Annotated in this window: 119 protein-coding genes and 1 pseudogene (1 of these 120 cut by a window edge); 63 read left to right on the plus strand and 57 right to left on the minus strand. The window is 71.4% G+C overall.

Annotated elements, in window-relative coordinates:
* The first annotated feature begins 44 nt into the window (after nucleotides 1-44).
* On the plus strand, nucleotides 45-929 hold the full coding sequence (locus QRX60_RS22750) for a LysR family transcriptional regulator (RefSeq protein WP_286002785.1): 885 nt from the start codon (nucleotides 45-47) through the stop codon (nucleotides 927-929).
* 75 nt (nucleotides 930-1,004) lie between these two features.
* On the plus strand, nucleotides 1,005-1,364 hold the full coding sequence (locus QRX60_RS22755; RefSeq protein WP_286002786.1) for a VOC family protein: 360 nt from the start codon (nucleotides 1,005-1,007) through the stop codon (nucleotides 1,362-1,364).
* Here QRX60_RS22755 and QRX60_RS22760 read toward each other — a convergent pair.
* From QRX60_RS22760 to QRX60_RS22775, 4 genes are all read right to left on the minus strand, one after another.
* Nucleotides 1,330-1,923, minus strand: coding sequence for a UbiX family flavin prenyltransferase (locus QRX60_RS22760; RefSeq protein WP_286002787.1), 594 nt, complete (start codon nucleotides 1,921-1,923; stop codon nucleotides 1,330-1,332). The genes QRX60_RS22755 and QRX60_RS22760 overlap by 35 nt on opposite strands.
* Nucleotides 1,920-3,230, minus strand: a complete 1,311-nt coding sequence (locus QRX60_RS22765) for an MFS transporter (RefSeq protein ID WP_286002788.1) — start codon at nucleotides 3,228-3,230, stop codon at nucleotides 1,920-1,922. The genes QRX60_RS22760 and QRX60_RS22765 overlap by 4 nt, the downstream gene beginning before the upstream one ends.
* Before the next feature lie 23 nt (nucleotides 3,231-3,253).
* Entirely contained in the window at nucleotides 3,254-4,579 is a 1,326-nt protein-coding gene (locus QRX60_RS22770) for an MFS transporter (RefSeq protein ID WP_286002789.1), read from the minus strand.
* 337 nt (nucleotides 4,580-4,916) lie between these two features.
* On the minus strand, nucleotides 4,917-5,681 hold the full coding sequence (locus QRX60_RS22775) for an IclR family transcriptional regulator (RefSeq protein ID WP_286002790.1): 765 nt from the start codon (nucleotides 5,679-5,681) through the stop codon (nucleotides 4,917-4,919).
* Between the two features lie 127 nt (nucleotides 5,682-5,808).
* On the opposite strand from QRX60_RS22775, the gene QRX60_RS22780 reads away from it, so the two are divergent.
* Genes QRX60_RS22780 through QRX60_RS22805 form a run of 6 tightly spaced genes read left to right on the plus strand, consistent with a single transcriptional unit; the run spans nucleotide 5,809 to nucleotide 12,231 of the window.
* Nucleotides 5,809-6,384 carry a CoxG family protein gene (locus QRX60_RS22780; RefSeq protein WP_286002791.1) on the plus strand — a complete coding sequence of 192 codons (576 nt, stop codon included), beginning with the start codon at nucleotides 5,809-5,811 and terminating at the stop codon, nucleotides 6,382-6,384.
* Complete coding sequence (locus QRX60_RS22785) at nucleotides 6,384-7,268, plus strand: FAD binding domain-containing protein (protein WP_286002792.1); 885 nt, start codon at nucleotides 6,384-6,386, stop codon at nucleotides 7,266-7,268. Before QRX60_RS22780 ends, QRX60_RS22785 begins: the two co-directional genes overlap by 1 nt.
* On the plus strand, nucleotides 7,225-9,549 hold the full coding sequence (locus QRX60_RS22790) for a xanthine dehydrogenase family protein molybdopterin-binding subunit (protein WP_286002793.1): 2,325 nt from the start codon (nucleotides 7,225-7,227) through the stop codon (nucleotides 9,547-9,549). Before QRX60_RS22785 ends, QRX60_RS22790 begins: the two co-directional genes overlap by 44 nt.
* Complete coding sequence (locus tag QRX60_RS22795) at nucleotides 9,546-10,025, plus strand: (2Fe-2S)-binding protein (RefSeq protein ID WP_286002794.1); 480 nt, start codon at nucleotides 9,546-9,548, stop codon at nucleotides 10,023-10,025. Before QRX60_RS22790 ends, QRX60_RS22795 begins: the two co-directional genes overlap by 4 nt.
* Entirely contained in the window at nucleotides 10,022-10,792 is a 771-nt protein-coding gene (locus QRX60_RS22800) for an alpha/beta fold hydrolase (protein WP_286002795.1), read from the plus strand. Before QRX60_RS22795 ends, QRX60_RS22800 begins: the two co-directional genes overlap by 4 nt.
* Complete coding sequence (locus tag QRX60_RS22805; protein WP_286002796.1) at nucleotides 10,789-12,231, plus strand: UbiD family decarboxylase; 1,443 nt, start codon at nucleotides 10,789-10,791, stop codon at nucleotides 12,229-12,231. The genes QRX60_RS22800 and QRX60_RS22805 overlap by 4 nt, the downstream gene beginning before the upstream one ends.
* 62 nt (nucleotides 12,232-12,293) lie before the next feature.
* Here QRX60_RS22805 and infA read toward each other — a convergent pair whose 3' ends face one another.
* The 3 genes from infA to QRX60_RS22820 form a co-directional block, all read right to left on the minus strand.
* Entirely contained in the window at nucleotides 12,294-12,515 is a 222-nt protein-coding gene (gene infA, locus QRX60_RS22810) for a translation initiation factor IF-1 (protein ID WP_286002797.1), read from the minus strand.
* Nucleotides 12,505-13,290, minus strand: coding sequence for a GNAT family N-acetyltransferase (locus QRX60_RS22815; RefSeq protein WP_286002798.1), 786 nt, complete (start codon nucleotides 13,288-13,290; stop codon nucleotides 12,505-12,507). Before QRX60_RS22815 ends, infA begins: the two co-directional genes overlap by 11 nt.
* A gap of 170 nt (nucleotides 13,291-13,460) precedes the next feature.
* Complete coding sequence (locus tag QRX60_RS22820; RefSeq protein ID WP_286002799.1) at nucleotides 13,461-14,069, minus strand: TMEM175 family protein; 609 nt, start codon at nucleotides 14,067-14,069, stop codon at nucleotides 13,461-13,463.
* A gap of 30 nt (nucleotides 14,070-14,099) precedes the next feature.
* Between QRX60_RS22820 and QRX60_RS22825 the strand changes: the two genes are divergently transcribed.
* Nucleotides 14,100-14,510, plus strand: coding sequence for a hypothetical protein (locus QRX60_RS22825; RefSeq protein WP_286002800.1), 411 nt, complete (start codon nucleotides 14,100-14,102; stop codon nucleotides 14,508-14,510).
* Between the two features lies 1 nt (nucleotide 14,511).
* Here QRX60_RS22825 and QRX60_RS22830 read toward each other — a convergent pair whose 3' ends face one another.
* From QRX60_RS22830 to QRX60_RS22880, 11 genes are all read right to left on the minus strand, one after another.
* Nucleotides 14,512-16,014, minus strand: coding sequence for a phosphodiester glycosidase family protein (locus QRX60_RS22830; RefSeq protein WP_286002801.1), 1,503 nt, complete (start codon nucleotides 16,012-16,014; stop codon nucleotides 14,512-14,514).
* A 95-nt stretch (nucleotides 16,015-16,109) separates the two neighbouring features.
* Complete coding sequence (locus QRX60_RS22835) at nucleotides 16,110-16,715, minus strand: DUF3618 domain-containing protein (protein ID WP_286002802.1); 606 nt, start codon at nucleotides 16,713-16,715, stop codon at nucleotides 16,110-16,112.
* Entirely contained in the window at nucleotides 16,712-17,143 is a 432-nt protein-coding gene (locus tag QRX60_RS22840) for a phage holin family protein (RefSeq protein WP_286002803.1), read from the minus strand. The genes QRX60_RS22835 and QRX60_RS22840 overlap by 4 nt, the downstream gene beginning before the upstream one ends.
* On the minus strand, nucleotides 17,140-17,925 hold the full coding sequence (locus tag QRX60_RS22845) for a hypothetical protein (protein WP_286002804.1): 786 nt from the start codon (nucleotides 17,923-17,925) through the stop codon (nucleotides 17,140-17,142). Before QRX60_RS22845 ends, QRX60_RS22840 begins: the two co-directional genes overlap by 4 nt.
* A 297-nt stretch (nucleotides 17,926-18,222) precedes the next feature.
* Nucleotides 18,223-20,205: an APC family permease gene (locus QRX60_RS22850; protein ID WP_286002805.1), complete on the minus strand. Its 1,983-nt coding sequence runs from the start codon at nucleotides 20,203-20,205 to the stop codon at nucleotides 18,223-18,225.
* A 72-nt stretch (nucleotides 20,206-20,277) separates the two neighbouring features.
* The gene (locus QRX60_RS22855; protein WP_286002806.1) at nucleotides 20,278-21,078 is read right to left on the minus strand and encodes a MerR family transcriptional regulator; all 801 of its coding nucleotides are present in this window, start codon (nucleotides 21,076-21,078) and stop codon (nucleotides 20,278-20,280) included.
* A gap of 33 nt (nucleotides 21,079-21,111) precedes the next feature.
* The gene (locus QRX60_RS22860) at nucleotides 21,112-21,576 is read right to left on the minus strand and encodes an SRPBCC family protein (RefSeq protein ID WP_286002807.1); all 465 of its coding nucleotides are present in this window, start codon (nucleotides 21,574-21,576) and stop codon (nucleotides 21,112-21,114) included.
* A gap of 365 nt (nucleotides 21,577-21,941) precedes the next feature.
* On the minus strand, nucleotides 21,942-22,232 hold the full coding sequence (locus tag QRX60_RS22865) for a hypothetical protein (RefSeq protein ID WP_286002808.1): 291 nt from the start codon (nucleotides 22,230-22,232) through the stop codon (nucleotides 21,942-21,944).
* Between the two features lie 67 nt (nucleotides 22,233-22,299).
* On the minus strand, nucleotides 22,300-22,737 hold the full coding sequence (locus QRX60_RS22870) for an Hsp20/alpha crystallin family protein (RefSeq protein WP_286002809.1): 438 nt from the start codon (nucleotides 22,735-22,737) through the stop codon (nucleotides 22,300-22,302).
* 98 nt (nucleotides 22,738-22,835) lie between these two features.
* Complete coding sequence (locus QRX60_RS22875; RefSeq protein ID WP_286002810.1) at nucleotides 22,836-23,621, minus strand: GAF and ANTAR domain-containing protein; 786 nt, start codon at nucleotides 23,619-23,621, stop codon at nucleotides 22,836-22,838.
* Nucleotides 23,611-24,024, minus strand: a complete 414-nt coding sequence (locus QRX60_RS22880) for an STAS domain-containing protein (RefSeq protein WP_286002811.1) — start codon at nucleotides 24,022-24,024, stop codon at nucleotides 23,611-23,613. Before QRX60_RS22880 ends, QRX60_RS22875 begins: the two co-directional genes overlap by 11 nt.
* Nucleotides 24,025-24,191: 167 nt before the next feature.
* Between QRX60_RS22880 and QRX60_RS22885 the strand changes: the two genes are divergently transcribed.
* Nucleotides 24,192-24,953 carry a methyltransferase gene (locus tag QRX60_RS22885; RefSeq protein ID WP_286002812.1) on the plus strand — a complete coding sequence of 254 codons (762 nt, stop codon included), beginning with the start codon at nucleotides 24,192-24,194 and terminating at the stop codon, nucleotides 24,951-24,953.
* Here the strand turns inward: QRX60_RS22885 and QRX60_RS22890 are convergent.
* A complete protein-coding gene (locus QRX60_RS22890) occupies nucleotides 24,929-25,516 on the minus strand; it encodes a TetR/AcrR family transcriptional regulator (protein WP_286002813.1) in 588 nt (195 codons plus the stop codon). The genes QRX60_RS22885 and QRX60_RS22890 overlap by 25 nt on opposite strands.
* A 119-nt stretch (nucleotides 25,517-25,635) precedes the next feature.
* Between QRX60_RS22890 and QRX60_RS22895 the strand changes: the two genes are divergently transcribed.
* The gene (locus QRX60_RS22895) at nucleotides 25,636-26,529 is read left to right on the plus strand and encodes an SDR family oxidoreductase (protein ID WP_286002814.1); all 894 of its coding nucleotides are present in this window, start codon (nucleotides 25,636-25,638) and stop codon (nucleotides 26,527-26,529) included.
* Between the two features lie 222 nt (nucleotides 26,530-26,751).
* Here the strand turns inward: QRX60_RS22895 and QRX60_RS22900 are convergent, their stop codons facing one another.
* The 3 genes from QRX60_RS22900 to QRX60_RS22910 form a co-directional block, all read right to left on the minus strand.
* A complete protein-coding gene (locus tag QRX60_RS22900) occupies nucleotides 26,752-28,416 on the minus strand; it encodes an alpha/beta hydrolase (protein ID WP_286002815.1) in 1,665 nt (554 codons plus the stop codon).
* A 111-nt stretch (nucleotides 28,417-28,527) separates the two neighbouring features.
* Nucleotides 28,528-28,686, minus strand: a complete 159-nt coding sequence (locus QRX60_RS22905) for a hypothetical protein (RefSeq protein ID WP_286002816.1) — start codon at nucleotides 28,684-28,686, stop codon at nucleotides 28,528-28,530.
* A gap of 39 nt (nucleotides 28,687-28,725) precedes the next feature.
* Nucleotides 28,726-29,847 carry a serine hydrolase domain-containing protein gene (locus tag QRX60_RS22910; protein ID WP_286002817.1) on the minus strand — a complete coding sequence of 374 codons (1,122 nt, stop codon included), beginning with the start codon at nucleotides 29,845-29,847 and terminating at the stop codon, nucleotides 28,726-28,728.
* 498 nt (nucleotides 29,848-30,345) lie between these two features.
* On the opposite strand from QRX60_RS22910, the gene QRX60_RS22915 reads away from it, so the two are divergent.
* Nucleotides 30,346-31,302 carry a zinc-binding dehydrogenase gene (locus QRX60_RS22915; protein WP_286002818.1) on the plus strand — a complete coding sequence of 319 codons (957 nt, stop codon included), beginning with the start codon at nucleotides 30,346-30,348 and terminating at the stop codon, nucleotides 31,300-31,302.
* 3 nt (nucleotides 31,303-31,305) lie between these two features.
* Here QRX60_RS22915 and QRX60_RS22920 read toward each other — a convergent pair whose 3' ends face one another.
* From QRX60_RS22920 to QRX60_RS22935, 4 genes are all read right to left on the minus strand, one after another.
* On the minus strand, nucleotides 31,306-32,238 hold the full coding sequence (locus tag QRX60_RS22920; RefSeq protein WP_286002819.1) for a PDR/VanB family oxidoreductase: 933 nt from the start codon (nucleotides 32,236-32,238) through the stop codon (nucleotides 31,306-31,308).
* Nucleotides 32,235-32,399: a hypothetical protein gene (locus QRX60_RS22925; protein WP_286002820.1), complete on the minus strand. Its 165-nt coding sequence runs from the start codon at nucleotides 32,397-32,399 to the stop codon at nucleotides 32,235-32,237. Before QRX60_RS22925 ends, QRX60_RS22920 begins: the two co-directional genes overlap by 4 nt.
* Nucleotides 32,396-33,427, minus strand: a complete 1,032-nt coding sequence (locus QRX60_RS22930) for an aromatic ring-hydroxylating dioxygenase subunit alpha (RefSeq protein WP_286002821.1) — start codon at nucleotides 33,425-33,427, stop codon at nucleotides 32,396-32,398. The genes QRX60_RS22925 and QRX60_RS22930 overlap by 4 nt, the downstream gene beginning before the upstream one ends.
* Nucleotides 33,428-33,510: 83 nt before the next feature.
* Nucleotides 33,511-34,269 (minus strand): IclR family transcriptional regulator, encoded by a 759-nt coding sequence (locus tag QRX60_RS22935; protein ID WP_286002822.1) that lies wholly within the window; start codon nucleotides 34,267-34,269, stop codon nucleotides 33,511-33,513.
* A gap of 14 nt (nucleotides 34,270-34,283) precedes the next feature.
* Between QRX60_RS22935 and QRX60_RS22940 the strand changes: the two genes are divergently transcribed.
* Nucleotides 34,284-34,445, plus strand: coding sequence for a hypothetical protein (locus QRX60_RS22940; RefSeq protein WP_286002823.1), 162 nt, complete (start codon nucleotides 34,284-34,286; stop codon nucleotides 34,443-34,445).
* A 12-nt stretch (nucleotides 34,446-34,457) separates the two neighbouring features.
* On the opposite strand, the gene QRX60_RS22945 is transcribed toward QRX60_RS22940, so the two are convergent.
* Nucleotides 34,458-35,123, minus strand: coding sequence for a DUF4097 family beta strand repeat-containing protein (locus QRX60_RS22945; RefSeq protein ID WP_286002824.1), 666 nt, complete (start codon nucleotides 35,121-35,123; stop codon nucleotides 34,458-34,460).
* Between the two features lie 459 nt (nucleotides 35,124-35,582).
* On the opposite strand from QRX60_RS22945, the gene QRX60_RS22950 reads away from it, so the two are divergent.
* Nucleotides 35,583-36,149: a hypothetical protein gene (locus tag QRX60_RS22950; protein ID WP_286002825.1), complete on the plus strand. Its 567-nt coding sequence runs from the start codon at nucleotides 35,583-35,585 to the stop codon at nucleotides 36,147-36,149.
* Nucleotides 36,150-36,407: 258 nt separating this feature from the next.
* Nucleotides 36,408-37,454 carry a DUF2235 domain-containing protein gene (locus tag QRX60_RS22955; protein WP_286002826.1) on the plus strand — a complete coding sequence of 349 codons (1,047 nt, stop codon included), beginning with the start codon at nucleotides 36,408-36,410 and terminating at the stop codon, nucleotides 37,452-37,454.
* Nucleotides 37,455-37,464: 10 nt separating this feature from the next.
* Here the strand turns inward: QRX60_RS22955 and QRX60_RS22960 are convergent, their stop codons facing one another.
* From QRX60_RS22960 to QRX60_RS22970, 3 genes and pseudogenes are all read right to left on the minus strand, one after another.
* A complete protein-coding gene (locus QRX60_RS22960; RefSeq protein ID WP_286003673.1) occupies nucleotides 37,465-37,749 on the minus strand; it encodes a LysR substrate-binding domain-containing protein in 285 nt (94 codons plus the stop codon).
* Nucleotides 37,647-38,132, minus strand: coding sequence for a LysR substrate-binding domain-containing protein (locus tag QRX60_RS22965; protein WP_286002827.1), 486 nt, complete (start codon nucleotides 38,130-38,132; stop codon nucleotides 37,647-37,649). The genes QRX60_RS22960 and QRX60_RS22965 overlap by 103 nt, the downstream gene beginning before the upstream one ends.
* Nucleotides 38,133-38,192: 60 nt before the next feature.
* Nucleotides 38,193-38,318: pseudogene (locus tag QRX60_RS22970) on the minus strand (LysR family transcriptional regulator); the annotation flags it as partial.
* Nucleotides 38,319-38,485: 167 nt separating this feature from the next.
* Here QRX60_RS22970 and QRX60_RS22975 point away from each other — a divergent pair.
* Complete coding sequence (locus QRX60_RS22975; RefSeq protein WP_332845838.1) at nucleotides 38,486-39,064, plus strand: dihydrofolate reductase family protein; 579 nt, start codon at nucleotides 38,486-38,488, stop codon at nucleotides 39,062-39,064.
* On the opposite strand, the gene QRX60_RS22980 is transcribed toward QRX60_RS22975, so the two are convergent.
* On the minus strand, nucleotides 39,014-39,886 hold the full coding sequence (locus tag QRX60_RS22980; protein WP_286002828.1) for an alpha/beta fold hydrolase: 873 nt from the start codon (nucleotides 39,884-39,886) through the stop codon (nucleotides 39,014-39,016). The two genes, QRX60_RS22975 and QRX60_RS22980, sit on opposite strands and share 51 nt — an antisense overlap.
* A gap of 98 nt (nucleotides 39,887-39,984) precedes the next feature.
* On the opposite strand from QRX60_RS22980, the gene QRX60_RS22985 reads away from it, so the two are divergent.
* Both QRX60_RS22985 and QRX60_RS22990 read left to right on the plus strand, forming a co-directional pair.
* Nucleotides 39,985-40,365, plus strand: a complete 381-nt coding sequence (locus tag QRX60_RS22985; RefSeq protein WP_286002829.1) for a winged helix-turn-helix transcriptional regulator — start codon at nucleotides 39,985-39,987, stop codon at nucleotides 40,363-40,365.
* Between the two features lie 70 nt (nucleotides 40,366-40,435).
* Complete coding sequence (locus tag QRX60_RS22990) at nucleotides 40,436-40,735, plus strand: EthD family reductase (protein ID WP_286002830.1); 300 nt, start codon at nucleotides 40,436-40,438, stop codon at nucleotides 40,733-40,735.
* A 12-nt stretch (nucleotides 40,736-40,747) separates the two neighbouring features.
* Here QRX60_RS22990 and QRX60_RS22995 read toward each other — a convergent pair whose 3' ends face one another.
* Nucleotides 40,748-41,428, minus strand: coding sequence for a TetR/AcrR family transcriptional regulator (locus QRX60_RS22995; protein WP_286002831.1), 681 nt, complete (start codon nucleotides 41,426-41,428; stop codon nucleotides 40,748-40,750).
* Nucleotides 41,429-41,495: 67 nt separating this feature from the next.
* Here QRX60_RS22995 and QRX60_RS23000 point away from each other — a divergent pair, with 67 nt between their 5' ends.
* On the plus strand, nucleotides 41,496-42,605 hold the full coding sequence (locus QRX60_RS23000; RefSeq protein ID WP_286002832.1) for an FAD-dependent oxidoreductase: 1,110 nt from the start codon (nucleotides 41,496-41,498) through the stop codon (nucleotides 42,603-42,605).
* 140 nt (nucleotides 42,606-42,745) lie between these two features.
* Nucleotides 42,746-43,993, plus strand: coding sequence for a cytochrome P450 family protein (locus tag QRX60_RS23005; protein WP_286002833.1), 1,248 nt, complete (start codon nucleotides 42,746-42,748; stop codon nucleotides 43,991-43,993).
* Between the two features lie 19 nt (nucleotides 43,994-44,012).
* On the opposite strand, the gene QRX60_RS23010 is transcribed toward QRX60_RS23005, so the two are convergent.
* From QRX60_RS23010 to QRX60_RS23035, 6 genes are read right to left on the minus strand one after another with little or no spacing between them, the layout of a single operon-like run.
* Nucleotides 44,013-45,563: a fused response regulator/phosphatase gene (locus QRX60_RS23010; protein WP_286002834.1), complete on the minus strand. Its 1,551-nt coding sequence runs from the start codon at nucleotides 45,561-45,563 to the stop codon at nucleotides 44,013-44,015.
* A 1-nt stretch (nucleotide 45,564) separates the two neighbouring features.
* Nucleotides 45,565-47,313, minus strand: coding sequence for an ATP-binding response regulator (locus QRX60_RS23015; protein ID WP_286002835.1), 1,749 nt, complete (start codon nucleotides 47,311-47,313; stop codon nucleotides 45,565-45,567).
* Nucleotides 47,310-48,332, minus strand: a complete 1,023-nt coding sequence (locus QRX60_RS23020) for an ATP-binding SpoIIE family protein phosphatase (RefSeq protein ID WP_286002836.1) — start codon at nucleotides 48,330-48,332, stop codon at nucleotides 47,310-47,312. The genes QRX60_RS23015 and QRX60_RS23020 overlap by 4 nt, the downstream gene beginning before the upstream one ends.
* Nucleotides 48,329-48,739 carry an ATP-binding protein gene (locus QRX60_RS23025; protein ID WP_286002837.1) on the minus strand — a complete coding sequence of 137 codons (411 nt, stop codon included), beginning with the start codon at nucleotides 48,737-48,739 and terminating at the stop codon, nucleotides 48,329-48,331. Before QRX60_RS23025 ends, QRX60_RS23020 begins: the two co-directional genes overlap by 4 nt.
* A complete protein-coding gene (locus QRX60_RS23030; protein WP_286002838.1) occupies nucleotides 48,736-49,101 on the minus strand; it encodes an STAS domain-containing protein in 366 nt (121 codons plus the stop codon). The genes QRX60_RS23025 and QRX60_RS23030 overlap by 4 nt, the downstream gene beginning before the upstream one ends.
* The gene (locus QRX60_RS23035) at nucleotides 49,101-49,949 is read right to left on the minus strand and encodes an STAS domain-containing protein (RefSeq protein ID WP_286002839.1); all 849 of its coding nucleotides are present in this window, start codon (nucleotides 49,947-49,949) and stop codon (nucleotides 49,101-49,103) included. Before QRX60_RS23035 ends, QRX60_RS23030 begins: the two co-directional genes overlap by 1 nt.
* A 165-nt stretch (nucleotides 49,950-50,114) precedes the next feature.
* Here QRX60_RS23035 and QRX60_RS23040 point away from each other — a divergent pair, with 165 nt between their 5' ends.
* The 3 genes from QRX60_RS23040 to QRX60_RS23050 all read left to right on the plus strand — a co-directional run bounded on the left by QRX60_RS23040 (nucleotide 50,115) and on the right by QRX60_RS23050 (nucleotide 52,369).
* Nucleotides 50,115-50,471, plus strand: a complete 357-nt coding sequence (locus QRX60_RS23040) for an STAS domain-containing protein (protein ID WP_286002840.1) — start codon at nucleotides 50,115-50,117, stop codon at nucleotides 50,469-50,471.
* Nucleotides 50,468-50,896 (plus strand): ATP-binding protein, encoded by a 429-nt coding sequence (locus QRX60_RS23045; RefSeq protein ID WP_286002841.1) that lies wholly within the window; start codon nucleotides 50,468-50,470, stop codon nucleotides 50,894-50,896. Before QRX60_RS23040 ends, QRX60_RS23045 begins: the two co-directional genes overlap by 4 nt.
* A gap of 144 nt (nucleotides 50,897-51,040) precedes the next feature.
* A complete protein-coding gene (locus QRX60_RS23050) occupies nucleotides 51,041-52,369 on the plus strand; it encodes a jacalin-like lectin (protein WP_286002842.1) in 1,329 nt (442 codons plus the stop codon).
* Nucleotides 52,370-52,382: 13 nt separating this feature from the next.
* Here the strand turns inward: QRX60_RS23050 and QRX60_RS23055 are convergent, their stop codons facing one another.
* The 3 genes from QRX60_RS23055 to QRX60_RS23065 form a co-directional block, all read right to left on the minus strand.
* Nucleotides 52,383-53,147 carry a DUF1206 domain-containing protein gene (locus QRX60_RS23055; RefSeq protein WP_286002843.1) on the minus strand — a complete coding sequence of 255 codons (765 nt, stop codon included), beginning with the start codon at nucleotides 53,145-53,147 and terminating at the stop codon, nucleotides 52,383-52,385.
* 75 nt (nucleotides 53,148-53,222) lie between these two features.
* Nucleotides 53,223-54,599, minus strand: coding sequence for a phenylacetate--CoA ligase family protein (locus QRX60_RS23060; RefSeq protein WP_286002844.1), 1,377 nt, complete (start codon nucleotides 54,597-54,599; stop codon nucleotides 53,223-53,225).
* Nucleotides 54,568-55,242 carry a TetR/AcrR family transcriptional regulator gene (locus QRX60_RS23065; RefSeq protein ID WP_286002845.1) on the minus strand — a complete coding sequence of 225 codons (675 nt, stop codon included), beginning with the start codon at nucleotides 55,240-55,242 and terminating at the stop codon, nucleotides 54,568-54,570. The genes QRX60_RS23060 and QRX60_RS23065 overlap by 32 nt, the downstream gene beginning before the upstream one ends.
* Nucleotides 55,243-55,437: 195 nt before the next feature.
* On the opposite strand from QRX60_RS23065, the gene QRX60_RS23070 reads away from it, so the two are divergent.
* On the plus strand, nucleotides 55,438-56,757 hold the full coding sequence (locus QRX60_RS23070) for a GH25 family lysozyme (protein ID WP_286002846.1): 1,320 nt from the start codon (nucleotides 55,438-55,440) through the stop codon (nucleotides 56,755-56,757).
* 23 nt (nucleotides 56,758-56,780) lie between these two features.
* Nucleotides 56,781-57,521, plus strand: a complete 741-nt coding sequence (locus QRX60_RS23075; RefSeq protein ID WP_286002847.1) for a D-Ala-D-Ala carboxypeptidase family metallohydrolase — start codon at nucleotides 56,781-56,783, stop codon at nucleotides 57,519-57,521.
* An 80-nt stretch (nucleotides 57,522-57,601) separates the two neighbouring features.
* Here the strand turns inward: QRX60_RS23075 and QRX60_RS23080 are convergent, their stop codons facing one another.
* Together QRX60_RS23080 and QRX60_RS23085 are read right to left on the minus strand one after the other, a co-directional pair.
* On the minus strand, nucleotides 57,602-58,582 hold the full coding sequence (locus tag QRX60_RS23080; RefSeq protein ID WP_286002848.1) for a helix-turn-helix domain-containing protein: 981 nt from the start codon (nucleotides 58,580-58,582) through the stop codon (nucleotides 57,602-57,604).
* A 152-nt stretch (nucleotides 58,583-58,734) separates the two neighbouring features.
* A complete protein-coding gene (locus tag QRX60_RS23085; RefSeq protein WP_286002849.1) occupies nucleotides 58,735-59,088 on the minus strand; it encodes a hypothetical protein in 354 nt (117 codons plus the stop codon).
* Between the two features lie 72 nt (nucleotides 59,089-59,160).
* Here QRX60_RS23085 and QRX60_RS23090 point away from each other — a divergent pair, with 72 nt between their 5' ends.
* From QRX60_RS23090 to QRX60_RS23130, 9 genes are all read left to right on the plus strand, one after another.
* On the plus strand, nucleotides 59,161-59,727 hold the full coding sequence (locus QRX60_RS23090; RefSeq protein WP_286002850.1) for a DinB family protein: 567 nt from the start codon (nucleotides 59,161-59,163) through the stop codon (nucleotides 59,725-59,727).
* A gap of 334 nt (nucleotides 59,728-60,061) precedes the next feature.
* Nucleotides 60,062-61,549: a PKD domain-containing protein gene (locus QRX60_RS23095; protein ID WP_286002851.1), complete on the plus strand. Its 1,488-nt coding sequence runs from the start codon at nucleotides 60,062-60,064 to the stop codon at nucleotides 61,547-61,549.
* Nucleotides 61,550-61,564: 15 nt separating this feature from the next.
* The gene (locus QRX60_RS23100; RefSeq protein WP_286002852.1) at nucleotides 61,565-63,046 is read left to right on the plus strand and encodes a PKD domain-containing protein; all 1,482 of its coding nucleotides are present in this window, start codon (nucleotides 61,565-61,567) and stop codon (nucleotides 63,044-63,046) included.
* Between the two features lie 221 nt (nucleotides 63,047-63,267).
* A complete protein-coding gene (locus QRX60_RS23105; RefSeq protein WP_286002853.1) occupies nucleotides 63,268-64,278 on the plus strand; it encodes a zinc-dependent alcohol dehydrogenase in 1,011 nt (336 codons plus the stop codon).
* 87 nt (nucleotides 64,279-64,365) lie between these two features.
* Nucleotides 64,366-64,695, plus strand: a complete 330-nt coding sequence (locus QRX60_RS23110) for a PadR family transcriptional regulator (protein WP_286002854.1) — start codon at nucleotides 64,366-64,368, stop codon at nucleotides 64,693-64,695.
* Between the two features lie 2 nt (nucleotides 64,696-64,697).
* Nucleotides 64,698-65,066 carry a DUF1048 domain-containing protein gene (locus QRX60_RS23115; protein ID WP_286003674.1) on the plus strand — a complete coding sequence of 123 codons (369 nt, stop codon included), beginning with the start codon at nucleotides 64,698-64,700 and terminating at the stop codon, nucleotides 65,064-65,066.
* Nucleotides 65,066-65,845: an ABC transporter ATP-binding protein gene (locus QRX60_RS23120; RefSeq protein WP_286002855.1), complete on the plus strand. Its 780-nt coding sequence runs from the start codon at nucleotides 65,066-65,068 to the stop codon at nucleotides 65,843-65,845. The genes QRX60_RS23115 and QRX60_RS23120 overlap by 1 nt, the downstream gene beginning before the upstream one ends.
* Complete coding sequence (locus QRX60_RS23125) at nucleotides 65,842-66,603, plus strand: ABC transporter permease (RefSeq protein ID WP_286002856.1); 762 nt, start codon at nucleotides 65,842-65,844, stop codon at nucleotides 66,601-66,603. Before QRX60_RS23120 ends, QRX60_RS23125 begins: the two co-directional genes overlap by 4 nt.
* Nucleotides 66,604-66,668: 65 nt before the next feature.
* Nucleotides 66,669-67,475, plus strand: coding sequence for an alpha/beta fold hydrolase (locus QRX60_RS23130; RefSeq protein WP_286002857.1), 807 nt, complete (start codon nucleotides 66,669-66,671; stop codon nucleotides 67,473-67,475).
* On the opposite strand, the gene QRX60_RS23135 is transcribed toward QRX60_RS23130, so the two are convergent.
* The gene (locus tag QRX60_RS23135) at nucleotides 67,469-68,866 is read right to left on the minus strand and encodes a sensor histidine kinase (RefSeq protein WP_286002858.1); all 1,398 of its coding nucleotides are present in this window, start codon (nucleotides 68,864-68,866) and stop codon (nucleotides 67,469-67,471) included. The genes QRX60_RS23130 and QRX60_RS23135 overlap by 7 nt on opposite strands.
* Nucleotides 68,856-69,545: a response regulator transcription factor gene (locus QRX60_RS23140; protein WP_286002859.1), complete on the minus strand. Its 690-nt coding sequence runs from the start codon at nucleotides 69,543-69,545 to the stop codon at nucleotides 68,856-68,858. Before QRX60_RS23140 ends, QRX60_RS23135 begins: the two co-directional genes overlap by 11 nt.
* A 151-nt stretch (nucleotides 69,546-69,696) precedes the next feature.
* Between QRX60_RS23140 and QRX60_RS23145 the strand changes: the two genes are divergently transcribed.
* On the plus strand, nucleotides 69,697-70,332 hold the full coding sequence (locus QRX60_RS23145) for a DUF2202 domain-containing protein (protein ID WP_286002860.1): 636 nt from the start codon (nucleotides 69,697-69,699) through the stop codon (nucleotides 70,330-70,332).
* A 7-nt stretch (nucleotides 70,333-70,339) separates the two neighbouring features.
* On the opposite strand, the gene QRX60_RS23150 is transcribed toward QRX60_RS23145, so the two are convergent.
* The 3 genes from QRX60_RS23150 to QRX60_RS23160 all read right to left on the minus strand — a co-directional run bounded on the left by QRX60_RS23150 (nucleotide 70,340) and on the right by QRX60_RS23160 (nucleotide 73,420).
* A complete protein-coding gene (locus QRX60_RS23150) occupies nucleotides 70,340-70,699 on the minus strand; it encodes a carboxymuconolactone decarboxylase family protein (RefSeq protein ID WP_286002861.1) in 360 nt (119 codons plus the stop codon).
* A 108-nt stretch (nucleotides 70,700-70,807) separates the two neighbouring features.
* Complete coding sequence (locus QRX60_RS23155; protein WP_286002862.1) at nucleotides 70,808-72,208, minus strand: MBL fold metallo-hydrolase; 1,401 nt, start codon at nucleotides 72,206-72,208, stop codon at nucleotides 70,808-70,810.
* Nucleotides 72,209-72,214: 6 nt separating this feature from the next.
* Nucleotides 72,215-73,420 carry an NAD(P)/FAD-dependent oxidoreductase gene (locus tag QRX60_RS23160; RefSeq protein ID WP_286002863.1) on the minus strand — a complete coding sequence of 402 codons (1,206 nt, stop codon included), beginning with the start codon at nucleotides 73,418-73,420 and terminating at the stop codon, nucleotides 72,215-72,217.
* A gap of 251 nt (nucleotides 73,421-73,671) precedes the next feature.
* Between QRX60_RS23160 and QRX60_RS23165 the strand changes: the two genes are divergently transcribed.
* The 3 genes from QRX60_RS23165 (at nucleotide 73,672) to QRX60_RS23175 (ending at nucleotide 74,979) form a co-directional block, all read left to right on the plus strand.
* Nucleotides 73,672-74,235: a rhodanese-like domain-containing protein gene (locus QRX60_RS23165; protein ID WP_286002864.1), complete on the plus strand. Its 564-nt coding sequence runs from the start codon at nucleotides 73,672-73,674 to the stop codon at nucleotides 74,233-74,235.
* Nucleotides 74,236-74,321: 86 nt separating this feature from the next.
* The gene (gene trxA, locus QRX60_RS23170; protein ID WP_286002865.1) at nucleotides 74,322-74,681 is read left to right on the plus strand and encodes a thioredoxin; all 360 of its coding nucleotides are present in this window, start codon (nucleotides 74,322-74,324) and stop codon (nucleotides 74,679-74,681) included.
* A gap of 34 nt (nucleotides 74,682-74,715) precedes the next feature.
* Nucleotides 74,716-74,979, plus strand: coding sequence for a metal-sensitive transcriptional regulator (locus tag QRX60_RS23175; protein WP_286002866.1), 264 nt, complete (start codon nucleotides 74,716-74,718; stop codon nucleotides 74,977-74,979).
* Here the strand turns inward: QRX60_RS23175 and QRX60_RS23180 are convergent.
* The 3 genes from QRX60_RS23180 to QRX60_RS23190 all read right to left on the minus strand — a co-directional run bounded on the left by QRX60_RS23180 (nucleotide 74,976) and on the right by QRX60_RS23190 (nucleotide 77,618).
* The gene (locus tag QRX60_RS23180) at nucleotides 74,976-76,667 is read right to left on the minus strand and encodes an aminotransferase class V-fold PLP-dependent enzyme (protein WP_286002867.1); all 1,692 of its coding nucleotides are present in this window, start codon (nucleotides 76,665-76,667) and stop codon (nucleotides 74,976-74,978) included. The two genes, QRX60_RS23175 and QRX60_RS23180, sit on opposite strands and share 4 nt — an antisense overlap.
* Nucleotides 76,668-76,775: 108 nt before the next feature.
* The gene (locus QRX60_RS23185) at nucleotides 76,776-77,441 is read right to left on the minus strand and encodes a PIG-L deacetylase family protein (protein WP_286002868.1); all 666 of its coding nucleotides are present in this window, start codon (nucleotides 77,439-77,441) and stop codon (nucleotides 76,776-76,778) included.
* Between the two features lie 15 nt (nucleotides 77,442-77,456).
* Nucleotides 77,457-77,618, minus strand: a complete 162-nt coding sequence (locus tag QRX60_RS23190; RefSeq protein ID WP_286002869.1) for a hypothetical protein — start codon at nucleotides 77,616-77,618, stop codon at nucleotides 77,457-77,459.
* Between the two features lie 219 nt (nucleotides 77,619-77,837).
* Between QRX60_RS23190 and QRX60_RS23195 the strand changes: the two genes are divergently transcribed.
* From QRX60_RS23195 to QRX60_RS23220, 6 genes are all read left to right on the plus strand, one after another.
* Nucleotides 77,838-79,196: an MBL fold metallo-hydrolase gene (locus QRX60_RS23195; protein ID WP_286002870.1), complete on the plus strand. Its 1,359-nt coding sequence runs from the start codon at nucleotides 77,838-77,840 to the stop codon at nucleotides 79,194-79,196.
* A 4-nt stretch (nucleotides 79,197-79,200) separates the two neighbouring features.
* Nucleotides 79,201-79,995, plus strand: a complete 795-nt coding sequence (locus tag QRX60_RS23200) for a sulfite exporter TauE/SafE family protein (protein ID WP_286002871.1) — start codon at nucleotides 79,201-79,203, stop codon at nucleotides 79,993-79,995.
* A 24-nt stretch (nucleotides 79,996-80,019) separates the two neighbouring features.
* A complete protein-coding gene (locus QRX60_RS23205; RefSeq protein ID WP_286002872.1) occupies nucleotides 80,020-80,415 on the plus strand; it encodes a DUF302 domain-containing protein in 396 nt (131 codons plus the stop codon).
* 76 nt (nucleotides 80,416-80,491) lie between these two features.
* Nucleotides 80,492-81,739 (plus strand): type III sulfide quinone reductase, selenoprotein subtype, encoded by a 1,248-nt coding sequence (sqr, locus tag QRX60_RS23210; protein ID WP_286002873.1) that lies wholly within the window; start codon nucleotides 80,492-80,494, stop codon nucleotides 81,737-81,739.
* Nucleotides 81,740-81,760: 21 nt separating this feature from the next.
* Nucleotides 81,761-82,078, plus strand: coding sequence for a TusE/DsrC/DsvC family sulfur relay protein (locus QRX60_RS23215; protein ID WP_286002874.1), 318 nt, complete (start codon nucleotides 81,761-81,763; stop codon nucleotides 82,076-82,078).
* Between the two features lie 14 nt (nucleotides 82,079-82,092).
* Entirely contained in the window at nucleotides 82,093-82,560 is a 468-nt protein-coding gene (locus QRX60_RS23220) for a DsrE/DsrF/DrsH-like family protein (protein ID WP_286002875.1), read from the plus strand.
* Between the two features lie 61 nt (nucleotides 82,561-82,621).
* Here QRX60_RS23220 and QRX60_RS23225 read toward each other — a convergent pair whose 3' ends face one another.
* Together QRX60_RS23225 and QRX60_RS23230 are read right to left on the minus strand one after the other, a co-directional pair.
* Nucleotides 82,622-83,635 (minus strand): acyl-CoA desaturase, encoded by a 1,014-nt coding sequence (locus tag QRX60_RS23225; protein ID WP_286002876.1) that lies wholly within the window; start codon nucleotides 83,633-83,635, stop codon nucleotides 82,622-82,624.
* Nucleotides 83,636-83,747: 112 nt separating this feature from the next.
* Nucleotides 83,748-83,948 (minus strand): cold-shock protein, encoded by a 201-nt coding sequence (locus QRX60_RS23230; RefSeq protein ID WP_286002877.1) that lies wholly within the window; start codon nucleotides 83,946-83,948, stop codon nucleotides 83,748-83,750.
* A gap of 460 nt (nucleotides 83,949-84,408) precedes the next feature.
* Between QRX60_RS23230 and QRX60_RS23235 the strand changes: the two genes are divergently transcribed.
* Nucleotides 84,409-85,677: a glycosyltransferase 87 family protein gene (locus tag QRX60_RS23235; protein ID WP_286002878.1), complete on the plus strand. Its 1,269-nt coding sequence runs from the start codon at nucleotides 84,409-84,411 to the stop codon at nucleotides 85,675-85,677.
* A 297-nt stretch (nucleotides 85,678-85,974) separates the two neighbouring features.
* On the opposite strand, the gene QRX60_RS23240 is transcribed toward QRX60_RS23235, so the two are convergent.
* Genes QRX60_RS23240 through QRX60_RS23250 form a run of 3 tightly spaced genes read right to left on the minus strand, consistent with a single transcriptional unit; the run spans nucleotide 85,975 to nucleotide 88,279 of the window.
* Complete coding sequence (locus tag QRX60_RS23240; protein WP_286002879.1) at nucleotides 85,975-86,373, minus strand: PPOX class F420-dependent oxidoreductase; 399 nt, start codon at nucleotides 86,371-86,373, stop codon at nucleotides 85,975-85,977.
* 44 nt (nucleotides 86,374-86,417) lie between these two features.
* A complete protein-coding gene (locus QRX60_RS23245) occupies nucleotides 86,418-87,674 on the minus strand; it encodes an erythromycin esterase family protein (RefSeq protein ID WP_286002880.1) in 1,257 nt (418 codons plus the stop codon).
* The gene (locus QRX60_RS23250) at nucleotides 87,671-88,279 is read right to left on the minus strand and encodes a CatB-related O-acetyltransferase (protein ID WP_408630276.1); all 609 of its coding nucleotides are present in this window, start codon (nucleotides 88,277-88,279) and stop codon (nucleotides 87,671-87,673) included. The genes QRX60_RS23245 and QRX60_RS23250 overlap by 4 nt, the downstream gene beginning before the upstream one ends.
* Before the next feature lie 167 nt (nucleotides 88,280-88,446).
* Here QRX60_RS23250 and QRX60_RS23255 point away from each other — a divergent pair, with 167 nt between their 5' ends.
* Nucleotides 88,447-89,028 carry a TetR/AcrR family transcriptional regulator gene (locus QRX60_RS23255; RefSeq protein ID WP_286002881.1) on the plus strand — a complete coding sequence of 194 codons (582 nt, stop codon included), beginning with the start codon at nucleotides 88,447-88,449 and terminating at the stop codon, nucleotides 89,026-89,028.
* A gap of 66 nt (nucleotides 89,029-89,094) precedes the next feature.
* Here the strand turns inward: QRX60_RS23255 and QRX60_RS23260 are convergent, their stop codons facing one another.
* Nucleotides 89,095-89,736: a TetR/AcrR family transcriptional regulator gene (locus QRX60_RS23260; RefSeq protein ID WP_286002882.1), complete on the minus strand. Its 642-nt coding sequence runs from the start codon at nucleotides 89,734-89,736 to the stop codon at nucleotides 89,095-89,097.
* A 135-nt stretch (nucleotides 89,737-89,871) separates the two neighbouring features.
* On the opposite strand from QRX60_RS23260, the gene QRX60_RS23265 reads away from it, so the two are divergent.
* The 17 genes from QRX60_RS23265 to QRX60_RS23345 all read left to right on the plus strand — a co-directional run.
* Nucleotides 89,872-90,756, plus strand: a complete 885-nt coding sequence (locus QRX60_RS23265) for an SDR family oxidoreductase (RefSeq protein ID WP_286002883.1) — start codon at nucleotides 89,872-89,874, stop codon at nucleotides 90,754-90,756.
* 127 nt (nucleotides 90,757-90,883) lie between these two features.
* Nucleotides 90,884-91,897 carry an MBL fold metallo-hydrolase gene (locus QRX60_RS23270; protein ID WP_286002884.1) on the plus strand — a complete coding sequence of 338 codons (1,014 nt, stop codon included), beginning with the start codon at nucleotides 90,884-90,886 and terminating at the stop codon, nucleotides 91,895-91,897.
* The gene (locus QRX60_RS23275; protein WP_286002885.1) at nucleotides 91,894-92,829 is read left to right on the plus strand and encodes an alpha/beta fold hydrolase; all 936 of its coding nucleotides are present in this window, start codon (nucleotides 91,894-91,896) and stop codon (nucleotides 92,827-92,829) included. Before QRX60_RS23270 ends, QRX60_RS23275 begins: the two co-directional genes overlap by 4 nt.
* Before the next feature lie 57 nt (nucleotides 92,830-92,886).
* Nucleotides 92,887-93,798: a metal-dependent hydrolase gene (locus tag QRX60_RS23280; RefSeq protein ID WP_286002886.1), complete on the plus strand. Its 912-nt coding sequence runs from the start codon at nucleotides 92,887-92,889 to the stop codon at nucleotides 93,796-93,798.
* A gap of 89 nt (nucleotides 93,799-93,887) precedes the next feature.
* The gene (locus tag QRX60_RS23285; protein ID WP_286002887.1) at nucleotides 93,888-94,925 is read left to right on the plus strand and encodes a PDR/VanB family oxidoreductase; all 1,038 of its coding nucleotides are present in this window, start codon (nucleotides 93,888-93,890) and stop codon (nucleotides 94,923-94,925) included.
* Between the two features lie 300 nt (nucleotides 94,926-95,225).
* Complete coding sequence (locus QRX60_RS23290) at nucleotides 95,226-95,360, plus strand: hypothetical protein (protein WP_286002888.1); 135 nt, start codon at nucleotides 95,226-95,228, stop codon at nucleotides 95,358-95,360.
* Nucleotides 95,361-96,098: 738 nt separating this feature from the next.
* Nucleotides 96,099-96,524: a hypothetical protein gene (locus QRX60_RS23295; protein ID WP_286002889.1), complete on the plus strand. Its 426-nt coding sequence runs from the start codon at nucleotides 96,099-96,101 to the stop codon at nucleotides 96,522-96,524.
* 127 nt (nucleotides 96,525-96,651) lie between these two features.
* Nucleotides 96,652-97,509, plus strand: coding sequence for an MlaE family ABC transporter permease (locus QRX60_RS23300; RefSeq protein WP_286002890.1), 858 nt, complete (start codon nucleotides 96,652-96,654; stop codon nucleotides 97,507-97,509).
* Between the two features lie 20 nt (nucleotides 97,510-97,529).
* A complete protein-coding gene (locus QRX60_RS23305) occupies nucleotides 97,530-98,402 on the plus strand; it encodes an ABC transporter permease (RefSeq protein ID WP_286002891.1) in 873 nt (290 codons plus the stop codon).
* 37 nt (nucleotides 98,403-98,439) lie between these two features.
* Nucleotides 98,440-99,273 carry an ABC transporter ATP-binding protein gene (locus QRX60_RS23310; RefSeq protein WP_183127995.1) on the plus strand — a complete coding sequence of 278 codons (834 nt, stop codon included), beginning with the start codon at nucleotides 98,440-98,442 and terminating at the stop codon, nucleotides 99,271-99,273.
* A gap of 3 nt (nucleotides 99,274-99,276) precedes the next feature.
* Entirely contained in the window at nucleotides 99,277-100,512 is a 1,236-nt protein-coding gene (locus QRX60_RS23315; RefSeq protein WP_286002892.1) for an MlaD family protein, read from the plus strand.
* Nucleotides 100,509-101,954: an MlaD family protein gene (locus tag QRX60_RS23320; RefSeq protein WP_286002893.1), complete on the plus strand. Its 1,446-nt coding sequence runs from the start codon at nucleotides 100,509-100,511 to the stop codon at nucleotides 101,952-101,954. Before QRX60_RS23315 ends, QRX60_RS23320 begins: the two co-directional genes overlap by 4 nt.
* Nucleotides 101,954-103,237, plus strand: coding sequence for an MlaD family protein (locus tag QRX60_RS23325; RefSeq protein WP_286002894.1), 1,284 nt, complete (start codon nucleotides 101,954-101,956; stop codon nucleotides 103,235-103,237). Before QRX60_RS23320 ends, QRX60_RS23325 begins: the two co-directional genes overlap by 1 nt.
* 5 nt (nucleotides 103,238-103,242) lie before the next feature.
* Nucleotides 103,243-104,571 (plus strand): MlaD family protein, encoded by a 1,329-nt coding sequence (locus QRX60_RS23330; protein WP_286002895.1) that lies wholly within the window; start codon nucleotides 103,243-103,245, stop codon nucleotides 104,569-104,571.
* A complete protein-coding gene (locus QRX60_RS23335; RefSeq protein ID WP_286002896.1) occupies nucleotides 104,568-105,833 on the plus strand; it encodes an MlaD family protein in 1,266 nt (421 codons plus the stop codon). The genes QRX60_RS23330 and QRX60_RS23335 overlap by 4 nt, the downstream gene beginning before the upstream one ends.
* A 9-nt stretch (nucleotides 105,834-105,842) precedes the next feature.
* Nucleotides 105,843-107,141 (plus strand): MlaD family protein, encoded by a 1,299-nt coding sequence (locus QRX60_RS23340; RefSeq protein ID WP_286002897.1) that lies wholly within the window; start codon nucleotides 105,843-105,845, stop codon nucleotides 107,139-107,141.
* A 65-nt stretch (nucleotides 107,142-107,206) separates the two neighbouring features.
* Nucleotides 107,207-109,449, plus strand: partial view of an RND transporter family protein gene (locus QRX60_RS23345; protein WP_286002898.1) — the 5' portion only. It continues 46 nt past the right edge of the window; the window shows 2,243 of its 2,289 coding nt (coding positions 1-2,243); its start codon is at nucleotides 107,207-107,209; its stop codon lies beyond the right edge, outside the window.

Consider the following 109,449-nt stretch of genomic DNA (forward strand, 5'->3'; position numbering starts at 1 on the left):
CGGTCCAGCGATGCTTTTTTGCCGATACTGCGTAATCTGGCTTCATGATCGAGGTCGGTGCGCTGCGGGCGTTGCGGTCGGTGGCGGCGCTCGGGACGCTGGCGCAAGCGGCCGAAGAGCTGGGGTTCACGGCGTCGGCGGTGTCGCAGCAGATCAAACGGCTGGAGCGGCAGGTCGGGGTGCCGGTGCTCGCGCCGGCGGGCCGCGGGGTCGTGCTGACCCCGGCCGGGCAGGCGGTCGTCGACTCGGCGCCCGCGGTGTTCCAGGCGCTGGAGCGCTGTGCCGAAGCGGCCCGGTCGGTGTCGGAGGGCGCGCCGCGCGGCACGCTCCGGGTGGTGGCGTTCTCGACCGCGATCCGCGGCCTGCTCGCACCGGTGCTGGGCGGGTTGTCGGTGCGCTGTCCCGATTTGCGCGTCCACATCACCGAGCAGGACCCGGAGGAAGCGTTGCACAGCGTCGACGCCGGAACGGCCGACCTCGCCCTCGTCCACGACGCCGACGGGCTGCCCGCCGCGCAGCCGCCGTCGGTGACGCGGCGGCTGGTGCACACCGACGTCGGCGACGTCGTCCTGAGCCGGTCGCACCCGCTCGCGTCGGTCACCGAGCCGCTCGGCGCCGAGCTGTCCGGCCACGCTTGGGTGACCAGCCCGCCAGGAACGGTGTGCCACCAGTGGTTCCGGCGCCTGTTCGCGGACGCGCCGGAGGAGCCGGACGTCCGTCACCTGGTCGACGACTTCGCGACGCAGCTGTCCCTGGTCGCCTCCGGGGAGGCGCTCGCGCTGATCCCGCGCCTGGCCCGGCCGCCGCTGGGCGCGGACCTGATCGCGCGTCCGTTGCGAAGGCCGCCGAAGCGGGAGGTCCACGCGGCTTGGCGGCGAAGCGCCGACGCGAGCCCGGCGATCCGGGCCCTGCTGGCGGAACTCGGCTAGGCTGGCCGGCGAGCGGGTGCAGCGTCGGAACGCCCGCCCGGCACTCCTTGGGCGCACTGAGCGAAGGAGCGCGCCGTGATCACGTTCGCCGGGATGAGCCTGCCCGTCACCGACTTGGGCCGTTCGGTCCCCTTCTACGAGTCCCTCGGCTTCACGACCGAGATCCAAAACGGCCGGTTCGTCCTGCTGCGCCTGGACTCCGCCACACTCGGGCTGCTGGAACTCGGCGCCGTCGTCTCGCAGGAGGCCGGCCGGCTGCGCCAGTTCGTCCAGGTCGAGCTGCTGGCCGACGACCTCGACGAGCTGTACGCGGACTTCGTGGCCCGCGGGGTGCCGGTGTCCGGTCCGCCCCGCGACCGCGGCTTCGAGCGGCAGCTGCAGCTGCGGGACCCGGACGGCTTCACGGTCGAGTTCGCCGACCGGAGCCCGCGCTGAGATCTCCTTGCCACGCCGGGGGAGCCAGCTCGCTCACCCCGACGCGCGCCAGTGCGCGCCGGGCCGTGTGGTCCACGATGTCGTCCACCGTCGCCGGGTGCGGGTAGAACGCCGGGACCGGTGGGGCGATGATCGCGCCCGCTTCGGCGGCCGCGGTCATCGCCCGCAGGTGCCCCACGTGCAACGGGGTCTCGCGCACCATCAGCAGCAGCGGGCGGCCCTCCTTCAGGCACACGTCCGCCGCCCGGCTGACCAGGTCGTCGGTGTAGCTCCACGCGATCGCCGACAGCGTCTTGACCGAGCACGGCGCCACCAGCATCGCGTCCACCGGGAACGAGCCCGACGCGATCGACGCGCCGATCTCGCCCGGCCGGTGCTGCACCGTCACGAGCTTTCCCAGGTCCGCCGGGGAAAGCCCGCACTCGTGCCGCACGGTCACCGCGCCGGCCTTCGACAGCACCAGGTGCACCTCGACGTCCGGCCGGTACGCCAGCAGTTCCAGGATCCGGACGCCGTAGCCCGCGCCGCTGGCCCCGGTGATCGCGATGACCACCTTCATTCGATCGCCTCGATGCGCCGGCCCGTGGAATCCGGCGCCACGACCGCGAGGACCGCCGCGGCGACCGGGCCGACGATGCCGAGCGCCAGCGCGAGCGGCACCGTGCCCGCGAGGGACAGCGCGACCAGCGGGAACAGCCCGGCGCCGAACCCGCGTCCCGCGTAGTAGCTGAGGTTCGAGCCGCTCGACCGCACCCGGGTCGGGAAGAACTCGGCCATCCAGATGCCGAGCACCCCGAACCCGCCGCTGCCGCCGGCGCACATCATCAGCGCCCAGAACGTCGGGTACGCCCAGAAGTCCGTGCCGATCCGGGCCGAACCGCTCAGGACCTGCCCGAGGAACCAGCCGAACCCGAGCACGCCGAACACCGCCGACGCGAACATCGCCCACTTGCGTTTCAGGACGTCGGACAGGATTCCCGTCAGCGGGTAGGTGATCCCGGTGACGACCAGTCCCAAGAGGACGATCAGACTGGCGGTGCCGAGCGGGACCTTCTCCACCTTGATCAGGAACGTCGACAGGTACGAGATGAGCGAGTTCGTGGTCAGGAACAACGCCGTCGCCAGCGCCATGAACAGGATCGTGCCGGCCGCGTAGCCGCCGCGGAACACGTCGAGCAGCGGGACCTTCGTGCGGCGCAGGTTTTCGGGCACCCGGCCCGCCTTCAGCTCGCGCTGGTACTCCCGCCACTGCTCGGACTCCGGCAGCAGCACGGCCGCGGCGACGCCGATCACCAGCGTCGTGACGCCGATCAGGACGTAGCCCGTGCGCCATCCGCGGTCTTCGCCGAACTCGACGAGGCAGGCGTACACCACGCCCTCGGTCAGGATCTGGCCGACGAAGTACATCGCCTGGATCGAGCCGCCCATCATGCCGCGCTTGCGCGTCTTCCAGCACTCGGCGAACATCGAGAACGAGAGCCCGAACAGCCCGCCCATCCCGACCCCGGCCAGCAACCGGGTCAGCAGGAACAGGAAGTAGTTCGGCGCGAGCCCGCCGAGCAGCGCGGCGACGCCGAACGCCAGCACGGACCCGGTGTAGGTCCACCGCCTGCCGTAGAGGTCGCCGAGCCAGCCGCACAGGATCCCGCCCGCGATCGAGGCGAACCCCTGCAGCGTCGCGACCTGCACGATCTGGATGGTGCTGACGTGGAAGCTCTCCGCGAGGTAGGACAGCGGGTAGCCGACGAGGTTGAGCTCCGCGCCGTCGAAGAGCGTGCCGAGGAACGCGAAGAAGAGGATGCGGGCGGTGTAGGAGCGCATGGGGGTGAACCCACCGGTGCCGGTGGGCTTCTGCAGGGTCGACAAGGAGGTGCCCTTTCGCGGGAGGGTCAGTCAGGCAGCTTTTGGCCCCGGGTCTCGGGGCAGAACGGGGCGACGACCAGGCCCAGCACGTAGATCGACCCGACGGCGGTGGCGGCGACGCCGTACCCGCCGAGCTTCGAGATGATCGCGCCGGCGGTGAGCGGGCCGAGGAAGGCGACGAACCGCGCGGCGTTGAACACGAACGCCGCGCCGGTCGCGCGCAGGTGGGTGGGGTAGAACTCGGGCAGCCACACCGGCATCCAGGTGTACTGGCCGAGCGTGAAGAACCCGTTGACCACGAGCACGACCACGATCAGGCCGAGGCTGTGCGTCCACAGGAACAGCACGGGCGTGAGGATCAGTGAGGCGGCGAAGTACAGCAGTACCGCGGGTTTCCGGCCGACGCGGTCGGCGAGGAACCCGAAGGCGACGTACCCGGCGATCGCGCCGGCGTTGTAGATCATCCCGGCACCGCTCGCCCACGCGGTCGCCGAATGCCCGGCGCCGGCGGCGCGCGAGGCGACGTAGGCGGGGACCCACGTCGAGATGCCCCACCAGCCGAGGGTGGTGACCAGGGACATCAGCGAACCGAGGATGGTCAGCCTGCGCAGCTTGGGATCGACCATGATCTGGCGCAGGGTCAGCCGGGTGAACGACTTCTCGTGAGCGGTCAGCTCGCCGCTCTCGCGGTTCTTCAGTTCACCGCGCCGGCGGTGGGCGCTGGTCCAGGACTCGGACTCGGGCACCTTGCGGCGCAACCACAACGCGAACAGCGCCGGCAGCACGCCGATGAGGAACATGTACCGCCAGGAGTCCGCCCCCAGTGGCGCGATGAAGTACCAGCAGGCCGAGGCGAGGAAGAAGCCGAGCCCGAGCCCGCACTGCATGAGGCCGGCGGCCTTGGCGCGCGCGTGCGCGGGCCAGGTCTCGGCGACCAGCGACGTGCCGGTGCCCCACTCCGAGCCGAGCGCGAAGCCGGTGATGAACCGCAGGACGAGGAACGACGCCCACGACCAGGAAACCGCGGTGAGGCCGGTGAACGCCGCGTACAGCACCATCGAGGTCAGGAGGGCTTTGCGCCGCCCGAAGTAGTCGGCGAACACGCCGCCGACGATCCCGCCGAAGCCCCAGCCGAGCAGCGTGACGGCGATGGTGGCGCCGGTCAGGAACGCCACCTGCGTCGCCGGTGCGGTGGGCTCGAGTGTCCTCAGGACGAGACTCGCGGTCAGGATGAGCGCGTAGGTCTCGAAGCCGTCGAAGAGCCAGCCGAGGTTCGCGGCGAGCAGCGACCGCCACTGGGTGCGGTTCAGTGTCTTGGCCCAGGGCTTCCGGGCGAGCGCGACCTCGGACACGGGATCTCCTTTCCGGGCCGCCGTGGGCCGGGAAGTCTTGTCCTCTATTTAGGACATCGAGTCCTGTATGCGGAACGGTAAGTCAGCCGGAGGGTGAGGTCAAGGGAACGATCCGGCGGCCGGGATCGGCCCAGGACTGCCTATGCGGAGTTATTTTGTGCTTTACTCCGCATCTGCGGAGTCATCACGTCTCCGATGACGCAGGTGCGCATCGACGGCCGGGGTGATCCACAGTGGACTCGGGCTGGGGTGGATGTAGTGAATGACTCATTCCTGTCGTCCGACGACAGGAATGAGTCATTCACTACGTCGCGAGCGGGTCCTCGGGCCGGGGGACTCAGTCCGCGGTCTTCGCCGCACCGCCGGTGCGTTCGGTGATGCGCAGCCCGCATTCGCGGATCAGCTCACCGTAGTGATCCACATTGGACTCGTTGAGTTCCGAAGCGAACGCCAGTGAGCACACGACCATGCAGACGCGGCCCTGCGCGTCGAAGACCGGTGCCGCCACGCCGGACTGGCCGAGGTCGTACTCGCGGATGCTTTCCGCCCACCCGCGCTCGCGGGTGTGATCCAGGACGGCGCGCAGGGTGCCGGGCGCGGTGACCGTGGCGGAGGTGAACTCCTCGACGCCGAACTGCTCGACCAGCCGGGTCACCTCGGCCGGGTCGGACCAGGCGTGGAACGCGCGCATGATGGCCGGCGCCGAAAACGGGAACGTGTCGCCGACGCCCACCGTGATCCGGACGCCCTTGCCGCGGTCGCCCTTGGCCAGCACGGAGTACGCACCCTTCCCCTGCGGCTGCACGGCGAAGGCGATGAAGCGGATCTGCCGGCTGAGCGCGTCGAGCTCCTGCTGGACGATCTCCGTCATCCAGTCCTCGGAGAGGCGGGCCATCGCGAGCAGCCGCGGGCCGAGGGACCAGCCGTCGCGGCTGGTGGTCCAGCCGGCGCGCTGCAGGGTGCCGAGGATGTTGTAGCAGGTGCTGCGGTTGAGGCCCAGCTCTTCGATCAGCACCCCGGAGGCCACCGGCTCCGGCCAGTCCCGGGCGATCCGCTCCAGGAGCCGCACGGCGCTCAGCACCGCTGGTACGTCGCTCGTCATCCTCGCCCCTCGTCGTTCTTCCTTCGCGCACGGTAGCCGAGCGGGTTTGCGTGTCGCCAGGACCGTGTTAGTGTCCTCTATATTAGACACCTAGTCCTCTCTAGCGGTCTTTCGATTTGGTGGTCACATGAAGCTCGGATCCTCCTTCCTCGTCCCCGCGGGGCACGACCGCGTGTTCGCGCACTTCCTCGATCCCGACTCGATGCGGGTCAGCGTGCCCGGCTGTACCGAACTCGACCGGGCGGACCCCGCGCACTACCGCGGCCGCCTGGTGAACGAGATCGCCCACGTCCGGTTCAGCGCCGGGTTCTCCGCGGAGATCACCGAACTGCGCGAGCCCGAACAGGTGCGGGCGCTGCTCAAGGGCGAGGACCACAAGCTCGGCAGCTCCATCAAGATCGACGCGCGGCTCGGCGTCCAGCCCGACGGCCCTGACTCGGCCAAAGTGGACTACGAGCTCGACATCGCGATCTGGGGCCGGATCGGCCGGCTCGGCGAGTCGCTCGTGCGCCGGCGTTCGCAGGAGGTCGAGAAGGAGTTCGTCGCGGCCTTCGCCGAGATCTGCGCCGCCGGCCCGCCGGGGCCGGACAACCCGGGGCTGCGCAGCGTGCTCGAGCGGCGGAACGGACAGTCGGCGCCGGCGGAAGCGCCCGTTCCCTGGTGGCGCCGCCTGCTCGCGCGCCTGTTCGGGAGGAAGAACTGATGCCCGTCTACCACTACCCGGACACGCTCGGCGAAGCGTGCTCGATCATGGCCGAGGGCGAGGACGCGATGGTCTACGGCGGCGGGACCGCCGTCCAGATCCTGCTCAAGCAGGGCGTGCTCTTCGCGTCCGACCTGGTCGACATCGGTGCCGTCCCGGGCCTCGGGGAGATCGCGCGCACGAAGGACGGCCTGCGCGTGGGCCCGCTGGTCACCTTGCGGCAGATGGAAACCAGCCCGCTCGTGCGGGAGTTCGCGCCGCTGGCCGCCGAGGTCTACGGCCGGGTCGCCAACCCCCGCATCCGCAACACCGCGAGCGTCGGCGGCAACCTCGCGCACGGCGACTACCGGCTCGACCCGCCGACCGCGCTGATGGTGCTCGACGCGCGCGTCGAGCTCACGTCGTCACGGGGGAAGCGGACCGTGCCCGCGCGCGAGTTCTTCGTCGACTTCCAGCAGACGGCCTTGGCGCCCGGCGAGATCATCACGGCGGTCGAGATCCCGCGGCAGCCCGAAGACGCGGGTGCGCACTTCGCCAAACTGTCCAGCCTCGCGGTCAACGACTGGCCGGCCGCGTCCGCCGCCGCGCTGGTGGTGCCCGCCTCCCGCGGTCGGCGCCAGGTCCGGCTCGGGCTCGGCGCGCTGGCCCACGTCCCGGTGTTCACCCGGTTCGAAATCCCCGGCGACACGCCGGCCGACGAAGTCGTGGTCACGGCGAAAGAGGTCGCCGGGCCGCTGATCGACCCCCTCCCGGACGTGCGCGGGGGAAGCGCTTACAAGACCCGGCTAGGTCTGGTGGCCGTCGAAGAAGCCGTACGAGGTTCCTGGAAGGAGCGAGACGATGAGCGACGGATTCCGTTCCTCGGCCGGCGCCGCCGTCGGTGAGCGGTGGGCCCGCACCGACGGGCGCGCCAAGGTCCGCGGCGAGCTCCGGTACGCCGCCGAAGAACCCGTCCGGCCGTGCCTCGACGTCGCCGTCCACCGCAGCACCCGGCCGCACGCGAAGATCGTCTCGGTCGACACGTCCCGGGCGCTCGCGGCCGAGGGGGTCGTCGCGGTCGTCACCGGCGCGGACCTGTTCGCCTTGCTCGGCGAGCGGATGATGACCGGCCCCGCGTTCTCCGACCAGCCGTGCCTGGCCGTGGGCAAGGTCCGCTACGTCGGCGAGCCCGTCGCGGCCGTGCTCGCGCACAGCGTCGCGCAGGCGCGGCACGCGGCCGAGGAGATCCAGGTCGAGTACGACGAGCTGGACCCGGTGCACGACGTCGACGACGCCATCACCGGAACCGCCTTCGTGCACGAGGAGCTCCGGCCGTCGGCGGTGTTCGGCGACCTCAAGCACCTGCGCGGCAAGCGCGACACGAACGTCAACTACGAGTTCACTCTCCGCCGAGGTGACCCGGACGCGGCCGCCGGGACGACGGTGAGCGCGGAGTTCTGGGCGCCGCCGACCCACCACGTGCCGATCGAGCTGCCGTACGCGGCCGCGTGGCCCGAGGGTGACCGGGTCGAGCTGCTCGCGACGACGCAGACGCCGTCGTACGTCCGGCAGAGCCTCGCCGACCTGCTCGACCTGCCGCTCAACCGCGTCCGGGTGCGGACCGCGCCGCTCGGCGGCAGCTTCGGCGCCAAGATGTACGACCGGCTCGAACCGCTGGCCGCGGCGCTGGCGTGGACGCAGCGCAAGCCCGTGCGCATCACCGCCACCCGCGAGGAGGCGTTCCTGCTCACCACGCGCCACGGCGCGGCCGTGTCGGGCAGCATGACCGCCGGCGAGGACGGCCGGATCGTCGCGGCCACCGCCGACGTCCGGTACGACACCGGCGCCTACGCCGACGTCGGCCCGCGCATCACCGCGAAGTCCGGCATGGTCGCCACCGGACCGTACAAAGTGGACAACGTGCGCGTGCGCTCCCGGTGCGTCTACACGAACAAGCCGTCCGCCGGGCCGTTCCGCGGCTTCGGCGTGCCGCAGGTGACGTGGTCCCACGAGTCCCTCGTGGACGAACTGGCGCGCGAAAGCGGTGAGGACCCGGCGGAGTTCCGGCGGCGCAACCTGCTGCGGGAAGGTGACATCGCGCCGGTAGGCACGTCGATGCACAGCGCGGACTTCGTCGGCTGCCTCGACGCCGTCACCGAGGCCATCGGCTGGTCCGAGCCGCTGCCGCCGGCGGAAGGCCGGTTCGTGCGCGGGCGCGGGGTCGCGGTCGGGATCAAGGCCGTGCTGACCCCGACGATCTCCAACGCCACCGTCCAGCTCAACCAGGACGGCTCGGCGACCGTGCTGATCAGCACCGTCGACATGGGCCAGGGCAGCGACACGATCATGGCGCAGATCGCCGCCGAGGTGCTCTGCCTCGGCGAGGGCCGGGTCCGCGTCATCGGCGCGGACACCGACGTCACGCCGTACGACACGATCACCGCCGGCTCGCGCTCGACCTACCACACCGGCAACGCCGTCCGGCTCGCCGCGGAGTCCATGCGGGACAAGCTGCTCGCCCTCGCGGCGAAGCACTTCGACGTCGAGCCGACGGACATCAAGATCACCGGCGACGGGCTGGTCAGCGCCCAGAGCCAGGCCACCGTCGCCGTCCCGGACCTGCTGCTCGCCCACTTCGGCGCGCGGGGCACCACGCTCACCGCGGAAGCGAACTTCAGCACGTCGTGGCAGCCCTACGACCACGAAACCGGGCAGTCCGCGCAGGTCACCGAGCACTGGTTCGCCGGCGCGGCCGCCGTCCAGCTGACCGTGGACACCGCCACCGGGCGCGTGCACGTCGAGCACCTCGCGGTCGCCGGCGACGTCGGCCGCGCGATCAACCCGGCGCTGGTCGAACAGCAGCTCTCCGGCGCGGCGATCATGGGTCTCGGGCACGCGCTGTTCGACCAGCTCGTGTTCGACGAAGGCCAGATCGTCAACGGCACCCTGCTGGACTACCAGCTGCCGTCCATCAAGGACATGCCGGACCAGCTGACGCCGATCGTCATCGAAAGTCCACATCGGACGGGACCGTTCGGCGCCAAGGGCGTCGGGGAGACCGCGATCATCCCGCTCGCCCCGGCGATCGCCAACGCCGTGCGCGACGCGACCGGCGTCCGGCTGACCGAGCTGCCGCTCACCCCGGAACGGATCCTCACCGCGATCACCGAGCAGGAGCAGTCATGAGGGAGATCCAGCTGACCGTCAACGGACGGCGCCGCCGCCTCGCGGTCGCCGACGACGAGCTGCTGCTCGACGTGCTGCGCCGCGAGTTCGGTGTGACGAGCGCGCGCGAAGGCTGCGGCGTCGGCGCGTGCGGCGCCTGCACGGTCCTCGTCGGCGGGACGAGCGTGTCGAGCTGCCTGGCCCGTGCCGCGCGGTACGACGACGCCGAGATCACGACGGCCGACGGGCTGCCGGACGACGACGAGGTGGTCGAGGAGTTCGTCGCGGCCCGCGCGATGCAGTGCGGCTACTGCATCCCCGGCTTCGTGCTGATGGCGCACGAGCTGCTGGCGGAAAACCCGCGGCCGACCGACGACGACGTCACCGAGCACCTGGAGGGCAACATCTGCCGCTGCGGCACCTACGGCGAGATCCGCACCGCGATCAAGGCCGCGGCCGCCCGCCGCGAAGCCCGCGAGGGAAGGAAGAGCGCGTGAAAGAGCTGCACGTCCACCGCACCGGGAACCACGGCCGTCCCGTCGTGCTGCTGCACCCCCTCGCGCTCAGCGGCGCGGTCTGGGACCCCGTGGCCGCACATCTCGGGCAGCGGCACCGGGTACTGGCACTCGACGCGCGCGGGCACGGGGAGTCCTCTTGGGACGGTGCGGAGTTCACCGTGGACGACATGGCCGCCGACGCGGCCGCCGTCATCGAGGACTTCGGGGCCGGTCCGGCGGACGTCATCGGGCTGTCGATGGGCGGCAGCACCGCGCTGGTGCTCGCCGCGAGCCGCCCGGACCTCGTGCACCGGCTCGTGCTCGCCGACGCGACCGCGTGGTACGGCCCGGACAGCGTCGCCGAATGGGCGCAGCGGGCCGAGCGCGCGCTCGGCCTGGACCGTGTCGCGCAGCTGGAGTTCCAGCGGGACCGGTGGTTCGCCGACACCTTCCGCGCCGAGCACCCGGACGAGGTCCAGCGGGTGTGCGACATCTTCGTCGCCACCGACTCGAAGGCCCACGCGGCCGCGTGCCGGGCGCTGGGCGCGCTGGACGCGCGGGACCGGCTCGGCGACGTCCGGGCCGCAACGCTGGTCCTGGTCGGCGCCGAGGACTACGCGACGCCGCCGGCGATGGCCCGCGAGCTGGCCGCCGGGATCAAGGACGCGCGGCTCGAGGTCCTCGACCGTGCGCGGCACCTGAGCCTGCTGGAACGCCCCGACCTCTGGCCGGTCGTCGCCGCGCACTTCGCCGGGGACGAGTCGTGACGGAACCGCTGCTGAGCCTGCGTTCGCACCTCGACGCCGTCGCCGGGTTCGGGGAGCTGCGCACCGTCCGGGGCGCGCACTGGGACCTCGAGCTGGGCGGGATCGCCGAGCTGAGCTACCGGCTGCCCGGCTCGCCCGCCGTCCTGTTCGACGACATCACCGGGTACCCGGCCGGGATGCGGGTGCTCACCGGCAGCACGGGATCGCCGCGGCGGTTCGGGCGGACCCTGCGCCTGGGGGACGACCTCGACGACGCCGGCGTGGTCGAAGCCCTGCGCGGAAAGCCGTCGCGCTGGGCGGCCGCGGCCCGGGAGTTCCCGGTGCGGCCGGTCGAGGACGCGCCGCTGCTGGCCAACGAGGTCCCCGGCGGGAAGGTGGACCTGCTGACGTTCCCGGTGCCGAGGTGGCACGAACACGACGGCGGGCGGTTCATCGGCACCGGTTGCTTCGTCGTCACCAGCGACCCGGACACCGGCGTCCACAACGGAGGCTGCTATCGGATGGAGGTGGCCGACGAGGGCCGTAGTGTCACCCTCGCGGTGGTCCCGGGCAAGCACGGCGACCAGAACATCCGGCGCTGGTTCGAACGCGAGGGCCGCGCTCCCGTGACTGTCTCCTTCGGACACGACCCGCTGTTGCTCGTGCTGGGCGGCACCGAGGTCCCGCACGGGATTTCGGAACTGGAGTACGCCGGGGCCGTGCTGGGCGAGCGGGTCCCGGTCGTCACCGGGCCGGACACCGGGCTGCCGATCCCGGCGGGCAGCGAGCTGGCGATCGAAGGCTGGCTGCGGCCGGACCACCTGCGCGAAGAAGGGCCGTTCGGCGAGTGGACGGGGTACTACTCGGGCCGCCGCCGGCCGAACCTCGCCGTGGAGATCACCCGGCTGTACCACCGGGACGACCCGATCCTGCTCGGTGCCCCGCCGGGCAAGCCGCCGCACGACTACTCGTACATGCGCACGGTGATGAAGTCGGCGATGATCCAGGACGAGCTCGCCGCTTCGGGCGTGCCGGGCGTGGTCAAGGCGTGGGCCCACGAATCCGGCGGCGGGCGGCTGTTCGTCGCGGTGTCGGTGCGGCAGCGCTACGCCGGGCACGCGCGCCAGGTGGCGTACCTGACCGCGCAGGGGCCGGCGGCGGCCTACATGAACCGTTACGTGGTCGTGGTGGACGACGACGTCGACCCGGCGGACCTCGACCAGGTCGTCTGGGCGATGTCGACGCGCAGCGACCCCGGCACCGACATCGAGGTGATGAAACGGACGTGGGGCAGCAAGCTGGACCCGTTGTCGGTGGAGGGCGCACCGCCGTTCACCAGCCGCGCGATCATCGACGCCTGCCGCCCTTACGAGCGGCTGGAATCCTTTCCCCGGGTGGCGGAGAGCGACCCGGAGTTCCTGCGGAACCTCGAACGGAAGTGGCGCTCGGACCTGGCCTGACGCGTCGTGAGTGTTTAGGGAGGTTAGAACCGCCCTAAACACTCACGACGAGCTGCGGCAGACTACGTGCGGTAGCGGAACAGGATGCGGCCTCGGCTCAGGTCGTACGGGCTCAGCTCCACCAGGACCCGGTCGAACGGCAGGATCTTGATGTAGTTCTTCCGGATCTTCCCGCTGATGTGGGCCAGCACCTGGTGCCCGTTCGGCAGCTCCACCTTGAAGGTGGCGTTGCGCAGGCACTCGGTCACGGTGCCCTCGACTTCGATGCCGCCCTTATTCGCCATGGCGCACCAGCTCCAGGTTGCTGCTCGCGCGCCGGGCGCCGACGCTCTCGAACAACGCCGTCGCCGCCGGGTTGGCTTCGTTCACTTCGGCCGAAGCCGTGGGGATTCCCGCGTCGTGCAGGGCGCCCAGCACCTGGGCGAGCAGTGCCCGGGCGATGCCGCGGCGTTGCCGGTCCGCGCGGACCGCGATCAGCCCGATCCGCGGCAGCCGCGTCACCCGGACCACCCGGACCAGGCCCACGTACTCGTCCGCCTCGGCCGCGACCGCGTACTTCGCCGGGTCCACCACGGTGTCCCCGGGCGGGTGCGGCAGCACCTCGGCCGGCATCTCCTGCCAGCCGACGGTCGCCTCGATCTCGGCGCGGACCACGCGGTCCAGTGCCCGCAGCGGACCCTCGGACGCCGCGCCGAGGGGCACGATCGTCACGCCCGGCGGCGGGGCCACCGGGCCGGCGCCGCCGGTGGACACGACGTACTCCCACTCGCGCCGCCGGGTTGTGAAGCCGGCTCGTTCCCAGCCGGCCGTCAGCTCGGCGTCGGCCTCGTCGACGATCGTGTGGAGCGGGCCCCGGAGATCCGCCAGCATCGCGTCGGCCAGCCGGTCGAAGACCGAGCGGTGCCACGCGTCGATGCTGAGGAAGGTCCGCCCGTCGGGCCGCGTCGAAGCCTCGCCGCGGCCGGCCACCCGGTCGTCCTCCAGCGCGTGCCACTGCCGCTGCGCGACCCGCGTGATCACCACCGCGGGCTCGCCCGAGGTGAAATGCGCAGTTTCCATAGGTTCGTACCTTTCGGGAGTGCCTGAAGCGCTCCCGGCGACCCCTACGTCAGTCGCCCGACCGTGACGACGAGGGGAGCACCCACATCGAAACAGCGTTCATGGGGCTCACCTCCCGGCGTCGAGTCACGGTCACCGGCACGATAGCGGGCTCGCGCCGCCCGGCCCACTCATTTACCGGCGCGCCCCAGCGCCCGGCGGACGAGCCTCGCCGGGAACGCCAGCAACAGCAGCGCGTAGTAGCCGAAACCGGGCTTGATGAACCCCACCACGAGGGCGAGCGCGAACACGGCCGAGCTCACCACGAAGTTCCAGAACATCTCGTCCGGCACCGGCTCGGCGTCCCCGCGCACCTGCGGGTCGTGGCGGACGATGAGCACCAGCGCCGTGTGGCACAGGCTGCTGGCCAGCAGCGTCCCCAGGTAGAACACGACGGTGAAGCGTTCGGACTGGTACGCGCCGATCAGCTCGCTGGGGAAGGGCAGCAGGGCGATCGTCAGCAGCCAGCAGAAGTTGACGCGCACGAGCGTGGTGCTGTAAGCGCGCACGTGTTCGAAGATGCGGTGGTGGACGAACCAGAAGCGGCCGATCACGAGGAAGCTGATCAGGAAGCTGACGATCTTCGACCAGTTGTGCGTCACGGCTTCGACCGCGGGCTTGTGCTCCGAAACCAGCTCCGGCACCAGGTCCGTCAGCGGCAGGACCAGCAAGGTCAGCGCGATCGCGACCACGGCGTCGGTGAAGAACACCAGCCGCTCGGATGATCTTTTCTGCTCCACGCCGACATCCAACACTACAATCCCGGAGTCATGACGGTTGCCGCCGCGATCGCGTTCACCTGGCTGGGGATGGTGCTGGCCATCTCGTTCCTCGAGGCACCGCTGAAGTTCCGCGCTCCCGGTGTCACCCTCCCGCTGGGGCTGGGCATCGGCCGGGTGGTGTTCGCCGCGCTCAACAAGGTCGAGGCCGTGCTCGCGCTCGGGACCGTCGTCTTCCTGGTCATCGGGCCGCGGACGGTACTGGCCGTCGTCTTCGCCGCCGTCGCGGTGCTCGCGCTGCTCGTCCAGCTCTTCGCCGTGCGGCCCGCGTTGACGCGCCGCTCGGACCGCGTGCTGGCGGGCGAGGACGGCCCGCGCAGCCACGCCCACTTCGTCTACATCGGACTCGAAGTGCTCAAGACCGCCGGGCTGCTCGCGTGCGGCATCGCGGCGCTCTCCTGAGTCAGCGCCGCGGCAGCACCAGCAGCGCGTCGCCGACCGGGCGTTCGCCCGTCGCGTCCGAGGGGGAGCTGACCAGCTTGCCGTCGATCGCCATCGCCGTCGAGCCGCCGCCGTCGAGGTTGATCGCGGTCACCGCGCCCAGCCGTGCCATCAGCCGCGCGCCCTCGATCAGGGACAGGCCTTCGCTGAACCCCGGCTGACGCCCGTCGACGGTGACGATCAGCAGCCGCCCCTGGCGGTCGAGGCCCACCATCGTGCGCGGGTTGCGCTTGACGCCCCAGCCGTACACGAACGACGGGTCGCCCGGGTGCACGATGCCGTCCGCCGCCGCGTTCACCGCGATCCGGCCGCCACGGACCAGCCACGGGCCGCCGTTGACCACACCTGCCGGGTGGACCGGGTGAGCGCCCTCGAAGACCCGCGTCGAGACCGGCAGCCTCGCACCCGGCCGCGCGTGCTCGCCCAGCCAGGTCGCCGCCGCGCCGGTGCCCTGCACGGTGTGCCCGCCCCGGGGCACGTCGCCGCCCGGGGGACGCACCGCCGTGACGACGTCGTGCTCGTCCAGCACGGCTTCGACACCGTCGCCGGCCGGGGTGGGCGTGCCGAGCTGCGGCGTGAAGAGCACCAGCTCGTCGGCGTGGGTGCAGGTGGTGTCGTGCAGCGGCCGGTCCGTCGGGACGTCGCCGGGCTCGCCGCAGTTGCGGATCAGGCCGGGCTTGCGGTTGACGCCGTTGACCTCGCGGCCGCCGATGGTGAGCGCGGTCCGCGGAACGCCGATCGACGGACGGTCCCCGAGCAGCAGCGCGGGCCGCCCGGCGGTGGCTTCGCTCTGCAGGAGGCCCTGGTAGACGCCGATGCCTGCCGGTTCGCCGGGGATGCCGTCCCGCGGGTCGATGACGAAGAAGCCGCCGTTGGTCCCGACGAGCGCCCCCGCGGCGGCCGACAGCGCCGACGTCGTGCGCCGGTCCGCGACCGAGTCGCCGTGCGAGGCCACGACGTCGCCGCGGAACCGCCGCGGATCGACGACGGCGACCCGGACGCGTTGCGGCCCTTGTGCTTCCGGTCCGTCCTGGCCGGTCCACTCGACGGCGCCGGAGAAGCCGTTCGCGGTCATGGCTCTCGCGGTGGCGGCGGCCTGCGCGCGGTCGGCGAAGGAGCCGACCCGCACCCGCCAGCCGAGGGCGCCACGCGGGGTGTCGGCGAAAGCGGGCCACTCGACCTCTTCGGCGCGCGCGGCGAAACCCTTGCCGCGCAGGGTGGTCACCAGTGTCTCGGCGTGCTCGCGGGTCCCGAGCACGGAGGGCGGCGCGTCCGGGTCGGGGCTCGACCCGCCGGGCACCTGCGCGGTGACAGTCCAGAAGTTGTGGCCGGTGCTCTCGCCGGTGACCGTGGTGAAGACGGTCAGGCCCGGCGCGAGCACGTCCCCGGCGGCCGAAGCGGGCGAACTCAGCGCCAGGGTGAGCGCGGCGGACAGAACCAGGGCGAGCGGCATCCTCGTCTTCACGCGAAGCAAGCTACCCCGCCGGGGTGGATTTCGCGTGGGTTCCGGTTGAACTCCCGGGCACGGCGCGACCCCACCGGACGCGCCGTGCCCGGACCTCAGGAACGGACGTTCTGCTGTGCTTCCTGCGCCCGGTCGGTGACATCGCCGGTTGCCGAGCGGGCTTCGTCCTTCACCGTCGACGCGCTGCCGGCGGCTTCGGACTTCACCGACTCGACGGCCTGCTGCGCCGGCTCGCGCAGGTTGTCCTTGAGCTCCTCCGCCGCGTGCTGGGCGACCGGGGCCAGCTGCTCGCGGGCCAGGTCCGTCGCCTGGCCCGCCAGCTTGCGCTCCGGCTCGCTCGCCGGCAGCAAGGAGGAGACGAGCCAGCCGGCGCCGAAGGCGATCAGGCCGGCGGCCAGGGGGTTGCCCCGGGTGCCGCGGCGGATCGACTCCGGGGCGTCGGAGACGGTGCCGGCCGCGGCGCTCACCTTGTCCTGCGCGGTGGAGGCGACCGAGCCGACCTTGTCACCGGCCGTCGACGCCTGGTCGGACGCCGTGCCCATGACGCGGTCCTTCGCGCTGCCGAACGCCGTGCGCAGCCGGCCGACGCGGCGTTCCATGATGCGGCCGGGGCTCACCTTCTCGGTCAAAGCGTTGACGTCGGTGCTCAGGTTCCGTTGCGTGCCTTCGATCTCACGGCGGATCCGGTCGGGTTCGGTCATGGTCGTTCGCCTTTCAGTGCGTCCGGAACCCGTTGCAGGGTCTCGACGGTGCGTTCGGGTTTCGGGTTGATCCGGCGGAACTCGCTGCGCCCGGTGACGTACAGGACCGCGCCGGCGACCGCCCACACCGCCGCGACGACGACGGCCGCCCAGCCGCCGTCCATCACGTTCTCCAGGCCCTGCCAGAGCGCGACGGACAGGAACAGCAGGACCATGTAGCCGGCCAACCCGGCGCCGCCGACCATGGCCGCGCCCTTGGCCGCCTTGCCGGCCTCGGCCTTCGTTTCGGCCTTGGCCAGGTCCACCTCCTGCCGCACCAGGGTGGAGAGGTCCTTCATGACGTTGGTCATCAGGTCGCCGACCGAAGAGTCGGCGACGTCGACCGGCGGGCCCGCCTGCGGCGCGGGGCCGGGTGGGGGCTGGGTCATCGCGGCACCGGCCCGGAGCCGGCGGAGTGGCTGGGCTGCGGCAGGGACGGCTGCGGCGCGGCGTAGCCACCCGGGGTGGTCGCCGGGTACCCGCCGTCTCCCGGCTGCGGCGCGGTGAACCCGCCCGGATAGCCGGCTTCGCCGCGCCGGGTCTCGGACGCCGGGGGCACCGGCGGGACGCCGACCGGTCCCGGGTGGTGCGGGGGCGGCGTGGCCTGGCCAGGGTGCGGCAACGCGGCCTGGCCCGGGGACCCGGCGGCCTGCCCGTTCGGTGAACTCCCGGAGTTTTCCTGCTGCTGCGCGACGACACCCCGGGTGAGCCGCCCGACGACGGCGCCGGCCAGGGCCGCGCCGACCAGGAACGCGCCCGGACGACGGCGGGCGAAGCGCCGCACCTCGTCGAGCAGGTCGCCGGGTTCGCGGTGCTCGAGCCAGTCCGCGACCGAGCGGGTCCGGCCGGACACCTGCCGCGCGACGTCGGCGGCGACGCCGGGGGAGTCGGTCTGCTCGGCCATCCGGTCCAGCTGGCCGGCCAGCTGGTGGAGGCTCTGCGCCGCCTTCCGCTGGCCGTCCCTGGCCTGGGTTTCCAGCTGGTCCCGGCCTTCGCGGAGCAGGTCGCGCGCTTCCCGCTGCGCGTGCTCCGCGACGTGTTTCGCTTCCTGCGCCGGGGTTTGCGCGACCTCACCCCCGCGGTCGGCAGCGGTGGTGGCCACCTCGCGGGCTTCGTTCTTGGCGGCTTCCGTCGTCGACGGCGGCGACTGGCCGCCGGGTCCCTGCGTCATCTCGGCCTCCTTTGCGGGCAAGGCACTTCCCGTGCCCTTGATGGGCGGCTGGCTACCCGTGCGGTCCGGGGATAAACGAGATGCCCCGGGCGCGCGTGTCCGGCGCGAACGCGGGTAGCCCCGGAGGCGGGCATGGGGGAAATGCCGGAACGCGGCAGCGTCGGGAGGGCCGGTTCGGCGGGGGCGGAAGTGTTCGCCAGGATCGGATTCGCGGCCGCGTCGACGAGGCGGAGCTGGGGCTCGCGCTGACTTCGGCCGTCGCCCGCGGCCGGGCCTCGGCCCGGCCGCGGGCGGCTCTCAGCCGCCTACGTGGATGCCCGGCCGGCGGGCCGGGTCCTTCTCCGCACTGCGGATGATCTCCCGCACCACCGGGGCCGTGTCGCCGCGGCCCAGGATCAGGTAGCGGAACAGGTGCCCGAGCGGATTCCCCTCGGACCACTCGAAGTGGCACTGCGGCCGGACGCCCGTCACATCGCGCAGGGCCAGCAGGATCGCGGCGATCGCGTTCGGCGCCGCGGGGCTGTCCGCCCGGAGGACGCGGTACCCGTCGATCTCGACGCCGCGCACCTTGAGCACGTTGGCGAACTCCGAGGGGTCCACGACGTCGATTTCGAGGAAGAGGATGTCGGCCGCGCCGGGCACCGGGTTCATCGAGCGCTGTTCGGCTTCCTTCGCCGAGTACTCGGCTTCGTCGCCGCCCTGCCGCTTGTTGGCGATGATGTGCAGGTTTCCGTCGTGCGCCAGCGAATGGGTGATGAACCGGCGCGCTTCCTCGTCGAACTCGATGCGCTCGGCGCGCAGCTCCGTCGTCCGCGAAACCCGCGAAACCAGGGAGACGACGATGATCCCGAGGATGAACAGGGCCGAGATGGCGATGCCGTCCGGCTTTTCGATGACGTTCTCGACGAGCGCGTACAGCAGCACCAGGGTCAGCACGACGAAGCCGGTCGCCGCGCCACGCTGGTGCCGCCGGATCGCCGAGATGCTCACGGCGACCGCGCCCGAGACCATCATCGCCAGGATTCCGGTCGCGTAGGCGCCGGCCTGTGCGTTGACGTCGGCGCCGAACGCCACGGTGATCAGGATGCTGATCACCGTGTAGACGATCACCACCGGCCGCACCGCGCGGCCCCACTCCGGCGCCATGCCGTAGGAGGGCAGGTACCGCGGGACGATGTTGATCAGCCCGGCCATCGCCGACGCGCCGGCGAACCAGAGGATCAGGACGCTGCTGATGTCGTAGGCGGTGCCGAAGATCTCGCCCAGCTCGTGGTGGGCGAGGTAGGCCATCGCCCGGCCGTTGGCCTCGCCGCCCTCCTGGAACGCGTCCGCCGGGATCAGCACGGTCGTGATGAAGCTCGTCGCGATCAGGAACACCGACATGATCAGCGCGGCGGCCGTCAGCAGCTTGCGCGTGTTGCGGATCCGGGATTCCAGCCGCTCTTCGGCGGTCTTCCCGTTCGCGGCGACCAGCGGCATCATGCTGACCCCGGTTTCGAACCCCGAGAGTCCCAGCACCAGCAACGGGAACGCGATCACGGCCGGCCCGAGGACGCCGGTGGACCCGCCGCCGCCCGCGGTCAGCGCGTCGGTCCAGCGGGAGAGGGCCGCGGAGTCGCCGAGCAGGTCGACCACGCCGACGACCGTGACCACGGCGTTGAGCAGCAGGAAAACGGCGACGAGCGGGATGGCGACGCCGACCGCCTCGCTGAAGCCCAGCAGGAACACCCCGCCGAGGATCAGCAGCAGCACGACGGTGATGAGCACGGCGTGGCCGTGCAGGAAGCCCGGCAGGTACGGGTTCTCCAGCATGTGCACGGTGGCGTCCGCCGACGACAGCGTGATCGTGACGATCCACGACGTGGCGACGAACCCCAGCAGGGTCAGGACGAAGAGCTTCCCGCGCCAGAACGGCAGCAGGTCCTCCAGCATCGCCACCGAGCCCTGTCCGTGCGGGCTTTCGCGGGCGACCCGGCGGTACATCGGCAGCATGCCGAGCAGCGTCAGCGCGACGATCAGCAGCGTCGCCAGCGGCGAGAGCGCCCCGGCGGCGAGCGCGGCGATCCCGGGCAGGTAGGAGAGGGTGGAGAAGTAGTCGACGCCCGTCAGGCACATGACCTTCCACCAGGCCTGCGGCGTGCCGTGGTCCTCGCCGCCCTGGCGGCCGACCGGGGCCACCCGGTGCTCCAGCAGCCAGCGGGCCAGCCCGTGGGCCGGCGGCTTCGGCGGTACCGGGCTGTCGACGCTCGCCGGCACGGTCACTTCGGGTGAAGCACTCATCTCGTCCCCTCGTCCCTGGACACAGCGGGTCCCAGGATGCCCGACCCCGGTGCGGCGCGCCGTCGCAGGTGGTCAGCCGGCGGTCAGCAGCGCGACGGCCTCGCCGAGCGTCGCCGGGCGTGCGGCGGGCCCGGTCCGGTGGGGCCAGCCCGGCCCGGCGAGGACGAGCCGGGGCACGCGGAGCCGGCGTGGGGGAGCTGCCGGGCGGCTGCTCCACAGGACGACCGCCTCGGCGTGCGTGCGGGCGACGGCGTCGCGCAGCGCGGTGTCCGGAATGGACCCGCCCAGGAACAGGGCGGCGCGGCTGTGTTCGGCCAGTGCCACGCGCAGCGCTTCCAGCGGCAGGGTGTGCCGTTCCCCGTCGGCGCAGGCCAGCAGCACCGGCGGGGCGGCGCTGCGCGGGGCGGGGATGCGGTGCAGGGCCGCGGCGACGGCCCACGAGAGCCCGTGCACGAGGTCGACGCAGCGGTCGGCGCCGGGGCCGCACAGGGCGGCCAAGGCGGGCCGGCAGAGGCGCTCCCAGGTGCTCACGACGTCGTGGTCGACGAGGTGCGCTTCCAGGAGAGCGGTCGCGGTGTCGATCTTCAGGTCGCGGACCGCGGTCAGCAGCGTCGCGACGTCGGTGCCGCCGGCGTGGAACGCGCGCGCGGCCGCGGTCTCCGCGCCGAGCCCCTGTTCGATCAGGTGCTTCATGCGGAGCAGGGCGTCGACGTCGGCGCGTCCGTAGCGGCGGTGGCTGCCGGTCTGCGGCGTCGACAGCGGGAGGCCGTAGCGCCGGTGCCACGCGCGGAGCGTGGACGGCGGGAGGCCGAGCATCCGGGCGACCGCCCCCGCCGTCCAGGTGACGGCGGGGGCGGTGACCGGCTGGTTCATCTCCCCATCATGGACCCGCCGGGTGCGGGCCGCTCAGTTTCCGGGCCGCTCGACATCGCCTCGCCACGCGCCGGTTTCGCGGCCGCCGCGCTCCTCGATGAAGGTCTTGAAGCGGCCCAGGTCGGCCTTGACCCGCCGGTCGAGGACGCCGAGCTTGTCGGCGACGTTCTCGACGAAGCCCTCCGGGTCGATGTCCAGCTGCGCGGTGACGCGCGTGTGCCGGTCGTCGAGGCGGTGGAACGTCACGACGCCGGCGTGGTCCGGGCCGGAGTCCGACTTCCACGCGACGCGTTCGTCGGGGTGCTGCTCGGTGATCGTGGCGTCGAACTCGCGGGTGGTGCCGCCGACGCTGATCTTCCAGCGCGTGTGCGTGTCGTCGAGCTGGCGGATTTCGTCGACGCCTTCCATGAAGTGCGGGAAGGATTCGAACTGGGTCCACTGGTGGTACGCGGTGCTGACATCGGTCTCGACGTCAACGGTCTCGGTCACGGTGCTCATCGTGGACGTCTCCTTCCTGGTGCGTTCCGGTCCCGGTTACCCGGCGAATCGATGGCAAAACGATGCGGGCCGCTTGAAGTCGGCGCCGGTGCTGCGGGACCGGGCCGGGGGCTCGTCGTCGACCTGGCGGGGTCGGGTTCTGCGGCTCGCCGGGTCTGCAGGTGCCGGCCGAGCTCGTCGCGGCGACGGCGGACGGCGGCGTGCCGCTCGCGGTGGTCACCGACCGGTAGCCGGTGCGGCTCAGCCGGCTGGACGAGGCGTTCGCCCCGCACCCGACGGTCGACGACGCCGGCGCCGGCGCCGGGATCCGGCGGCAGCCGGGGGTGTGAAGGACTCGCTCCACTGTGGACGGTCGTGGCGGGTGCTCAGGCCGCCGGGCCTGCGGCGGTTTCCGCGCGGGGGCGGCGGGCGGCGCCGGTGACCGCGGCGACCACGGCGTCCGCGTCGAGGGCCGGGTCCCACAGCGCGCAGCCGACGACGTGGGCGAGCCGGCGCCGCCGGTGCGGGCCGGAGTCGGTGAGCGCGACGTCGGTCGGGCGGCCGTTCTTGACCGCGTGGACCGCGCGGGTGACCAGGATCGCTTCCTGGCGGGTGGTGCCGAGTTCGGCGGCCGCGGCGAAGATCTTCTCCGCCGCGGCCTGGGCCGGGTCGTTCATCGCTTGCGTTCCTCGGAGGCGGCCCGCGGCGGGCCGGCCGGAGCCGGGCCGCCGCGGAACGGGCGCGTCAGGCCTTGATCTGCTTCCGGTCGGACTCCGCGCCGGCGATCTCGATGCGGCGCGGCTTGGCCTTTTCGGCGACCGGGATGCGCAGGGTCAGCACGCCGGCCTCGTAGTCGGCCGCGATGTGGTCGGTGTCCAGGGTGTCGCCGAGGAACAGCTGGCGCGAGAAGACGCCGAGGGGGCGCTCGGAGACCTGCATCTGCACGTCGTCACCGCCGGGACGGGGCCGTCGTTCGGCCTTGACGGTCAGGACGTTGCGCTCGAGGTCGAGCTCGATGGCGTCCTTGGTGACGCCGGGCAGGTCGAAGCAGACGACGAACTCGTCGCCGGCGCGGTAGGCGTCCATGGGCATCGCGGCCGGCTTGGACCAGGTTCCGGGGCTGCCGAAGACCTGCTGGGCGAAGCGGTCGAGCTCACGGAACGGGTCGGTGCGCATCAACATCGGTGTCCTCCTGTTCGACGATCGGGGCGTCAACACGCACCACTGTTCTAACATGTCGTCCGAACGATGACAAGAGGGAAGTCGTCGATGTGATGACGTCAGCCGGCGGGCAGGTCGATCTCGGCGTGCCGTTCGGCCAGGGTCCTGGCCAGCTCGGCCAGCTTGACGTTGAGGTCCTGGGAGGTGCGCCGCAGGACGTCGAACGCCTCCGCCGCCGAGACGCCCCGGCGGGCCATGATGATGCCCTTGGCCTGGCCGATCACGTCCCGGCCCTCGATCGCCCGGCGCAGGTGCGCGGCCTGCAGCTGGCTGCGCGTCACGGCGTCGGTGGCCGCGATGGCCAGTGACGCGTGGGTGGCCAGCAGCAACAGCACGTCGCGGTCGGCTTCGTCCAGTCCGCCGGGGGAGCGCGAGTAGACGTTGAGCGCGCCGACGGACCGGCCGGTCGGCGCGCCGGGGATGAGCGCGGTGGACAGGACGGCGCCCACCCCGAGTGCGGCCGCGGCCGGCCCCCACTGCGGCCAGCGGGGATCGCCGGCGAGGTTCGGCGCGATCGCCACGGCGGGGCCGGCCGGCTCGGCGGCCTCGACGCACGGCCCTTCCCGGAACCGGTACTGCAGCAGGTCCAGCTCGACGGCGACCTCGTCGGTCTCCGCGGGCGTGTGGAACTGCCCGTCGGCGTCGATCAGCGTGAAGCTGGCCAGGTCGGCGGAGGGAACCATGAGCGTGGTGGCCTCGAGGACGCGCTCCAGGACGTCTTCGACGGTGGGGGCGGTGAGCAGCCGGCCGGTCAGCCGGGCGAACTCCCCGGCCAGCGGGCCGGGCCGGGGGGCACCGGAGACGAAGTTCTCCTTGTCGTGCTGCCATTCCTGCTCACTGGTCATGGTGCTCCTCGGTGTGCACGGCGAGCCGGTCCTCCGCGTCGGCGAGCGTGCGGTGCAGCGGCAGCACGTCCTCGAGTCCCAGTGCTTCGACCGGGCGCAGCACCGCCCGACCGTCGGCGACGACGGCCACCGGGACCCCCGCCGCGCGGGCCGCGGCCGTCGCGTCCAGCACCACGCTCAACCCGCGGGCCGAGCAGAACGCGAGGTGGGTCAGGTCGATGACCAGCGCGCGCGGCGCGAGGTCGATTTCCTCGCCGAGCCGGGCCGCGAGACGGCCGGTGACCGCCAGGTCGAGCTCGCCCGAGACGGCCACGACCGTGCGCTCGGCCGTCGTGGTGATGGCGATCCGGGGCGGCGCTTCCAGCAGGAAGGCGACGCCTGGACGGGTGATGGTGTCGTGCATGGCGTCCTCACCTCGGTGAGGCGGGTCGAGCCCGCCGTCCCGGCCGGCGTGCTGCACGCTCGGCGAATGGGTTCCAGGGGGCGGCTGCTCTGCTCAACCGCAGCGAGGCCGACAGTACCCCGCGCGCCACCCCGAGTCACCACGCCTCGGCCGGTACCTTGCCCCGTGTGGGTGACGACACGTGGTCCGCGCTGGCCGGCCAGTTCGCCGACGACGCCTACGCGTCGGTGAAGGGCCGGGTGCGCACCTACGTGCTGCACCGGCAGCTGCTGGAGCACCTCCCGCCACCGCCGGCGACCGTGCTCGACGTCGGCGGCGGCGCGGGCCACCAGTCCTTTCCGCTGGCCCGGGCCGGTTACGACGTGACCTTGCTGGACTCGTCCCCCGCGATGCTGGACAAGGCGCGACAGCGGCTGGCTTCCGAGCGCGTGACGTTCGTGCAAGCCGACGGTGAGCACGCCGAGGAGGCCGTCGGCGGGCGGCGTTTCGACGCCGTCCTGTGCCACGGCGTCCTCGGGTACCTCGAGCGGCCGGAGCCGGTGATCGACCAGCTGTGCCGGTGCGCCACCGCCGGGGGCGTGGTCTCGATCATGGCGGGCAATGCCCACGCGATGGCGGTGCGCCCGGCCCTGGAGCAGCGGTGGGAGGACGCGCTGGCGGCGTTCGACTCCCGCAGCGAGATCGGCGTGCTGGGCGTTCCGACCCGCGCCGACACGGTGGAGGAGCTCGGCGAGCTGATCCGGCGCCGGGGCGTGGAACCCGTGCGGTGGTACGGGGTGTGGCTGTTCGTCGACTGGCTCGGGTTCGGCGGCGCCGAAGTGGACCCGGCCGACGCGGAACGCGTGGCGGCCGTCGAGTTCGAAGCCGGCCGGCGAGACCCCTACCGCCGGCTCAGCCGCGTCTTTCACCTCGTGGGGCGCAAGGCCTGAGCGGCTTCTTCGGCCAGCAGCAGCAGCTCGGCCAGCACGTCGGCCGCGATGTCAGCTAGTGACCTCTCCTCGCGCAGCCACCGCGTGAACGCGATCCCGAACACGGTGGCGCCCGACTCCGCCGCCAGCGTGGCCGCGAGTTCGTCGACGCCCCGGGCGCGCAGGGCGTCAGCGACTGTCGTGGCCAGGGTGGTCAGCTTGTGCTGCTCCCGTTCCTGCAGCGCGGGGTTGCGGTCGATGACGGACTGCCGGGTGCGGGAGTGCGGGCGGCGCTCGTCCGGGAAGAACGACGCCGCCGACGCCAGTGCGGAGGCGACGATCTCGAGCGGTGACGCTTCCGGCGGGGCGGCGTCGATGCCGTCGAGGAACGCCTGGACCAGCAGCTCCTGACCCTGGAAGAGCACCTCGCGCTTGTCGCTGAAGTGGCGGAAGAAGGTGCGTTCGGTCAGGCCGACGGCCTGCGCGATCTCCGCGGCGGTCGTCTGCTCGTACCCGCGGGTGGCGAACAGCTCGAGCGCGGCCCTCTGCAGCCGCTCCGCGGTCCCCGGTTCCCAGCGCACCATGCTCCCGACTCTAGTGATGGCAGCGACTGACATAAAGGCGTAGGGTGCGTATGTCAGCGACTGACGTCGGTCACTGACATCGGTCTTGGCAGCACAGATCTCTCGAAGGAGTTCACGCCATGCGCGTATTCGTCACCGGAGCCTCCGGCTGGATCGGCACCGCCGTCGTCGGCGAGCTGCTCGCCGCCGGCCACGAGGTCACCGGGCTGGCCAGGTCGGCCGCGTCCGCCGCGAAGCTCGAGGCGAAGGGTGTCGAGGTCCGGCGCGGCGACCTCGACGACCTCGACGGCATCCGCGCCGGCGCCGAGGCGGCCGAAGCGGTCATCCACCTGGCGAACAAGCACGACTTCGCCGACCAGGCGGCGTCGAACGCGGCCGAGCGGGCCGCCGTCCAGACCATCGGCGACGCGCTCGCGGGCAGCGGCCGCCCGTTCCTGCTGGCGTCGGGGGTCGCCGGCCTGACGCAGGGCCGGCCGGCCACCGAAGCCGACGCGTCCCCGTTCCACGGCCCGGACTCGCCGCGCGGGGGCACCGAGAACCTCGCGCTCGAGTTCGTCGGCCGCGGCGTCCACTCGGTGAGCCTGCGGTTCTCGCCGACCGTGCACGGCACCGGCGACCACGGGTTCATCGCGCACCTGTCGGCGATCGCCCGGGAGAAGGGCGTGTCCGGCTACCCCGGCGACGGCACGAACCGCTGGGCCGCGGTGCACGTGACCGACGCGGCGCGCATGGTCGTCCTGGGCCTCGAGAAGGCGCCGGCGGGCAGCCGCCTGCACGCGGTCGCCGAGGAGGGCGTGCCGACGCGCGAGATCGCGGAGGCGATCGGCCGCGCGTTCGACCTGCCGGTCGCGTCGGTCCCGGCGGGTGACGTCCAGGACCACTTCGGCTGGATCGGCATGTTCTTCGCGATGGACTTGGCGGCGACGAGCACCGGCACGCGCGAACTCCTCGGCTGGACCCCGACCGGGCGGACGCTGATCGAGGACCTCGACACGGGCGCGTACTCGAGCTAGCCGTTCCCCGCCCCGCCCCGCCCCGCCCCGCCCCGCCCCGCCCCGGCTCGGCATGGCCGGGCTCGGCCCGACTCGGCTTGGCCGGTTCGGCCCGGCTCGGCATGGCCGGGCTCGGCTCGGCCCGAGCGCCCCAATGTGGCGTTCGGTGCGTGGGACGCACCCAATGTGGCGTTCGGTGCGTGGGACGCACCCAACGCCACATTGGGGCGCTCCGCACCTCCGCTAGCCGCGGTTGACCGCGCTGATCTCGTCCTGGAGCCGTTGCCGCACGGACGAAAGCGCGTCCCGCGGCTCGGGCTCCGGCGCCGGCTGCGCGGTCGCGTCGCCCGCCGGGCCCGGTACCGGGAAGACCTGCTTCTCCCCGGGCAGCGGGACCCCGGGGCAGATGGTGGCGGCGGGCCGGGCGGCGCCGAGGAAGTAGCCGCTCACCAGTTCGTCCACACAGGAATTGCCGCTGACCGCGTACTGGCCGTGGAACGGCGAATCCGCGACCGAAACCATCGGGATCCCGGCCGCCCGCGCGGCCGACTCGGCCTGTTCGTAACCGGTCTGCGGGTCGAACTCGCCCTGGACGACGAGCACGTTCTTCGCCGCGGCCGGGGACAGCCGGGGCAGCGGGTGCCGGGGCGGGTCGGACCAGTAGCCGCACGGCTCGCTGAGCCCGTACGCCCAGCCGAACAGCGGGTACTGCGGACCCTGGAGGTCGCTGAGCAGCTTGTACCAGGTGGCCGCGCGTGTCGGCTGGTCGCCGCACGCCACGGCCAGGCGGGTGCCGCCCACGTCGGCGTAGTCGGGCTCGGGCGGGGCCACGTCCGCGGCCGTCAGCTGCGCCGCCGGGCGGCCGAACGCCGTGCGCGCGACGCGGTCGAGGTCGGCGGGCGAAGGCGGGGCCGTGCCGTCGAGCGCGGCCAGGCCCTTGGTCAGGATCAGCGCGCCGACCAGCCACTGCTTCGTGCTGCCGTTGCCGACGAAGACGTGGTCGAAGACGTCCGGCGACACGCCCTGGGTCCGGAAGTAGGCGCGGACCCGCTCCCGGTTCTGCTTGACCTCCGCGGCCGTCTTGCCCAGCTGGTCCGGGAACCGGCGGGCCAGCCACGGCGCGTAGACGCGGTCGAACTGGCGCTGGTCGATCTTCGGGAACGCCTCGAAGGCGGACTGCAGCCGGCCTTCGAAGTCGACGCTGGAGTCGAGGACGATCCGGCCCGCGTGCTCGGGGAAGAGCGACGCGTACTTCGCGCCGAGCCAGGTGCCGTAGGAGTAGCCGAGGTAGTTCAGCTTCCCGTCGCCCAGCAGCGCGCGGATCAGGTCCATGTCGTGCGCGGTCTGCCAGGTGGTGACGAAGGGCGCGAGCGCGTCGCTCTGGCAGGCCTCGGCCACCGCGCGCGGCGTCCGCTGGTGCAGCGCGATGCTGGCGGCCGACCGGTCACGTGCGTCGAGGAGGTCCTCGACCGGGAGCCGCCCGGTCGGCACCCGGCAGACGAAGCCCGCGTCGTCGCCGCCCTCCTGGCCGGTGCCGCGCGGGTCCATCCCGATGAAGTCGAAGTGCTCGTTCACCGCCGGTTCCAGGCCGGCCAGCGCGCCGGCGAGCGAGGTGCCCTGGCCGCCGGGCCCGCCCGGGTTCACCAGGATCGCGCCCCGCCGCTCGCCGGCCGCCGCGGCGCGGCTGATCGCCACCTTCAGGTCCTTGCCGGCGGCCGGCGCGGCCCAGTCCCGCGGGACGGTGATCCGTGCGCACTGGCCTTTGCCGCCCTTGAAGGGGCAGGCGCCCCAGGCGACCTGCTGGGTCAGGTAGGGCGCGAGCGGATCGGGCGTGGTCGCGGCGGCGGGCGCCGTGGCCACCACCAGGACCGAGACGGCCACCGCCAACCCCGCTCGCGACGTCCGCACCGCAGCTTCCTCCCTCGGTCCCCGGCAACCCGGGAACACCCAAGCACGGCGGGACGGGCGCGGGCAGCCCGGAGACCACCGTTCGCGCCGCGAATTCCCTCGATCCGGTGATCAGCTCGGCGGCTCGGGCACACCGGCGTCCTCGTCGGCGTCCTGGTTGCCGGGCTCCTCGCGCTCGACCTCGGGGACGTCGACGTCGAGGTCGACCTCCGGGGTCCCGGGCGGGCGGGGCGCGTCGGGGGTGAGGGGTCCGTGCTCGGTTTCGGTCATGGGGGGCGGTTACCCCGGAACCGGCGGCTCAAGCGGACGTCACCGGCAGAACGCCGTGTCCACAGTGGACAGCACTGCGGTCGCCGCCTTCTCCCCGTCGCCGAAGGTCCCCGGCAGCGCGGTGACCGCGAGCCCGACCGAACGGCCGTCTTCGGTGGCGCCGCCGCGGGTTTCGTAGCCGTCGATGTCGCCGCCGTGGCCCCAGTAGGCGCCGCCGCAGCTCAGCGGGACGCGGAACAGGCCGAGGCCGTACTGCCACCCCGGGAACAGCGGCGCGTCGACGGTCTTGCGCATTTCGGCCAGCTGCGCGGGCGGCAGCAGCTTGCCGCCGAGCAGCGCACGCGAAAGCTGCGCGAGGTCGCTCGGTGTCGAGATCAGCTGGCCGGCCGCCCCGCCCCACGACGGATCCATCTCGGTCGCGTCGACGACCTCGGTGCCCGTGCTGTTCGCGAGCGCGTAGCCGTGCGGGTGCGGCCCCTGGATCGTCTCGTCGCCCGGCTGCGGCCAGTACGTGTCGCGCAGGCCCGCCTTCGCGATCACCCGCCGGGTGATCTGCTCCTGCACCGGACGCCCCGTCACGTGCTCGATCAGCAGGCCGGCCAGCAGGTAGTTGGTGTTGCTGTACTCCCACCTGGTGCCGGGCGCGAACTTCGCCGGATGGGCCAGCGCGGCGGCGAGCAGGTCGTGCGGCTGGAAGAACTTGTGCTGGACGTCCTCGAAGTTCTCCACGCCGATGTATTCGGTGTAGTTCGGCAGGCCGCTGGTGTGCTGCAGCAGCTGCCGGACGGTGATGGCGTTGCCGTCGATGCCGTCCCCGCGCACCAGCCCGGGCAGGTACCTCTCGATCGGCGCGTCCAGCTCGACCTTGCCCTCGGCCACCAGCTGGAGGACGACGACCGCGGTGAAGGTCTTCGTGTTGCTGCCCGCCCGGACCCGGCCGTCGCGCGGGACCGGGACGCGGCGGTCGAGCCGCGCCGACCCGGCGACCAGCGACGTGCCGGTGCCGTCCCGGCCCACCCAGGCCAGTGCCGCCGGGAACCGCTCCTGGCTCACCAGCGCGTCGAGGCCTTCCTGCACGGGCGACTTCGGGTTCGCGGCCGCCGCCGTGGTCAGGCCGCCCAGCAGCCCGGCCACCGTCAAGATCACTGCACCCTTGCGCATCAGAACTCCTTCATGTCCGGATCGATACCCGGAATGGTTCCCGGAGCTGGCGCGAAGATCAGTAGCGCGGGCTACCGGATCGCGGGTAGCGCTGGCGCTACCGGGCAAGGTCCCGGCCCGCGCGGAAACGGACCGCCGTCGTGAGTGATGCTTCCCGCCGCGCGCCGAGGCGGGCACGGTCCGCGCACACCCGGGCGCAGGTGCTCGCGGCGGCGGCCGGGCTCTTCGCCGAGCGGGTCGGATGACCAAGGGCGCGTGTACTTCCACTTCCGCGACAAGCACGACATGGCCGCCGAGGTCGTGCACGAGCTGGACGACCGCTGGCGGGCGCTGGTGGGGCGGGCGCGCCGCGGGCCTCCCGCCCCTGGGCACCGTCCGGTTGCTGCTCGAGCTCCGCGAAGGACTCGACCCAGGTCAGTGCGCTCCTCTTCCCGTCGATCGCGCGCTGAGGCCGGAAAGTACGTTGCCGAAGGTGTTTTTCCGTGCCACGGTGGCGCCGTGAGCACGACTATGCGCGCGGCGGTCTGTGTCGGAGCGGGTGGCCCGGAGGTCCTGGAGGTCCGTGAGCTGCCGGTGCCGGCGGTCCGGGAGTCCTGGAGCCTGGTCCGGGTGCGGGGCGCGGGCCTGAACCGGTCGGAGCTGCGGACCCGGCAGGGCCATTCGCCGGACGTGCGGTTCCCGCGGGTGCTCGGGATCGAATGCGTGGGTGTCGTGGCCGAGTCGACCGATCCCGCGCTGCCGGAGGGGACGACCGTCGCGGCGGTGATGGGCGAGATGGGGCGCGAGTTCGACGGCGGCTACGCGGAGTACGCGTTGCTGCCGAACGCGCTGCTGATGCCGATCAAGACGACGTTGCCGTGGGAAGTCCTGGCCGCGCTGCCCGAGACGTACCTGACGGCCCAGGGCGCGCTGGACGCACTGGGCCTCGAGCCGGGAACGCGGCTGCTGATCCGCGGCGGGACGTCCTCGGTCGGGCTGGCGGCGGCGTCGATCGCCGCGGGCCACGGCGTCGAGATCGCTTCGACGACCCGCCGGCCGGACAAGGCCGGCGCGCTGACCGCAGCGGGCGTCACCCACGTCGTCCTCGACTCCGGCCCCCTGGAGCTGCCGTGGGTGCCCGACTTCGTCTTGGACCTCGTCGGCGCGCGCACGGCGGTGGACTCGCTGAGCCTGGTCCGCCGCGGCGGCACCGTCTGCGTGGCGGGGTCGCTGAGCGGGTGGTCGATCGCGGACTTCCAGCCGGTGGCGATGATCCCGTCCGGCACGCGGCTGACGGCCTTCCACAGCAAGGACATGACGGGCCGCGCGGACGTGCTGCAGCGGATCGTCGGCGAGGTCGAGGCGGGGGTCCACCGGCCGCACATCGACCGGGTCTTCGGCCTGGACGAGATCGTGGCCGCCCACCGGTACATGGAGGACGACCAGGCCAGCGGGAAGCTGGTCGTGGTGCCCTGATCTTCAGAGGTCGAGCACGAGCCGGGGTGAGCACGAACGCGAGACGCAGATCATCATCACCTCGCCTTCGCGCCGTTCCGCCGCGGTCAGCACCGAGTCGCGGTGGTCCGGCGTGCCGCCCAGCACGCCGGTTTCGCACGTGCCGCACGTGCCTTCCCGGCACGAAGACAGCACGGGGACACCCGACTCCTCGACGACGTCGAGGATCGACCGGTCCGCCGGAACCGCCAGGACGCGGCCCGACCCGGCGAGCTCGACCTCGAACGCGGTCCCCGGGCCGTCGTCCGGCACCGGGGCGAACCGCTCGACACGCAGGGCGTCCTCGGGCCAGCCGGCGCAGTGCTGCTCCACCGCCGCGAGCAGCGGTTCCGGGCCGCAGCAGTACACCGCGGTGTCCGGTCGCGGCTCGGCCAGCAGCGCGGGCAGGTCGAGCAGCCCGTGTTCGTCCTGCGGCCGGATCGTCACGCGGCCCTCGTGGCGTCGAAGGTCGGCGGTGAAGGCCATCGAGGAGCGCGTCCGGCCGCCGTAGACGAGCTCCCACTCGCGGCCCGCCTCGGCGACCCGGCCGATCATCGGCAGGATCGGCGTGATGCCGATGCCGCCCGCGACGAACAGGTAGCGTTTCGCGTCGACGAGCGCGAAGTGGTTGCGCGGCCCGTCCAGGAGAACGCGGTGCCCGGCACCGAGTTCGTCGTGCACGTACGCCGATCCGCCCCGGCCGCCGGGTTCGCGGAGGACCGCGACCTGGTACGCCGACGTATCGCCGGGCCTGCCGCACAGCGAGTACTGCCGGACGACGTCGCCGGGCAGCAGCAGGTCGACGTGCGCACCCGGTTCCCAGGCCGGGAGCGGCCGCCCGTCCGGCGCCCGCAGCGTCAGCCGGACGACACCGTCGGCGATCTCTTCCTTGTCCGCCACCACCAGTTCGAGCGTCATGCTTCGTGCCCCTCGGGATGCGCCAGGAGCCATTCCCACAGCAGCACCGGGTCGTCGAACTCGCGCTCGGCCGAGCAGTGGCAGACCGCGCGCAGCCGGTCCGTGCCGGGCACCCAGTGGATCCGGTGGACGCGGTCGCCGGTCAGCATCGGCCGGGTCACGGCGTGACCAGCCGCTGCAGCAGCCGGCGGGCGGCGAGGCCGCCGGTGTCGATGTTGATCGACAGCTCCTGGTAGCCGTCCGGTTCGGCGGCGATCACCCGCTCGAGGACGTCGAGCGCTTCGACGTCCTGCAGGACGACCGTGCGGTTGTTCTCCGCGAGGAAGGCCGAAACGCCGTCGTCGTCGAGCGCGAAGTCCCGGGCCACCGCCCAGAAGTCGTGCGTCGAGTGCTCGGTCTCGGGCGTGATCGCGTAGACGACCTCGACGTGGAAGGCGTCCGGGTCGCTGCCGTCCGGGTTCGGCACGGACCCGACCGGCGCGATGCGGCTGTGCAGCTTGTACAGGCACGGCGGCGTGTACTCGATGTCCTGCCAGCGCGTGATGCGGCCCTGGAGGCCGGTGGACTTGGCGTAGAAGGGCGGGCACGCCGCGTCGGCCATGTGCCGGGACACGGAGACGATCCCGGCCTCGTCGTCGACCTCGGTCGTGATCGGCGTTTCCGCGACCTCCGGCGTGCCGATGTAGCCGCCGTGCAGGTAGGTCTCGTGCGACAGGTCCAGCAGGTTGTCGACCAGCAGGGAGTACCGCGCCTTCAGCGGTTCCATCCCGGCGACCGTCGTGTACCCGGGCGAGTCGAGGTAGGGCGCGCGCGGGATCTTCGCGGTGTCCGCCTTTTCCGGGTCGCCGATGAACACCCAGACGAAGGAGTCCTGTTCCGCCAGCGGATACCGGTGCAGCCGCGCGGTCCGCGGCACCCGGGGCTGGCCGGGCACGGACACGCACTTTCCGTCGGCGCCGTAGGTGAAGCCGTGGTAGCCGCAGACGACCTGGTCGTCGACGAGCCGGGACGGCGCCTGCGACAGCGGGAACCGGCGGTGCACGCAGCGGTCGGCCATCGCGGTGACGCCGCCGTCGCGGGTCCGCCAGAACAGGATCGGCTCGCCGCAAATGGTGCGGCTGAACAGGTCCTGGCCGATCTCGGAGCCGTACGCGGCGACGTACCACTGGTCGCGGGGGATGGCGCTCATCGGTTTCGTCCTCTCGTGGCGGGGCTCACAGCGTGCGGGACCGCCCCGGCGCCCACGAAGGGCGTTTCCATAAGATGGAAAGATCAGCCGAGTGCGCGCGAGATCGCGCGGGCGCTGGTCATGACCAGCGGGGCCAGCGCGTGCGGCGCAGCGCTGCCGTAGCGCACCACGAGCGACACGGCGGCGACGACCTGGCCGCGCGCGTCCTGGATCGGCGCGCCGACGGACAGGCTGTCGAGGGTCACCTGGCGCTCGCTGATGGAGAAGCCGTGGGTGCGCACGTCGGCCAGCATGTGCCGCAGGCGGTCCGGATCGGTGACGGTCTCGGGGGTGTACCGCTCGATCGGGTTGCGGAGAACGTCCTCCTGCACGTCGGCGGGCGCGTGGGCGAGCAGGACGAGCCCGACCCCGGTCGCGGTGAGCGCGAACCGCCCGCCGACGCGCGTCAGCACGGGAACGGCCCCGGTCCCGGCGATCCGCTCGATGTAGACGACCTCGGCGCCTTCGCGGACGGCGAGCTGCACGTTCTCGCGGGTGATCTGGGAGAGGTCTTCGAGGAACGGCAGGGCGCGCTCACGCAGCCCCAGCCCGCGCGGCGCGAGCGCCCCGAGCTCCCACAGCCGCAGCCCCACGCGGTAGGTGCCCGACTCGTCCCGCTCGAGCGCACCCCACTCGCAGAACTCCCGCAGCACGCGGTGCGCGGTGGCGGCGGGCATCCCGGCCCGGCGCGCGATCTCGCTCAGTCTCAAGGCGGGCCGGTCGGGGGTGAAAGCACCGAGCACCCGCAACGCCCGCCCGAGAACGGGCCCGGTGGCCCCCGGAACCCGACCTCGACCTGGCATGACCACCGAGCATAGTGAACCGTCGGGAGAACACCGCATCGTCGTGCCCGGCGTATCCCTTGACGACGTCGCCGGCGGGCGCGCCGGCTTCCGCGCAGCAGAAGGTGGCGGCGGACGGCCCGGCCGAGCCGGCGGCGTCGGCCGGGTTCGTCCGCTTCGGCGCCGGGTCCCGCTGACACCACCGGCCTTCAGAGGCTGCGGGCGACGATGTCGCCCTGGGAGGTGGTGGCCCGGATGGTGAGCTCGGGGGTGCCGTTGTTCTTGAGGGTGTTGTCGATGCGGCCGTAGGTCGTGCCCGCGTCGAGGGACGCGGAGACGCCGGGGGCCGCGCCGACCGTGATGCTGCCGGACTGGGTCGTCAGCGTGACCGTGCCGCCGGCGGCCTCGCCGATGTGGATGTCGCCGCGGGCGGTGCTGATGTCGGCCGGGCCGTCGAGGCGGGCGATGTGGACGTCGCCGTCGGTCGCGCTCAGGTGGACGCCGGCGGCTTCGGCGAGCTTGATGTGGCGGTAGGCGCCGGTGAAGCTCACGTCGCCGAGGCGGCCGGTGCTCTCGAGTTCGCTGCCGGCAGTGGTGGCGTCGACGCGGGAGCCGGTGGGCAGCGCGACGGTGACCTCGATGGAGCCCGACGGGCCGAAGTACTGGTTCCTGCCCTGCGGGGTGTGGATCCGCAGGACGCCGTCGGTGCAGGTGACGGTGGTCTGCTCGGCGGCCTTGACGTCGCGGCTCTTGCCCGGGTCGGCGGGGCGGACCTCGACGGTGGTGTCGGCGCGGTCGGCGGCGAGCAGCCGGACGCGTCCGGCGGGGAAGTCGAGGGTGGCGGTGATCGGGGCGGGGGTGGCGAAGGTCTGCATCGTGTTCTCCTGGTTCGTGGTCCCCGTCGGTGGGGACGAGAACCACTGTCGCCGCCCCGGCTGACACCCGGCGGCCACCGCGCTGACACGGCGGCTGACACGGCGGGGAGGTGACGCGGGAATCACGGGTGATCACGTGCCGACATTCGGCGGTAACCGCGGTCGTGCATTCGGTTCAACGGCGGCGTGGGAACATTTCTTCGGATCTGTCACAGTAGTTCTGAATGGACAGTTCTTTTGCGACAGTCCGAACGCGATCAAGCTCGATAAACATGCTACAGTGGGAAAAATCCGCGCCCGGGCGCGTGCCGCAAACGAGCCGGCTCCGAATCGGATACGGCGAGACGTCATGTCGATCAGTTGAGATTGCTCACGATGGTTTTTTTCACCCATCGTGTTTCTCGGCGCTGTTTTGGTGGATCCCTGGAGCGTCCCATTCCTCATCGGAAGGAGCTCACCATGAGAGTCCGGAAAACCGGCATCGCGGCGGTCGTCGCGATCCTCGTGACCGCGATGGTCGCCCTCTTCACCGGCGCGGGCCCCGCGTCCGCCGCCCCGGCCCCGGCCCCGGCGGCCTCGGCCATCCCGGCGCTGTCCACGCCGATCACCGGCACGTTCACCGACGCGTCGGGCGGCACCGGCACGGCGGTCGGCACCTTCACCCCGACGGACTTCGTCGCGGACGGCAGCACCCTGCTGGCCAACGGCGTCGCCGACGTGACCCTGACCGACTCCGCGGGCCGGCAGGTCGGCACCGAGTCCCGCGCGGTGACCGTGCCGGCCGCCGTCGCGGCGGCGTCGTGCCAGATCCTCGACCTGGTGCTCGGGCCGCTCGACCTCAACCTGCTCGGCCTGGTCGTGCACCTCGACCGCGTCCACCTGAACATCACGGCGCAGTCCGGCCCCGGCAACCTGCTCGGCAACCTGCTGTGCGCGATCGCCGGCCTGCTCGACCCGGGCCCGCTGACCAACCTGCAGGCCCTGGTCACCCTGCTGAACCAGATTCTCGCCCTCCTCCGCGGCTGACCCTCACCCGCGCGATGACGGACCGGTTCACCCTTCGGGTGGGCCGGTCCGTCGGCGGCAGGGGAGATCGTCGTGCGGTCCTGGCGAGACAGCGCTTTCAGCGCCTCCGACCGGCTTGTCGACCGCGCGAACACTGCCCGCCTCCGCACTGTTCCGCGCCCGCCGGAGGATCACCGGAAGCCGGCCGATCCCGAAAGCGCGTTCCCGGCGTAACGGGCGACCGTCCGGACGCGACTCACGCGTGTCCGGGGAGGCGCGATGAAGAAACGCTTGGTGATCTGCTGCGACGGGACCTGGAACTCGCTCAAGCAGCCGGTTCCGACGAATGTCGCCCGGGTGTGGGACGTCGTGCCGGGCGAGGCCGCGGACGGCGTGCGCCAGCTGACCTGCTACCACGAAGGGGTCGGCGCCGGCCTGCCCTGGCTGGGGCACCTCGCCGGCGGAGCGTTCGGCTGGGGGCTGTCGGCCAACGTGCGGAAGGCCTACGAGTTCGTCGTCGAGAACTACGTGCCCGGGGACGAGCTGTTCTTCTTCGGGTTCAGCCGCGGCGCCTACACCGCGCGCAGCACCGTCGGCTTCATCCGCAACTGCGGCGTCCTGCGTCCCGAGCACGCCGGCCGGATCGGCGAGGCGTACCGGCTCTACCGGAACCGCGACGAGGCGACCGGGCCGGACAGCCCGGACGCCGTCCGGTTCCGCGAGGAGCACGCCCACGAAGACGTGACGCCCATCCGGTTCCTCGGCGTGTGGGACACGGTGGGCGCCCTGGGCATCCCGCTGAGCGGTGGCCGGTGGCTGCACCGGCTCAACCGGCGCTGGCAGTTCCACGACATGACGCTGTCCTCGACCGTGCAGTCGGCCTTCCAGGCGCTGGCGGTGGACGAGCACCGGAAGTCCTACGTCCCGGCCGTGTGGAAGCCGTCACGGAAACCCGCGGAGCAGAACCAGGAACGGGAGCAGGTCTGGTTCGCCGGAGCCCATTCCGACGTCGGGGGCGGGTACCGGGAGCACGCCCTGTCGGACATCGCCCTGCGCTGGCTGGCGAGCCGGGCCGAGAGGTGTGGCCTCGCCTTCGACCCGGGCGCGTTCGGCGGCCCGGCCGGTGCGAACGCGGAGGGGACGCTGCACGACTCCCTCAACGGGTTCTTCCGGCTGTTCGGCTCGGCCGACCGCCCGATCGGCGAGAAGGACGCGCCGTCGGAGTCGCTGGCGTCCAGCGTGCTCGACCGGCACCGGGCCATGGTGTACTCGCCCGCGAACCTCGTGACCTACCTCGAAGGCAGCCCCAAGATCACCACGGTCTGAGCCGTCCGCTTCAAGGTCGCCCCGGCACGGAGGCCGCGGCTTCGGCGAGCGCGGCGAGCAGTGCGGTGGTGGCGGGCGGGTCGGGCGGTTCGCCGTAGGTCGCCGCGTAGATGTGCTGGTGCGACCCGGGCAGCTCGCTCGCCACGATGCCTTCGGCGCGGTGGGCGCGCAGGGCCAGCCCGGGGCTGGTGGTCACGCCCAGCCCGGCGACGACCAGCGCCTGCAGGACGACCATGTCGTCGGAGGTGTAGCCGATCCGGGGTTCGAACCCCGCCGCGGCGCACAGCGACAGCAGGTGGACGCGGCACCGGTCGCAGCCGCGATCCAGGTGGCGTCGCGCAGGGTGGACAGCAGGTACAGCGGATCGTCGAGCAGGTGGTGCAGGCGGACGTCCGGCGGTTCGGGCTCGGTGTCGTCGTAGCGGAAGATGATCGCGACGTCGATCTTGCCGGTGCGCAGCAGTTCCAGTGCCTCGGGCGGTTCGGTGTCGGTCAGGCCGATCTGCAGGCCGGGATGCCTGCCGGTCAGCGCGGCCACCGCCCGCGGGATGAGCGAGCCGATCACGGACGAGAAGCTGGCCACGCGCACCCGCCCGGCGCTCAGCCCGACGTGGGCGGACAGTTCGGCGTCGGCGGCGTCGAGCCGCCCGAGGATCTCGGCCGCCCGGGCCGCCAGCAACTGCCCGGCGGGCGTGAGCCGGATCCCGCGCCCGGCCCGCTGCAGCAGCTGCGCGCCGGTCTCGGCCTCGAGCCGGGCGAGGTGGTGGCTGACCGTCGGCTGCGTGTAGTGCAGCTCCTTCGCCGCCGCGGTGACCGAGCCGGACCGCGCGAGCGCGTCGATGACACGGAGCCTGGTGACGTCCAGCGTGCATCGACTCTATCTATGGAAAGGCAACAGCATTGGCATTGGACGGATGAGCCGATCCGCTGCACGCTCGGTGGCACGACCACGACCCCCCGCACGAGGAGCAGAAACCATGACACTCGTCCGCGTCCACAACTTCGCCGTTTCCCTCGACGGTTTCGGCACCGGTGAAGGGCGAAGCGCCGACGCCCACTTCGGTCACGCCGGGGACCCGGCTGCACGAATGGATGTTCACCACCCGGTGGTGGCAGGCCGGCGGCAGCGGCGGCATCGACGACGCCTTCATCCGGCAGCACGACCCGGGGATCGGCGCCGAGATCATGGGCGCCGGCAAGTTCGGCCACCCCGGCTGGCACGAGGACCCGGACTGGCAGGGGGCGTGGGGCCCGAACCCGCCGTTCCACACGCCGGTCTTCGTCCTCACCCACCACCCGCGCCCGCCGATCGAAATGGCGGGCGGCACGACCTTCCACTTCCTCGACGCGTCACCGGCCGAGGCGCTCGACGTCGCCCGCGAAGCCGCGCAGGGCAAGGACATCCGCCTCGGCGGCGGCGCCACGACGATCCGCGAGTTCCTCGCGGCCGGGCTCGTCGACCACCTGCACGTCGTGATCGTCCCGATCGTGCTCGGCCGGGGCGTGCGCCTCTGGGACGGGCTGGAGGGGCTCGAGAAGGACTACCAGGTCGAGGCGGCTTCATCGCCGAGCGGCGTCACGCACGTGACCTTCACCCGCACGGCCGGCTGACCGGGAGCTGCCGGACCTCAGCAGCGGCACCAGGGCGTCCGGGCGGTCCAGCGGGATCAGGTGGCGGCAGTCGTCGAGGACGTGGGATTCGAGGACGTCGGTCACCGGGCGCAGCTGGCGGGCGAGGGCGTCGCCGACCGGGTGCGCGCCGATCGCCACGGTGGGCACCGTGAGCCGGGCGGCCGACACCGCCTCCGCGATCTGCCGCGCGCTCTCGGGCATCGCGCGGTAGTGGGCGAACGCGCACCGCAACGCGTCGCGGCCGGTGTAGGCGGCGACGAACCGGGCCCGGAGCTCGGGAGGCACGCCCCTGCGGGTGCCGGCGTCGAGGAACCAGCCGATGTAGTCCTCCTCGTGCCCGGCCAGCACCGTCTCGGCGAGGCCGGGGACGGCGTGGAACCCGAACCACCACGGCGGGCCGCCGGCGAGGAAGTCTTCGGCGCCGGGGAGGCGGCCGAGCAAGGACTCCATCAGGACGAGCCGGTGGACCCGCTCGGGCCGGCGCAGCGCGAGCAGGAAGGCGGGCGGGGCTCCCGCGTCGATGCCGGCGACCGTCGCCGCCGGTTCGCCGAGGGCGTCGAGGAGGGCTTCGGCGTCGTCGGCGAGGGTCCCGGCGTCGTAGCCGCCGTCGGCGCGGGTGGTCGCGCCGAGGCCGCGCAGGTCGGGGGCGATGACGCGGTGGTGCGGGGTCAGGTGCGGGATGACCGCGGACCAGAGGCGCCAGGTGTGCGGGAAGCCGTGCAGCAGCAGGAGAGCGGGGCCGTCGCCGCCGATCGCGACGGTGATGTCGATGCCGTTCGCGGTGATCCGGTGCTCGCGCACGATGCCTCCAGGTCGGTTACGATTGGTTAGTAGCTAACGGTAGGTAACTCCCGTGGCCCGGCCAAGACGGCACTTCCCCGACAGGTGGTGAGCTCCAGGTGACCCCCTCGCCGAAGGGTGCGCGCGGCGACCTCTTCGACCCCGCGTGCCCGACCCGCCGGCTGCTGGACCGGATCGGCACGAAGTGGACGTCGATGGCGGTCAAGGTGCTGGCCGACGCCGACCCGGACGAGGTGCGCTTCGCGGAGCTGCAGCGGCGGATGCCGGGGGTGTCCCAGAAGATGTTGTCCGTGACGCTGCAGAGCCTCACGCGCGACGGCCTGGTGGCGCGCCGGGTCGAGCCGACGGTGCCGCCGAAGGTCCACTACCGCCTGACCGACCTGGGGCGCTCGCTCGAGGTGCCGCTGGCCGCCCTGCGGTCCTGGGCGGAGGAGAACATGCCGGTGATCGACCGGGCCGCCGGCGTCGCCCGCGAGTGAAGGCGCCAGCGGCGGCGGGTCCCCCGCGAGGTGTGCCAGGCTGGGGAAGACCGCCGCCGAAAGGAACCCCATGCACCGGCTCACCGTGCTCTACCCGCCGCCCGCCGACGAGGCCCACTTCCGGGACTACTACGTCCGCACGCACCTGCCGCTGGCGGCGAAGCTGCCGGGGCTCCTGCAGTCGCAGTACTCCTTCGACGTGGCCTCGCTCGCCGGGGACCGCAAGTACTTCGCCGTTTTCCACGCCGACTTCGAGTCGGCCGAGACCATGGCGGCGGCGCTGGGCTCCGAGGCGGGCAAGGCCGTGGCCGCGGATGTGCCGAACTACGCGAGCGGCGGGGTGGAGATGATCCACTACCCGCTCAGCTGACCGGGTCCCGGTTCAGTCCGCGATGCCGGCTCCGATGCCGTCGAGGAGGAAGCCGAGGCCGGTCCGGAAGGTCTCGTCGGCGTCCAGGTGGACGGCGTCGCGGACGACCGTGGCCAGCGCGGGGTACCGGCCGGTCGCGAAAGTCCGCTCCAGATAAGGCCCGAAGCTGACCTGCCACTGCCTCTTGTCCATCCCCGAGGCCCGTTCGGCGCGCCGCTCGGCGATCTCCCGGCGGACCGTCCCGATGACGTACGCGTCGACCGCGGTGACCACCGGCATGACGATGTCCACGTCGACGCCGTCGAGCGCGGCCAGCACGGCCTCGCCCCTGGCCAGCGCGTGCGGCCCGAGCTGGGGCCGCCCGCCGATCAGGTCGGCGAGCCATTCGTGCCGGTGCACGGCTCGCCGGGTGGATTCGGCGACGGAACGCAGCACCTCCCGCCACCCGTCGCCGGCCGGCCGGATCTCGGCGTAGACCGCGTCGACCATCAGGTCGAGCAGCTCCTCCTTGGTGGCGAGGTAGCCGTAGAGCCGCATCGGCCCGACGTCCAGGGCGGCGGCGACCTTGCGCAGCGACACCGCTTCCAGCCCGTCCGCGTCGGCCAGCCCGATCGCGGCGCGGACGATCCGCTCCCGGCTCAGCGGGGCCGGCACCGGTCGGTCCGGTGGCTCCGGCCGCTCCCACACCAACATGCGCTGACAGTACATCGCCTCCTTCGATACACTGTATTCGGCAATACAGTGTATCGAAGGGGGAGCCATGACGATCGCCATCGTCGGAGCCGGGCTGGGCGGCCTGGCCCTCGCGCGGATGCTGCACGTGAAGGGGATCGACGCCGTCGTGTACGAACGGGAACCGTCGCGCGACGCGCGCGGCCAGGGCGGCATGCTCGACATCCACTCCGGGCAGCGGGCGCTGCGCGAGGCCGGCTTGCTCGACCGGTTCCACGCGATCGCCCGGCCCGAAGGCCAGGACATGCGGCTTCTCGAGCCGGACGGCACCTTGCTGCTCCAGGAGGACACCCCGGACGACGCCCCGTCCTTGCGCCCCGAGGTCGACCGCGCCGATCTGCGCGACCTGCTGCTGGATTCCGTCCCCGAAGGCACGGTGCGCTGGGGGCACGCGTTCGAATCCGCCGGCGACGGCGTGCTGCACTTCGCCGACGGCCGCACCGCGACCTACGACCTGCTGGTCGGCGCGGACGGCGCGCAGTCCCGCGTCCGCGCGCTGCTCACCGACGCCCGCCCGGTGCACATCGGCCAGAACGTCGTCGAGGTCGGCATTCCCGACGTCGATCGCACGCACCCCGACCTCGCGGCGATGGTCGGGCGCGGCAACTACTGGGTGCTCGGCGACGGGAAGTCGCTGTCGGCGCAGCGCAACGGCGACGGCCGCGTACGCATCGGCGTCAGCTTCTACAACACCGCCGAGAACTGGTTCGCCACCAGCGGGATCCCGTTCGACGACCCGGCCGCCGCCCGGGCGCGGCTGATCGACCTGCTCGCCGGCTGGGACCCCCGGTTCACCGCGCTGATCGCGGCCTGCGACGACACGGTCGTGCCGCGGTCGATCACCACGCTCCCGATCGGCCTGACCTGGCCGTCGACACCGGGGGTCACCCTGATCGGCGATGCCGCGCACCTGATGCCGCCGGTGGGCGAGGGGGCCAACATGGCGCTGCTCGACGGTGTCCTGCTCGCCCTCGCGCTGGCCGCGCACCCGGACGGCTTCCCCGCCGCCGTCGAGGAATACGAACGCGAAATGTTCGAACGCACCGGGGCGGCCGGCCGGATGTCCGCGGACATGCAGGAACTGCTGATGTCGCCGGACGCCGCGCGGCGGATGCTCGCGTTCTTCCAGCCGGGCTGAACCCGCGCTCGGGCTTTCTTGCTTTGCCGTCACGGGAATCGCCGTGCTGCTGGTAAGAACGAAGGACGGCCCGCGGTTCGGCGTGGGCCGTTTCGGGCAACCGGCGGCGGGCCCGTTCCGGTTGGGGGAAAGGAAGCCAGATGACCGGCGGCGACGTCTTGCGGCTCGACACGAACGGCCAGGACGTGCACGAAGAGGGCAGGCTCCTGCGCGCCGAAGGCCCGGCCGGGCTCGTGGAGCTGCCCGGCGGGGTCCGGGCGTGGGCGGTCGCGGACGCGGCCACCCTGCGGATACTCCTGACCGACCCCCGGGTGTCGAAGGACGCCCGCGCGCACTGGACCGCCTGGCGCGAAGGGCGGATCGGCGAAGACTGGCCGCTGGCGATCTGGGTGTCGGTGCGCAACATGTTCACCTCCTACGGCGCCGACCACCGGAGGCTGCGGGCCTTGGTGTCCAAGGCTTTCACCGCCCGCCACGTGGAAGCCATGCGGCCGGAGGTCGACCGGATCACGACCGAGCTGCTCGACCGGCTCGCGCACTCGGGCGCGGGCGGGGAGCCGGTCGACCTGCGCGAGGGGTTCGCCTACCCGCTGCCGGTCGAGGTGATCTGCCGGCTGTTCGGCGTGCCGCCCGGCCGCCGGTCCGCGATGCGCTCGGTCGTGGACACCATCTTCGACACCACGGTCACCGCCGCCCGGGCCCAAGCGAATGCGCTCGAGCTGTACGAGCTCATGCGCGGCCTGGTCGCCGACAAGACCGCGAACCCCGGCGACGACCTCACCAGCGCCCTGATCACCGCGCGGGCCGAGGACGCCGGCCGGCTCGACGCCGACGAGCTGGTCGACACCCTCATACTCATGCTGACCGCGGGCCACGAAACCACCGTCAACCTCCTCGACCACGCGATCACCGCGCTGCTGACCCACCCCGGGCAGCTCGCCGACGTCCTGCGCGGCACGCACACCTGGGCCGCGGTCATCGAGGAAACGCTGCGCTGGCAGGCCCCCGTCCCGTACCTGCCGTTGCGGTACGCGGTCGAAGACATCGTCCTGGCGGACGGCACGGTCATCGCCGCGGGGGACCCGATCCTCGCGGCCTACGCGGCGGCTGGCCGTGATCCGGCCGAACACGGCCCGACGGCCGATCGCTTCGACCTGTCCCGCGAGGACAAGCAGCACCTGGCCTTCGGGCACGGCGTGCACTTCTGCCTGGGTGCTCCGCTGGCCCGGCTCGAGGCCGCCATCGCGCTGCCCGCACTGTTCGCCCGGTTCCCCGGGCTCCGGCTGGCCGTGGATCCGGCGGAGCTGGCGACCGTCCCGTCGTTCCTGTCCAACGGCCACACCGCCATCCCGGCGTTGCTCGGCGCGGGGGAAGAGCCGGTGACGTGACGACGGGTGCGCCGGACCTTCAGGCCTCGCGCCGGAAGGCGAGGAGGGCGATGTCGTCCTGGGCGTCGCGGCCGAACTCGTCGAGCAGTTCGTCGCACAGCGCCTCGAGGTTCGCGTCGTGCGCGACGGCTCCGGCGAGGGCGGCCATCCCGGCGTCGAGGTCCCGGCCGGACCGCTCGATGAGCCCGTCGGTGATCAGGAGCACGAGGGTGCCCACCGGGAGCTCGATCTTCGTCGACTCGGGGCGGGGGAGCCCGACGCCGAGCAGCGGCCCGCGGATCTCGAGGAACCGCGGTCCGGCCGCGTCGGCCAGCAGCGGCGGGATGTGGCCCGCGCAGGCCACTTCCGTGGATCCGGTCGCGGGATCCACGAGCAGGAGGCACGCGGTCGTGAGGCCCTCGGGGTGGAAGCGGCTGACCACCGCGTCGAGGCGGTCGAGGATGGCCACCAGGCCGTGCCCTTCGACGGCGTAGGCGCGCAGCGCGTGCCGCACTTCGCCCATCACCAGGGCGGCGTCGAGCGAGTGGCCCGAGACGTCGCCCACCGCGATGAGCAGGCGCCCGTCGAGCTCGGTCACTTCGTAGAAGTCGCCACCGATCTCGGTGTGGCGGGAGGCGGGCAGGTAGCGAGCCGCCATCGGCAGCTCCCGGCTGCTCGGGAGGCTGCGGGGCAGGAGACTCCGCTGCAGCGCCACGGCCAGGTCGCGCTCCCGGGACAGCGTGCGCAGGGCGTCGGCGGCCAGGGCGCTCACCTGGCCCAGCTGGATCAGGACGTCCCGGTCCTGGTCGGTGGCCGCCACCGCGTCGTCGACCGCGACGCACACGACGTCGGCGCCGGGTTTCGCCCGGGCCAGCACGATCGTGGAGCTGCGCCCGGGCCGCCACGCGAGCTCGTGGCCGCCGCTGACGGCGGTGCGCAGGTGGGGTTGCAGCAGGGACGTGGTCAGGGTGTCGAGCTCGGCCGGTTCGGTGCCGGCGGACTGCCGGTGGTCTTCGGCGGCGCTCGCGGTGCGCACCGAGCCCTGCGACGTCGTCGCCAGCGCGGTCGCCGGGGCCGCGAAGATCGCCGCCGCGCCCGCGGCGACCGCGGCCAGGAAGCCGTCGAACGTCGTCGCGGAGTTGATGGCGAGCGTGGCTTCGGTGAGCTTCGTCAGCCGGTGGGCCAGCAGTTCGGCCACGGCGCGGGCGCGGTGGTAGCGCAACGCCGATTCGACCACCGCGACCAGCTCGGCCGGGGCCACCGGTTCGATGAGGTAGCCGTCGGCGCCGCGGTTGAGCCCGTGGGTCCGGTCGTCCGTCTCGATCGCGGTGGCGGACATGTGGATCACCGGGATGGCGGAGGTGGCCGGGTCGGCCTTGATCCGCTCGCAGACCTCGATCCCGCTGATGTCGGGGAGGTTGACGTCGAGGAGCACGAGGTCCGGCCGGTGCTCGGCGACCGCCTCGATCCCCGCGCCGCCGGTGGCCGCCTCGACGACGTGGTAGCCGTTGCGGCGCAGCCAGCTGCCGGCCAGGTAGCGGCTGGCTTCCAGGTCGTCGACGATCAGGATGGTCGCGGCCGGCTCCGGCATTTCACGCCCTCCGTACTACAGCGAACGCTTCCCCGACAGCGAGCCTGACGGTTTCGGCGGAGATCTGCGACTTGAGCAGCAGCGCCGCGCGCAGCCCGGTCGCGGTGAGATCCATCCCGCCCGGCACCGCGGAGGTGACCACGACGACGGGCAGGTCGCACAGTTCCGGCTTCGCGCGGAGCACGGCGAGGACCTCCCGGCCGTTCATGCCGGCCATGGCCAGGTCGAGGAAGACCACGTCGGGCCGGAACGCGGAGAGCGTCTCCAGCGCTTCCCGGCCGTCACCGGCCACCCGGACCTCGGGGGAGAGCTCGGCGATCCGGCGGGTGAACTCGTCGCGGAACACCGGGTCGTCGTCGACGACGAGCACGCTGCCGAGCGCGGTGATGTCGCCGCCGCGAGGCCGGGCGGGCAACCGCAGCTCCACCGTGGTGCCCCGGTCGACCTCGCTGGTCAGGTCGAGCTCACCGCCGAGGATTTCGGCCAGCTTCCGCGCGTAGGACAGGCCCAGTCCGGTCCCGGAGGTCTTCGCCTGCAGCTTGTTCCGGACCTGGTGGAACTCTTCGAAGACGCGGTCGAGCTGGTGGGCCGGGATGCCGATCCCGGTGTCGGTGACGGTGAAGCGGACGTGCTCGTCGCCGGCGGCGGTGACGGCGAGGCTGACCGAACCGCGCTCGGTGAACTTGACGGCGTTGGAGAGCAGGTTGCGGAGAATGCGCACGAGCATGGTCTCGTCGGTGACGAGCGTGCCGACCTCGGTGTCCTCGATGCGGAGCTCGACCCCGGCCGGAACGGTCGAGCGCAGCACGCCGTGCAGGTGGAGGAGCACGGTGCGGACGTCGACGGGCGTCGGCTGGGGCACCAGCCGGCCGGATTCGGCTTTGGCGGTGTCGAGCAGCTCGTTGACCAGGGCGAGCAGCGTTTCCCCGGAGTCGTTGATCAGCCGGACCTGGCGCTGCTGGTCGGCGGAGAGCGGTTCGGATCCCGCGGCGCCGAGCATGCGCGCGAGGCCGACGATCGAGTTGACCGGTGCGCGCAGCTCGTGGCTGATGTTCGACCAGAAGCGGGTCTTGGCTTCGTTGACGGCGGCCAGCTGCGTCGTCTTCTCGTTGATCTCGGCGTAGAGCGCCACGACGCCGCGGTTGGTCTCTTCGAGCTCTTCGGAAAGCTCCTTGTACAGCGCGACGACGCCCTGGTTGGTTTCTTCGAGCTCTTCGTTGAGCCGTTCCAGCTCCTGCCGCTTGCTTTCGAGGTCGTCGAGCGCGGTGAGCAGCTCCTGGTTCTGGGCGCGCAGCTCGTCGAGCGGGCCGGTGGCCCGGCCGCCGGCGAGCCGTTCGCGCAGGACGTCGAGAGAAATGATCATGGGCGCTGAACCTGCCGTCGTGCCCTTCGTCAGGGTCATGGTGCCGTGGCCGGCCTCGTGGGTGGTGGTGACCTCGTCCATCAGCCGGACCGTGGTTTCCCGGCTGACGTCGAGGACGTCTTCGGCGGGCGGGCCCTGCCAGGTGATCTCGATCGCCAGCCGGGGGGCCGTCGTCGAGGTCAGCGCGAAGCTGACGGTCGCTTCGGTGCCGCTGCGCACGAGGTCGCGGCCGACGTCGCTGAGGGCGGTGGCCACGCGGACCTGGTCCTGCGGATCGAGGCCGATCGCCCGGGCCGCTTCCCGGCCGTACTGCCGCATCGCGAACACGCCGGACTCGGCGGACAGGGTCATCCGCAGGAGCTCGTTCGTGCGGCGCCGGGGGGTCATGGCCGCGGCTTGCCGACGAGGACGCTCGCGTCGTCGTTGCGGACGCCGGCGTCGCGCACCAGCGCGGCGGCGATCACCAGCGGGGTGCTGTCGAACAGGGCGTTCCACTGGCCGGGGCGCCACTTCTCGGTGAGCCCGTCGCTGTGCAGCACGACCGCGGCACCGGCGGGCAGCTCGTGGTCGAAGGCGCGGATCGTGCGGGCCTGGTAGCCCGCGATCCCGGGCACCGAGACCATGCCCTGTTTCCGGTCCTCGAGGACGACGGCGGCGGCGATGTTGCCCAGCCCGGCGAAGCGGACCCGCCCCTCGGCCGGAACGAGGTCCGCGACGGCGACGGCACCGCCCCGGCTGCTTCGCAGCGCGGAGTGGATCGCGGCGATCACCTGTTCCGGCGGTTCCCCGGCCGGCCGCTCGCAGAAGATCCGGACGGCCTCCTGAGCCGCGCTGGCCGCCAGCGGGCCGTGCCCGGAGCCGTCGCACATCATCAGCCGCATGCGGCCGTCCGCCCGCATCACGGCGTAGGCGTCGCCGCAGACCTCTTCCCCGGTGATCGGCCGCGTCATCCCGGCCGCGTCGTCGGCCAGGTCCGCCCCGGCCGGCCGGAACCGGGCGGTGACGACCGTGCCGCGGCCCGGCTCGGAGAACACCGTGACCGTGTCGGAGAGCCGGTGCACCGCCCCGAGCCCGACCCCGAGGGTGCCGGTGGTGGAGTGGCCGTCCTCGATCGCCACGGCCGGGTCGGCGATGCCCGGACCGCGGTCGGCGGCGACGACCTCCACCGCGGCGTGGGTGGTCGCGCGGACCGAGCGGACCACGAGCGTCCCCTGCCGCGCGTGGCGGTCCAGGTTCGTGGCCAGCTCCGTGACGACGATGCCGACCTCGGCGGTCCGCTTCTCCGTGAAGCCCAGCCGCTCGGCCAGGCCGGTGGCGACCCGGCGCGCCCGCCCCGCGGCCGTGGGGTCGTCGACGGTCACCCAGGCGACGTCCTCGGTGACCGGCAGGCAGTCCGTGACGGTCATCGCGACCACTTGACCACGGTCACTTCGGTGCCCCGGCCCACCTCGGTGTCCAGGGTGAACTCGTCCACGAGCCGGCGTGCCCCGCTCAGGCCGAGGCCGAGGCCCTTGCCGCTGCTCCAGCCGTCGGCCAGCGCGAGGTCGGTGTCGGGGATGCCGGGACCGTCGTCGTGGAAGACGGCCTTGACGCCCGCGCGGCGGCCGTCGTCGACGACCTCGATCCGGGCGATGCCGCCGCGGCCGTAGACGAGGGTGTTGCGGGCGAGCTCGCTGGTCGCGGTGACGAGCTTGGTCTGGTCGACGAGGGAGAGCTTGATCTGCTGGGCGAGGACCCGGACCGACTGGCGGACACGGACCACGTCGGAGTCCGTGACGATGGGAATCTCCTCCACCACGCCGGCGGAGGTCATCTCCGGGCCGCCCGGAGACCGCGCAGGATCTCCATGCCCTTGTCCAGGTTCAACGCCGTGCGGACGCCGCCGAGCGTCAGGCCGAGCTCGACGAGCGTGATCGCGACGGCCGGCCGCATGCCGACCACCACGGTGTCGGCGTCGAACAGCCGCGACAGCGACGCGATCGTCGCGAACATCCGGCCGATGAAGGAGTCGACGATCTCCACCGCGGAGATGTCGATCACCACCCCGGAGGCGCCGGTCGAGCTGATCCGGTCCGCGAGGTCTTCCTGCAGCGTGAGGACGCTCTGGTCCTCCAGGTCGACCTGGATCGAGACCAGCAGGACGTCGCCGATCTCGAGAATCGGGATCCGCTCCATCAGGCGGGCCTCTTCTCGCCCCGCACGAGTTCCACACCCTCGAAGCGGAGGGCGTGCCGCAGGGCGTCGGCGAGCGTCGCCTTGGTCGTGATGTCGCCGAACTCGATCCCGAGCGCGACGATCGTCTGGGCGATCTGGGGCCGGATGCCCGAAATGGTGCATTCGGCGCCCATCAGCCGCGCCGCGACGACGGTCTTGAGCAGGTGCTGCGCCACCTGGGTGTCGACGGCCAGGACACCCGTGATGTCGATGATCGCGTGCTGGGAGCTGGTCTCGACCAGGGCTTCGAGGAGCTTCTCCATCACGACCTGGGTGCGCGCCGAGTCGAGCGTCCCGACCAGGGGCACGGCGAGGACGCCTTCCCACAGCTTCACGACGGGCGTCGTCAGCTCGAGCAGCTGCTCGGACTGCTCCCTGATGATCTCTTCGCGCGCGGACGCGTACGTCTCGAACGTCCACAGGCCCAGCCCGTCGAGCAGCCCGGAGAAGGCCATGAGCTGGCGGAAGACCGCCGGGTCGTCGTTGCCCTCGGTCAGTTCGAAGACGGCCTGCTTCAGCGCGAAGACGCTCGACGCGGTCTCGGCGGGGCTGAACCCCTGGCGCGCGCGGTTCCGGGACAGGTCGGCCAGGAAGGCGCGCAGCTCGCGGTGCCGGTCACCGTCGAGGCCGTCGGCGGACTCGTCCGCGACCGGGAGCAGGGTGGTGAACAGCTCGCCCAGGTCACGCTGCAGTTCCGTGGTCGTCGTGCGCCCGCGCAGACCGGCGCCGGCCAGCTCGGCCCAGCGCGCGACCAGGCTGTCGCCGTGCTCGCGCAGCAAATCCGACAGCCGCCCCTGACCCGCAGTCATCCAGAGCCCTCCTCGCCTTCGCGGTCCGTCCGCGAACCTTAGCCTGGCCGATCGGCTGGTCCCGGGGTTCCCCGTCGCCGCCCGCCCAATCCCCTGCGCGGCGGAGTGACCCGGCACGTACGCTGGCCGAGATCGGCGCGCGCGCCGCGGAAAGGGGCCGAAGCAGTGGACAAGGGCGACTCGGCCGTCCTGCGCATCTGCCACCGGCAGGCCGGCGCGGCCCACGTGGTCGAGGTCGCCGGGGAGATCGACGCGGGCACGGCTGCCGAGTTCCGCCGTGAGCTCGCCGCGGCGGCCGTGGACAGCGCCGAGCTCGTCGTCGTCGACCTGAGTGAGGTCCGGTTCATCGACTCCGCGGGGGTGACCGTCCTCGCCGGGCTCCACCGCCGCGGCCGGGATCGCGGCGTGAGCGTCAAGGTCGTCACGCGTCAGTACGCCGTCAAGCGCGTGCTGGGCATCACCGGGCTCGACGAGCTCATCCCGGTCGTCGACGACCTGGCCGAAGCACTGCCGGCCGGATGACTGCCTACCCCGACGACGGCGAACCGGAGTTCTACGACCTCCGCGGCACGGGCTCGGCCGACCTCGCCACGGTTCGCCGGTGGGCGGCCCGCCGGCTGAGCGACCTGGGCGAGCCGCACCGCGAAGACGTCCTGCTGGTGCTGAACGAGATCGTCCAGAACGCGTACGAGCACGCGGGTGGCGCGCAACGGCTTCGGCTGACCTTCAGCGCGAATCCGTGCGAAGTGACGATCGGGGTGGAGGACGGTTCCCCGCTCCCGCCCCGCCTCCGGGAGGCCGCCGGCACGGGCTTCGGCGGACGCGGCCTGTACCTCGTCGACAAGCTCGCGACGGCTTGGGGCTCCCGGGATGATCTGCCGGTGGCGAGCAAGACGGTGTGGGCCAGGGTTTCCTGCGCTCTGGCGCACCAGGAACCCTGCCACTGACGTCGGTTTCGGGGTGCCGCGGGGGTTACCGGTCGGCGAATCCCGCCTTCCGGGCCTTGACGTGCCGGGGCCGCCCGCTGATCATCGGCGGGCGCTCGCACCGACGTCGTGCGCACCGTGCGTCCGAATGCCGCAGGAGACACCGTGAAGAAAAGCCTTGCCGCGCTGACGGTCTCGGTGGTGCTGGCCGCCGCCGCCCCGGCGGTCGCTCAGGCCGCCACCGCCGACGGGGGCAGTTTTTCCGTCCTGAGCTACAACGTCGCCGGGCTGCCCGAGGGGATCTCCAGCGCGCCGACGCCGCGGCAGTCCGCGACCGCGGAGATCGGCCGGCGGATCGGGGCTTACGACCTCGTGCACGTCGAAGAGGACTTCAACTACCACGCCGCGCTCTACTCCACCGACGCCCACCCGTACCGGACGCCGACCAGTGGCGGCGCCGGGATCGGCAGCGGGCTGAACTCGCTTTCGTCCCTGCCGTACGACGCCGACGACTTCGAGCGCGTCCGCTGGACGTCGTGCCAGCTCGACTCGGGGGACTGCCTGACGCCGAAGGGCTTCACCTTCATGCGCCTGCGCCTCGCCGAAGGGGTGTACGTCGACGCCTACAACCTGCACACGAACGCGGGCACGAACGACGGCGACGAAGTGTCACGCGCGGCCAACCTCGCCCAGCTGACCGGCTTCATCAGGACGCACTCGGCCGGCAACGCCGTCATCGTCATGGGCGACACCAACACCCGCTACACCCGCGCCGCCGACACCATCGCGGGTTTCGCCGCGGACAACGGGTTGACCGACGCCTGGGTCGAGCTGGTGCGCGGCGGCGCCGCCCCGGCACCGGGCAGCCCGGCGCTGGTCTGCGACGAGCAGGTCGTGACCGACGACTGCGAGGTCGTCGACAAGGTCCTTTACCGCGGCAGCAAGCTGATCTCCCTGAACGCGACGTCGTACGCCAACGAACACGCGAAGTTCCTGGACGACCAGGGCAGGATGCTCTCCGACCACGACCCCGTCACGACGAGGTTCGGCTGGACGCGCAACCCCGCCCTCCGGCTGTCCGACCAGTTCGGCGGCCCGCACGGCGACTACTTCACCGACGTCGACGGTGTCCCGGCCGCGGCCCGGGTGCGCACTCTCCTGCTGCGCAGCGGGTCCCGGGTCGACCAGGTCGGCGTCACGCTGGCCGACGGCCGCACGCTCGCCCACGGGGGCAGCGGCGGAACGGCGACGTCGCTGACGCTGGGCAGCACCGAATACCTCACGTCGGCAACCCTGTGCCAGGGCAGCGAAGGCGGGCACACGCGGATCTTCTCGGCGCGGTTCACGACCAGCCTCGGCCGCGTGCTCGCCGGGGGTTCGGCGACGCCGGACTGCGTCACGCGGACCGCGCCCGGCGGCTGGCAGATCGCCGGCTTCCACGGGCGCGCCGGGGACGAGGTCGACAAGCTCGGTTTCGTGTACACGCAACGCTGAACCCCTCGGCCGGTCACAAGCGGCGGAACCGGGCCTCCATGAGGACGAACACGCCGAAGACCGCGATGCCCGCGGCCAGCGTCAGCAGGAGGACCTGTCCGTACGGCTGCACGGCCAGGGTCTTGAGCGCCGGATCCAGGCCCGCGGCCTTCGCGGGGTCGTAGCGGACGGCGGCCAGGACGAACATCGCGCCGACGGTTCCGTACGCGACCGCCACCGCGCACCAGCCGACCTGGCCGAGCCGCTCGATCGACCGTCGCAGCCCCGGGGAGGCGTCGCTGAAGTCGAGGTCGTGGACGAACTTCTTCCGGAGCCCGCGGTAGGCGAGGAAAGCCGCGACGACGATCACGATCGCGCCGGCCGCGATCACCGCCGCGGCTCCCCACGGTTCGCCCAGCACGGTGCCCACCACGGACCCCGCCTTGCCGGAGCCGCCCGTCGCGGTTTTGGCCGCGCTGTAGGCGACGAGGCCGTACAGGACGACCTCGATCCCGCTGGTGAACCGCCGCACCCATCGGCGTCGCGGGGACGAGTGCCGATGGCCGATGATCGCCTCGGCCAGCTGCCAAAGGGCCAGCACGCCGGTCCCCGCGGCGACCAGCCAGAGCAGCCACGCCCCGCCGCCGTCGGCGACGACCTGCAGCGCACCGGCCTTGTCGGCCTTTTCGTTGTCCCCGAGCGCGACCTGGGCGGCGAGCCACGCGACGATCAGGTGGACCAGTGCGTAGCTGGTGAGCCCGATCCGGGCGATCAGGGCGAATCTTCGTAAGTCGGGCACGGGTGGATCCTCGTCCACGGCGGCCGGTTTGACCAGACACCGGGCGCGGCGGACTCTCGCGACCGGCGACGTCGTTCAGCGGGGCCCGGCCGCCGGGATGATGCGGCGGAACTTGCCGCCCGGTTCCTGGTGCGGCGCTTCGGTGGCCCGTTCGATCGTGATGCCGGCGGCCCCGTGCTCGGCGAGCAGGCGGGTGAGCTCGTCGTGCGTGGTCCGCCAGACCTGGTCGGTGTCGGTGCCGTCGGTGAGCCGCAGGCGTACGCGCAGGGTGCCGGGCGAGGTCTGGACGAGCTGGTACTGCCCGAGCCCGGGGACGCGGTCGAGCAGCGTGCCGAAGAGCATCGGGGACAGGGAGACGGGCTCGCCGTGGGCGCCGGGGAAGGTGAGCAGGTCGGCGGCGCGTCCGTGCACCTGGACGGCGGGGAAGACGCTGCCGCACGGGCACGGGTCCGGGCGCAGCAGGATGCTGTCGCCGAGGTCGTAGCGGAGGATCGGCTGCACCCGGTTGGCGAGGTTGCTGAGCAGGACCGTGTGGGACAGCTCGCCGGGCGGCACCGGCCGGTGGTCGGCGTCGACCGGCTCGAGGACGGCCCAGTCGCTGCAGACGTGGTACCAGCCGTGCGCGCAGCCCATGGCGAGGAAGCTGCATTCGGTGGCGGCGTAGGCGGTGCTGACCTTGGCGCCGAACGCGGCGGCGAGGCGCTCCCGGCGGCCGGTCGTGCAGGTTTCGCCGCCGGGGACGACCAGCGCGGGGCGGATGCGCAGGCGGCCGGCTTCCTGTTCCCCGGCCAGCAGGGTGAGCATGCCGAGGAACCCGCTGAGGACGGCGGGGTCGAACCGGTTGAGCTCCTCGACCAGGTCCGGCAGCGGCCGGCGGATCGAGAAGACCCGCATCCGGCGGCCGAGACGGGGGTGGTCCAGCTGGAACCGGGCCGTTCCCGCCACGGTGAAGAAGTGCCCGCCGGGTGCGGTGACGATCGCCGTGCGGCCACCGCGGGCGAGCATGCGGACGGCGTCCCGCGCGGCCAGCATGCCGCCGGCGCGGGAGGCGAGCGCGGTCTCCATGCCCGTGGCCCGTTCGTCGAGCAGGAACAGGCCGCGCACGCCACTGGTGCCGGACGTGGTGGCGACCAGGTACTTGCCCAGGAACCGGTGCCCCACGAGGCCGGGGTCGGCCACGAACGCCTCGACCTTCTCCCGGGTCACCTCGCGGTCGGTGACCCAGTCGTCGAACCGGGCCATCAGGGTCTCCTTGCCGGTGACGGGAAGCCGGGCCGGGTCGTCGACGTCGCCGGGCAGGCCGCGGTAGAGCTCGCGGTAGAACGGCGAGTTCGCGCGCGCCCAGGCCACCAGCGCGGCCAGGTGCGCGCGCTGCTGCCGGGCGATTTCCGGGGGACCGCCCCGGGCGGCACGGCGTGCGTCACGGGCGAGTTGCCGACGGTTTTCCGCCATGGGGCCCGGATCCTTTCTCGTTCGTGGTTCGCCGCCCCGCGGAAAGCAGGCCGTACGAAACGATGTCGAGGGCGTGCTCGGCGGCCTCCCACAGTTCGTCCTGCGACCGGCCGAGCTGAGCGCCGGCCAGGCCGGCCTGCTGGATGGCGCCGAGCACGGCCCCGGTCATCGCCGCGGCGGTGACCGGGTCCAGCTCGCCGGGAAAGGCGTTCACCAGTCCGTCGGTGACCTGTCGCTGCATGTCCAGCAGGAGGTGCATCCCCTTGGCCTGCAGCGCCGGCGTCGTCAACGCGAGGCGGGCGGTCGCCGACAGCTCGGCGGGCTCCTTGCGGGCGGTGCCGGGCCGGCGGTGGGCGGCGTAGGCCCGGAACGCCCTCCGCACCACCTCGCCCGGGCTCTCGCCGGGCCGGCGGTCCGCGATCGCGGCCAGCAGGACGCCGACTTCCAGGTCGAGCTCGCCGAACAGCACGTCGGCCTTGGTGCGGAAGTAGTTGAAGAAGGTCTTGGGGTCGACGTCCGCCGCCTTGGCGACCTGGTCCACGGTCGTCTCTTCGTAGCCCTGCTCGTCGAACAGCCGGATCGCCGCCGAGACGATCCGCTGCCGGGTTTCCCGCTTCTTGCGGTCGCGCCGCGACTCCGCCACGGCGCAAATTTACAGACTCCGGAAAATTACAGCAACTGGAAGTTTATCGGCGTGACCGGCCGTGCCTCCCCGGCGTCCCAGCGGTGTCCCACGGGGGTGACGTTCCCGCTGGCCCAGTGGGTGGGATCGTCCCGGCGTCCCGAGTTGGGCGCCGACCGGCGACCGGCGAGGGCGACCACTGCCAGCCTCCTCGCCATGCAAAGACTCGCTCTGGCCGTCGCGGTGCTGCTGGTGCTCCCCGCCTCGGCCACCACCACCGCCGCGGCCGAACCCGTCGCGGTGTGCGGGCACACCGGTTCCCAGCCCACCCTGCAGCAAGGGGCGACCGGCGCCGCGGTCGCCGAGGCCCAGTGCGAACTGAACCTGGCCACCAAGGCGAGCCGGTACACGCCGATCGGCGCGGACGGCTCCTTCGGCCCGGCGACCGACGTCCGCGTACGCGTGTTCCAGCGGTGCGCCGCGCTGAGCGTGGACGGCCAGGTCGGGCCGAACACGTGGGCCGCGCTGAACTCGTGGGCCGCGCGGCCGAAGAAGTGCGCCACCCAGGGCACGGCGGACGCCGCGCAGGGCGTGGTGTGCGGCCACTCGACGGCCCGGCCGACCCTGCAGAGCGGCTCCACCGGCACGGACGTCAAGGAGCTCCAGTGCCGGCTGAACCTCGCCATGGAGCCGGGCCACTACCCGCCGCTGACGATCGACGGCAATTTCGGGGACGGCACCCGCACCCGGGTGATCCAGTTCCAGCACTGCGTCAACGCCAGTGCCGACGGGGTCGCCGGGCCCACCACGTGGGCGAAGGTCACCGACTGGTCCAGCCGCAACGCCTACTGCGTGCCGCCGAAGCCCGCCGGCCACCCGATCGACGGCGTGGACACGGCCAAGTACCAGCACCCCGGCGGCGCGCCGATCAACTGGGGCGCGGTGAAGGCGTCCGGTGTCGAGTTCGTGACCGTCAAGGCGACCCGCGGCCTGAACGTCACCGACGAGTACCTGGCCACGGACCTGCCCGCCGCCCGCACCGCCGGCCTCGCCGTGGGGCCGTACCACTTCTACACGGGCACGGCGGCCAACACCGGTGGTGCGCAGGCGGACCGGTTCATCGCCGCGGTGCGGGCGACCGGGTACACCGGCAAACGCGCCGGTGACCTGCCGCCCGTGTTCGACCTGGAGTGGAAGGACGACGGCTCCGGCGGCTGCCCGCCGTACGTCACCGTCGCCGACGCCAAGGCGTGGCTGGACAAGGTGCAGGCGGCGTTCGGCCGGACCCCGATCATCTACACCCAGAAGTCGTTCCTGGACGCGTGCCTGGGCGGCACCACGGCGCTCGCCGCCTATCCTATGCAGCTCGCCGACTACCGCCAGTCCGTCACGCAGCCGGCGCTGCCCGCCGGGTCGAAGACCTGGCTGATGTGGCAGTACACCGACGCGGCCATCCCCGACGGCATCCCGGCCCCGGCGACCGGGGACGTCTTCAACGGCACCCAGGCCGATCTCGACCAGCTCGCCAACCGCTGAATCCCCGCTAGGAAAGGACGAGAATGACTCTCCCCATGAGCCGCCGCACGGTGCTCCGCGGCGCGGTGGTGCTCGGCGCGGCCGCGGCCGTCAGCCCGCTGCTGCTGACGGGTACCGCCGAGGCGTACCCGTGGTCCCGCACCCTGGTGCAGGGCACCACGGGCGCCGACGTCACCGAACTCCAGATCCGGGTGGCGGGCTGGGCGGCCGACTCGCCCAGCCACAGCCGGGTCTCGATCGACGGCGAGTTCGGCCCCGGCACGGCCGCGGCGGTCCGCAGGTTCCAGGCGGCCTACGGCCTGGGCGCGGACGGCCAGGCCGGCCCGGCCACCCAGTCCGCGCTCAACGCGCTGGAGCAGAGCGACGGGTCCACCGCGCACTTCAACTTCAGCGAGTTCACCGACCGGGTGAGCGGCACCTTCAACGGCGGCAAGGTCAGCGCGGCCACCGCCGAGGAGAACGCCCGCCGCTGCATGTACAAGCTGGAGGCGCTGCGCAAGAAGCTCGGGAACAAGCCGATCACGGTGAACTCCGGGTTCCGCAGCATCGCGCACAACTCGGAGATCGGCGGCGCCAGCGACAGCATGCACCTGTACGGCACCGCGGCCGACCTGGACGTGCCGGGCGTGGCCAACAAGACCGTCTACCAGAAGGCCGAGACCTGCGGGTTCTCCGGCCTCGAGACCTACAACACCGACCACCAGCACGTGGACAGCCGGGCCGACCTCGGCCGCGCGTGGTGGTGGGAGAACGGGACGGTCTGACCGGCGACTGGGGGTCTGACGCCGGAAACCCCGCCCTCGGGGGTTTCCGGCGTCAGCACGTCGCTTCGCCCGGCTCGCGCTCAGTGCGGCTGCGGGTTCTGCAGGGCCGCCGAGCAGGACGGCCAGTCGTGGAAGTCGTGGTGCGCGCTCCACAGGCGGTGCGCCGCGTCGATGTTCCAGACCGGGTCGAACGCCTGCCGCGGCGTGCCACCCAGGTCCAGCAGGCGGGCGTCGGAGATCTGGAAGATCCCCCAGTTGCGGCTGCCGTTCGTGTTCGGCAGCACCCACAGCGGGTCGAGGAACGAGGCGCAGCGGGCGATCGCGACCGCGGTGTCCGGTGCCTCGGTGAACACGGCCCGGATCCGCTGCTCCACCATGACCGCCGACCAGCCCGCCAGGCTGGTCCGGTGGTCGTACAGCGCGGTCTTGGTGGCCTCGTCGACCACGCCGCGAGCGGGCAGGCCGGCCAGCACCTGGAACGCGGTGACCCGGCGCAGCGTTTCCGGGCCGAACGAGCCGTCGACCGAGAGCCGTCCCTGGGCCGAGACCAGCAGGTTCTGCACCTCGGTGACGCACTCGTCGTGCTGGCCCATGCTCACCGGCGGCCGGCAGGCCGCGGAGAACAGCATCCGGTCGGCGTACCGGCCGGGAGCCGGTTCGGACCCGTCGGCGGTGACCCAGACCAGGCCGCCCGCCAGCAGGACCACGATCGCGATGGCGACCGCCGCGTACCCGCGCCTGCGGGGCAGCCGCACCCGCGGCGGCGCGGTCGCGGGGACGACCGGCGGCTCGCCGTGCTCCGGCGGCACCTCCTCGACCCGGACGGCGTCGGCCAGGGCCCACAGCTGGTGCAGCTCGCGCAGTTCCTCCGCGGACGCACCACAGACCTTGGCGAACGAGTGGACCACGCGGTAGTCGGCGGGGACGCTCTTGCCGGAGCAGTACCGGTGCAGGCTGGAGCCGCTGGCCCCGGCCTGCCGGCCGAGACGTTCGTAGCCCTGCCCGCTGCGGTCCTTCAGCATGCGCAGGTAGGCGGCGAACTTGTCCGTGTGCAGTGTCACGTGACTGGAACACCTCGCTCGGGCAGCGGATGACGGACGGAAGTTAACACCGTCCAGCCGGACACCGGGCGGAAACCAACGGATTGCGCCACCCGGCCGACCGCCGACCGCCCATGTAGGGGCAACCCGCCGTCACACCCGTGGTTCCCCGGTCAGCGCAGCCAGCGCAGGGCCGCGTCGGCGCAGTCCTCGGGGCTGGTGTTGAACGCGATGGCCGCGGCGGGCGCGTGCTGCCGGACCAGGTTGACCACTCGCTCGAAGAGCTCGAGCAGGGGCTCGTGCGTGCGGATGCCGCCGCCGATCACCACGCACGCGTAGGCGTCGGCGGCCAGCGCCGCCTCGATCGTTCGCTCAGGATGCTCGTCGAGGGACACCAGGCAGTAGTCGGCCGCGATGCCGTGCTCGTCGAAGCGGGCCTGGCCGCGAGCTATCGCGGCCTGGACCGGTTCGGGGTCCCAGCCGTCGAGCTTGGCGGGGTCGAGACCGATGACCAGCACTCGTGTCATCGCCGAGACGATACGCCGGCATCGGCCGCGAGCTGTTGCCGTCCGCCGCCTCCTCCGGCGATCATGGTGGCCGTGCCCGATGAGCCAGCACCCGGCCGGCGGCCGTCCGGCATCCCGCCGCTGGCCGCGGAGGACCACACCTGCGCCGAGTGCGGGCTCTCCTATCCGACGCTCACGATCGAGGCCGCCCGCGCGATCATCGGGTCGCTGCCTCATGCGGTGGCCGCCGCGGTCGGGCAGGCGGCCACGCGGGACCTCCGGCGCCGGCCGGCACCGGACCGCTGGTCGGCGCTGGAGTACCTCTGCCACCTGCGCGACGTCTGCGTCACCTACACGATCCGGTTGCACCGGGCCCGCACCGAGGACCGGCCCGTTCTCGAGCCGATGCTCAACGACCTGCGCGCACGACGTTTCCGCTACAACGAGCGCTCCTTCGACGGAGTGCGCGACGAACTCGCGGCCTGCGCCGCCGGGCTCGGCGAAGAGATCGAGCGGCTGACCCCGCCGGACCGCGAACGCACCGTGACCCGGCTCGCGGGCGAGCACCGCACGGCCCGGTGGCTGGTCCGCCAAGCCGCCCACGAGGTCGCGCACCACCTCGAAGACATCAGGCACTGCCTGAGCGGGAGCACCCCCTAGTGTCGCGCGGTGCCGCGGCTTGTCGTGAGTGAGAAACAGGGTTAGAACACGGTTTCTCACTCACGACAACCACGGTAGACCGCGCGACGCCAGCCGCTCGTGGCTGGTCCACACCACTGGCCGTGCGCAGCTTTTCCTTGGCGGGGAACAGAAACCGGCCACTGGCCGGATCCGGACACCTTCGTCACCGCGGCCGGACCACTCTCCGTAGGACGGTTGCACCATCCGGGGTAATTCCCGCCGTATCGGTCACATCCGGCCGTGCGTCGTCGATGTGCCCGGCGGGGATCCCCACCGGGTGCGTGGGGACGGACCACTTTGGGGGGAATGACTCGTGCTGCTTTCTTCGCGATCGCGCGGCAGGATCGCCTTGGCCACCGCGCTCACCGCGGCCTTCGCGCTGTTCGCACCGGGCGTCGCGCACGCGGCGCCACCGTCCAACGACGACTTCGACCAGGCGGCGGCCGTCACCGCCTTGCCGTTCACCGCACAGCAGGACTCCAGTGAGGCCACCCAGGCCCCCGACGACCCGTCCTGGTGCCAGCCCTACGACGTCCGCGGCAGCGTCTGGTTCCGCTACACCGCCACCGAGGACGGGTACCTGCGCGCCACGACCCAGGGCAGTGACCGGTCGATGATCCTGGCGGTCCACTCGGGAACCCGCGGCACCCTCCGGGGGATCACCTGCGATTCCGGGACGGCCGCGACCACGACGTTCCGGGCGACCGCCGGCACGACGTACTCCTTCATGGTCTCCGGCTACGACGTCCCGGGCGGCGCGCTCGCGTTCGCCCTGGACTCCGTCGCGCCCGCGGCCAACGACGACTTCGCCGCCGCGCAACCGGTGCCCGCGGTGCCGTTCTCCGCGCAGCCGGACTTCTCGGTCGCCTCCTACGAGGCCGACGAGCCCGGGTCGACCTGCCAGTTCGAAGGCAACCTCGTCCCCTCGGTCTGGTACGCCTACACGAACTCCGGGGCCGCGAAGCCGGTCACCGCGCGCACCGTCGGGAGCGGCTCGGCCGTCTCGGTGTACACCGGGGCGAGCCTGCCGGAGCTGAAGCAGGTCGCCTGCAAGGCGGACGCCTACGGGCAGCCGACCGCGTTCCGGGCCGACGCCGGCGCGACCTACTACGTCCGCGTCACCGGGCCCGCCGACAACCGCGGGCCCGTCACGCTGACCCTGGACGACGCGCCGGCGCTGGACCCGTCGGTCGACCAGTCGCCGTCCTACCCGACGGTCTACGACACCGTTTCGTTCTCCGCCGGGTCCTGGAACGACATCGACGAGCCGATGACGGTGGCCTGGGACTTCGGGGACGGCGCCACGGCCCCGGCCACCACGCAGCCCGTTTCCCACCGCTACGCCAAGGACGGCACGTACACCGCCACCCTGCACGCGACGTCGCCGGACGGCCGGACGGCCACCAAGACGGCCCAGGTCGTGGTGACGACGCACGACGTCGGGATCGCCCGGTTCTCCGTGCCCGCCTCGGCCAGGGAAGGCGACAGCAAGCCGATCTCGGTCGACGTGTCCAACACCCGCTACACCGAAACGGCGACCGTCGTGCTGTCCAAGCACGACGGGACGTGGTGGCGGGAGGTCGGCCGGCTCACCCTCGAGGTGCCCGCGCGGCCGACCCGCACGGTGCGGTTCCCGTTCTCCTACACCTTCAGCCCCGATGACGCGGCCCTGGGCAAGGTCGCCTTCCGCGCCGAGCTGAAGCTGGACTACCCGGTGACCGATGCCCGGCCGGCGGACAACGAAGTGATCGCCATCGCCACGACCGTGAAACCGCGCGGCAGCCGCGTCGTCGCCGTCTGAGCCCAGGGGGAAAAGATGAAGCACTCAGCTTTCCGGCGCCTGCTCGTCGCCGGTCTCGCCGTCGCGGCCGCCCTGGTGGCGCCGGCGACCGCGTACGCCGAAGCGCCGTCGAACGACGACTTCGCCACCGCCACCACCGTCACCGCCCTGCCGTTCAAGGCGACCCAGGACGTCGGGGAAGCCACGGCGAGCGCCGACGACCCGACCTCGTGCTACGCCTGGATCGCCTCGAGCGTCTGGTACGACTACACCGCGTCCGCCGACGGGTTCGTCCGGGCGCTGCCGTCGGGCACCGGCCAGCTGCCGTTCGTCGCCGTGTACACCGGCGAGCGCGGCGCCCTGGCCCAGGTCCCCGGCGCCTGCGCGGAGTGGGACAACGGCCCGTCGGTGACGTTCCCGGTGACCGCCGGGCAGACGTACCACATCATGCTGTTCAAGCAGTACTCCGGCGCCGGCCAGCCGACCACGCTGGACATCAGCAGCGTCCCGCGGGAGCCCAACGACGACTTCGCGACGGCCGCGGTGGCCACGCTGCCCGGGACGTTCTCGGGCGACCTGACGCGATCCACGGCCGAACCGGGCGAAGCGGCGCCGAGCTGCGATCCCGGCGCGGACCAGTCCGTCTGGTACCGGTACACCCCGGACCGCACCCGGCCGATCAGCGTGGAAGCGCGCTCGCGGTGGTCGCCTTCGGTCGCCGTGTACCGGGGTGACGCGCTCCCGGCACTGTCCGAAGTGGACTGCAAAGCGGCGCTGGACACCACCAAGAGGGTCGTGTTCACCGCCACGGCTGGGCAGCAGTACTGGATCCGGGTGGCCGACGACGCCGAAGACGCGTCCTGGTACGACATCCGCCTGACGACCGCGCCGGCGTTGACGCCCAACGCGAACACCTGGCCCAGCACCCCGTCGGTGTTCGACGACGTCTCCTTCTCGGTGAATGCGGGCGACCGCCTCGGCCGGCCACTCGTCCGAGGCGAGCTGAAGTTCGGCGACGGCACGTCGGTCCAGCTCACCTCGAACACCTCGGTGACCCACCGGTACGCCGCCGACGGCGACTACCACCTGGAGATCAGCGCGACGACCGACGACGGCCGTTCCGGCACCGGTTCCCAGACACTGCACGTGGAGACGCACGACGTGACCCTGACGGGGCTGTCCCTGCCCGCCCAGGCGCGGGTGGGCCAGACCAAGCCGGTCAAGGTGTCGGTGGTGAACAACCGCTACGACGAGAAGGTCGTCGTCTCGCTGAGGAGGAAGGCCGAGAGCGGCTACTACCAGGAAGTGGGCACGCTGACCCAGTGGGTGCCGGCCGGCGGCCGGGTGGACTTCCCGTTCGCCTACACCTACACCGCGGCCGACGCGGCGGCGGGCCAGGCGGAGTTCGAGGTGACGGCGAGCATCGACGGCCGTTACGACGGTGACGACCACGCGGTGGACAACCGCTTGACCGCGTCCACCGCGGTCCGCGCCCAGTCGGGCCTCCGGGCGAGCTGAGGCCCCGCCGGGGGGCGCCACGGATCGACGAAGCCCACCGACAGCGACCCTGAAATCCGGGGAAGTCGTTGGTGGGCTTCGTCGTTCCGGCCGCGCGCCGTCGGAGACCCGAACTCCTGACGGCGAGATGACCAAAGTCCCGCCGGTTCGTGACCGCCGGCCACAGTCTCCCGCCGGGCGGGTCGGCGATCGTCGGCCTCACCGTCCACCGAGGAGTGAACATGAAGGCTGCCGTCGTCACGGAATTTTCGTCCCCGCTCGAGCTGCGTGAGGTCCCGGTCCCGGAACCCGGGCCGGGGCAGCTGCTCGTGCGGCTGGAGACCTGCGGGATCTGCCACACGGACATCCACGCCGCCCACGGTGACTGGCCGGTCAAGCCGGCGCTGCCGTTGATCCCGGGCCACGAGGGTGTCGGCGTCGTCGAGCGCGTCGGCGCTGGGGTGGCGGAGAGCCGGCTCGGGCAGCGGGTCGCCCTGCCGTGGCTCGGCTCGGCGTGCGGCGAATGCGGCTTCTGCGTCTCCGGCTGGGAAACCCTGTGCGAGTCGCAGCAGAACACCGGCTATTCGATCGACGGCGGGTACGCCGAGTACGCCGTGGCGGACGCGCGCTACGCGGTCCCCGTGCCGGACGGCGTCCCGCCGATCGAGGCGTCTCCGCTGACGTGCGCCGGCGTGACGACGTACAAGGCGGTCAAGGTGGGCAACGTCCGCCCGGCCGACCGGGTCGCGATCTTCGGGGTCGGCGGTCTCGGCCACCTCGCGATCCAGTACGCCCGCATCGCGGGCGGCTTCGTCACGGCGGTCGACATCGAGCCCGGGAAGCTCGACCTGGCCCGCGAACTCGGCGCCGACCTCGTGGTCGACGCGAGTGCCGGTGACCCGGCCGACGCCATCCAGGCCGAGGGCGGCGCCGACGTCGCGATCGTGCTGGCCGCGACGCCGAGCGCGTTCGAGCAGGCGTTGCGGTCCCTGCGCCGGGGCGGCCGCCTGGTGTGCGTCGGCATCCCGGCGGGCGGTGTCCTCCCGGTGCCGATCTTCGAGGCCGTGATCAAGGGCATCTCGGTGATCGGCTCGATCGTGGGCACGCGCAAGGACCTGGCGGAGGTGTTCGCGCTGCACGCGGCCGGCCGTACGACGGTGACCGCCGAGGCGCGCAAGCTCGAGGACATCAACCAGGCGTTCGCGGACGTGCTGGGCAACCGCGTCCCGGCGCGGCTGGTGATCGAGTACTGATCCCGGCCTGGGCCTCCTTGCGCGGTCGCTATTCAGTGTTACTATGTACTGGTAGTCAGTGACACTGAATAGCGATCAGGGGTGTGGATGGGCAAGCTGGCGACGGAGATGCTCAAGGGGACGCTGGAGGGCATCGTCCTCGCGATCCTGGCCGGCCGGCCCGCGTACGGCTACGAGATCACGGCGGGCCTCCGGGCCCAGGGGTTCTCCGACATCGCCGAAGGCACCGTCTACGCGCTGCTGGTCCGGATCGAGCAGCGGGGCCTCGTCGACGTGGAGAAGGTTCCCTCCGAGAAGGGCCCGCCGCGCAAGGTGTTCTCCCTGAACGCCGAGGGGCGGGAATACCTCGAGGAGTTCTGGAAGACCTGGAGCTTTCTCGTCGAACGGCTCGAACGGCTCCGCGAAGGGGGTAAGTGACCATGGTGGTTTCGAAGATCGTCGAGACGCTGATCGGTCCCAAGAAGCAATGGCGGCAGTACAAGGCGCGCGTGAAACAGCTTCCCGAGAGCTACCGCACGGCGATCGAAGCGCTGGAGCGGTACCTGATGTACTTCGGCGGGGCAGGTGACGGGGTCGCGATCTTCCAGGACCTCATCGACCTGTTCGAGCAGAGCGCGGCGAACGGGACGCCGATCCGCGAGATCGTCGGGGAAGACCCCGTGGAGTTCATCGAACTGTTCGCCCGGAACTACCCGCAGGGGCAGTGGGTCGTCCGCGAACGGAACCGGTTGACCGCCGCCATCGAGCGTGCCGCCGGAGAAGACGCCGGGAAGAAGAGAGCGGTCTGATGGCCGAAGACGTGATCCGGGTGCGTGGTCTGGAGAAGTCGTTCAAGGCGCTGCGGGTGCTGCGCGGCGTGGACTTCGACGTCGAGCGGCGCAGCATCTTCGCCCTGCTCGGCTCCAACGGGGCGGGCAAGACCACGGTGATCAAGATCCTGTCCACTTTGCTCAAGGCCGACGCGGGAACGGCCACCGTCAACGGCTTCGACGTCGCCACGCAGGCCGAGCAGGTGCGGGGCTCCTTCAGCCTCACCGGGCAGTTCGCGGCCGTCGACGAAATCCTCAGCGGACGCGAGAACCTCGTGCTGGTCGCCCGGCTCCGCCACCTCGAGAACCCCGGCAAGATCGCGGACGACCTGCTCGACCGGTTCTCGCTGACCGACGCGGCCACGCGGAAGGTGTCGACGTATTCGGGTGGCATGCGCCGCCGTCTCGACATCGCCATGAGCCTGATCGGCGATCCGCCGGTCATCTTCCTCGACGAGCCGACGACCGGGCTCGACCCCCAGGCGCGCATCGAGGTGTGGCAGACCGTCAAGGAGCTCGCCGGCCGCGGGACGACGGTGCTGCTGACGACGCAGTACCTGGAGGAGGCCGAACAACTCGCCGACCGGATCGCGATCCTGCACGAAGGCCGGATCATCGTGAACGGGACCCTCGCCGAGCTCAAGCAACTGCTGCCGCCGGCCAAGGTCGAATACGTCGAGAAGCAGCCGACCCTCGAGGAGGTCTTCCTCGCGCTGGTCGGCGGCGACCGCACCGCCGGGACGGAGAACGGGCGATGACCAAGCACTTCTTCGGCGACACCGCCGTCCTGCTGGGCCGGTCGCTGCGCCACATCACGCGCAGCGCCGACACCATCATCACGACGGCGTTGATGCCGATCGCCATGATGCTGATGTTCGTCTACGTCTTCGGTGGCGCGATCGACACCGGGACGGGTTCCTACGTGAACTACCTGCTGCCCGGAATCCTGCTCATCACCGTGGCGTCCGGGATCGCCTACACGGCGCTGCGGCTCTTCCAGGACATGAAAGGCGGCATCTTCGAGCGGTTCCAGTCCATGCCGATCGCGCGGTCGGCGGTGCTGTGGGCGCACGTGCTGACGTCGCTGGTGGCCAACCTGATCTCGCTGGTGGTCGTCGTGGGCGTCGCCCTGCTCATGGGCTTCCGTTCGGGGGCGGGCGTGGGGGCGTGGCTCGCGGTCGCCGGCATCCTGCTGCTGTTCACCCTGGCGTTGACGTGGCTCGCCGTCATCCCCGGGCTCACGGCGAAGTCCGTGGACGGCGCGAGCGCGTTCTCCTACCCGCTCATCTTCCTGCCGTTCCTGAGCTCGGCGTTCGTGCCGACCGGCACGATGCCCGGCCCGGTGCGCGCCTTCGCCGAGAACCAGCCGGTGACGTCCATCGTCAACGCCCTGCGCGCCCTGTTCACGCAGCAACCGGTGGGCACGGGTATCTGGACCGCCCTCGCCTGGTGCGTCGGCATCCTCGTCGTCACGTACTTCCTCGCCACGATGACCTACCGCCGCAAGATCTCGTAGGAGAGTCCGCGCCCGTGTCAGGGCGGTGTCACGCCGGTGTCAGGGCACGACAGGAAAGTGGTCTCATGACGAAGAACGGAACTTCCTCGAAGTGGACCGGCATGGTGCCGGTCGACGACACGGCCCTGGCCGTCACCGACACCGGTGGTCCCGGCGTCCCCGTGATCTACCTCAACGGCCAGTTCGCCACCCAGGGGTACTGGAAGCGGGTCATCGCCGACCTCGGCCCCGGGTTCCGGCACATCACCTACGACGAGCGGGCTCGCGGCAGGTCGAAGCGGTCGGCGGACTACTCCTTCGAGGCCGCCGTCCGGGACGTCGACGTCGTGCTCGCGGCCCGGGGCGTCGACCGGGCACTGGTGGTGGGGTGGTCCTACGGAGCGTTCGCCGCGGCGCACTGGGCTTCCCGGAACCCGGAGCGCGCGATGGGCGCGATCCTGGTCGAGGGTGCGGAACCCTACGACTGGCTCGACGAGGCCATGGAGCAGCGGATCCGCAAGCTGTTCAAGCGGATGAGCTGGTTCCTGCCGCTGCTGCGCCCCACCGGGCTGGCCCCGCGGATGACCGCCGGGCAGCAGGCCGAGAGCAACATCGAGATCGGCCGGATCTCCCGCGAGCGCGAGCTCGGCCCGGTGCTGGACGCCATCACGGTCCCGGCCCGGTACGTGCTCGGCTCCGGGACGTCGTTCGGGAGCAAAGGCGACGAGCAGGAACGGATCCGCGCCGCCGTCGGCGCGGTGACCGCCCGGAACCCGAACATCAAGCTCAGTGCGAAGGTCCCGAGCAACCACGGCGCGATCCTGCGCAAGGACTTCCGGGCCGTCGCCGACGCCGTGCGTGAGGTCGTCTCCCTGGATCGCGCGGATCACTGAAGGCGTGCTCGGGCACGCGAGCCGGCTACGCGCTCCTGGCCGCTGCCCGGGGGGAGGGTGATGGTGAACGTGCTGCCGCCGCCCGGCCCGGAGGTCGCGGTGACCGTGCCGCCGTGCGCGGTGACGATTTCCCGGACCACGGCGAGCCCGATGCCCGCCCCGGCGACCGACGTTCCCGCCCGGCCGCGCCACAGCCGCTCGAACACGTGCGGCAGCTCGTCGGCGGGAATCCCCGGCCCGGTGTCGGAGACTTCGATGGTCGGGGTGCCACCGGCGGAGTGGGTCCGGACGGTCACGCTGTCGCCGGGCCGGGCGTAACGGGCGGCGTTGCCGAGCAGGTTGCCGACGGCCTGGTGGAGCCGATCGGGGTCCGCCCGTACCGGGATGGGCCCGGTGAGCTCGGTGCGGACGTCGAGGCCGGCCGCGCGCAGCCGGGCGCTGTGGGCGGTCACGACCTCGCCGGCCAGCGAGCCGAGGTCGAGGTCGGCGAGGTGCAAGGAAATCGCGGCGTCTTCCGCGGCGGTCAGGTCGGCGAGGTCCTGCACCACCCGGCCGAGCCGCAACGCCTGGTCGTGCAGGCTGGTCAGCCGCTCGACGTCCGGCGGTTCGAGTCCGTCGCGCAGTTCCTCCAGCCCGGCCTGCAGGGTGGCGAGCGGGGTTCGCAGCTCGTGCGCGACGTCGGCGGTGAGGTTGCGCCGGGCGCGGTCGGCCCGGGTGACCTGGTCGGCCATGTGGTCGAAAGCTTCCGCCAGTTCGCCGAGTTCACCGGGGGCCCGGAGCCGGGCGCGGGCGGAGCGGTCGCCGGCGGCGATGTGCTTCGCCGTGGTGGTGAGCCGGACCAGGGGCGCGGCGATGCGCCGGCTGACGAACCAGCTCGCGGTCGCCGCGAGCAGCAGGGCCACCGCGGCAGCCAGGGCGATCCAGCCCCACGCGACGTCCTTGGCCGCGGACGCGGTGGACGTGCCGAAGGCGAGCTGGACCGACCCGACGGTCACGCCGGCCACGACGACGGGGGCGTCGACGCGGCCGGCGCCGAGCGCACCGGCCATCGGATTGCCCATTCCGGGCATGCCGTGCCCCCGCCCGGTGACGGGCGCACCGCCGGCGTCGCGGACGACGAGCCGGGCCCCCGCGCCGGCGGCGAGCGCGGTGGCCGCGTCCAGCCGGGCGCCGGCCCAGCTTCCCGCCTCGGCGTACGCCGCGCCCGCGGCGGCGGCCACCTGCTCGGCCGCCTGCTGCCGGTCGGCGCGTTCCGCGGCGGCCAGGCCGCGGTCGGTGCCCAGCAGCGCCGCCGCCGTGAGCACCAGCACCGACGACAGCGCCACCAGCACGAACGCCAGCAGCAGCCGCCAGGCCAGCGGCCCCCACGTGAGTGAGCGGTCACCGGTCACGGGGCAGCCCCAGCCGGTAGCCGACGCCGAGCACGGTCTGCACGACATCCGCGCCCGCGGCGCCGAGCTTGTGGCGCAGGTTCTTCACGTGGGAGTCGATGGTGCGCTCGTAGCCTTCGAACTCGTAGCCGCGGACCCGGTTGATCAGCTCGTAGCGGGAGTACACCCGGCCGGGCACGGCCGCCAGGGTGGCCAGCAGACCCCACTCGGTGGGGGTGAGCTCCAGCGGCTCTCCTTGCCAGCGGGCTTCGTGCCGTGACTCGTCGAGGCACAGCAGGCCGTCGCCGTACGACGCCGTCGCCGGGTCGGCCGAGCCGGTCGTCCGGTTCAGCACGGCCTGCACCCGCAACACCACCTCGGTCGGGCTGAACGGCTTGGTCACGTAGTCGTCCGCGCCGAGTTCGAGGCCGCGGATCCGGTCCTCGACGGACCCGCGGGCGGTGAGCACGACGACCGGCACCCGGCCGTCGGCGTGGGCCGCGCGCAGCACCTCCAGGCCGTCGATGTCCGGCAGCCCGAGGTCGAGCACGACGATCCCGGCGGCGTGGGCGGTGAGCATGGTGAGCGCCTGCGCGCCCGATCCGGTGGTCACCACGGCGAAGCCGGCGCGTTCGAGGTACCGGCGCAGCAGGTCGCGGATCTCCTTCTCGTCCTCGACGACCAGCACGGTGGCACTCACACCGGCAGGTCTACCGCGGCCGGCGCCGGCGGATCGAGGGTCCAAGGTCCCCGGTGCCGGTCTCCACGTCATCTCCACACCGATCACACGGGATCTCGCCGTGCGGGACGCAGCCTGAAGGTGTCGGAGGAAGCCCGGAGAAGGAGGAGCCATGAGGACCCGCACACTGATCGCCGCGATCGCCGCCGGTGGCATCGTGACCGTGGGGGCGGTTGCCGCGATCCCCGCGTTCGCCGCCGGCCCGCCGGCCGGTGCCGGACCCGGCGGTGACACCGGATCCGGCCTGATGGTCCGGGGCGGGATGAACGGGGGCGGCGGATGCCTCGCCGGCGTCGCCGACCCGAGTGGCACGCTCAGCGAGGCGCAGCGCACGACGCTGGCGGCCAACGCGGAGGAGGAGAAGCTCGCGCACGACCTCTACGTCGCGTTCGCCGGCCGGTACGACGCCGCGGTCTTCGACCGGATCGCCGTGGCGGAGACGGCTCACCTGGACGCCGTGCGGAGCCTGATGACCCGCTACGGGGTCACCGATCCCACCGCAGGCCAGGCGGCGGGTCACTTCGCGACGCCGGCCGTGCAGGCCACCTACGACAAGCTGCTGGCCCAGGGCGCGGGCAGTGAAACGGCCGCGCTGGAGGCGGGCCGCACGGTGGAGACGACGGACATCGCCGATCTGCGCAAGGCCCTCGACGGGCTCACCGCGCCGGACGTCCAGCGGATCTACCAGCACCTGCTGATGGCTTCGCAGCACCACCTGGCCGCGTTCGAGAACTGGCTCGCGCGCTGACTCGTGCTCACCCGTGCGGTTCGTCGCGTTCCCGGACGAACTCCTGGAACGCGGCGAACGCGCGGGGGCCGTAGACGGTGGCCGGGCCGCCGTTCATCATGATCGCGACTCCGATGGCCTCCGCACCTTCCTCGATGGTCGCGCCGTTGCGGACCGCGCCGCGGGCGTGGGCGGCGATGCAGCCGTCGCACTCCTTGCTCACCGAGATGGCCAGTGCGATGAGCTCCTTGGTCTTCGCGTCCACGGCGCCCGGGGCGAGCGCGGCCTCGTGCAGCTGACCGAATCCCTGGTAGACCGCGGGAATCGCCTTGCGCAGGTGCCGCGCGGGTTCCCGCAGCTCGTCCTGGACCGTCTTGCCGTATCCCATGGCTGATCCCTTCCCACACCGGACTCGGCCGCCAGTGTGCGCCGGGCGGGGCGGGCCCGGGGGAGCCGATCGTCCCGCCTCGGCGGTACTTTCGGCCCCTCCCGGTGCTCAGGCGCCGGCGCCGGTGAAGGCGAGTTCCCAGGCGCTGTAACCGCCGGTCAGGTCGGACACGTCAGGCCGGCCGTTGCGGCGCAGCAGGCTGGCGGCGATCGAGGACCGGACGCCACCGGCGCAGTAGACGACCACCGGCGCGCCGGACGGAACGTCGGCCAGCCGGTTCGGGAGTTCGGCGAGCGGGATGTGCCGGGACCCGTCGATGGCGCCGCCGGCGAGTTCGCCGAGGTTGCGCACGTCCAGGACCACCGGCCGCGCCGGACCCGCGAGTGCGGCGTGCAGTTCCGTGGCGGTGAGCCGGCTGGCGCGGTCGACCTGGCCGGGCACGCTCAGGAACACGGACTCGGGTTCGGGCAGGTACCCGGCGACGGTGTCGAGCCCGATCCGCCCCAAGCGGGTGATGACCTCTTCCTCGGCGTCCGGCGGCGCGATGACCAGGATGTCCTCACCGGGCCTCAGCACCATGCCCGCCCGCTCGGCGAAGCGGCCGTCGGCCGGAACGTTGAGCGAGCCGCGCAGGTGCGCGGCCGCGAACTCCTGCGGTTCCCGCGTGTCGAGCACGACGGCGCCCGTGTCCCGCCGGGCCAGGAACTCCTCGACCGGGAGCGCCGTGAGGTGCGCGGGCACGTCGAGCAGGTCGCGGTGCTTGCGGTTGAGCACGGCGTCGTGCCCGAAGTACCCGGGGGCCGAGGGCTGGCCTTCGGTGACGATGGCGACGAACTCGGCTTCGCTCATCGGGGCGCACGCGTAGTTGGTCAGCCGCTGCATGCCGATCGTGGACTGCCGTTCGGTGGACAGGTTCTTCCCGCAGGCCGAGCCGGCGCCGTGGGCGGGGAACACGCGGACTTCGTCCGGCAGGGCCATCAGTTTGTGCTGCACGCTGTGGTGGAGTTCGCGGGCGAGTTCGTCGGCCGAGGAGCCGAGCGAGGACAGCAGGTCCGGCCGGCCGACGTCGCCGATGAACAGCGCGTCACCGGTCAGCACGCCGTAGGGGACTTCGTCGTGGGCGTGTTCGTAGACCAGCACGCTGATCGATTCCGGGGTGTGGCCGGGGGTTTCGAGGATTTCCAAGGTGACGTCACCGAGGCTGATGCTGTCACCGTCGCCGAGGCGTTCGATGGGGAATTCGACGCCCGCGGCGCGGCGGCCGTGGCCGATCCAGGCGCCGGTGCGGGCGGCCAGTTCCAGGTGCCCGGCGATGAAGTCGGCGTGGAAGTGGGTGTTGATCACGCCTTCGATGGTGAATCCGCGGGCGTCGGCGTCGTCGAGGTATTCGGTGATGTCCCGGCGCGGGTCGACGACAACGGCCCGGCCGGTTTTCTCGTCGGCGATCAGGTAGGAGGCCTGCGAGAGGCATTCGAGGTAGTACTGGGCGAAGTACAACGTGTGCTCCAAGGGGTTTCAGGCGAGGCCGGGCAGCATGGCGTGCCAGTAGAAGGCGGGCAGGCCGTAGCGTTTGAGCAGCCACATGTCGCGGCGCTCCTCGGTGGTGTCGATGAAGGGGATCGTGGGGGCGGGTTCGAGGTCGTAGCCGAACTCGGCGAGCAGCATCTTGTGCCGGGCGGTGACCAGGGGGCAGGAGGTGTAGCCGTCGTAGCGCGCGGCCGGCTCTCGGCCGGCGAGCACGGCTTTCAGGTTCTCGACGACGACGGGTGCCTGTTTGCGGATGGCGGCGCCGGTCTTCGACGTCGGCAGGTCGGCGACGTCGCCGAGGGCGAACACGTCGGGGAACCGCTGGTGCCGCAGGGTGTACTGGTCGACGTCGGCATAGCCGAACGGGTTCTCCGGGTTGGCCAGGGCGCTCGCCCGCACGAAGGCGGGTGCGCTCTGCGGTGGCACCGCGTGCAGCAGGTCGAACGGCAGCGTCTCCTTGGTCCCGGTGGTGTGATCGACGATCCCGGCGGTGCGCGCGACGCCGTCGACCTCCACGAGTTCACTGGTCTTGCGGACCTCGATCCCGTACCGGGCCGCGACGCGTTCGAGCCGGTCGGCCCAGACCGGGACCTTGAACATGACCGGGTCCGGGAGCACCAGCACGATCCGGATGTCTTTCAGCACGCCCCGCCGCCGCCAGTGGTCGGCGGCCAGGTAGGCGATCTTCTGCGGGGCACCGGCGCACTTGATCGGCCCGGCGGGCTGGGTGAACACCGCCGTTCCGCGGCGGAGGCCGCGGATCAGCTCCCACGTGCGGGGCGCGAGGTCCGCCCGGTAGTTCGAGCTCACCGGTGCTTCGCCCAGGGATTCGGCGAGACCCGGGACGCCGCCGAAGTCCAGTTGGAGCCCTGGTGCGAGAACCAAGGTCTCGTAGGGCAATTCCCGGCCGCTGTCCGTGGTGACGACCTTGGCGGCCGGATCGATCGCCGTCGCGGCCTCGGCGATGTGCCCGACACCTTTCGGCAGCACCTTCGCCTCCGGGCGGCCGGTGCGCCGGACGTCGACCTGGCCGCCGCCGACGAGGGTCCAGAGCGGTTGGTAGTAGTGCGTCACCGCGGGTTCGAGCACCGTGATGCCCTCGGCGCCACCGCGGCGCAGCCGGGCGGCGACGGTGACGCCGGCGGTGCCGCCGCCGACGATCAGAACGCGGTGGGGGACGGGGGACCTGGCCATTCGAGGATTCCTTCGCTGGTCGTCGACCCGAGATTCTCAAGTACCCCTGGGGGTATCTGTCCCCACGGTAGCCAGTCTGCACGCGTCGTGCAAGTTCCTTGCTGGGCAAGGGTCTTTCGTCCTACGAGGTGAGGGACGACTGCTCTGAATGGTCGTCTTGGCATACCCCCGGGGGTACTTGGTACCGTCGTGGGTGTGGCCCGATCGGGATTGCCGGTCGCCACGGTCCCCGCTCGGAAAGGAAACCCCAGGTGAGTTCTCTCGATGTCGCTTCCGCGCGTCATCTCGTCGCGAACAACCCCGACACGCTCGTGGTCGACGTCCGCACCCCGGCCGAATTCGGCACCGCCCACATCCCCGGAGCGGTCAACCTGCCGGTCGATCAGGTCGACACCCATCTCCGCCGCATAGTCGCCGACGCGGGCGGCCGGATGATCCTGGTCTGCCAAGGCGGTTCGCGTGCCGAGCGCTGTCAGCGCGTGCTCGCCGCAGCCGGGCTGGCCGACACGACGGTGCTCGAGGGCGGGATGAACGCGTGGGCCGCCTCGGGTGCGCCCATCACCCGAGGTGTCCCGCGATGGTCCTTGGAGCGCCAGGTGCGGCTGGCGGCGGGCGGCATCGTCCTGCTGTCGGTGGTGGTCAGCCTGTGGTGGCCGCCGGCCCGCTTCCTGGCCGGGCTGGTCGGCGCCGGGCTGGCGCTGGCCGCCGTCACCGACACCTGCGTCATGGGCCTGCTGCTGGCGAAGCTGCCGTACAACCGGCGCGGCGGAACCGACATCGAGCGCTCCCTCGCACGGTTGTCGCGGCGCGGATAGGGGGATCGGCGGCGTGCCGGGAACAATCCCGGTGCGCCGCGGGTTGTCACATACACCGGGGGGTATGCGAATAAGAGGAGGGCCCCGTGGCCACTGTGGAACTGACCAAGACGAACTTCACCGAGATCGTGGACGGCCCGGGCACGGTCCTGGTCGACTTCTGGGCGTCGTGGTGCGGACCGTGCCGGATGTTCGCCCCCGTCTTCGAACAGGCGGCGGCGCGCTACCCCGACATCACGTTCGGGAAGGTCGACACCGAGGCGCAGGTCGAGCTGGCGCAGGCGTTCGGCATCTCGTCGATCCCGACGCTGATGGCGGTGCGCGACGGAGTCGTCGTCTATTCGCAGCCGGGCGCGCTGCCTGCGGCCGCGCTGGAGGAGCTGATCGGCAAGGTCCAGCAGCTCGACATGGCGCAGGTGCGTGCCGAAGCCCGGCCGCGTGCGTGAACAGGTACCCTGGGGGGTACCAGAGGAGGTCGGCGTGGAGCTGAACGAAGACGTGGTCGCGGACGTGCGCAAGCGGCTGCGGCGAGCACAGGGGCAGGTCGGCGGCCTGATCCAGATGATCGACGAGGGCCGTGAGTGCCGGGACGTCATCATCCAGCTCGCCGCCGTGTCCCGGGCGCTGGACCGGGCCGGGTTCCGGCTGATCGCCAGCGGGCTGGAGCAGTGCGTGTCCGACGATTCGGAGCAGGGCGCCGCCGACCGCGAGCAACTGGAGAAGCTCTTCCTGACCTTGGCCTAAGGGCCCAGGCAGCCGGGCGGGAGCGGGAACCACCGCAAGGCCTCGAAGTCGTCGGACAGGCCGCTGGGCCCGTCGGCGGCGAGGTCCGGCCGCGACCGGAGGATCCGTTCGGCCCGCTGCAGGTGCTCGGCCAGGGCGTCCTCGCCGAGCCGGCGTGTGGGCTCCTCCGGAACGACGTCGAACGCGCGCAGGTCCGGCACCCGTGGGGTGAACTCGCCCGAGCGGGCGTTGCGCCAGAGGCCGGTGTGCGGGTCGAAGCGGTACTCGGGCAGCAGCCGGTGGCCGTGCTCGGCGAGCAGCGTCACGGCGTCGACCAGGTAGTCGCGGACGGTGTCGGAGATGAAGTAGTTGAAGTTGAGCCGGGCCCAGCCCGGCTTGATCCCGTCGCACCCGCGGGCACTCTCGTCGTCGTAGGCGCTCGAATGCTCGGGGTCGATGGCGAGCAGCCGGTGCCCGTAGGGTCCGGCGCACGAACAGCCGCCGCGGGCCTGGATGCCGAACAGGTCGTTGAGGACGGCGACCACGAAGTTGTGGTGCAGGAACAACTCGCCCGCGCGGATCCGGAACGACACGATGGACAGCCGGGCCGACCGGTGGTCGCCCAGCACCTGGATGCCCGGGTGCGCCGACCACCGGTGCACGGCGTGCTGCCACAGCCGCTCTTCCCGGGCCTGGATGAGGTCCGTGCCCACGGCGTCCTTGAGGGCGAAGACGATGCCCGCGCGGATGGACTCCACGATCGCGGGAGTGCCGCCTTCTTCGCGGGCGACCGGGTCGTCGAGGTAGCGGTGCCCGTGCGGGCCGACGAACGCCACGGTGCCGCCGCCGGGGACGGTGGGCACCCGGTTGGCGACGAGGTCGCGCCGCACCACCAGGACGCCGGGGGTCTGCGGGCCGCCGACGAACTTGTGCGGGGAGAGGAAGAGCGCGTCCTTGTGGTCGCCGCGGCCGGACGCGCTTCCGGCCATCCGGATCGGCACGTACGGGCCGGCGGCGGCGTAGTCCCAGAAGGACAGGGCGCCGTGCCGGTGCAGCAGGGCCGCGACGTGGTCGGTGTCGGTGAGGATGCCGGTGACGTTGGAGGCCGCGGAGAAGCTGCCGATCCGCAGCGGCCGGTCGGCGTGCCGGCGGAGTTCCGTTTCGAGCTGGGCGAGGTCGATGTGGCCGTTCTCGTCCTCGTCGATGACGACGACGTCGGCGATGGATTCGCGCCAGGGCAGTTCGTTGGAGTGGTGTTCGTAGGGTCCGACGAACACGACCGGCCGCTCGGCGGCGGGAATGCGGTCGCCGAGCCGGTAGCGCTCGTCGAGACCGGCGGGGACGCGCAGCTCGAGGATGCCGATCAGCTTGTTCACCGCGGCCGTCGCGCCCGAGCCGCAGAAGATCACCAGGTCGTCCTCGGTGGCGCCGACCGAAGCGTGGATGATGGCGCGCGCCTGCTCGCGCAGAAGGCCGGTGTGCAGTCCGGTGCCGGAGCTTTCGGTGTGGGTGTTGGCGTAGCGGGGCAGGACGTGCTCGCGGACGAAGTCTTCGACGAAGTCCAGGGCGCGGCCGGAGGCGGTGTAGTCGGCGTAGGTGATGCGGTGCGGTCCGTAGGGGCCGTCGAGGACCTCGCCTTCGCCGATCAGGCCCCGGCTGATCCGGTCCAGCAACGCGGACGCCGTACCGGGCCGTGCGGTCTGGGTCACCGGGCACTCCTTGCCTCGTCGACGTGGGTCAAGCCTGCGCGTCGACGGCAGGTGCCGACGCGGGCCATGGTCTCCGGGTGGAAGGACCAAGGTCCTCACGGTGGCGAGTCAGCCCAGTCTGCGCAAGTACTCGGTATCCCCGAGCAACCGCAGCCGGCGACGCAGGACCGGATTGTCGGCGGACTGGCTCGCGTGCGCGGCGATCGCCTTCTGTTGCCGGGTTCGGTCGACGGGCACGGTCCAGTCGATCTCGTCGGGTCGCCGGCCGGCGAAGGCGGTGCCGAACTCGGTGTTGAGCCGCGTGGCCACTCCCTCCGGCACGGCCCACCCGAGAACCGGGATGCCGAGGGCCGTCGCGGCGCCGAGTGCGGCCTCGGTGGCGCGGATGTGGTCGGGGTGACCGGTCACGCCACCGAGGTCGAAGGTGATGAGCTGGGTCGGGCCGGCCCGGGCGGCGGCGTCGGCGATGTCCGTGACGAGGTCGGCGACGGCCACCGAGGCCAAGCCGGAGTCCGGGTGGTCCAGCAGCGTCGTGCTGCTCACTCCGAGGACTTCCGCCGCCGAGGTCAGTTCGGCGGCGCGGACGACGGCGAGTTCGCCCGGCCTGCCGTGCAGCGTCGAGGCTTCACCGTGGGTGAAACACAGCACCGAGACGTTCGCGCCGCCGCGGGCGAAGGTGTCCAGCAGTGCTCCGAGGCCGAAGGATTCGTCGTCGGGGTGGGCGACCACGGCCAGGACCCGCTCGAGTCGCGGAAGTGCGGTGCCGCCGGTCATGGTTCCTCCGGGCGTTCAGCGGCGGCCGAACAGCCGCCACGGCTTCCGTTCGGGCTGCTCGGCGGCGCAGGCGCAGCGCTGGGCAGCGGGGACGTCGCCGAGTACCTGTTCGACGTGGTTGCCGCAGCCCCGGTAGGACGGCTTCCCGCACTTCGAACAGACGATCCGTTGGCACATCCGGTGTTCCTCCATGGGTCTCTGGTCCGGCTTCTTCGTTCACTATACCCCTGGGGGTACCAGGCTTTCGAAGCCGACGTCGTCCGGAGTGACCGTGGTCGCGCGTGCCGGGGACCAAGTCCTCTGGGATCGCCATGCCCCCAGGGGTACCCAGAGAGGGGGCGAAGAGTGCGCTATCCTGGAGCTAGATACCCCCAGGGGTATGAGAAGAGAGGATTCATGATCGAGATCATCGCCATCGACACGCCGAGCCTCGGTGACCGCAGCTACCTCGTCGAGGACGGCGAGACGGCGTTCGTGGTCGACCCGCAGCGCGACATCGACCGGGTTCTCGACCTGGCCCAGGTGCGCGGGTTGCGGATCACCGACGTGTTCGAGACCCACATCCACAACGACTACGTGACCGGCGGTCTCGCCCTCGCCCGTGTGACCGGCGCGGCCTACCACGTCAACGCCGCGGATCCGGTGTCCTTCGAACGCACCCCGATCGACGACGGGGACGTCATCGAGGTCGGACCGCACATGCGCGTGCGCGCATTGGCGACACCGGGGCACACCTTCACGCACCTCTCCTACGTCTTGGAGGCACCTGGGCGCGTCCCGGCGGTGTTCACCGGCGGGTCACTGCTGTTCGGCTCCACCGGCCGGCCCGACCTGCTCGGCCCCGCGAACACCGGGGAGCTGGTGAAGCGCCAGTACGCCTCGGCCCACCGGCTGGCCGACGTGCTGCCCGACGACGCGGAGATCTACCCCACGCACGGTTTCGGCAGTTTCTGCTCGGCCACCCAGTCCGAAGCGGACCGGTCGACGATCGGCCGGGAGAAGCAGGTCAACCCGGTGCTGACCCGGGATGAGCAGGCTTATGTCGATGAGCTGCTCGCCGGGCTGGACGCCTACCCGGCCTACTACGCGCACATGGGCCCGGCCAACAGCGCCGGTCCGGACGCCCCCGACCTGACCGAGCCGAAGACCGCCGACCCGGCCGAGCTGCGGTCGCGCATCGAAGCCGGGGAGTGGGTGGTGGACCTGCGCTCGCGCATCGCGTTCGCCGCCGGGCACGTGGCGGGCACCCTGAACTTCGGCGCCGACGGCAGTTTCGCCACCTACCTGGGCTGGCTCATCCCCTGGGGCACGCCGCTGTCCCTGCTCGGGGACACCCCGGAGCAGGTCGCCGACGCGCAGCGCGAACTGGTCCGGATCGGCATCGACCGCGTCGAAGCCGCGGCCACCGGCACCCCCGAAGCCTGGGCCGGCACCGCGCCGCTCGGGTCGTTCCCCCGGGCGGACTTCGGCGAGCTGGCCATGGTCCGCCACCACCGGCCGGTGACCGTCCTCGACGTCCGGCGCGACCAGGAGTGGGCGCAGAACCACCTCGACGACGCCGTCCACATCCCGATCCACGAGCTGCTGGACCGGCTCGGCGAGGTGCCGGCCGGTGAGGTGTGGGTGCACTGCCAGGCCGGCTACCGCGCCTCGATCGCGGCCTCGATCCTCGCCGCGGCCGGACGCCGGGTCGTCGCGGTGGACGACGAGTTCGACCGGGCGGCGCGGGCCGGGCTCCCCCTGGTCGCGGGCTGACATCATGACGATCCTGCTGGCGGCGGCGTTCGGCCTGGTCATCGGTGCTGCCCTGGGCCTGCTCGGCGCGGGTGGGTCCATCCTGGCCATCCCGGCGCTGGTCTACGGGGTCGGGCTGCCGCTGTCCGCCGCGATCCCGACGTCGCTGCTGGTCGTGGCCGTGTCCGCGGCCGGAGGACTGGTGGCGCGGTGGCGGTCGAAGGTGATCCGCTGGCCGGTCGCGCTGGTCTTCGCCGCGGCGAGTGTCCCGGCCGCGTTCGGCGGCACCGCGCTGGGCAAGCTGCTGCCCGACCGGTGGCTGCTGATCGCGTTCGCCGTGCTGATGGCGGTGGTCGCGATCCGCATGCTCGTCGCCGCCCCGGAACGGGACGGTGCCTGCCGGACCAGCACGGGCGGGGTGAACTGGCGCAGCTGCGTGCCCAAGGCCCTGGCCGTCGGCGCGGTCGTCGGGGTGCTGACCGGCTTGTTCGGGGTCGGTGGCGGTTTCGTCATCGTCCCGGCGCTGACCATGCTGCTGGGCCTCACCGCGCCGGAGGCGGTCGCGACGTCGCTGGTGGTCATCGTGCTGACGTCGGTGGGTGGGCTGGCCGCGCACGCCACCACGATGCCGGACCTTCCCTACGGCATCGCCGCGGTGTTCGCCGGCGTGGCCCTGCTGGCGTCGCTGCTGGCCGGGAAGGCCGGCAACCGGCTCCCGGCGCGGACCGTCCGGCTGACGTTCGCCTCCCTGATCCTCGTGGTCGCCGCCGGAGTCGCGGCTGCGGCCGTGTTCGCTCCCGCCGCCCTCCACGGCGGCTGAGCCGTCGAGAAAGGAACGATTGCCGTGAAGTACGACCTGAGCATCACCCTGGACCTGCCCTACGAGAAAGCCGTCGCCGAAGTGCGGGCCGCGCTGAAGGAGCAGGGATTCGGCGTGCTCACCGAGATCGACGTCCGGGCGACGATGCGCGAGAAGCTCGACGCGGACATGGAACCGTACGTGATCCTCGGCGCGTGCAACCCGCCGCTCGCGCACCGCGCCCTGGAGATCGACCGCATGATCGGCCTGCTGCTGCCCTGCAACGTCGTCGTCCGCGCCGACGGTGACGAGCGCAGCCTGGTCCAGGCGCTCGACCCGCGCGTGATGATCGAAGTGCCGGAACGGGAGGAGCTCCGCCCGGTCGCCGAAGAGGCCGGCAAGCGCATCCGGGCGGCGCTGGAAGCCCTGGCGCCTTCCTGATCCGCGCGTCTTTCGTCGCCTGCGGAGGTGACCGAAGACCCTACGGACGCCGGTACGCCGTCGGAACACTGGAGCGGTGACCAAACGCATCGTGATACTCGGCGGCGGCACCGGCGGCACGCTGTCGGCGAACCGGCTGCGCCGTGACCTGGGCGACGGCGCGGACATCACCGTCGTCGACCGCGACGACGACCACGTCTACCAGCCCGGGCTGTTGTTCGTGCCCTTCGGCCTCGCCGCGCCGGAAGACCTGGTGCGCTCCCGGCCCCGGCAGCTGCACGAGGGCATCCACTACCGCCGCGCCGACGTCGACCGGATCGACGCCGAGAGCGACCAGGTCCACCTGCAGGACGGCACGGCGCTGCCCTACGACGTCCTGGTGATCGCCACCGGAGCGCGCCTGCTGCCCGAGGAGACCGAAGGGCTGACCGGCCCCGGCTGGCGCGACACGGTGCACACCTTCTACGACTACGAAGGGGCCGTCGCCCTGGAGTCCGCGCTGGCCGGGTTCACCGCCGGGCGGCTCGTGGTGAACGTGGTCGACCTGCCGATCAAGTGCCCGGTCGCCCCGCTGGAGTTCTGCTTCCTCGCCGACTGGTACTTCACCGAACGCGGGGTCCGCGACCAGGTGCAGCTGACCTACGCCACGCCGCTGGACGGCGCGTTCACCAAGCCCGTCGCCTCCCGGACCCTGGCCGGTCTGCTGGCGGAGAAGAACATCGAGCTGGTGACGGAGTTCAACACCGGGGAGGTCGACGGCGCCGGGAAGCGCCTGGTCTCCTACGACGACCGCGAAGTCCCGTTCGACCTCGCGGTCGTGGTGCCGCTGCACGGTGGTGCGTCCTATGTGGAGCGCACGCCGGGGCTGGGCGACGAGTTCGGGTTCGTCCCCGCGGACCCGCACACCCTGCAGTCGAAGGCCCGTCCGAACATCTTCGTCATCGGGGACGCCGCGGCGCTCCCGACGTCGAAGGCCGGTTCGGTCACGCACTTCGAAGGGGAGGTCCTCGCGCGCAACGTCGCCCGGTACCTCGCCGGGCACGAGCTGGACACCAGCTTCGACGGGCACACCAACTGCTTCATCGAAAGCGGTTTCCACAAGGCGATGCTCATCGACTTCAACTACGACACCGAGCCGCTGACCGGGCACTACCCGGCGGCGGTGGGGCTGCCGCTGCTGAAGGAGTCGCGGCTCAACCACCTGGGCAAGCTGATGTTCTCCTGGCTGTACTGGCACAGCCTCCTGCCCGGCCGTGACATCCCCGGCGTGTCCACGACGATGCCCCGCGCGGGCAAGCACTTTCCCGCTCCCGCCGACCACTGAGAACCCGAGGAGGACACCGACATGCCCACCGCGACCTACGCCGGCACCCCGGTGCCGGTGAACGACGAAGGCTTCTTCACCGACCCGGACAGCTGGACCGAAGCGATGGCTCCCGAGATCGCCCGTGAAGCCGGCATCGACGCGCTGACCGACCAGCACTGGCAGGTCATCAAGCACATGCGCCACGAGTACGCGGAAAAGGGCACCGGGCCGACCGTCCGCGCGCTGGGCCGGACGTCCGGGGTCACCATCAAGCAGCTTTACCAGCTGTTCCCGAAGGGCCCGGCCAAGATCGCGGCGAAGATCGCCGGTATCCCCAAGCCTCGCGGCTGCATCTGAGAAGGCGGCACACCATGTCCGACAAGATCGAAAAGGTTTCGATCGTCATCTCCAAGGGTTCCCTGGAGGCGATCTACCCGGGGCTGATCATGGCCAACGGCGCCCGCGCCGAAGGCATCGAAGCGAACCTGTTCTTCACCTTCTTCGGCCTGGACGCGATCCACAAGGCGCGCCACGAGCACATCAAGCTCGCCACCGTCGGCAACCCGGGGCTGCACCTGGCGACCTGGGCGGGCGGTTTCCCCGGGGTGGCCTCGGTGATGACCCAGTACATGGCGCACAAGATGGAGAAGCTGGACATCCCGTCGATCCCGGAGTTCATCGAGATGATCTCCGACACCGGCGCCGGCCTCTACGCCTGTAAGGCTTCGGTCGACCTGTTCGGCCTCGAGAAGGACGACCTGATCGAGCAGGTGCAGGGCATCATCACCGTCGGGGAGTTCTACGACCAGGCAGCCGGCGGCCAGATCATCTTCACCTGAGCCGGAAAGCGGCGGCGTGGGCGGGCGAGCTGACGCCCGCCCACGCGGTCGAGCGACGGTGTCAGCCCGGGGTGTCGGGGAGCAGGCCGCGCTCGACCTTCCCGAGACCGCGGCGCGTCGGCGTGTGGCCGGGGTTGAGTTTGCGGTCGAGGCGGTCGGGTTTGGGCCAGCGGACGTCGGTGGCCCAGCCGAGTTTTTCGAATGCCCAGATGAGGCGGGCGGACATGTCGAGCTGGCCGCGGCGGACGCCGTGGCGGGCGCCGGTGGGGTCGGCGTGGTGGGAGTTGTGCCAGGACTCGCCCATGGAGGCGATGGCCAGGGGCCAGAAGTTGGTGGATTTGTCGCGGGCGGCGTAGGGGCGCTCGCCGATCATGTGGCACAGCGAGTTGACCGACCAGGTGACGTGGTGCAGGAGCGCGACGCGGACGAGGCCGGCCCAGAAGAACGCGGTGAGGGCGCCCCACCAGGACAGGGTGATCAGGCCGCCGATGAGGGCGGGGGCCAGGAGGGTGAGGACGGTCAGGGCGGGGAACCAGGTGTTGATGCGGGTGATGTCGCGGTCGGTGAGCAGGTCGGGGGCGAAGCGTTGGGCGTTGGTTTTCTGCCGGTCGAACAGCCAGCCGAGGTGGGCGTGCCAGAAGCCTTTGGCGAGGGCGGTGGGGGTGGTGCCGTAGCGCCAGGGGGAGTGGGGGTCGCCGTCGCGGTCGGCGTAGGCGTGGTGGCGGCGGTGGTCGGCGACCCAGCCGATGACGGGGCCTTGCATGGCCATGCTGCCGGTGGTGGCGAGGGCGATGCGCAGGGCGCGGTGGGCTTTGAAGGCGCCGTGGGTGAAGTGGCGGTGGAAGCCGATGGTGACGCCGAGGCCGGTGAGGAAGTAGAAGCCGGTGGCCAGGGCGATGTCGGTCCAGCTCAGGCCCCATCCCCAGGCGAAGGGCACGGCCACGGCCAGGGCCAGCAGCGGGACGACCGCGAACAGCTTGACCAGGAAGTTCTCGGTGCGGGTCTTCTCACCCGCGAGCATCGGTTCCGCGGCGTTGCGTGGTTCAGTGGGTGGACGGTGCAGCGTTTGTGTCATGTCGCTCTTTCCGGTGACAGGGGTGCCGCCGGGTCCGGGGCGATCACGTTTTCGGGTGGTCCGTGGGAGGGGGACGGCGGGCGGGTGACCCGCCGTCCCCCGGTGGCAACGGTCAGACGACGCGGACGTTGCTGGCCTGCGGGCCCTTGTTGCCCTGGGTGAGTTCGAACTCGACCTGCTGGTTCTCCTCGAGGCTGCGGAAGCCGCCGCCTTCGATCTCGGAGTAGTGCACGAACACGTCGGGGCCCTCGGTCGGCGAGATGAAGCCGAAGCCCTTCTCCGCGTTGAACCACTTCACAGTGCCTTGAGTCATGAAAGACCTTTCTTCCAGGAATTTGCTTCACGGGAGGGCGGACGACGCCCGTCCCGGGCCGGAATCCAGACGACTGCTTCTCCGGCTTGCCCTGCAAGAAAGAAGAGACGCCCGCAACAACTTCTGTGCGAGCGTGTACTGAAACACGAACACTCAAAAACGTTCGACCACTCTGTCCAACGTCGCCGGTGCCGCGAATGTTCCCGGCCGGCGCGCCGCCCGCGAGCGCGGGGCGCGCTGGACGTCATCTGGACGCTGAGATCCCCGGCGCCAGGCGGCCGGACCGTCAGAAGGCGGCGCTCTGGAGCAGTTCGGCTGCCACTGGCAAGTAGGTGAACGGAACGTCACAGCGAACCAGTACCGCCGCGCAGCCGGATCGGCCCGTGTCCTTGCTTCGGATGGCTGAAGCCGGATGGCCGATTGCGGCTCGCTGGACTGCACCGTATACCGAGGAGATGTGATGGCGGAGGCCGTCGATCCCGAGGCGCCGGTCGAGCGCAAGCTGCCGGCGCCGTTGTGGTGGTCGGTGCTTTCCGGCCTCCTGCTGCTGGTTGCGGTCGTGGGATACACGGTGTGGACCGGGCTCTGGACCGCGACCGGCGTCTACCTCGAGGATTTCGTGTCCTATGTGGCCACCGGCCGTGCCGTGCGGGCGGGGCAGCCGCTGTTCGAACCCGGTGTCTCGCACCTGCCGATGATCGGTGGCACCTTCAAGTACACACCGTTCGCGGCGGGGGTGTTCGTCGCGCTGTCCGTGGTGCCGCAGCTGCTGTTGCCGATGGTGGCGCTGCTGGGGAACCTGTTCGCGTTGCTGGCGGTGGTCTGGATCGCGCTAGGGAAGCAGGGGTACGCGCCCGACCACGGCCGGGTCGCGGCGACGGCGGCCTTGACGGCGCTGGCGCTGCCGCTGCAGCCGGTGCTGATGAACTTCACGGTCGGCCAGGTGAACCTGATCCTGGTCCTGCTCGTGCTGGCGGACCTGACCGGCCGGGACCGCTGGTGGAGCGGGGTCGGCGTCGGGGTGGCCGCGGGGATCAAGCTGACGCCGGGGTTCTTCATCGTCTACCTGCTCCTCGCCCGCCGGTTCCGGGCCGCGGCGGTCGCGGCCGGGACGTTCGTGCTGACCGTGCTGGCGGGTTTCGTGGCGCTGCCGCACGATTCGAGCGTGTTCTGGTCGGCGAACGTGGCGGACCCCTCCCGGATCACGGGTACCGCGGCCGGCGCGATGTCGCCGGAGAACCAGTCGGTCCGGGGCATGGTGTCCCGGTTGCTGGGTGTCGCGGACCCGTCCGGCCCGGCGTGGATCCCGGTGGCCGTGGTCGTCGCGCTGGTGGCACTGTGGATCGCGGTGCGCGCGCACCGGCAGGGTCGCGAGTTGCTGGCGGTGAGCGTGGTCGGTGTGGCGATGGTGCTGGTGACGCCGTGGACGTGGACGCACTACTGGGTGTGGCTGGTGCCGTTCTTCGTGATGGCGGCCTGCGGCGCGCTGCGTTCCCGCACCTGGCTCCCCGCCGCCGCGCTGGTGGTGGCGTACCTGCTGGTGTTCGGCTGGCGGGTGAGTGACCGCGCCGACGTCCCGATCGTCGGCCTGGTGGTTCTGCCGGAGAGTCACCCGCCGCTGCTGCAGGCCGTCGCCCACACGCTGTACCTCGCGCTGGCGGCGGTTCTGCTGGCGCTCGCCGCCCTCCGCCCCGGCTGGTTGAGCCCACGTCCGCTCAAGATCACCTGAAGACTCGTGGGTATGGACCGGGCCCCGAGGGCGCCCACCATCTGATCTGGTCGATCCGCTATCACCGCCCTTCCGATTTCGCCAGACGCACCGCGGCCCGAAATGTTCCTTCGGCAGCCAGGTCCGAGCAGCCGGCGCTTGATCGTTCGCCTGCTGGTGTGCCTACCCGGCCGGTTCGTCGAGTCGGTGGAGGATCAAGGAAACCTCAGATCGAACGCTGATCGATGCCCCTGGCCGCCGCGCGCATCGCGCACTGCGTCCCGGCCGGGCTGGTGACGTGAACGAGGGGATTCCGCTTCACTCAGGACGCGCTGAGCGGCTGGTTCGCGGCCCGTCCACGCCCCACGAGACGATCCGGGACGGGGTGATCCTGATGATTTCCCGGGACAACCCGGGCAAGGGCGGTTCCTGGTCGGCGAGCGCGGCCGCCGTGCCGCGGATCTCGATGCCCCGGGGCCGCCACGGATCGGTCGTGGCCAAGTCGTCCACGACGAACGCGACCGTGCTGCCCTGCTGGACGTTCCGGAACTTCTTCGACCTGCTGAGCGCGCCGCCGCCGATGACGATCGTTCCCGTGCCGGCGTCGACGAAGAAGTTGGTCGGGCTGTTCTGCACCTGTCCGTCGGGTGAGACGGTGGCCAGCCGCCCGATGCGCTGCGAGGCCAGGTAGCCGAGTTCGGCCGAGGTGAAGGTCATGCGGGCAAGTCCTTTCGTCGCTCCCGCGGCGGGAGCCCGGGTCGTCAGAGGTGGATGTCGCGGGGGGTGGAGATCGGTGTGTGGAGGATCCCGTCGAACGCGTCGAGGACGGGGGTGTGCAGGTATCCGCTCTGCATCCGGATGCGGTCCGGGCCGGCGCCGGCCGGGGTCTCGCGGCGGGCCGGGCGGAGGTCGGCGATGCTCAGCCCGAGGCCGGCGTCGGCGAAGGCGGCTTCGACGCTTCCGGGTTCGGGTGGTTCGAGCGCGGTGTCGTCGAGGACGAAACCGAAGCGGGTGTCCTCGTCGCGGCGCATCTCCGCCGTGTGGCCGGTGGAGCTCGTCAGGCCGAGCGCGAAGTACTCGTCGTCGAGAGTCCGGTGCAGGTAGTGCCCCATCGGGAATCCCGTGAGGTGGCCGTCGAAGGCGATCGGCGTCTTCTGGATGTGCGCGTTGTGGGCCACCAGCACGATGCGTGTCCCGGGTGCGCACCGGTCCAGGTGCCACCCGACCGACCCGGCCATGAAGCTGTCGCGGGCCGACGTGTCCGCGGTCAGGCCGCGCCCGGCGAACAGGTCGGCCATGGCTCGGAAGGTGTAGTCGCCGTGGCAGGCGCCTTCGAGGTGGCGCACGGCGACGTCGTAGTCGTGCCGGCCGCCGCGGGCCACGTAGAGCGGTTCGAGGGCGCGGAACCGGATGAGCAGGCGCGCCAGGATCGCGCTGAGGGCGTCTTGCTCGGCGGTCGCCAGCCGCGCCCACCGGGGCGCGGCCACGGCCGCGGAGCCACCGGCGATCGGCTCGACGATCCGCGTGGCCGCCTGGACCGCGGGCAGGGTCTCGGGATCGATCCGGCGCAGGTAGTCGGCGACCGGGGCCAGGGCGCTGAGCAGCGACCCGCCGGCCGCCGGGACGTCGATGCCGGCGAACCGCACCCGCCGGGAAGCCGTGCGGTTGTGCTGCCGGATCCAGCGCAGGGGCTCGTCGAGCCCGATGGGGACCGCCTCGGCCAGGAGAGCGGGCAGGTCGTCGTCTTCGCCCTCTCCCTGCGCCCACACGTCGAGCGGAAAGCCTTCACTGAAGCCGTATTCGAAGGCCAGCACGGTGAAACCGCAGCGTTCGACCAGGAATCGCAGGACACGCCGGCGCATGAGCGCGAACTCGTCGATGAAGTGGGAGTGCTCGCCGATCGCGACGACGCGCGCGTCGCCGATGATGTCGCGCAGCGGCTCCAGGTCGTCCAGCGGCGCGGCCGGGTCGATGTGGGTGAGTGAGACGGCGTGGGCGCGAAGCGGAAGCCGGATCATCGGAGTGCGGAGGCCGCGTTCTCGAGGTCGTCGACCCCTCCGGACATGATCGCGCGGACATGGTCGGTGATGTGCTGCAGCGGCCAGTCCCACCATGCGACGGCCAGGAGCCGGTCGACGTCGGCGTCACTGTACCGGCGGCGGATCAGCTTGGCCGGGTTGCCGCCGACGATGCCGTACGCCGGCACGTCGTCCACCACGACGGCCCCCGCCGCGACGACCGCGCCGTGTCCGATGTGGACGCCGGGCATGACCATCGACCGGTAGCCGAGCCAGACGTCGTTGCCCAGCACGGTGTCGCCGCGGCCGGGCAGGCCGGTGACGAGGTCGAAGTGCGGTGCCCAGTCGCCGCCCATGATCGGGAAGGGGAACGTCGACGGTCCGTCCATGCGGTGGTTCGCACCGTTCATGATGAATCGCACGCCCTCGCCCAGCGCGCAGAACTTGCCGATCACCAGCTTCTCGGGACCGTAGTGGTAGAGCACGTTGCGGACCTCGAACGCGGTCGGGTCGTCCGGATCGTCGTAGTAGGAGAACTCGCCGACCTCGATCAGCGGCGAAGTGACCAGTGGTTTCAGCAACACCACCCGCGGCTGCTCGGGCATCGGGTGGAGCACGGTCGGGTCGACGGGCAAGGCGGCGTCCTTCGGGCGGTTGCGGGTTCTCCGGGCGAGCCGGATCGGCACGACACGGTCCGTGCCGGTTGAGTCATTCTGGCCAGGTGAGCACCCGGCTGTCAACACGGCACGTGTCGTGCCGATAGGATGACGGTATGACCGATCGCCGTGCCACCCGTGCCGACAGCCGGGCCGAGACGATCATGCGGTCGACGCTGGAGCTCGCTCGAGAGGCCGGCTACGCCAAGTTGAGCGTCGAGGCGGTCGCGGCCCGCGCCGGTGTCGGCAAGCACACGGTCTACCGCCGCTGGCCCTCGAAAGGCGTGTTGTTCCTGGATTCGCTGCTGTCGCTGCACGAGCCCGCACTCGAGTACGCCGACACGGGCGACATCACGGCCGATCTGCGCCGGCAGATCCACGCGGCGGTCGACCTGCTGGGCGCCCCGCCGTGGGGTCCGCTCTACCGGGCCCTGATCGGCGAGGCCCAGCACGATCCCGCGGTGGCCGCCGGCCTCAACGAACGCTTCATCCGTCCGCAGGCCGAGAAGACCGTCGCCCGGATCAAGGCGGCCCAGCGGCGTGGGCAGCTCGCGGCCGATCTCGATCTCGACCTGATGATGGCGATCCTGTCCGGCCCGCTCTACTTCACGTTGCTGATCACCCAGGAACCCCTCACGCACGACTACGTCGACCGCGTGCTGCACGCCCTTTTCGCCGGCCTCGCGCCCAGGCCCTGAACCGGGGCAACGCCACCGTGTCCGGCGAACCGGGGAAACCCAGCTGACGGAATCCGGGCTGCGTGATCAGGGCTGGTCGCTGATGGCTCGGTAGGCCGCGATGAACAGGGTGTAGCACAGGTCGATCAGTTCTTCGACGGTGGCGTTCTGGTGGCCGAGCGTCCAGTCCACGAGGAGTTCGTTGACCCCGCCGACCAGGCTCATCGCGGTCATGGCGAGCCGGCTGGAGCGGGATTCCGGGGCAGGGAGTCGTCCGACGACGGCGGCGATCAGCGCGGCGAATTCGTGCAGGACCTCCCGGCGGCGCACTTCGAGGCGGGGGCTGGCGCCCACGACCTCGATGAGCGCCAGGCGGGCCATGCGGGCGTCGCTGGTCAGCGTGCGGATGAACGCCTCAAGGCCGGCGCGCAGCTGGGCGTCGACATGGGGTGCGGCATCGGCTACGGCCTGGTCGGTTTCGGCTCTGATCGTGGTGACCAGGTCGTTGTAGACCCCGAGGAGAAGGTCTTCGCGGTCGCGGAATGATTCGTAGAAGTAGCGCTCGGTCAGTCCGGCATGCGAGCAGACCTGCTTGACGGACACTGAGACGTATCCGACCGTGCCGAACAGGTCCAGGCCCGCCTGGATGAGGCGGATGCGGCGCTCCTGCTGTCGTTGCGCCGCATCGCGTCCGCGGTAGCGCCGTCCGGCGGTCTCTGTGCCGGTCATGTGTTCCCTTCGCAGAGGTATTGACATCGGCCTGCCCTGAACTGACACTCTACCTTGTCAGTTCATCTGACACGACGCAGTGTCAGATGACGAGGAAGGGGCTCGACCGTGGCAGCACCGCCCAGGTACCCGTACATGTTCAGCCGAAGAGGCCGCGGCAGGCTGCCCCGCGCAAGACCGCTGACCGGCCGAGTGATCGCGGTGACCGGAGCGGGCCGAGGAATCGGGCGTGCCATCGCGGCCCGGCTCGCCGCGGCCGGAGCCGCCGTGGCGATCGGCGACCTCGATGCGGGGGTCGCCGAGGAGACGGCTCGTGCCATCGGCGTGCATCCCGCTGGCCGGCTGCTCGGGCTGTCTCTCGACGTCACCGACACCCCTTCGTTCGAAGACTTCCTGCGCACCGTCGAGACCCGGCTGGGGCCGATCGACGTGCTGATCAACAACGCCGGAATCATGTGGGTGGGCCCCTTCGCGGAGGAACCGGAGGAAGCCGCCCTGCGCCAGTTCGACGTCAACGTCCACGGCGTACTGCGTGGGATGAAACTCGTGATCCCGGGGATGCGGGAACGCGGTCGCGGCCACGTGGTGAACATCGCCTCCGCCGCCAGCAGGGTCGCCCCGCCCGGCGAGGCGACCTACGCGGCGACGAAGCACGCCATCCACGGCTACAGCACAGCCGTCCGCGCCGAGCTTCACCGCACGGGCGTGCACGTGTCCGTGGTGATGCCCGGCGTCGTGGACACCGAGCTGGCCGTGGGCACCGCGACCGGTCCCACCCGCCGCCTGACGACGGATCAGGTAGCCGACGTGGTGCTCGACGTCGTGCTACGCCCGCGATTCGAGGTCTTCATTCCACGCCAGGTAGCCGCCCTGACCCGGTTGGCCGCGCTGCTGCCCGGCCGTGCCCGCGACGCCCTGCATCGCCTCCTTGTCCCCGACCAGCTCGCCGCCCTGTCCGACCGGTCCGTCCGCGCGGCCTACGAGCAGCGCACCCGGACCACCCGCAATCTCGAAGGATGAACACGTGACCGCTACGCCCAAGCTGGTGCCCAGCGCGGAGAAGGCCCAGGACGCCGCCGCTCCGCGTCCCATTCCCGAATTCGAAGGTGTCCACGACGTATGGCCCCGCGGTGACCGGCTGCGCGCCGTGCGCGACGCCGCGGCCGCCTACCGTGAACGGTTCGTCCAGCAGGGCCGCATCCACGCCGTCCGCAGTTTCGACATCGCGGCCGCCCCGTACCCGACCCGGTTCGGGTTCCACGGCGCCGCGCTCGCCGTCAACCCGTTCGTGAGCATCGTCAACCGGATGCTCGTCGTGCAGTTCGACGGCTTCGACGGTGAGCCGAAAACACTGGTGTGGGAGCCGACCGTCGCCGCCGGAACGGCCCAAGCGCCGTTCTACGCCCAGCTCAAGCGTCTGGCGGGGAACTTTCTCACCGACCATGTCTTCGCCCGCTACTACAACGACCCGGACACCGTCCTGCCCTCCTGCGGTCTGCGTCCCGAGGACGTGGACTTCGTCAGCTTCGATCACCTGCACGTCCAGGACGTGCGCATGATCATGGGAAGTGACAACACCATTCCCGGCGAACAGGCGCTCCGCGAAGCGCTGTTCCCGCGCGCCCGGTTGTTGGTGCACCGCAAGGAGCTGGGCACCTTCGAATCGATGCATCCGATGCAGTGGGCCTGGTACGTCGACGGAGGCATGGACGGGGTGCCGGGCGAGCGCATCACCGCCTTCGACGGCGATGTCGAACTCGGTGTCGGCGTCAGTCTGCTGTGGACTCCCGGCCACACGGACGGCAACCACTCCCTGGTGCTGAACACCCCCGACGGGGTGTGGGTCTCCTCCGAGAACGGCATCTCGGCCGACAATTGGCAGCCCGAGCTCTCGCGCATCCCCGGGGTGCGCCGCCACGCCGAGTTCTACGGCCGCGAGGTGGTGCCCAACGCCAACACCCTCGAGGACTCTCTCGACCAGTACGACTCCATGGTCAAGGAGAAGACCCTCGCCGACCCCAGCCGGCGCGATCCGCGCTGGCTGCAGATCCTGCCTTCCTCCGAGCTGGCCCCCTTCAAGCGGCAGTGGCCGGTGCTGCCCGGCTTCACCCACGGCGGTCTGAACTACGGCGAACTCACCCGTCCCGGCGGTGACCGATGACCGGCCCGGCCACCCGCCGGATCGGCGCGGACGGCGTGGAATTGGCCGCCTACCACTGGGGAGCGTCGACGGCTCCTCCCGTCGTGCTGGTCCACGGCTATCCGGACACCAGCGCCGTGTGGCGCCCGGTCGCCGACCGCCTGGCCGACCGCTTCCACGTCACCGCCTTCGACGTCCGGGGAGCCGGTGCCTCCGACCGGCCCAGGGGTCTGCGCGCCTACCGGATGTCCCGCCTGGAAGCCGACCTGGAGGCGGTCCTCGACGCCGTGAGCCCCGACCGCCCGGTGCACCTCGTCGGACACGACTGGGGATCGATCCACTCCTGGGAGTCGGTCACCGGCACGCGTCTGGCCGGGCGGATCGCCTCGTTCACCTCCATCTCCGGCCCTTGCCTGGACCACGTCGGCCATTTGATCCGTGCCCGCTTCCGGCCGCGGCACCCGGATCTGCCGAGGATGCTGTGGCAATTCGCACGGTCCTGGTACATCGCCTACTTCCACCTTCCGTTCCTGCCCGCCTTGACCTGGAAAGCACTGGGTCACCGCTGGCGCGCCTTCCTCACCGGCTCTCAAGGCGTGCCCGGGCACACCCCCTACCCCGCGCCGACGCTGGCCCGCGACGCCGTGTCCGGCACTGCGCTGTACCGCGCCAACATGCTGCCCCGCCTGCTGCATCCCCGGGACCGGCCGACCACCGTCCCGATTCAGCTCATCGTCCCCATCCGCGACTTCTGCGTCACTCCGGTGCTGTCGTCCGGAGTGGAGCGCTGGACGCGCCACGTACAACGGCACCCGATCGACGCCGGGCACTGGGTACAGCTCAGCCACCCCGAGGAGATCGCGTCCCGGATCGCGGAATTCGCCGGCCGCATCGAAGACGGCTCCCACCGCGATCCGGACCACACCGCACCCGATCCGGCAGACGAGCAGTAACCGGACGACTGCCCGACCACCCCTTCGCGCGCACCGATCGCTGATGGAGAACCTGTCATGCCCAACGACGCACCTGCCCACACGGAACGTACGTCCGAGCCCATCGACCACCACGACCTGGTGCTGAAACCCCGGGACGTCACCTTCGACTGGAGCGTCACCCCGCTGCACTGGCTGCCGGGGGAGCCCTTCGCGACCCACACCTTCGATGTGCTCCACCTCATGCTCCCCGAGCTCGAACGCTGGTTCGTGCGCACCTTCGAGCAGGCACTGCCACTGATCACCGATGACCGGCTGCGCGAGGACGTCCGCGGCTTCATCGGCCAGGAAGCGATGCACGCCGAGGCGCACCAGGAGGTCCTGGAGCACCTGCTCACCAAGGGCCTGGACCCGTCTCCGTACACCCGGCAGTCCGAATGGATCTTCCGGAGGGTGCTCGGCGACCGGCCGGAGCTGACGGCGGCCGCCACACACGCGCACCTCCTCCAACGGCTCGCCGTCATAGCGGCCTTCGAGCACTTCACCGCATTCATGGGCCACTGGATTCTCGGCAACGGGCAGCTGGACCAGGCCGGCGCGGACCCCGCGATGCTCGATCTGTTCCGCTGGCACGGCGCGGAGGAGGTCGAACACCGTTCGGTCGCGTTCGACCTGCTGGTGCACCTCGACCCCCGGTACCGGCGCCGAGTGGCCGGTATGCTCATCACCGCTCCGGTGCTGATCCGCTTGTGGATCCGCGGAGTCCGCTTCCTGATGAGCGCCGACCCCGAACTCGGCGATCGGGTCAAGGTCCGCTTCCGCGACTACCTGGCCGCGGCCCGTGAGGACCTGTTGCCCCCGCCGGTCGCGTTCACCCGCTCGGTGCTGCGCTACTTCCTCCCCGGCTACCACCCGAGCCAGGAGGGCTCGACTCAGGAGGCCGTCGCGTACCTGGCGGCGTCCCCGGCTGCCCGAGCGGCTACTCGATGACCAAGCACCCAGCGAGGCATCCCCTGGACACCAGCACACCCGTCACTCCACCGCCGGACCTGTACGGCAGGCCGCGCAGCGACTCCTTCATGCAGAAGCTGGCGGCTCTCAGCGACAACGCGGTCACGGCCCTTGCGCGGCGCAGCGCTCCTCCGAAGCGCCCGCCGGCCACCGGGATGCCCGCGATCCGGGAGCTGGTGGTCGCCGCCAAGCACCACGAGGCCGAGGACGTCGTCTCCCTGCGGCTGGCCACACCCGGCGGGGGAGGAATACTCCCGCCCTGGCAGCCCGGCGCCCACATCGAACTGCACCTGCCCTCCGGCCGCCACCGGCAGTACTCTCTGTGCGGCGACCCCGCCGACCGGTACGGGTATCGCATCGCGGTGCGCCGCACCGCCAACGGCGGAGGCGGTTCGGCCGAGGTACACGACGCCCTCGGAGAGGGTATGCGGGTCGCCATCGCGGGGCCCCGGAACGCCTTCCCCTTCGCCGCCGAAGCATCCGTCCTGCTCCTCGCCGGCGGCATCGGAATCACCCCGATCCTGCCGATGGCTCGGGAAGCGGCCCGACGCGGGCTGGACTGGACACTCGTGCACACCGGCCGCAGCCGCGGTTCGATGCCCTTCGCGGCAGAGCTGGCCGAACTCGCGGCCGCAGCCCCTGGCCGGGTCTCCATCCGTCCTGACGACGAGTCTGGCGTGCCCGAAGCAGCCGATCTGTTGAGCTTGAGCCCGGCGGCGGGCGCGGTGTACTGCTGCGGACCCGCGCCCATGATCGACGGCGTCCGGCACGCGTTCGGTGGTAGCCGCGCGTCAGCCCTGCACTTCGAGCGGTTCGCCCCGCCCCCGATCACGGACGGCCATCCCTTCGAACTTCAGCTGGGCGGCACCGGCCGGGTGCTGCCGGTGCCGTCCGGCCGCTCCGCCTTGGATGTTCTCCACGAGGCCCTGCCGGACATGCCGTTCTCCTGCCGTCAGGGGTTTTGCGGCACGTGCCGGGTACGGGTGGCCCATGGCCATGTCGATCATCGTGACCGCCGGCTCACCGCCACCGAACGTGCGGCAGGCGCCATGCTGCCCTGCGTCTCGCGTGCACCGGAGGGAGAGCGGTTGGTGCTGGAGGTATGACGGATAGCCGAGCGTCCACGGAGCGCGGCCATCACCGCGACGAACCTCGGCGGCCGGGTGGAAACCCCGACCCCTGGCGCAACGCGCTGCCTTGACGGTGAGACCGTCCGGCTGCGCCACGGGTCAGGTCCAGCGGCGAGTCGCCTCGATGTCGTCTGCCACCGCCAAGGGCTCTGGCGCACTTTGCGTGATCCAGAGACGGCGTGTCGTGAATAGTCGACATATGACCCTGCGGTTCCTCATATGTGACAACGGATCGAGATATGACTGAGGTCTTGTTGCTGCATCTGACTGGGGTGATTGTCGAGTGGCCGCAACCCGGTCGGCCGAGCGGGAACTCCCGCCGACATCGTCGCCGCGACCATGCTGCTCATCGGCAACGGCTACCTGACCGGCGCGGCTGTCCACGTCGATGGCGGCGGCCGGTTCGCCTGACCCACACCGGATGCCGCCGCGCACGAGGCCGGCAGTTCCGGATCCGCTGGGTCCCAGCTCAGCCTCTGATCCTTCCGCAGCGCGGCGGTCACCGAGCTGCCGGCTGCTTTCTGGGGCGAGTCGGTCTTGTCCTCATTCCGCCGCGCCGACCGGCGCGCCCGCGGGCACACGATGGGCGAGCAGGACGACGCGGTCACGCGGCTCGTGGCCCAAGGGATGTCGAACGAGGAGCGCGCCGCGGAGCTGTTTCTGCCCAGCAAGACCGCGCAGTACGGGCACCAAGTGACAGACACGGCGGCGATCACCTCGGTTGTAGTAGCCTTCTCGGCGGAATTGCCACGCAAAGTGGCTTTCCGCACCCGCCGGCCCTGCGGCCGCTCCGCTCCGCACGACGTTGGCCCTCGGGTGCCAGCATTGGCCCATATGGCCCAGTGTCGGCCGGACATACTTCCGCAGTGTTCATTGTCGAACCCCGGAAGCCAGCGACGCCGGGAACCCGTGACCGGCGTACCGCCGGCGAGCTTGTGATGCTGGGCTCAGCCATGGGACGCCGACCGGCTTTCGCCCGTCGCGGACGCCCACCGCGAATCGCCGTCGGATCCTCCGTGTCCAGCGCCACAACCTCGCGGCCGCAAGCGGAATGCCTCCCGCGGGTTCGCAGTTCGGATCCCCTTCCGACCGAGCAAGCCGGACGGGACCTCGTCCAGGTCGGGGCAACCAGTGAAAGGTGGGATCTCCATGACGCGTGCTGGTGACAACGCCACCGGTCCGGCCCGGCTGTCCTGGGTGGACCGAATCGACGCGCCCGTCGCGGTCCGGGGTGCTTCGACCGGGTTCAGTGTTCTCCTCATCGGCGGGCTCGCCCAGCCACTGGCCGTGACTTGGGTGCCGCTCCTGGGTTACGCGTGGCTTCCGCTCATCGCTGTGGTGGCGTTTTTTGTCGCCTCGAGGCGAATCGGCAAGGCCAGCGCGCCCGCGGCTCACGGTGCGGTCGCCGCGCTGTGCAGTTACCTGCTCGCACTTCCGATGTCCTTGCTCGTGCCGGCAGGCCGCGATCCTCTCCAAATCGGGCTGACGGCGGCTGCGGCCGTGGTGGTCGGCGCCGCGGCCGGCTTCTTACGCGGACGCATGAGCGGCACGGAGAAGGTCCGGATTTCGCGGTGATGGCAACGGTTTCCGTGCCTCGCGCACGAGATTCGGCGATCGCAGCGTGGCGGAATCGGGTGAGCCTCGTTCCTCAGATGAGTCCCGCCACACAGAACTGACTCGAAGTCCATCAAGGAGTGCACCGATGACGACGCACGCAGCGGCACCGCCGAGGTCGAAAGACCGGGAGCGGCGGAAGGCGATCCGGCGATCCGGCCTGGGCTCCGCGGTCTCGCGTCCGCTGGAGCAGGCCGGCGAAATGGTGCGGCTGATGGGCGACGTGCTGTACTCCGCCCTCCGGCACCCTGTTGGCTACTGGGGCGAAGTTCGTGAGCAGATGTTCCAGACGCTGAAGCTGTGCTGGATCCCGATGATCATCTCGACCACGGCCTTCGGCCTCGGGGCTCCGGGGCTGCAGGGCGGGAACATCTTCTCCCTCTTCGGTATCCCCGAACGGCTTGGCTCGTTCTTCATCATGGCGAGCGTCCGCGAGTTCGCGCCCTGGATCAACGCGATGGTCGTGGCCGGCGTGATGGGCACGGCGATCACCGCGGACCTCGGTGCCCGCCGCATCCGTGAAGAAATCGACGCGATGGAGGTCCTGGGCGTCGATCCGATCCGGACGCTCATCGTGCCGCGGGTGGTCGCGATGACGTTGATCACGGGGCTGATGGACCTGGTGGCGCTGGCTTTCGGTGTCGTGGGCGGGTACATCGCCGCCGTGCCGATCCTCAAGGCGAACAGCAGCGCGTTCTTCGGCAGCTTCTTCGACAACGCGACGACGACCGACATCTGGGCGAGCGTGATCAAGACGTCGATCTTCGGGCTGATCATCGGTGTCGTCTGCTGCTACAAGGGCCTGCACACCGGCGGCGGGCCGATCGGGGTGGGGCGGGCGGTCAACCAGGCCGTGGTGATCGCGTTCGCGGCGATCTGGATATTCAACGCGGTCTTCACCGCGATCATGCTCGGTCTCAACCCTGAGATGCAGATCTACAAGTGACGAGGCGGGGAGAAGACACCGTGACCCGAGCTGCGCAGAACGGCGGAGTCGGCGAGAAGAAGCTGCCCGGTGCGCCGAAGCCTGCCGACGTCGAGATTTCGTTCAAGGGCATGGCGACTTCGGTCAAGTCCGCGGTTGAGACCGGCGGCGACATCGCCCGGTTCTCGGGCCGGACGATCCGGGCGTTGCCCGACCTCCGGCACTACGCCACGGAAGTGTTCCACCAGTGCGGCTTGCTGATCCTGTCCAGCGGGCTCGTCATCTGGCTGATGCAGTTCGTGATCGGGTACGAGTGCGGCCTCGAAGGCAACTACACGCTCAAGCAGATCGGCGTTCCCCTCTATTCGGGGATCTTCAACGCCTGGTGCGCGATCCGCGAGATGGCCCCGTACATGTGGGGCTACATCTTCGCGGCGAAAGTCGGCTGCGGTCTGGTCGCCGAGATCGGCTCGATGCGCATCTCCGACGAGATCGACGCGATGGAGGTCATGGGCGTCAAGTCGAGGAGCTACCTGGTCGGCAGCCGCATCGTCGCGGCCTGGATCGCAATGCCGTTCCTCTACGTGGTGGGCCTCGGAATCATGTACATCGGGGAGTTCCTCACCACCGTGAAGATGCTCGGTGGGGTTTCCCCCGGTGGCTACAATTTCATCTTCTGGCTCTACCAGAACCCGCAGGACCTGTTCTTCTCCCTGTGCAAGGTGATGGCCATGGGGACGGCGATCATCTTCGTCGGATGCTATTACGGCTACAACGCCAGTGGCGGATCCGTCGGCGTGGGAAGAAGTACGGCGAAGTCGATGATGCTGAACATGGTGCTGATACATATCGTCGGTGTATTGGGGACCCAGCTCTTCTGGGGTCTGGCGCCGAATGCACCGATCGCCAACTGACCGGCCCGCCGCCCCTTCGTCCCGCGAGGAGAAATCTGTGTCCACATCGAACACCGCCGACGCACCCACGCGGATCCATACCCGCAGCGGCCACCTCTTGGCCGGCCCGGCCGACCGGACGCACTCGATGGAAGTGCGGAACGTCTCGAAGGCCTTCGGGAACTTCCACGTCATGCGCGGCATGAACATCAACTTCGTCGACGACGCCATCACGACGGTGCTCGGGCCGTCGGGTACCGGTAAGAGCGTGCTCCTGAAGCACCTCGTCGGGCTCCTGGAGCCCGACGAGGGCGAGATCGTCATCTTCGGCCAGGACCTGTGGAAGATCACCGAGCAGGAGCGCTACGACCTCCGCAAGCGCTTCGGTGTGCTGTTCCAAGACGGCGCCTTGTTCGGCTCCATGAACATCTACGACAACACCGCCTTCCCGCTGCGCAAGCACACGGACATGAGCGAGGCGGAGATCGAGCACATCGTGATGACCCGGCTGACGGAAGTCGGCTTGGAGCGGTCGATCACGAAACTCCCGAACGAGGTCTCGGGTGGTATGCGGAAGCGCGCCGGGTTCGCGCGGGCGCTCGTGCTCAACCCGGACATCGTGTTGTTCGACGAGCCGGACTCCGGTCTGGACCCCGTCCGTACAAGCCTGCTGAACGACCTCATCCTGGACATGCACCGCGAGCACAAGGGCACCTACCTGCTCGTCACGCACGACATCCGCACCGCGCGCAAGGTCAGCGACTACGTCGGCCTCATCTGGCAGGGACAGGTCGTGCACTACGGCGAAGCCGAGGAAGCGTTCGCGTCCGACGACCCCTTCGTGCGGCAGTTCCTGGCCGGCGAATCCGCCGGCCCGCTGGGGATGGACTGACTCATGAAACGTGTGTTGACGGTCGGCATCATCGTGGTGGCGGCCCTGGGCGTGGGCGCCACCGCCGTCGCGGCGATGGGAAACGGCGACTACGAGGTCGGCGTGATCCTCGACTCCGCGACGAACGTGGTGTCGGGAGGGACCGTGCAGGTCAACGGTTTCGAAGTCGGCAAGGTGTCGGACATCTCGGTCGAGGGCGGCAAGGCGAAGCTGATGCTCGCCCTCGAAGGTGACCATGTTCCCCTCCACGACGGCGCGCAGGTGCGCATCGAGTGGAAGGCGGCGCTCGGCGAGCGGATGGTGAACATCACCGACGGACCGAGCCGGAACGCGGAGATCCCCGACCACGGCATGATCAAGGGCGACATGCCGGTGCCGATGGAGCTCGACCAGGTGCTCAACGCTCTGGATCCACCGACTCGGGCCAAGCTCAGCTCGTTGATCAACCGGCTCGACAGCACGGTCAAGGGCCACGAGGCCGACCTGAATCACACGGTGCGCTCGGCCGGCCCCGCCGTGCAAGCGCTCGGTGAAGTGCTGCGGGGACTCGGCAGCGACGGGCCGGCCATCAAGCAGATGGTCACCCAGCTCGACACCATGGTCGGCACCCTCGCCGGTCGTGAGGCCGACCTGCGCACGGTGATCGACCAGCTGTCGAAGACGACGTCGCTGACCGCGCAGCAGCACGAGGCACTCGCCTCGGCGCTCAAGAAGCTGCCCGGCACCTTGCAGACCGCGGGCAAGACCCTGGGCGACGTGCCCGACGCGGTGGGGCAGGCGGTGCCGCTGCTGAAGGACCTCGAACCGGCGACGGCGAAGCTGCCGGACGTGAGCCGGAACCTCCGGCCGGTGCTGACCGACCTGCGGCCGCTGGTCGCCGAGTTGCGGCCGGCGCTGGCCGACGCGCAGACCCTGCTGAACTACACGCCGGGACTGCTGGACACCGCGCACGCGACGGCACCCGGCCTGAACTCGGCCGTGAGCAGCCTGATGCCCGCGTTGAGTTTCCTGCGTCCGTTCACACCGGAAGCGGTGGGCCTGCTGTCCAACTGGGGATCGGCGACCAGCAACTACGACGCCAACGGCCACTACGGCCGCATCTACATACAGGCCGGGGCGTCGAACGTGAACGTCAATCCGGGCATCGTGCCGCCGGGCTTCACCAGCGACCCGACACCGTTGCCAGGATCGCCGGTCGGCCAGCCCTGGACCGACGCGTTCGGAAGTGGGATCCGATGAGCAAGCACACGTCCCGGCCGCCCCGGCCGTCACGTCCGGTGTCCTACCGGCTCCGTGGCCTCGCCGTGGTCGTCGTCGCGTGCGTCGGCGTGACCGCCGGCGCCGTGGGCGCGAACGACAAAGGACAGCCCGGCGAGATCACGATCGTCGCCAAGTTCACCGACGCCAGCCCGCTGATCCCGGGCAACGAGGTGAAGGTCGACGGCGTCAACGTCGGCCAAGTCGCGGCCATGACGGTGGACAGCGACAAGCATGCCGCGGTGGCGCTGAGCCTGAATCCCGCGGCACTGCCGGTGCACACCGACGCCAAGGTCACGCTCAAGCCGGTCAGCATCCTCGGCGAGCGGTACCTCGACTTGGACCGCGGGACGCCCTCGGCACCCGAGCTCCAGGACGGCGACGTCCTGCCGGTGCAGCAGACCAGCGTCTACACCGACCTCGACCAGGTTCTCAACACCATCGACGACCCCACCGGGCAGTCGCTGGCAGCCTTGGTGACCGTGCTCGGCGAAGGCATGCGGGAGAACGGCCGGAACGCCGACGCGACCATCCAGGCGCTCGCTTCGTCCATGAAGGACACCGACGGGCTGGCGAAGGTCCTCAAGGAACAGAACGGCCTGCTCACCAGCGTGGTCGACAAGATCGAACCGGTGGCCCAGGCCCTGGCCGTGGACAACGGGGCGACCCTCGACGGCCTCCTCTCGTCCGCGCAGACCGCCACCGAAGCCACCGCGAAGAACCGGGCCGCGCTCGAGTCGACCCTCAGCCGGCTGCCGGACACCCTCTCCGCGGCCCGGAAGACGCTCGGGCAGCTGACCGGTACCGCGCAGGCCACGACGCCCGTCCTGCAGTCGATCAGGCCGACGACGGACAACCTGAGCGCCATCAGCGACGAGCTCAAGAAGTTCTCCGAGTCGCTCGACCCGGCGCTGGCGAGCGCGAAGCCGGTCCTGGACAAGGCGCAAGGCCTGCTCGACGAGGCTCGCCCGGTGGTCGACCAGCTCAAGACCGCCGGCCCGGACCTGCGGACCACCGTCGGCTCCGCCCGCCCGGTCGTCACCGACCTGACGAACAACTTCGGGAACGTGCTGAACTTCATCCGGAACTGGGCGCTGAGCACCAACGGCGGCGACGGTGTTTCCCACTACCTACGGGCCATGCTCGTCGTCAACCCCGACCTGCTGACGGGTCTCGTGCCCGGCCTCAACGCACCCAACGGGGCTCCTACGCCCCCGCAGCAGGGCCCTCCCCGGGGTGACACCGGCACGCCGGCTCAAGGGGCGCCGCCGCTGCCGCTGCCGAGCCTTCCAGGACTCACCGGCTCAGGCGGAGTCCTCGGCGGGCTGCTGGCCACGGGACTGCAATCCGACGGCGGCGTGACCGGGCTCAGCCGGCAGCAGGAAAGCGGCGTTCTGCAGTTCCTCATCGGTGGAGGTCAGTGATGGCGAGCACGGTCGGCCGCAAGAGGAGGTCCCTGTTCATCGGGTTCGTCGTCCTCGCCCTCTTCGTGGCCTCGGTCGGTATCGCGATCACCGCGAGCGACGGCCTGCCGGGCAAGCCGACGACGGTCGTGAAGGCCGCCTTCGGCGACGTCGGTGCCCTGCGCAGCGGCGACGACATCCGCATCGGCGGCGTGCGGGTCGGCCAGGTCGGCGACATCAACCTGGTCGACAACCAGGCCGTCGTCGAGCTGAAGTTCGACGGCGACAAGCCGATCTACCGCAATTCCAAAGCCGTGACCGCGTCGGTCGGCGCGCGATCGGCGCTGGGCCAGAAGTACGTCGACTTCACGCCAGGAACGCCCGACGCGGGCGAGGTCGGCGAAAACGACGTCATCCCGTCGGCGAAGACCGAGGGCGCGCAGGAGCTTTCCGACGTGCTGGCCGTCTTCGACGAGCCGACGCGGAAGGCCCTGCAGGACACGCTGCGCGAGGCCGGCGGCGGCGTCGTCGGACACCAGCAGGACCTCCGCGACGCGCTGGGGGCCTTGCCCGAGGAGCTGCCTGACCTCGGATCCGTGGCCGGTGCGCTGGCCACCGACGACGGGAAGGACCTGACCGGGACGCTGCGTGCGCTGGACAGCCTCAGCGGCCGCTTCACCAACCGCCAGCAGGAGATCTCCGCGCTGGTCGGGCAACTGAAGACCACGTTGGACGCGGTCGGCGTCGATGGCGGCAAGCCGCTGGCGGACGTCGTGGACAAGGCGCCGGACACGCTGGGGAAGGCACGCGGGGCACTGCAGTCGCTGCAGGTGCCGCTGGCCGATGCCCAGGCGGCGATGTCGTCGCTGAAGCCGGGCGCGGACGCGCTGGGCCAGGCGACCCCGGACGTCCGGGGGGTGCTGCGCGAGGGCGTTCCGCCGCTCGACAAGGTGCCGGGCGTCGCCGGGCAGGCCGAGCCGGCGGTCGGGGCGCTCACGCAGACCTTCTCCGACGCGAGGCCGCTGGCGCCGGCGGTGCGCTCGGCCGTGGGCTCGGCGCACGTGCCGCTCGAGATCCTCGCGCCGTACTCGCCGGAGATCGCGTCGTGGTTCTCCTACACGGCCAACGCGCTCAGCCAGGGTGACGCGGCGGGCCACTGGCTGCGCATCTACCCGTTGTTCAACACCGAGTCCCTGTCCGGCGCCTTGAGCGCGTTGAAGGACCCGGTCACCGCGCGCAACGCCTATCCCGCACCGGGACAGGCACCGCAGGACAAGAAGAGCTCTCTGCTGGGGCCGAGGTGAGGAAGATGGCTTTGCTTGTCAAGAACCGGCGCAGGCGTCCGAAGAGCAAGGGATCGCTGTTCAAGCTGGGCGCGATGTTCGTCGTCGTGGCGCTCGTCGCCGGTCTCGCTCTCTTCAACAAGGACCGGGTCCTCACCACGCTGCGACCGGGCACGGAGTTGACCATCAACTTCGCGCGTGACTACCGGCTCCAGCCCTACGCCACGGAAGTCAAGGTCGCCGGCATCCCGATCGGCAAGGTCGTGGATGTCCGGGAGGCGCAGGACGGCTCCGCCGACGTCACGGTGAAGGTCGACGACGACGTGCCCGCCAAGCTGCGCACCGCCCCCTCGGCGGTGATCCGGGCGGCCACCGTGCTGGGCGGCAGGTACTACGTGGACCTCGTTCCCGGCGGGGAGAAGGGCACGCCGGCCGGCGAAATCCCCAAGGACCGCACGCGGGTGCCGGTCGAGCTCGACAAGGTCGTCGACGCGCTGCCGCCGAACACCCTGAACTCGTTGCAGAAGACGGTCGGGAGCCTGGACGCCACACTGGACGACGAAGGCCGAGCGGCCATCGACCAGCTCCTGGCCGACGCGCCGGGCACGCTGGACCCGGCCGGTGACGTCCTGCGCGCCGCGCAGGGCACCCGGCCGCGCCAGGACCTCACCGACGTGGTCAGCGGGCTCGAATCGGCTTCCTCCGCGCTGACGAAGGAGCCGGGGCAGCTCGACTCCATCGTCCGGAACCTCGGCAAGGTCAGCACCGTGCTGGGGGATCGCGCGTCGGACCTGTCCCACACGGTCTCCGGCCTGCCCGAGGCGCTGGACTCGACGAACGCCGGGCTCTCCCGGCTGGACGGCACGCTGGCCAAGATCAAGGACGTCGCCGAACCGGCCCGTCCGGTGGCCCGCGAGCTCGACACGGCTCTGCAGCACGCCGACCCGGTGCTGGCGAAGGCACGTCCGCTGGTGAACGACCTGAAGGACTTGCTGACCGACGCCAGGCCTGTCGTCCGTGATCTCGTGCCGACCGCCCAGGGCCTGACCACAGCGCTCGACGACGTGCGCGGACCGGTACTCGACCGGGTGAACGGTCCGATCAAGTCGACGATCCTCTCGCCGTACCGCGGAACGGGACCGTACGCCGGCACCTCCGGCGACCGGCCGCTCTACCAGGAACTCGGATACATGCTGTCCAACGCGGACAGGGCATCGTCGATGACCGACGGCAACGGCGCGTCGATCGCGTTCGAACCCGGAGTCGGCCCCGGCACCATCGGCGGTCTGCCGATCAGCCTCGAACAGCTCTTCGGCAACCTCATGAGGCTCGGACAGCAGCAGGAGGGGCGATGACCCGCGAGCAAGGCCGGATCAAGAAGACCTGGGAACGCGTCCGCAGCGAGCCGAAGCTCGGCCGGAACGTGCTCACGCTGGTGGTGCTGGTGGTGCTCGGGCTGGCGGTCGGGGGCTACATCGTCAGCCAGCAGGGCGCGGGGACCACGACCTGGCCGTGGCAGGACAGGTTCATCATGAAGGCGGAGTTCGACAACGCTCCCGCCGTCAGCCCGGGCAATGGCCAGGAGGTCCGGATCGCCGGGGTGAAGGTCGGCCAGATCGACTCGGCGTCCGTCTCGGACGACGGCAAGGCGCTGCTCACCCTCTCCATCGACCCGCAGTACAAGGTGTACGACAACGCACGCACGGTGCTGCGCCCGAAGAGCCCGCTCAACGAGATGTACGTCGAAATCGACCCCGGCGGGCCGCCGGGGAAGGAAATCCCGCAGGACGGGACGCTCCCGGCGAGCCACTCGCAGCGGCCGATCCAGGTCGACGAGGTGCTCGGGCACCTGGACGACAACACGCTGAACGCACTGACGTCCTTGGTCAACGAGTCCGACGCGGCCTTGGCCCACGCACCGCAGTCGCTCGCGAGCGGCCTCTCGGCGACCGACCAGGTCGCGACCGACCTCAAGCCGGTCGTGACGGCGCTGCAGACCCGCAAGGACACACTGGCGAAGCTGGTGACCGCTCTCGCCCGGATCTCCAAGTCCGTCGGCGGCAACGACGCGCGGCTGTCGTCGCTGGCCAAGAGCCTGCAGGAGACGCTCGGAGCCGCCGGCGCGCAGAGTGGCCCGCTCGACGCGTCGCTGGCGCAGCTGCCCGACCTCACCCGTCAGCTCGACGAGGCGACGAGCAGCGTGGTCGGGCTGAGCGACCAGCTCGATCCGACGCTGGAAAACCTGCGCAAGGCCTCGGGTGAGCTGCCCGATTCCCTGTCGAAGCTGACGAAGGCCGTGGACCAGGCCGGCAACACGGTGGACCAGGCGACCCCGGTCGTGGCGAAGGCCAAGCCCGTCGTCGACGACCTGCGCCCGCTCGTCGGTGACCTCAACGGGACGCTGCCGGACCTGCACGAGATCACCGGCCGGCTCAACCCGGTCACGGCGGCCGTCCTGCCGTACCTGAACGACCTCTCGGCCTTCGTCTACCAGACGAATTCCCTGACCAGCCTGCACGACGCCAACGGAGGGATCCTGCGCGGCCTGCTCGAGTTCACGCCGAGCAGCCTGGGGATCCCCGGAGTGGGCGCCACGTCCGGCCAGACTCCCCGCTAGGTGGCTGCCATGAGGATCTCTCATTCCGCGATGCCGGTGATCCGGCTGATCGTGCTCGTCGTGTTCGCCACCGCCTGCGCCGTGTTCTTCGGCTACCTCTGGGTGAACTCCGGCGGCAAGCTCCCCTTCAGCAGCTCCCGCTACACGCTCACGGCGACCTTCCCGCGCGTGGCGAACCTCGTGCCCGACTCCGACGTGATGATCAGCGGCGTCGCCGTCGGCAAGGTGGCCGAGATCAAGAACGAGGGCGGCCGCGCGCGCGTGACCGTGGAGCTCGATCAGCAGTACCCGCTGCACGGTGGGGTGACGGTCCAGGTCCGGAACAAGACGCTCGTGGAGGAGACCTTCCTCCAGCTGACCGACGGCGACGGTCCGGCCCTGGACAGCGGAGCGGTCCTGCCGGAGAACGCGGGCAAGCCCGCTGTCGGCCTGAACGACGTGCTGGCCGGCATCGACCCTTCGACCAGGCAGGCGCTGGCGAGCACGGTCCGCTCGCTCGGTGCGTCCACGAAGGACAGCCAGGACAGCATCTCCCGCGCCTTGAGCGGTCTCGGTGACCTCGGCCGTGAAGGGCAGGGCGCGCTGGCCGCGCTGTCCGCGCAGAGTGAGGACCTGAAGAAGCTCAGCGGGAACGCAGCCGGCCTCCTCGCCGCACTGGACACCCGCCAGGGTCAGATCGCGCAGCTGGTGCGTGACGCCGACACCTTGACGAAGACCACCGCGGACGGCGGGCAAGACCTTCAGACCGTCATGCGGGAGCTGCCGGGCGTCATGGACAAGGCCAAGAGCGCGAGCGACGGCCTGAACGAGCTGTCGGGTTCGCTCGCGCCGGTTGCGAAGAACCTCAACACCGCCGCCCCGGACCTGAGCAAGGCGCTGGAACAGCTGCCGCAGACCGCCGGCGACCTGCGCGGCCTGCTGCCCTCGCTCAACGGCGTGCTCGACCACGCGCCGGACACACTGGCGCGGGTGCCGGTGGTGGCCGCGGACGCCCACCAGCTGCTGCCGACGCTGAACGTCGCGCTCGGCGACGTCAACCCGATGCTGTCCTACCTGCAGCCGTACGGGCACGACGTCGCGGCGATGTTCACCAACATGGGCCAGGCCCTGTCGAGGGGCGACGACAACGGCACGGCCTTGCGCGTCTTCATCATCCTCAACGAGCAGAGCCTGCGCGGGAACCCGCTCAACCTCAACAACATCCCGCCCCTCGACAAGAGCAACCCGTACCCGGCACCCGGCCAGTCCTCGAACCCGGGGCCGTACCAGGGCGGCTCGTACCCGCGAGTGGAGAAGGGAACGAAGTGATGGTGCGTCGGCCGTCGTTGCGCAAGCTGTCCCCGAGCGCCCTCCTCCGCGGAGGGGCGCGAAGGGTGCGCGCCCTCTGGCGACGGCCGACCAAGCGCGGTCTCTTCGTAGCACTGGGCGTGCTCGCGACGGCGGGCTTCGTGCTCGGCGGGCTCGCGAAGGTGCGGGTCGAGACGAGCGTGGACTCGTTCCTGCCCACCGACGACCCGGTGGTGCGCCAGTTCGAGGCGGAGTCGGGCTCCTTCGGCGGGGACCCGATCGTCGTCCTGCTGGAGTCCGGGCAGCCGCGCGCCCAGCTCGACCAGCAGCACCTGCCGACGCTGCTCGACCTCGAAGGCCGGCTGTCACGGCTCCCGGACGTCGCGGCCGCCTACGGCCCCGGGACGACCCTGAACCAGATCGCCGGGCGGACACAGGACCTTCTCGCGGAGCTGTCCGGACGCCGCGACGCCGTCCGGTCCCAAGCCCGGCAGGGCAAGACCGGCAAGGACGCGGAGAAGGCCGGCGACGCCGCGGTGGCCGCGTTCGACGCCCGGTACGGGCCGCTGCTGGTCCAAGGCATGCCGGCCGGCCTCCCGACCCTGCACAATCCGTCCTTCGTGAACACGGTCGTGTACACCGGTGCCGGCCAGCCCCGCCCGCAGTGGCGGTTCGTCGTGCCCTCCGACCGGTCGGCGGCAATCCTCGTCCGCCCGCGCGAGGGCCTGGACCAGCAGGGCACGGAACGGCTGGTTCAGGCGGTTCGTGACGCCGTCGCGACGGCCAAGCCGGACGCGCAGCGGATCACGGTGTCCGGGGTCCCGGTCATCGCCCTGTCCCTGGGCGACCAGGCGCAACGCGAGATCCCGTGGATCGGGGGGACCGCCCTGCTCGCGGTGGGCGCGTGCTTCCTGGTGATTCCCTGGACCCGGAAGGTGCGCCGCAGGCTGGTGCCGGTCATGACGACCGTCGTCGCGATCGGGCTGACGCTCGCCGTTTTCGGGTGGCTCGGGCGGCCGTTGTCGCTCGGCGTCGTCGCCTTCCTCCCCGTCCTGCTCGGCGTCGGGAGCTACTACCCGACCTACTTCGCCCAGCAGGCCAGACGCCGGGTGGTGCTGGTGGTCGCCACCGCCACCGCCGCGGCGTTCGCGATGCTGCTGCTGTCGCCGCTGCCGTTCGTCCGTGAACTCGGTCTCGCGCTTTCGATGGGTGTGCTCATCGCTGCGCTGGTCGGCATGCTCCTCATCCGCGGCCTCTCGTTCACCGCCGAACCGGACCGGCCACTCGATGAGATGGTCTCCTCGTCGCGCGTTGTGACGTCGCCTCGATGGGCTCGGGTCGCCGCCGGCGTCGTCGCGGGCGCGGTGGCGCTGGCCGGCTGGATGGCGCTCCCCCGGATCGAGCTGGAAAGCAACTTCCAGAGCTTCGCCACCGGACTGGACGCGCTCACCGACGCCCAGCACGTCGAATCCGTCATCGGGTCGTCGGGAGAGGTCGCCGTCGTCCTCAACGGTCCTGACGTGCTGTCGCCCGAGGCCATGAAATGGACCAGTGAGGCGCAGGAAAGCATCGTCTCGCGACACGGTGACCAGATGCGCCCGGTGGTGTCGCCGCCGACCCTGCTGCAGTTCCTGGGCACCTCGCCCACGGCGAGCCAGATCGCAGCCGGGGTCCGGTTGCTGCCGCCGTACCTCACGGGCGCGGTCCTCCGCAACGACCGGACGTCCGCCCTGCTGAGCTTCGGCGTGCGGATGGAAGACCTGAGCGAGCTCCAGGCCCTCCGCGACGACGTGCTGCGGCACTTGCCGCCGCCACCGCAGGGGTATCACGCGGACCTGACCGGCTTGCCGATGGTCGCGGTCCGCGGGAACGAGCTCGTGTCCGCCGACCGCCTGCTCACCAATCTGGCCGGGATCCTGGCTGCGGGCGCGGTCCTGCTGATCGCGCTGCGCCGCCGGGCCGACGCGGCGCGCGCGGTCGCGGCGGCGGCCATCGCCACCGGTGCGGGGCTGTGCTTCCTGTGGCTGGCCGGGGTGCCGCTGAGCCCCGTCACCGCCGGCTTGGGATCGCTGACCGCGGCGGTCGGGTGCGAGTTCACGGTCCTGCTTTCGGAAGCCGCCCGCCGTCGCAGCCGGGGACTCCGGCTGTCGATCCTGCTCGCCGCGTCCACCTCCACCGTGGGGTACGCGGTCCTGGTGCTGTCCAAGCTGGCCGCCGTACGCGAGTTCGGCGTCCTGCTGGCCGGCTCGGTCGTGCTGGCCTTGCTGTCCGCGGGCTGTGTGGTGTGGCTCTGGCCACCGCGTGACCGCGTTACCCGGGTGGCGACACC

The sequence above is a fragment of the Amycolatopsis mongoliensis genome (genome assembly GCF_030285665.1).
GTDB classification, from domain to species: domain Bacteria; phylum Actinomycetota; class Actinomycetes; order Mycobacteriales; family Pseudonocardiaceae; genus Amycolatopsis; species Amycolatopsis mongoliensis.

Coding starts and splice junctions, on each gene's coding strand:
- QRX60_RS22750 (WP_286002785.1), top strand. CDS start 45: ATGATCGAGGTCGGTGCGCTGCGGGCGTTGCGGTCGGTGGCGGCGCTC.
- QRX60_RS22760 (WP_286002787.1), bottom strand. CDS start 1,923: ATGAAGGTGGTCATCGCGATCACCGGGGCCAGCGGCGCGGGCTACGGC.
- QRX60_RS22775 (WP_286002790.1), bottom strand. CDS start 5,681: ATGACGAGCGACGTACCAGCGGTGCTGAGCGCCGTGCGGCTCCTGGAG.
- QRX60_RS22780 (WP_286002791.1), top strand. CDS start 5,809: ATGAAGCTCGGATCCTCCTTCCTCGTCCCCGCGGGGCACGACCGCGTG.
- QRX60_RS22785 (WP_286002792.1), top strand. CDS start 6,384: ATGCCCGTCTACCACTACCCGGACACGCTCGGCGAAGCGTGCTCGATC.
- QRX60_RS22790 (WP_286002793.1), top strand. CDS start 7,225: ATGAGCGACGGATTCCGTTCCTCGGCCGGCGCCGCCGTCGGTGAGCGG.
- QRX60_RS22795 (WP_286002794.1), top strand. CDS start 9,546: ATGAGGGAGATCCAGCTGACCGTCAACGGACGGCGCCGCCGCCTCGCG.
- infA (WP_286002797.1), bottom strand. CDS start 12,515: ATGGCGAATAAGGGCGGCATCGAAGTCGAGGGCACCGTGACCGAGTGC.
- QRX60_RS22815 (WP_286002798.1), bottom strand. CDS start 13,290: ATGGAAACTGCGCATTTCACCTCGGGCGAGCCCGCGGTGGTGATCACG.
- QRX60_RS22825 (WP_286002800.1), top strand. CDS start 14,100: ATGACGGTTGCCGCCGCGATCGCGTTCACCTGGCTGGGGATGGTGCTG.
- QRX60_RS22835 (WP_286002802.1), bottom strand. CDS start 16,715: ATGACCGAACCCGACCGGATCCGCCGTGAGATCGAAGGCACGCAACGG.
- QRX60_RS22840 (WP_286002803.1), bottom strand. CDS start 17,143: ATGACCCAGCCCCCACCCGGCCCCGCGCCGCAGGCGGGCCCGCCGGTC.
- QRX60_RS22845 (WP_286002804.1), bottom strand. CDS start 17,925: ATGACGCAGGGACCCGGCGGCCAGTCGCCGCCGTCGACGACGGAAGCC.
- QRX60_RS22850 (WP_286002805.1), bottom strand. CDS start 20,205: ATGAGTGCTTCACCCGAAGTGACCGTGCCGGCGAGCGTCGACAGCCCG.
- QRX60_RS22855 (WP_286002806.1), bottom strand. CDS start 21,078: ATGAACCAGCCGGTCACCGCCCCCGCCGTCACCTGGACGGCGGGGGCG.
- QRX60_RS22860 (WP_286002807.1), bottom strand. CDS start 21,576: ATGAGCACCGTGACCGAGACCGTTGACGTCGAGACCGATGTCAGCACC.
- QRX60_RS22865 (WP_286002808.1), bottom strand. CDS start 22,232: ATGAACGACCCGGCCCAGGCCGCGGCGGAGAAGATCTTCGCCGCGGCC.
- QRX60_RS22870 (WP_286002809.1), bottom strand. CDS start 22,737: ATGTTGATGCGCACCGACCCGTTCCGTGAGCTCGACCGCTTCGCCCAG.
- QRX60_RS22875 (WP_286002810.1), bottom strand. CDS start 23,621: ATGACCAGTGAGCAGGAATGGCAGCACGACAAGGAGAACTTCGTCTCC.
- QRX60_RS22880 (WP_286002811.1), bottom strand. CDS start 24,024: ATGCACGACACCATCACCCGTCCAGGCGTCGCCTTCCTGCTGGAAGCG.
- QRX60_RS22890 (WP_286002813.1), bottom strand. CDS start 25,516: ATGGTGCGCTGGGAACCGGGGACCGCGGAGCGGCTGCAGAGGGCCGCG.
- QRX60_RS22895 (WP_286002814.1), top strand. CDS start 25,636: ATGCGCGTATTCGTCACCGGAGCCTCCGGCTGGATCGGCACCGCCGTC.
- QRX60_RS22905 (WP_286002816.1), bottom strand. CDS start 28,686: ATGACCGAAACCGAGCACGGACCCCTCACCCCCGACGCGCCCCGCCCG.
- QRX60_RS22910 (WP_286002817.1), bottom strand. CDS start 29,847: ATGCGCAAGGGTGCAGTGATCTTGACGGTGGCCGGGCTGCTGGGCGGC.
- QRX60_RS22920 (WP_286002819.1), bottom strand. CDS start 32,238: ATGACGCTCGAACTGGTGGTGGCGGACAAGGAAGAGATCGCCGACGGT.
- QRX60_RS22930 (WP_286002821.1), bottom strand. CDS start 33,427: ATGAGCGCCATCCCCCGCGACCAGTGGTACGTCGCCGCGTACGGCTCC.
- QRX60_RS22935 (WP_286002822.1), bottom strand. CDS start 34,269: ATGCCAGGTCGAGGTCGGGTTCCGGGGGCCACCGGGCCCGTTCTCGGG.
- QRX60_RS22945 (WP_286002824.1), bottom strand. CDS start 35,123: ATGCAGACCTTCGCCACCCCCGCCCCGATCACCGCCACCCTCGACTTC.
- QRX60_RS22950 (WP_286002825.1), top strand. CDS start 35,583: ATGAGAGTCCGGAAAACCGGCATCGCGGCGGTCGTCGCGATCCTCGTG.
- QRX60_RS22955 (WP_286002826.1), top strand. CDS start 36,408: ATGAAGAAACGCTTGGTGATCTGCTGCGACGGGACCTGGAACTCGCTC.
- QRX60_RS22990 (WP_286002830.1), top strand. CDS start 40,436: ATGCACCGGCTCACCGTGCTCTACCCGCCGCCCGCCGACGAGGCCCAC.
- QRX60_RS22995 (WP_286002831.1), bottom strand. CDS start 41,428: ATGTTGGTGTGGGAGCGGCCGGAGCCACCGGACCGACCGGTGCCGGCC.
- QRX60_RS23000 (WP_286002832.1), top strand. CDS start 41,496: ATGACGATCGCCATCGTCGGAGCCGGGCTGGGCGGCCTGGCCCTCGCG.
- QRX60_RS23005 (WP_286002833.1), top strand. CDS start 42,746: ATGACCGGCGGCGACGTCTTGCGGCTCGACACGAACGGCCAGGACGTG.
- QRX60_RS23010 (WP_286002834.1), bottom strand. CDS start 45,563: ATGCCGGAGCCGGCCGCGACCATCCTGATCGTCGACGACCTGGAAGCC.
- QRX60_RS23015 (WP_286002835.1), bottom strand. CDS start 47,313: ATGACCCCCCGGCGCCGCACGAACGAGCTCCTGCGGATGACCCTGTCC.
- QRX60_RS23020 (WP_286002836.1), bottom strand. CDS start 48,332: ATGACCGTCACGGACTGCCTGCCGGTCACCGAGGACGTCGCCTGGGTG.
- QRX60_RS23025 (WP_286002837.1), bottom strand. CDS start 48,739: ATGACCTCCGCCGGCGTGGTGGAGGAGATTCCCATCGTCACGGACTCC.
- QRX60_RS23030 (WP_286002838.1), bottom strand. CDS start 49,101: ATGGAGCGGATCCCGATTCTCGAGATCGGCGACGTCCTGCTGGTCTCG.
- QRX60_RS23035 (WP_286002839.1), bottom strand. CDS start 49,949: ATGACTGCGGGTCAGGGGCGGCTGTCGGATTTGCTGCGCGAGCACGGC.
- QRX60_RS23045 (WP_286002841.1), top strand. CDS start 50,468: ATGACTGCCTACCCCGACGACGGCGAACCGGAGTTCTACGACCTCCGC.
- QRX60_RS23060 (WP_286002844.1), bottom strand. CDS start 54,599: ATGGCGGAAAACCGTCGGCAACTCGCCCGTGACGCACGCCGTGCCGCC.
- QRX60_RS23070 (WP_286002846.1), top strand. CDS start 55,438: ATGCAAAGACTCGCTCTGGCCGTCGCGGTGCTGCTGGTGCTCCCCGCC.
- QRX60_RS23075 (WP_286002847.1), top strand. CDS start 56,781: ATGACTCTCCCCATGAGCCGCCGCACGGTGCTCCGCGGCGCGGTGGTG.
- QRX60_RS23085 (WP_286002849.1), bottom strand. CDS start 59,088: ATGACACGAGTGCTGGTCATCGGTCTCGACCCCGCCAAGCTCGACGGC.
- QRX60_RS23100 (WP_286002852.1), top strand. CDS start 61,565: ATGAAGCACTCAGCTTTCCGGCGCCTGCTCGTCGCCGGTCTCGCCGTC.
- QRX60_RS23105 (WP_286002853.1), top strand. CDS start 63,268: ATGAAGGCTGCCGTCGTCACGGAATTTTCGTCCCCGCTCGAGCTGCGT.
- QRX60_RS23110 (WP_286002854.1), top strand. CDS start 64,366: ATGGGCAAGCTGGCGACGGAGATGCTCAAGGGGACGCTGGAGGGCATC.
- QRX60_RS23115 (WP_286003674.1), top strand. CDS start 64,698: ATGGTGGTTTCGAAGATCGTCGAGACGCTGATCGGTCCCAAGAAGCAA.
- QRX60_RS23120 (WP_286002855.1), top strand. CDS start 65,066: ATGGCCGAAGACGTGATCCGGGTGCGTGGTCTGGAGAAGTCGTTCAAG.
- QRX60_RS23125 (WP_286002856.1), top strand. CDS start 65,842: ATGACCAAGCACTTCTTCGGCGACACCGCCGTCCTGCTGGGCCGGTCG.
- QRX60_RS23130 (WP_286002857.1), top strand. CDS start 66,669: ATGACGAAGAACGGAACTTCCTCGAAGTGGACCGGCATGGTGCCGGTC.
- QRX60_RS23145 (WP_286002860.1), top strand. CDS start 69,697: ATGAGGACCCGCACACTGATCGCCGCGATCGCCGCCGGTGGCATCGTG.
- QRX60_RS23150 (WP_286002861.1), bottom strand. CDS start 70,699: ATGGGATACGGCAAGACGGTCCAGGACGAGCTGCGGGAACCCGCGCGG.
- QRX60_RS23160 (WP_286002863.1), bottom strand. CDS start 73,420: ATGGCCAGGTCCCCCGTCCCCCACCGCGTTCTGATCGTCGGCGGCGGC.
- QRX60_RS23185 (WP_286002868.1), bottom strand. CDS start 77,441: ATGACCGGCGGCACCGCACTTCCGCGACTCGAGCGGGTCCTGGCCGTG.
- QRX60_RS23190 (WP_286002869.1), bottom strand. CDS start 77,618: ATGTGCCAACGGATCGTCTGTTCGAAGTGCGGGAAGCCGTCCTACCGG.
- QRX60_RS23195 (WP_286002870.1), top strand. CDS start 77,838: ATGATCGAGATCATCGCCATCGACACGCCGAGCCTCGGTGACCGCAGC.
- QRX60_RS23200 (WP_286002871.1), top strand. CDS start 79,201: ATGACGATCCTGCTGGCGGCGGCGTTCGGCCTGGTCATCGGTGCTGCC.
- QRX60_RS23215 (WP_286002874.1), top strand. CDS start 81,761: ATGCCCACCGCGACCTACGCCGGCACCCCGGTGCCGGTGAACGACGAA.
- QRX60_RS23220 (WP_286002875.1), top strand. CDS start 82,093: ATGTCCGACAAGATCGAAAAGGTTTCGATCGTCATCTCCAAGGGTTCC.
- QRX60_RS23225 (WP_286002876.1), bottom strand. CDS start 83,635: ATGACACAAACGCTGCACCGTCCACCCACTGAACCACGCAACGCCGCG.
- QRX60_RS23230 (WP_286002877.1), bottom strand. CDS start 83,948: ATGACTCAAGGCACTGTGAAGTGGTTCAACGCGGAGAAGGGCTTCGGC.
- QRX60_RS23235 (WP_286002878.1), top strand. CDS start 84,409: ATGGCGGAGGCCGTCGATCCCGAGGCGCCGGTCGAGCGCAAGCTGCCG.
- QRX60_RS23240 (WP_286002879.1), bottom strand. CDS start 86,373: ATGACCTTCACCTCGGCCGAACTCGGCTACCTGGCCTCGCAGCGCATC.
- QRX60_RS23245 (WP_286002880.1), bottom strand. CDS start 87,674: ATGATCCGGCTTCCGCTTCGCGCCCACGCCGTCTCACTCACCCACATC.
- QRX60_RS23250 (WP_408630276.1), bottom strand. CDS start 88,279: ATGCCCGAGCAGCCGCGGGTGGTGTTGCTGAAACCACTGGTCACTTCG.
- QRX60_RS23255 (WP_286002881.1), top strand. CDS start 88,447: ATGACCGATCGCCGTGCCACCCGTGCCGACAGCCGGGCCGAGACGATC.
- QRX60_RS23260 (WP_286002882.1), bottom strand. CDS start 89,736: ATGACCGGCACAGAGACCGCCGGACGGCGCTACCGCGGACGCGATGCG.
- QRX60_RS23265 (WP_286002883.1), top strand. CDS start 89,872: ATGTTCAGCCGAAGAGGCCGCGGCAGGCTGCCCCGCGCAAGACCGCTG.
- QRX60_RS23275 (WP_286002885.1), top strand. CDS start 91,894: ATGACCGGCCCGGCCACCCGCCGGATCGGCGCGGACGGCGTGGAATTG.
- QRX60_RS23280 (WP_286002886.1), top strand. CDS start 92,887: ATGCCCAACGACGCACCTGCCCACACGGAACGTACGTCCGAGCCCATC.
- QRX60_RS23285 (WP_286002887.1), top strand. CDS start 93,888: ATGCAGAAGCTGGCGGCTCTCAGCGACAACGCGGTCACGGCCCTTGCG.
- QRX60_RS23295 (WP_286002889.1), top strand. CDS start 96,099: ATGACGCGTGCTGGTGACAACGCCACCGGTCCGGCCCGGCTGTCCTGG.
- QRX60_RS23300 (WP_286002890.1), top strand. CDS start 96,652: ATGACGACGCACGCAGCGGCACCGCCGAGGTCGAAAGACCGGGAGCGG.
- QRX60_RS23315 (WP_286002892.1), top strand. CDS start 99,277: ATGAAACGTGTGTTGACGGTCGGCATCATCGTGGTGGCGGCCCTGGGC.
- QRX60_RS23320 (WP_286002893.1), top strand. CDS start 100,509: ATGAGCAAGCACACGTCCCGGCCGCCCCGGCCGTCACGTCCGGTGTCC.
- QRX60_RS23325 (WP_286002894.1), top strand. CDS start 101,954: ATGGCGAGCACGGTCGGCCGCAAGAGGAGGTCCCTGTTCATCGGGTTC.
- QRX60_RS23330 (WP_286002895.1), top strand. CDS start 103,243: ATGGCTTTGCTTGTCAAGAACCGGCGCAGGCGTCCGAAGAGCAAGGGA.
- QRX60_RS23335 (WP_286002896.1), top strand. CDS start 104,568: ATGACCCGCGAGCAAGGCCGGATCAAGAAGACCTGGGAACGCGTCCGC.
- QRX60_RS23340 (WP_286002897.1), top strand. CDS start 105,843: ATGAGGATCTCTCATTCCGCGATGCCGGTGATCCGGCTGATCGTGCTC.